Source organism: Gimesia sp., assembly GCF_040219335.1.
GTDB lineage: Bacteria > Planctomycetota > Planctomycetia > Planctomycetales > Planctomycetaceae > Gimesia.
On sequence record NZ_JAVJSQ010000031.1, the window covers coordinates 286,718 to 402,060 of the forward strand.

Consider the following 115,343-nt stretch of genomic DNA (forward strand, 5'->3'; position numbering starts at 1 on the left):
GAGAAATCGAGTCTGCTGCTGCCGATCGGCGTTGTCTTCCTGGTCAGCCTGATTGTGTTTTCGATTGGTGTCACAGCCATGGGACAGAAAACGCCCCCCTTCGCCGTTGGTTTCGTAGCGGTCTTTCTGCTGGCCACGCTGGCATATATTCTGACCGGCCAAGCGGTGATCAAAAGCTATAACCTTGAATACGCGCTCTGGGCATTGATGATTGGTCTGGTAATCAGCAATACCATTGGAACCCCCAAGTGGATCAAGCCGGCACTGAAAACCGAGTTGTATATTAAGTCGGGGCTGGTAATCATGGGGGCCGGCGTGCTGCTCAATCGTCTGCTCATCCTGGGCCTCCCTGGTATCTATGTGGCCTGGGTCGTCACCCCCATTGTTCTGATCAGCACCTATTTTTTCGGGCAGAAGTTCCTGAAAATGGAATCCCGCTCGCTGAACATGGTGATTTCCGCGGATATGTCTGTGTGTGGTGTCTCGGCTGCGATCGCCACCGCAGCCTCCTGTAAAGCCAAGAAGGAAGAGCTCTCCTTCGCCATCGGGCTATCGTTGACGTTTACGGTCTTCATGATGATTGCCCTTCCCGCGGTGATTAAGGCGCTGGGCATGAGCCCGATTCTGGGTGGTGCCTGGATGGGGGGAACCATCGATGCGACAGGCGCGGTCGCCGCTGCAGGTAACCTGCTGGGACCAGAGGCAGAGCAAGTCGCCGTCACCATCAAGATGATCCAGAATATCCTGATCGGCGTGACCGCTTTTGGCGTCGCCGTCTACTGGGTCAGCTGCGTGGAAGGCAAAGAATCCGGTATCAAACCAGATGCCTGGGAAATCTGGTATCGCTTCCCCAAATTCGTATTGGGGTTCATCGCGGCATCAGCGATCTTCTCCCTTTTATATGTATCGCTTCCCGGCGGAGATGTCGTGGTGCCAGCCATGGTGAAAGAATCTTCCAAGGTCTTCCGCGGCTGGTTCTTCTGTCTGGCCTTTATCAGCATCGGCCTGGAAACCAACTTCCGCGAACTGGCGAAATTTCTCAAGGGGGGCAAGCCACTGATTCTGTATGTCTGTGGCCAGTCTCTGAACCTGATTCTGACACTCTTGATGGCCTGGTTGATGTTCGAAGTCTTCTACAAGGATGTCGTCACCGAAGTCTTCAAGAAGTAGGCTACCTGGCGCAAAAGAAAACCCCGGTCATTCCGGACCGGGGTGGTTGTGATTTCGCGAGTTATCAGGATGAGTGTTTGAGCAACCAGACCAGCAGCCCTTTGGCAAGGTGCTTGCGATTCTCCGCCTGATCAAAGACGATGCTCTGCTCGCAGTCAACAACTCCGTCTGTTACTTCCAGCCCCCGTTTTGCGGGCAGGCAGTGCATGAAGTGACACTGTTTTCCGGCAGCAGAGATCAGGCTTTCCGTCACCTGAAAATCGGCAAAAATCTTTTTGCGTTTTTCGGTCTCTGCTTCCTGTCCCATACTGGCCCAGACATCGGTGTAGATCACCGTCGCATCGGCAACCGCTTTCAGCGGATCAGCTTCCAGTTCCAGTTGCAGGCCGGGATAATTGTTCTGCAGTGTTGCCACCAGATCCGAACAGAGTTCGAAACCTTCGGGCGAAGAGACCACAAACGGCACATTCAGCTTGGCACAACAGTTAGCCAGCGAATACGCCACATTATTCCCGTCACCGACGTAGACCAGTTTCTGCTGCGTCAGGTCACCTAGCAGTTCCTGCATGGTAAACAGATCTGTGAGCGCCTGGCAGGGATGACTGAGATCGGAAAGGGCATTGATCACACTGGTTCCCGCGTGCTGCGAAAATTTTTCAATCAGCTCGTGTGAAAAGGTCCGCATGGTGATCACATCCGAAAACCGACCGATCACCCGGGCCACGTCCTCGATCGACTCACGCCCATCGAGGCCTGCCTCTTTACAGGTGAAAAAACTCGAACCACCGCCCAATTCCCACATGGCTGATTCAAAACTGAGACGGGTCCGCAGAGAGGGTTTTTCAAACAGCTGGGTCATCGTATAACCCTGCAGTAACTGAGGACGTTCACCCTGCTTCCGCTTGTCTTTGAGCTCTTGTGCTTGAGCAAAGATCTCAACTATTTCGGACGATTCCAGATCGTTTAACGTGACTAAATGCCTCATGGAAGTTCTCGATTAATGACGTTTTAAAAACAGTAATTCCTGTTCGTATCTTAAATTAAGACTCGAACAGGAATGTGTGAATGAACAAATAATGGATGCTTGAGCGGGCCGCGTGGCTTAGGCCTCTTCGGCCATTTCACGCAGGACTGTTGCGATCAGTTCGCAGCCTTCCTCGACCTGCTCGGCGGTGACATTCAGAGCCGGCAACAGTCGAACGACGGTATCGTGCGTCGCGTTGATTAACAGGCCACGTTCCATGCATTTGCCGACGGCGGGAGCAGAAGGAATATTCAGATCGACGCCGATCATCATCCCTTTGACGCGGACTTCGCGAATGATGGGAAGTTCCTGCTGAAGCTGTTCAAAGAACTGCTTGAACTTGTCGGACATGGCATGGCAGTTTTCGAGCAGATTCTGATCTTCGATCATCTGGCCCGTCGCCAGACCGGCAGCCATCGCCAGAGGGTTTCCGCCAAAAGTGCTGGCGTGCATTCCAGGTCGCAGGCTGGGAGCAACCTCTTCTGTCGCAATCAGAGCCCCGGCAGCAACACCGCCGGCAATCCCTTTCGCCATCGTCATGATGTCTGGCTGAACGTCCCACTGTTGATAACCAAACCAGGTGCCGGTCCGTCCCATACTGGTCTGGACTTCATCGAAGATCAAAAGGCAGTTGGCTTCATCAGCGATTTTTCGCAGACCGGCCAGATAGCCCTGATCGGGGACATTCACGCCCCCTTCCCCCTGAACCGGTTCGACCATAATCGCACAGGTTTCGTCATCGACGAGGCTGGCGATCGCTTCGAGATCATTAAACGGAGCATAACGGAACCCGGCAACCAGCGGTCCCAGACCGGCATGGTACTTGGGTTGTGCTGTCGCGGTGACTGCAGCAAAAGTCCGTCCGTGGAAACCATTTTCGCAGGTAATGATCTTGGGCCGCTTACCATCATAATGCAGACGGGCCAGCTTGAGAGCCCCTTCATTCGCTTCCGCACCACTGTTACAGAAGAAGGCTTTTCCAAAGCTGCGACTACAGAGGAATTCTGCGAACCGTCCCTGAGCTTCGGTATACCAGGTGTTGGGAACATGAATCAGCCGGGAAACCTGATCCTGAATCGCTGAGACAACCGGTTCGGGACAATAGCCCAGAATGTTACAGCCCCAGCCGGGAAACAGGTCGAGATAACGGTTACCTTCCGCGTCCCAGACATAGCTCCCCTCGCCGCGCACCAGACTGATCGGGTAGCGACCGTAATTGGGGATCACATACTTGTCGAAGAGGGCAATCGTTTCCTGACTACTGGCATGTCCCGTTACTGACACTGAAACACCTCACTTGTAAGAGAAATCCGTAAATTCACAATATCGGTTTGATGGAAAGGAATTTTGACACTAATTCTTGAACTGAAGTTCGAAAAAAAAAGCAAACTTTGACTCAGCTGTGATTTCAGCAGTGAATCAGGCTTTCCTCCTGCAGCTGACAGCAGCGCAGAACGAAGCGGAAAATTATAGCAGAAGGCTTAAAATTTAGCAGCAATCCGGGAAAAAAGAATCGGATTACTCATCAAATATTCATCTAACCTGCCTGCAGGATTTCCGCAACTTCTTTAGCAAAGTAGGTTAACACACCATCAGCCCCTGCCCGCTTGAAACAGAGCAGGCTTTCCAGCATGCATTTTTTGCGGTCGAGCCAGCCGTTCTGGGCGGCGGCAGAGATCATCGCAAATTCCCCACTCACCTGATAGGCATAGGTGGGAACCTCAAATTCCGCTTTCACGCGGCGGACGATATCCAGGTAAGGCATTCCCGGCTTGACCATCACCATATCCGCCCCTTCGCTGATATCCAGGCCCACTTCCCGCATCGCCTCGTCGCTGTTGGCGGGGTCCATCTGATAGGTTCGCTTGTCCCCCGTTCCCAGGTTGGTCCCGGAACCGACGGCATCACGGAACGGACCATAAAAGGCAGAGGCATATTTCGCCGCATATGCCATGATCTGCACGTGCTGAAATCCGGCTTCGTCGAGGGCTTCTCGAATCGCTCCAATGCGGCCATCCATCATGTCTGAAGGCGCGATGATATCGCAACCCGCTTCCGCCTGCACTACAGCCTGCTGACAGAGGACATCGATGGTTTCGTCATTGACCACGTATCCATCCTTAACGAGACCATCCTGCCCGTGACTGGTATAGGGATCCAGGGCGACATCGCAGAGAATCCCCAGATTCAGGTTCTGCTCTTTCAAAGCACGCACCGCCCGGCAGACCAGGTTTTCAGGATTAAAGGCTTCTTCCCCCCCTTCGGTTTTCTTTGACGGATCGGTCGCAGGGAACAATGCCAGAGCCGGGATCTGTAATTCTGCGGCCGCAGCCGCCTGTTCCACCAGATGATCGATGGTCAAGCGGTGGACTCCGGGCATGGAAGGAATCTCTGTTTTCTGGTTTTCGCCATCCTGAATAAAGACCGGCCAGATCAGATCATTTACTGAAAGCTGATTCTCGGAAACCAGGCGTCGTGACCAGTCGGTTCGACGATTCCGCCGCATACGTACCTGAGGATACATGAAAAACAGGGTCCTTCTTTATTTGAAGTCAGGGAATGCCTATAAATTATAGATCGATTTCCTGATTATGGTCTAAAGAGCCTCGAATATAAAGGTACAGGCTCTTTTTAAATCTGGATGAGAGAACAGATTAGACCATTGCAATACCCAGAAAACTTCAATAGTGTATTAATTATATGTAGGGGATTTAACCCTCCCACCTTGCAGCTGAGATCACAGGTCCGACACCCGACCTGTCGTCCTTCATCAGTGATACCACATTCTATAAAAGAACAGTGAGGATCTTCTATGCGAAGAATTAACATGGTGCTTGTCAGCTCCATTATGCTGTTATTCACAACGTCGCTTGCCTCTGCAGGCGACTGGGCGCATTGGCGCGGTCCGGAGCATAATGGGATCTCCCGTGAAACAAACCTCGTCGACGAGTGGTCCCTCGACGGTAAAAATGTGCTCTGGAAATCTGACATCGGTGGCCGGTCAGCCCCCATCGTATTGAATGGTCGCGTTTATCTGAATTGTCGCACCCACCACGATGTCACCGACCCCAAAGATAAAATCAATGCCCAGGAACAGGTCGTCTGCTGGGACGCTAAGACCGGCAAAGTAATCTGGAAAGATGTATTCAATGTTTTCCAGACCGACATCCCTTCTCCCCGTGTCGGCTGGGCCAGCATGGTGGGTGATCCGGAGACCGGTAACGTCTATGTCCACTCTGTGAGCGGTCTGTTCCGCTGCTACTCTTCTGATGGCAAAGTCCTCTGGGAAACATCACTGTCTGAAGACTACGGAAAGATTTCCGGTTACGGCGGACGAACCCAGACTCCCATCATTGATGAAAATCGTGTGATCGTCAGCTTCCTGCAACTCAACTGGGGTAAGACTGCTGCTCCACCACCAAAGCAGACTTACTACGCTTTCGATAAAAAGAGCGGCAAGCTGCTCTGGACGGCCGCTCCCGGCGGTGCTCCCTTCGACACCAACTATTCAGCCCCCATCGTAACTGTCATCGACGGCGTCCGGCAGTTGATTGCCGGTAATGCCGATGGTGGCTGCTACGGTATGAATGCCCGCACCGGAGAAAAGCTGTGGGGCTTCAGCATGTCAAAACGGGGTTTGAACTGTTCTCCCGTTGCTGACGGTAACCTGGTCTACATCACCCATGGTGAAGACAACATCGATAACGTGGAATTCGGTCGGGTGCAGTGCATTGACGCTTCCAAGCGGGGCGACATCACCGAAACCGGCAGTGTCTGGCGTGTCGACGGTATTAAAGCCGGCTATGCCAGTGTCCTTGTCAAAGACGGAATTCTGTATGTCGTCGCCGACACCGGTCAGATGTATGCATTTGACAGCAAGAACGGCAAACAGCTCTGGACTCATAACCTCGGAACCGTTGGAAAAGGTTCTCCGGTCTGGGCAGATGGCAAACTGTATGTAATGGAAGTCAACGGAAACATCTTTATCCTCAAACCGAGCCGCGAAAAATGTGAAGAACTGTCTCACGTTCAACTGCTGGCTCGCGTCGATAAAGGGATGGATGAAATTTACGCCTCTCCCGCGATTGCCGATGGTCGAATCTATTTCGTTACGCGTGACCGTACTATCTGTATCGGCGACGAATCGCTGAAACCGAGCAGCGATCCGGTGCCTCCTCTCAAAGATGAAAAACCGGTTCAGGATAAGATTGCCACCATTCAACTGGTGCCTTATGAAATTGCAGTTCCCCAGGGAGATAAGATCGATTATCAAATCCTGGCTTACGATGCCAACGGCCGCTTCATCAAAGAAGTAGAAGGGAAACTGACTCCCGGTCCCGGCATGGAACAGGCGAAAGTGGATGGCATGTCGGTCACCACTCCGAGTGACCTGAAATCTCCCGCGGCAGGAACCATCTCTGTTCAAGTTGGTGATGCTACTGCCGAAGCCCGTCTGCGTGTCTTCCCGCCTCTGCCCTGGAAGTATGACTTCGAAGGTATGAAAGGGAAACAGGTACCTGGCAGCTGGGTGAATGCGTTCCTCAAACTGCAGCCAAACGAACTGGATGGCACCACGGCAATGAAAGCCAGCCCGGGTAAAGGTCGCCCCAGTGCCAGCGTCTGGCTTGGCCCCTCTGACATGAGCAAGCTGGCACCGAACGGTTACACCGTTCAGGCAGACGTGTTCATGAAGGAACAGAAACGTAAGCTGGCCAGTGTCGGCGTCACCGTGAATCGCTATGACCTGATCCTGAAAGGTAACTCGAGCAAGCTCGCAATCCAGAGTTGGGCTCCGCACCAGCGGATGGCCAAGGAAATCCGTTTCCGTTCTGATCCGGATGTCTGGTACACCATGAAGCTCAAAGTTGAGGTCAAAGATGGACAGGCAACGGTAAAAGGCAAAGTCTGGCCTCGTGAAAAACCGGAACCCGAAGAGTGGACCATCGAAACTGTCGATCCGCATGCGAATGAGAAGGGAAGCCCAGGGCTTTACCTCTACCGTCTCGCCGATGTTTACTTTGATAACGTCATTGTCTCTGAGGATAAATAATGAAAAAGATTCTATTACGATTTGCCCTGTTGAACTCATTTGCATGCTGTGCACTGCTGGCTTCCACAGGTTGTGAATCCCGCGATGCTGAGAAGCCGGAAGCGATGCCGGAAACAACGACGGACCTGGGTGGTTCTGCTCCGATTGAAGAAGCAGGTTCAACCACCGGTGGTGCCGGAGTAAATGTTCCGGAAGAAAAACCGGAGATGAAAAAAGAAGAACAGGCTCTGGATTCTGATGGGAACCCCGTAAAGCCTGAGGTAGAAGCCAAGCCGAAAGCCGAGGAAAAACCCAAAGCCGATCCTAAGCCGGAAAAGAAAGCTGAAGAAACCTCGCAGACCAAGCCTGAAGAAAAAACAGAACTGGTCAGCAAAGAGGCAAAATCGGATGCGAAAGTCGCAGGTGACTGGCCGATGTGGGGGGGAGACCCTACCCGGAACATGGTCAATAAGACCACCGGCATCTCCCTGAACTTTAAACCCGGCGAAGGGGATGATAAAGGCGAAAACATCATCTGGGTCTCCAAGCTGGGTTCACAGACTTACGGTAACCCGGTTGTGGCCAATGGACAGGTTTACGTCGGCACCAATAACGGTGGTAAGTATCGTCCTCAGCACAAAGACGACCTCGGTGTCGTACTCTGCTTCGATGAAAAAACCGGTGACTTCAAATGGCAGCTCTCGCGAGAAAAACTGCCCCAGGGTCGTGTGAACGACTGGCCGGAACAGGGGATCTGTTCGACTCCCTGTATCGAAGGAGACCGTGTCTGGGTCGTTACCAATCGTTGTGAACTGATGTGCCTGGATGCGAATGGCTTCTACGACAACGAAAATGATGGCCCTTACAAGGATGAAAAGGACACCGACAAAACAGACGCCGACATTATCTGGAACCTGGATATGATCGAAGACCTGGGTGTCTTCCCGCATAACCTGGCAACCAGTTCGCCGGTCGTCCATGGCGACTATGTCTTCCTGCTGACATCCAACGGCGTTGATGAAGCACACTTGGAAGTCCCTGCTCCACGGGCTCCCTGTTTTCTAGCAATCAACAAAAACACCGGTGAGGTCATCTGGGAAGACAACACCCCATTCGATCAGATTCTACACGGTCAATGGTCATCACCCGCCATCGGTGTGGTGAATGGTCAGACCCAGGTTTACTTCCCCGGTGGGGACGGCTGGCTGTACGCCTTCACTCCCGAAGGAGACGGCGATGGTAATGCCAAGCTGATCTGGAAATTCGACCTGAATCCCAAAGACTCCAAATGGGAACTGGGTGGTCGCGGTACCCGTAATGCGATCATCAGCACCCCGGTCTTCAAAGACAACAGCGTTGTGCTGGGTGTCGGACAGGACCCGGAGCACGGTGAAGGAGTCGGTCATATCTACCGCATCGATGCCACCAAGAAAGGCGATATCAGCCCACAGATCTCTGATGGTAAAGAGGGCTGGAAAGAAAACCCGAACTCGGGCCAGATCTGGCACTACGGTGGTGAAGACACCGATGGTAAGCTGACCGGCAAGAAAGGTGAGCTGCTTTACCGTCGAACAATGTCAACTGTCGGGATCGAAGACGGACTGGTTTATGCACCAGACCTGAGTGGTTTCGTACACTGCCTCGATTTCGCAACCGGTAAACGCTACTGGGAATACGACATGTTTGCCGCCTGCTGGGGATCCCCCATGGTGGTTGACGGGAAAGTATTCATTGGAAACGAAGATGGAATGCTGATCATTCTCAAAGCCGGCAAAGAAAAGAAACTGCTGGAAGAGAAGACCTTCAATTCCTCAATCTACAGTACACCCACGATCGCCAACGGACATATGTTCGTTTCTGACCGTTCCCGGCTGTACAAGATCAAAGTGACTGAATAGTAAACAGTTACGACGATCAATTAAATTCTGAAAGCAGAAGTCTTCCCGCGAAGGCTTCTGCTTTTTTCTTGCGCCTCTGAATTTCGGTTTTGACATAAATTCACTTTTTTGATACACCCCACTCACCATTCCCACACCGCCCCTGCGACAGGCAGGGGGGACTCACCAAATCTGTGCAATCTCACCAGCTGGAAACGACGTCTGTCTAACCGGCGAAACGGGTATCAAATCATTCATGTCACCAGCTATTATTGTCGTCCCCTGTTATAACGAAGAGAAACGGTTAGAGATCCTCCAGTTCCGTAAGCACGTCGCGCGGCACCCGGAGCACTCTTTTCTGTTCGTTAACGATGGCAGTTCCGATCGCACTGCGCTGGTCCTGGATGACTTGCATGCTGCTGATCCCGACCACTTTAAAGTTTTACATCTCTCCCACAATCAGGGAAAGGCCGAGGCGGTCCGTCAGGGAATGCAGCAGGCATTGCAATCCGGTGTGGAATACGCAGGTTTCTGGGACGCAGATCTGGCTACACCCCTGGAATCGATTCCGGATTTTGTCGCACAGCTGGAACAGATGCCTGAACGATCCATGGTTCTGGGTGCCCGCGTCAAACTGCTGGGACGTCAGATCGAAAGAAAACAGCTGAGGCATTACCTGGGCCGCATCTTTGCAACATCGGCGTCTACAGTATTATGGCTTCCCATCTACGATACACAGTGTGGCGCAAAGCTGTTTCGCGTCACGCGGGAAAACCAGAGTCTGTTTGCCACAAGGTTTCTCACCAACTGGATCTTCGATGTAGAGCTGCTAGCACGGTCGCGGCAACTGGAGCGATTCTTTGGATGCCCCAAGCTGGAAGATACCGTCTATGAACTGCCCCTGACCAGCTGGCGGGACGTGGCAGGCTCTAAAGTGAAGCCTCACGATTTTTTCAAGGCGTTTTTCGAGCTCTGCACCATTTACTGGCGTTATTTGCGTCCTTCTCTGAAATCGCCATTCACTCAGTTGCCGACTCAGATTGAAACGCAGTCGAAGCGCAAAGCAGCATAAGCCGCTCAAGTCAGAGATCAGTCACCGTGAGTATTAAACCACTTTTTACAGTAACTGCACTTCACATCCCCATGAGGTGAAACGTCCGACTCTTCCCCAATCGGCGCATTGCAGTGCGGGCAGGCATAGCTGCTGCGTTTCTTGGTAGGGGATGGTTTCCGGGTTGCCCTGACCCCCGTCAGACGGCTGCCCCTGGCGGTAAGTGACCTGTAAGCAGTAAAGCCACCTACCATCACAAAGGGAATCGCTATCAACGAACCAATAATGCGAAAAAACAGAGGCGGTGAATGGAATCCCCCGAAGGGCTGAGACCACAGAAAAGAAATCAGAGTCAAACCAATTCCGCCAAAGACACAGCCAATCACGACCCCGACCAGACGGGCTCCCGGTGAAATATTCTGCTGGCGCTCTTCCTGCTCGCTCATGATTCTCCCTGAATTGTTGCCTCAACTGGCGGTAACCGGGGTTGAGACTATTCCGCCTCGACTTCCTGTGATATGACTTCCCGATACGCGATATCCTGCAGCAGGGCATAACGGACGATATTCAAGGCGAGGTTCACTGCATCCTGTGGCACATAACCGGCACAGGCGACCGACGCCTGCTGCTCCAGGGCACAGCTGATATCGTACTTACTATATATGACAGCCAGGTGCCCATCAATTTCAATTCCTTCGAGCAGTGGTTCAACGACCAGAGTTTCCGCTTTCAGCGGCTGGTTTACATCGTTGACTTCCATCTGGCGACGACGCACGCGGCGCACATCATATCCGGTCTGCTCCGAAAACAGGGGATGATCGACGGGAATGCGTTTTAACTGTTTCGTTGGAAACATTTCCTGCATCAGTTGACGAAAGCTTTTATCGAAAGGCTGGGCGCCACAACAGGCATCAGCAAACAGTACCGCCCCATTATCCAGGGCCTGTTTCAGGTTTGACTGCTCCGTTTTAGAGAGGCTGAACTGGCTTCTGCCATGCATGTAAAGCAGCGGGTACTGCATCAGATTAGGATCGCTGGCCGGCAGACTGGGCGTTTTCGTGGAAGCGATCATTCCCGCATTTTGATTCAGGGCCTTGAGCAGATTCGTCAAAGCCCGCGGTGCTGCATCCCAAGTGCCGTTATGACGGATCTTGGCGATTTGCAAAAAACCTCGTTCGACCTGATTCTGCAAACCGTTCTCACTGGCCAGTTCTTCCTGGTCAAGTTTGTTTGGTGGTTCTCGACCTGTCGCGTATGCAATCACGTTGGTTCCGATCCGGACAGCACGCGTGATCATGGAAGTTGCTTTCACCGGCCGATCTTGAGAGGGGAACCGCATCCATTTGTCCCAGAGACAGGCCAGATCGTCAGGGCAGTAGATAATCGAAGTCCGGCAGCCGACATCGACGCCATAGAGTTCGACACTTTCCGCATCGAGCAGATATTCGCAGCGAAAGACCGGATGCTCAGCCGTCAGCCGTTTCAGCTGGACTTCCCCCTGCGGATACATTTTTTTGATCAGTTCTCGGAAACCACGATCAAAGCCGGCCCCATTACAGTTATCAACGGCGAAGATAAAGCCCCCCTGCTCCACAAACTGTTTGAGCATGTTAACCTCAGGTACTCCAAACTGGGGATCTTCCTGACCACTGATAAACAGCACGGGGGCCTGCCTGAGAACCTGCACGCCTCCCCCCTGAATCGCCAGGTCGAGATTTACGGTCTGCCAGGTCAGCAGCTTCGGCCAGTCAGGGCGGCCGGAAAGCGCATCGGTCAGATTCAGAATATCATTCTGATGATGATTCCAGTTCGGAATAGTTCCCGGCTGCAGTTTGGCCTGCCCCTCGGTTTTATATTCCAGTTTATTGATCAGGACCGGAGCCAGTCCTTTGGAAAGAAAGAGCAGAACAAAGCTCGTTCCCAGTACGGGATCGGATTCCAATTGGCCGGCACCACGCCATGAGCCATCGCGCACGGACTGCCTTTGTGTCAGAAACGCGGCTCCTTCCCGATACCAGTCATGCTTGCCGAAGAAGCGGGTACCGCTTAAGCGTCCCGCACGTTCCAGACCATAGAGATAATAAAGCAGCCAGGAGTTGACTCCTGGATTGGTGCCCACGGAAAAATGGGTGGTCATCCAGTGAATGGCCCGTTCGATTGATTTGTCTTCTTCTTTTTGATCACAGCAGACGGGAGAACCATCGGGATTCAGTTCCAGGTCGTCTCCCAGCATCGAATTGACGATCACCATGGTAGCGATTCCCGCGACGGTCATACTGCCTCGACTCGCCCCGGCGTTGGACTGATAGCCCCAGCCTCCATCGCCACTTTGCTGTGTGGACCAATACTGTTTGATGAGCTTCCAGGTCTTCTGGCTGACCGGTACTCCCGCATGCACGGCATCCCGCAGAGCGAGTACCGCGTACTGACTGTTACTGCGGTCGGCAACTCCAGCTCCTCCAATGGCCATCCCGGGGCCGTAACTCCAGCCTCCCGCGTCGGGCCCGGTCGTCACCTGACTTTTCTCAAGTCGTGCCACCAGGGACTGAATCAGAGGTAAATCCCGTTTGCCATCTTTGGCGGCTGCCAGCGCCATTATCATCAGGCTGGTCTGGTAGGTTCCCCTGGGTTCGGGGGCGCGCAACGATCTGAGGTATTTGAGGCCGCGCTGTACGGGTTCATCATTCGCAGTCATACCACAGTTGATGATGGCCATCAGAGCCAGACAGCTGACTCCGGGAGTATAATTTTTCCCCGGACCGGACCAGGAACCATCGCCCTGCTGTTCCTGCAGGAGAAAGGCTTTTCCACGCTCGATGGATTCCAGTACTGCCTTGGCTGACAGTTCCTGTCCCTGCGCAAAAACAGCTCTGCTGGAGAACAACATGAGGGAAATGCACAGGACTGCTGTTAACGTCCAGCGCAACGCCCGATACGCTCTACGATAATGCGGAAAATCCATTACGTTTTACTTTCGATTCCGAAGTTCATCACTGGATCAGAGCCTGCACAGCCCCTTCTCTCCAGAACGGTGTCCGGAAACTGATTTGTTTAATTTTTATGCATTCTTACAAGATATTTTACCTATTCCAGATGAATTGTTTGTTTTTTCACCCGTCTCCCTGATTGTATCATATTTGCGTTCGCAAGTCAGCGGGTCTCTGTTTCTCTCGGGATTGAAGATGGCTATAATTACTAAGACTGACTGCGTATTTTCACACGGACTGAAGGCTGTCCGCATTGATGATCGATGCCGGTCAGTATTTTGAGTCAGTCAGGCCTGAACCACGAGACAGAATGGAAATCCCTTGGCTACCGAAAAACGCGACTTTGACGAATTTCTGGAGAAACTCAAACGTCACCATGACGTGATGGTGGACGAACTGCATAAGGTCGTGATCGGCCAGGATGAAGTGATCGAGCAGATCCTCGCGGCGATATTTACGGGGGGCCACTGTCTGCTGGTCGGGGTACCCGGACTCGCGAAAACCCTGCTGGTAAGTACCATTGCCCGCATTCTGGATTGTGAGTTCAAACGAATCCAATTCACCCCCGACCTGATGCCCTCAGACATTACCGGCACTAACGTGCTGGAAGAGGAAGAATCGGGCCGTCGCTCGTTCCGATTTGTTCAGGGCCCTGTATTTACCAACATTCTGCTGGCCGATGAAATCAACCGAACTCCACCAAAGACACAGGCCGCGTTACTGCAGTCGATGCAGGAGCGGGAAGTGACGGTGGGGCAGACCACCTATGACCTGCCGGAACCGTTTTTTGTGATCGCCACTCAGAACCCGATCGAACAGGAAGGAACTTACCCCCTCCCGGAAGCGCAGCTCGACCGATTCATGTTTAACATTAAGGTGGAGTATCCGAACCTGGAAGAGGAAGAACAGATTCTGGCCGCCACCAGTTCCAGTGAGAAACCGGAAATTCGCAAAGTCCTTTCCGCCAAGTCGATTTTATATCTGCAGCGGCAGATCAACATGATCGAAGTCGGCCCGCTGACAATCAATTATGTGACGCGACTGGTCCGTGCGACTCGGCCCAGTGACGGCTCTGCGCCAGCCTTCATCAAGCAGATGGTTGACTGGGGAGCCGGCCCCCGTGCCGGCCAGTATCTGATCGCGGGAGGCAAAGCCATTGCCGCCATGGACGGTCGTGCGAGTGTTTCACTGAATGATATTCGTCGGGTGGCGGTGCCCGTACTCCGTCATCGTATTTCTACGAACTTCCAGGCACAGGCCGAAGGGATGGTCACCGAGGACATCATCGGACGTCTGCTGGAAGAAATTCCGGAACCCAACATTCCCAAGTATGAGTGAAGTGGGAATTTCAATAGGCAGTCAGCTCTGCAGAATCATTGAGTTGATGCTGCAACACCTTCTGGATTTTGGCCCGCAGATTACGAATTTTGATCGGCTGAACAAGAATCCGGGAGCGGTCGGTCTTCTTCAGCGTTTTCTTGATCGCGGCATTCTTCTCTGACAGAACCAGGATGGCTGCCAGATCCGGATCCATGGCAAGTGCCTGCTTGAAGGCTTCGACACACCCTTCGCCGATGGAATCTTCCATGAAGACAATGCAGTCCGGGGCATTGTCTTTCACCCGCTGCATCGCCCGATCCAGGTCACTTAAAATCAGGACGCGGTAACCGTGCTTAGTGAGGTAATCGCGTAAGACATCCTGGTGTTTGGAACGATTCTCGATACACAGGATCGTCGGCGGAGCGATTGCCATTTTCAGATCCTGCTCAGCACTCGCTTTGACATCCGCGGTTGTCTGTGGTTTCGGTGTTTCTTCCGCTCCACTGAGCTGAGCACGGACTTCAAGGAGGTCCTGAACCGCTTCGGTCGCTGTCTGATACCGGACCTGTGGCAGATAGGCCATCAGTTTTTCCAGTACGTCTACGACGGCTTCAGGCAGATCAGGCTCGATCGTTGTAATCGAAGGAACTTGAGAGTAACGGGTCGGCCGCTTGCGTTCCTCGATGTCTTTCGTGCGTGGGAAAGGAGGTTTGCCACAGAGTAGTTCGTAAAAGATGGTGCCTACAAAATAGAGATCGCTGCGGGGATCATTTCGGGGAGCCCCCGTTGACTTTTCCAGAGTCCCGTATTCGACGGCGCGTTGATGTGCTTCACCAGCACCGCCGGCATCATCTTCACCAGCCAGACCGAAGTCGATCAGCTTGGCGACACCCTGGATCGACATGAGCACGTTCGTCGCTTTCATGTCGCGGTGCGTGTAGCCCAAGCGGTTGGCGTATTCCAAACCTTCACAGATATCGATGGTGTAATTGACCGCTTCCAGAGGGGAGAGTTTTTTGCGGATAGTGATAAAGTCCCGCAGATTTCCACCTTCCACGAACTCCATGGTGAAATAGTGAATATCGTCCTGCACGCCTACATCGAAAATCTCAACGATGTTTTTATGTTTGAATTGCTTGCAGACTTCTGCTTCCCGGCGAAACATTTTTATGTTATCGGGATCCTGAGCCCAGCGTTGCCGAAGCACTTTGACGCCTATCATGCGTCCATCTTCCAGAGATTCTGCGCGATAGACGCGTGCAAAACTTCCAGAGGCGTTCTGGTACATCAGCTTGTTGCCGCCCAGAACGAGCCCTTCGAACTCATTGTTTTTCAGTCGACTGGCCTGAAATGAGGTGATCAGGTTTTTGCGTTCCAGTAACCGAATCAGTTGATCATCATCAGCTGCTTTGTCCTGAAGTTCCTGCAGGCAGGCATCCATCTCGTCTGGTTTGACGAGCTTCAGCTCAATCAGCTGCGCACTGAGCTTCTTTTTGCGCGACTTCTTATTGAAAAAAATCATTCGTAGTCCATGCCCTGTTGATGCACACCAGGCAAAGAATCGTTACTCAGCAAACAAATAAGTACTGTGGCTACACATGACTGATCGATGTGCCTGCCCAAAACTGGCGAATCAGAATAATGAATAACTCGTTTGGACTGAGATCCGACTACCGGGTACCATCCCAATTAGAATTGCGAGCCCGAAAAATAATAATAAAACAAAGGCCCTCAAATAGACACAAAATTCCGTTGATGAAACTTTGATGTCTGAAATATGAACATCAAATTATAACATTGAAAATGGCGGAAGGGAATCAGTGAACACGCGAGCAGAAAATTATTTTGACTTTTTCTGAGGTGAAATGAGCGTATTCGTTTCAAGCAGCACAATTTCAGGAATTGACGAGCAGTGTGCCGTATTTGACGGAACCACAGGATAGAACGGTCTGGATATTCATCCGGGATCCCGCTCCTTCGTAGTGGAAGAGAATCAGATCAGCACGAGAGCCGACTTCCAGCTTGATTTCTTCAAACCCAAGCAGACGTGCAGGATTCAAACCAGCCATGTCGAGAGACTCCTGCAGAGTGATCCCAGCCATGTCAATGGCGGTGGTGACGCAGGTATCTGTCTCCAAGCCGGAGCCGGCGAGTAACTGCCGCTGACCGGCGATGACGATCGGGCCATCTTCCAGGACTTCCATCTTAACGGAACCTTCATCGTAGATTCCGGGGGGAGACCCAGCTAAACCTGAGGCGTCGCAAGTGATCACGACATTCTCGACACCTTTGGTTTTAATAATGGTTCTGACCACACTGGCGGGCAGGTGATGTCCATCTGTGATGATGCTGGCCATCAGACGCGGTTCACCCAGTTGCTCCCAGATGTAATTCGGGTGGCGACGCAGGGTTCCATGTGCGCCATTGCCGAGGTGTGTACTCAGGCGAGCCCCTGCATCAACGGCTTCGGTAATCTGTTCGGGTTCTGCAGCGGTATGCCCAATGGAGACGACAACCCCGGAGGCAACGGCTTTTTTGATGAAGGGGATGGCGTTATCGACTTCAGGAGCCAGGGTAATCAGACGAATTCGATTTCCGGAAATCTCCTGCAGGCGGCTGAATTCATCCCAGTCGGCAGGGCGAACCTGATCCAGCGGATGAGCACCACGGGGTCCCTGAATCGGAGAAATGAAGGGACCTTCCAGATGACAACCGGGAACCATCTGCTCCACCCAGTCATTTTCTTCACACGCCTGACGAATGGCAGAGAAGCCGCTGACGTAGTCTTCGTAGGAACTCGTAATCAGCGTGGGACAGAGACGGGTGATGCCGTACTGGTAATGTTTCTCCATTACCTGACAGACTTCATCTGAAGTCAGACCTGGTTTGTTGAACCAGATCCCACCGTGGCCATTGATCTGCAAATCAAACATTGATGGAGCAATGAAAGGCAGTCCGGCTGCTTCTGAATCAGGCAGCAGCTCAATCGAAGAGATTTTATTTCCCTTGATCTTCACACTGACAGCCTCAAATGTATCGTATCTTCGTCCGACTAACTCCATCAATTGCCTCGAGCTCTAAAACAATTTGTAAAAGAAAATATTGGGATCACGAATAAGCGGCTAGCTAAGGTTTATTTAAACTTAGAAAGTATAAGAAATGCACCTCAATGTCAAAAAAAGAATTTTCTCAACACTGCCTTATACCATGAAATTCATACAATTTACAGTGCGAGAATCTATGTTTATGTATCGCAGGAAAATTCTATGTATTTTTTGAGGGAAACGGGTGTTTTACCGCGCCTGAATGGGTAGAATTGAAAGTAAAAATTATATTTGTTCAGTAATTAAACACCCGCAGGGGAATTGAGTGCCTTCATGTATTTGAAAATGGCCAAACGCGTCTTAATGGAAACAGACAAAAGACTTGTCTGGAAACTGGCTTACAATTTCGGTTTCAAAGGCGCCCTCTCGGTTCACAAACATAAAAAACGCCTGAAACGCGGTGAGTTCTTCCCCCCCTTTCTCTATGTCTCGGTGATCAACAGCTGCAACCTGCGCTGCCAGGGCTGCTGGGTTGATGTCGCCGCCAAACAGGAGAAGATTGACGTCGAGGCGATGTCAAAGCTGATCGGCGAAGCCAAAGAAATGGGGAACTCCTTCTTTGGCATCCTGGGGGGCGAGCCCTTCATGCATCCGCAGCTGCTGGAAATTCTGGAACGTCACCCTGACTGCTATTTCCAGATTTTCACAAACGGACAGTTTATCACTGACGAGATTGCAAAGAAGCTGCGAAAGCTCGGCAACGCGACGCCGCTGATCAGCGTTGAAGGCAACGAGATCATCAGCAATGAGCGTCGCGGACGGAGCGATGTCTACAATAAAACGATGCAGGGAATTCAGAACTGCCTGAATAACAAACTGCTCACGGGTGTCTGTACCAGTTTATGCAAGTCGAACATCGATGACCTGCTGACTGAAGAATGGGTCGACAAACTGATTGAGATGGGGGTCATGTATACCTGGTATCACATTTACCGTGTCGCCGGCCCCGATCCGAACCCGGAACTGGCGCTCTCTCCGGAAGAGCAGTTGCGAGCCCGCAAATTCGTTGTGGATATCCGGGCTCGTAAACCGATCGGAGTGATCGACGCCTACTTTGATCACGATGGAACCGCGCTCTGCCCGGCAGCAACCGGCCTCAGCCATCACATCAATCCCTGGGGCGATATTGAACCCTGCCCCGTGATTCAGTTCGCCACCGATTCCATCCACGATGAATCCAAAACGCTGAAAGATAAATTCGTGCAGTCGGAGTTCCTGAAAGACTTCCGACACGTCGTTCAGCAAAACACGCGTGGCTGTATCATTCTGGAGCGGCCCGATCTGCTCGAAGATCTGGTTAAAAAGCATGGTGCCAAAGATTCCACGTTCCGGAAACAGGCAATGCAGGAACTGCAGAATCTGGAAACGCGAACTTCACAGTATTCTCCCGGCAATGAAGTTCCCGAGAAGAGTTGGGTCTACCGCATTGCCAAGAAATTCTTCTTCAATGATTTCGGCGTCTACCAGGGAACGGACCATAGCCAGACTGCAGCTCCCGGAATTCTGGCGAATCGCAGTGGCTCAACCACTCCCGGAAATCCTCCCGATTTCATTCCCCTGGAAGCGTTGAAATAGCAGAGTTCTCTGACCGACTTACCCGGTGGGAAGCTTACTCATCTTCTTCCTCTAAATTCACGATCAGTGTAGCATCAGCCGAAGCACTCCGAATGCGTGGGACATCTGTGGCTGTCTTTTCCAGAGCGGCCCTGGATTCCATATGCACTTTCCACCATTCGCTGGCATCCAGCAGGGACCATTGTCCATCCTCCTCACAATGTGTCAGGGACAAGACGAGTTCTGAGGCAGACTGAGGCCGTTTATCGGGATCTTTCTCCAGGCATTGCATGATGATCTGCTCCAGGTCAGCCGAGACTGGCTTTCCCAATCTTTCGGAAGGAGATTCCGGATCATCCTGGGTATGTTTCATACAGATCTCGATGATGGATTCTCCATCGAAGACTGTGGTTCCCGTGAGCAGATAATAGCCAACCGCTCCGAAGGCATACAGGTCACTGCGTGCATCGACCCGGTCCGGATTTTTGATTCCCTCCGGCGAGAGATACATGGGGGTCCCCGCCATCGCGTTCGTCGAGGTCAGCGTAGCCTGCTCGCGACCATCCACAGCTTTGACGAGTCCAAAATCGAGGAGCTTGATGAAATCGTAAACGCCCCCGCGATGCGTCAGAAAAATATTGGCCGGTTTCACATCCCGGTGAATCACTCCCAGTTGATGTGCTTCCGCGAGGGAACCAGCGACCTGCTTGAGCAGATGGATCACCCGAGCTTCAGGCAGGGGACCGAACTGATTGACCAGGTCATCGAGGTCAATGCCATCCAGCAGTTCCATGGCGTAATAGAAAACCCCTTCCGGAGTGCGGCCGTAGTCGTAGATGGCAATCGTATTCGGATGATTGAGCTGACTTGTCAGTTGTACTTCCCGTTCAAAACGAGCTACCGCTTCATCGGTCGTTTTTTCGATATCCAGTAATTTGATTGCCGTCGGTCGGCGGAGCATGGCATGCTGACCGCGATAGACGACCCCCATGCCCCCTTCTCCGAGCTTCTCTTCCAGGGCATACTGGCCCAGTTGTCTTGCTTTGATTACCGCGCGCCGGGTTTCCTGTTCTTTTCGCGCCACGATGACGGTAAAGATAAAGATGACGATACTGCCCATAATCAGTAGACCGAACAGCCCCCAGAACGTATAGCGTAACAGGTAGAGCGAGCGGTAAGCTTCTGACTGATCCATTTCGGTAGCGACGCCCATTCCGTATTCGGGCAGCCAGGTCCAGGCCCCCACAACCGGGACACCGCGATAATCGCTATAGCCTTCGACGTCGATGCCACTCTCATTCTGAACGGCAGAGGCTGCCATGCGGGTCAGCGTGCGTTCGGCCATGCGTTTCGTCGGACGGTTCCCGCGTGCCATGTTGACTTCAGGATCGCGCACCTGCACATTGAGGATCGACTGGGAATCTTCGCGGTCGGGAATCAACCCCATCAGTTTTAAATCATCTTCAAAACGACTCTGCGAAAGCATGACGCCATCTTTGTCAAAGGCATAGGTCTCGCCCGTTTTACCCGCCCGGGCGACCGAGAGGATCCGTGTGAAATCCTGCTCCGGCTTGATCAATAGAGCCAGGGCAGCAATCAGCTTTCCGTCCGCATCCTTCACCGGCGCCATCGCCAGCATGGTAGGAAGCCCGGTTTTTAATTCTCCTGAATCCGTTTTGCGGGCGAACAGACTTTCAAAGGGACGCGTAACTGTCGCTTTCCCTTCACGAACCTGATCAAGGGCAGACTGCTGAATCGGTAGATCTGCACGGCCGATAGGCTCGTCACGTGAAGAGGCCAGTACTTTGCCGTCCAGATTGAACAATCCCACGTCCAGGTATCCCAGGTGCTCCAGTTCGGAACTGAATTCCTCCCGCAAACCAACCAGCGACTGGGAATGCAGTAGAGCATCCCGGTTGTCCGGATCCTGTTGCTCAATGCCGATCAATTCTTCAGTGAGTTTGCGGACGCGTGGCTCTTCGGCCAGCACCTCCGCGAGAGATTCTTCTCGTGCCAGCCAGATTTTCAACGCAGCCACATCGGCGTCCAGAATTGTCTGCAGATTATTGGCAACGTTTTCCCGGCTCGATGTCTCCACGATCGACCTGACCATTAACCCCAGAACCAGTAGCAGAATCGTGCCTGCAATCGGCCAAATCCACATGCTCCGTTTGGAAAAGAGCCGTGAACGGGTAAACGATTTCATAAAAGAGCGGGAAAATGATCGTCCCAGTGAGGTCTTCGATGTGTTCATGAATCAGGATTTCAGCAGATACGGGGAGAAACGGCTCAGGTTCTTAATTCTGACATCTCTCCGGGCGTTCAGCAAGAAATGAATCCTGTTTCGAGTAGAAGTAGACCGAATCGGTTACCGGATATCACGATCAAGGCGCATAAAAAAAGCCGTGCCTGTTTCAGGTCACGACTTTTATAGTATCTGCCATTACATTGCGACGGTGGGGTCGCTGCAAGAAGGACGGCGAATCGGGTAGTGCAAGGCACTCACCACTATTGATTCCGGTCCATGCTAAGGTTTAGGATCCTCCGACGGAATTAAGAATGACAGGATACTGTTTCAATTGTATGCATCGTCCTGACAGTCGTCGACGGGAGTTTTCCGCGATTTCACGAAAATTCACTCTGCGTCAGAATGTCTGGTTAAAATCAGATTCCTGAATTTCAGGATAGTTATCAACATCGGCATTTCAGGGCACAACGGTTTGATCCGATTTTCAAAAAAAACGGAAAAACATCTGCCCGTCCGTGCCTCCCATGTGGGAGTTCATTCCCTCAAGGGACCGGGAATCTTACTGATTTTCCCCGTGCCTACAAGAGGAGATCTTCGTGAAATCTGGAATTCCCGGGATTCAGTTTCCGAGAACTACAATCAGACTTTGCGCATGCCGTTACGCATTAAGAGCCAGCCGATCAATGCGATGACCACCAGAACGATGCCGTACTCCATCGGCGAAATATTATCCCAGCGTTTGTTGAGATAGTTGATGTAGAAATTGGAGTACTCGTGGCAGGTTTCCAGAATCGTGTCGATCATGATGTCACCTCAAATGATGCGTGAACTTGATACGATCTGTAGAGCGATGACCTCTGCAGTCAGAAGCGAACCCGGTCTGGATGGCAGCATCGTCACAACCGAATTTCAGATCAGTGGGTCAAACCGAATACAGATCCATTTTAAAGCCTAGCTCACAGATCTGAGCCTGCAGCGAAAAAATCTGATTTTTATCCCCTGATAAAGAGAACAGGCCCCTGCGATTTACTTCACAGAGGCCTGTTCTCTTTAACATATTGAATTCTGAATTTTAGATATAATCATTGATGACATTTTCAATCCATTCCTGGCGACCGCTGGAGTTGGGAGCAGAATCCCCTTTCTCAAGCATATAGGCTTCCAGGTCACTGAAGTTCACGCTGCCGGCTTCGATTTGTGCACCAATACCGTCGTCGTAACTCGCGTAGCGTTTCGACACGAAGTCAGAGAGGATACCGTCTTTGCGAATCTGGGCCGCAATCCGGGCACCGCGGGCAAACGCATCCATGCCGCCGATGTGGGCGTAAAACAGATCGATCGGTTCAAAGCTTTCCCGCCGGACTTTGGCATCGAAATTGACACCGCCGGGTGCGAGTCCCCCCTGATCCAGAATCGCCAGCATACATTGCGTGGTCAGGTAGATATCTGTCGGGAACTGGTCGGTATCCCAGCCCAGCAGAAGGTCCCCGGTATTAGCATCGATACTGCCCAGTGCCCCTTGAATCGATGAGTATACCAGTTCGTGCATCATGGTATGCCCGGCCAGCGTTGCATGATTGGTTTCAATATTCAGTTTGACATGATCCAACAGATCGTACGACCGCAGAAAGTTCAGACAAGCCGCAGCATCGAAATCATACTGATGCTTCGTTGGCTCTTTCGGCTTCGGTTCGAACAGGAACTGCCCCTTGAAGCCGATCTTCTGGGCATGCTCTACTGCCATATGCATGAATCGGGCCAGATGATCGAGTTCCCGTTTCATGTCGGTATTGAACAGATTCATGTAGCCTTCGCGCCCCCCCCAGAAGACATAGTTCTCGCCTCCCAGTCGATGCGTGACTTCCATCGCTTTTTTGACCTGGGCGGCTCCGTAAGCGAAGACATCTGCGTTCGGGCTGGTGGCAGCTCCGTGCAGGAAGCGGGGATGTGAAAACATATTCGCTGTTCCCCACAGCAGTTTGATTCCGGTTCGTTCCTGGGCTTCCAGAAGTTTGTCGGCGATGCGGTCAAAATTCTCGTTGGCTTCTTTCAGCGTGTCCCCATCGGGAGAAACGTCTTTGTCATGAAAGCAGTAATAGGGAGCCTGCAGCTTTTCGAAGAATTCAAAAGCAACATCGACCCGCTTCAGTGCATTTTCGACTGAGTTCGAGCCATCATCCCACGGACGCTGCAAAGTACCTGCTCCGAAGGGATCACTGCCGGTACCGCGGAATGTATGCCAGTAACAGACACTGAACCGCAACAGATCCCGCATCGACTGCCCTTCGATCTGCTCATCTGGGTTGTAATGTTTGAATGCGAGGGGATTCTTGCTTTCCGGGCCTTCGTACTCGATTCGGGGGACGTCTGCAAAGTATTCCATGGGGCGCACCTGTCATGTGGTTAAAACGTTTAAAGACAATCACTTCAAACAAAGATTCTAAACAGAAAATCCCTTCGAGAGTAGGCTCGGAAGCTTATTGAACAAACATTACGAATGGATTTTCAAAGTGATCTTGCCTCAATTTTCTCAATCTGGGAAACTGGGCAGTTGAAGTACCATTTCCAAGTTCCCCTGCACTTTTCCCTTCCATGGCGGAGAGGGGCTTTCGCTCTGAAATCTGCCTGACGATCCTGTTAATTTTGCGTACAGCAGCCAGAATGGCGTCAATCAGCAATGAGCTGTAACCTTCTGAAATTTATTGGCTTATGTCTGCTATGCACCAGTTGTGCATCTGGCCTGTCTCAACCTGCGCCGATGCAGGCTTCTAACCCAATCCAGATCTCAGGAAATAACCAGGATGTCGTCTGGGAACGGATAGTCGATACCATCCACAACTACAAATTCGCCATCGCCAAAGAGAACAAGCTGGATGGCCGCATCGAAACCGAATACAAAGTCGGCGCCAATCTGCTCGAGCCCTGGCACGGTGATTCGGTCGGCTTTGATAACCGACTGGAAAGCACGCTGCAGTCCATCCGCCGCAGAGTATTCGTAAGTGTCACCCCAATCGAGGGGGGATACCTGCTCGGAGTGGAAGCGTTCAAGGAAATCGAGGACGTAACCACCCCCACCGCCAGTGCGCCTGGCGGAGCTACGTTTCAGCAGGATCTCAGCCTGCGACGTGACTTGAACCTGGTCGAAGAACGCAGCACCCCGGATGGCTGGATCCCTCTGGGGAGAGACCCGGCCCTCGAACAGGACATTCTGGAAAGCCTGCAGATCGCATTCTCGCAGTAAACCACAAAAAAACCGGGAACAGTGCCCCAGACTGATAGCAGGCAGATGCTCCCGGGATCAGGTTTATTTACACAGAATCAACTTGCCATTCTGTGTGATTCTCAACCGATAAGTCGTCTCGCCATGCTGGATCAGGACTTCCTGCTTTCCATTCAAAATGGCATCGGATTCAATGACATCAGTTGGGTTTTCTTCTTGCGCATTGGTAGCGGTAGCCGGGCGTTCAAGCTTCTCTGGTTCGCTCATAATTGGGTTCATGTTACTCAACAAAGTGAATTTTGAAATTTGCAATTCACTACGCCCCCGACAGTGGATCGTACAGATTACCACTCCCGAATGAATTGCCCGTCATCAGTACAGCTTTCAGCGAAGTTTTTTCTTTACCCAGAAACACATCCGAAAAAAGTATGCTTTCTGAGAGAGACTTGCTTGCTTCCAGCTCAACTGACGGCTAACATAATGAACCTGAGACTCAATGTCAACTGGGACTGATTATCCTGTCTCAGAGAATATACGGAATAATTTCGGCAAGACGGCTATCAATCAGATCACGAGGCGATCTGATTTGTACGTTGCCTGAATCTTTTTTATTGGAAAGAAGAGAAATGGCGCAACGTTCTCGAGAAAGCCGAATGGTCGGCAAACGTGGTTTTACGTTAATTGAGCTCCTGGTAGTGATCGCCATCATTGCGATTCTGATCGCCCTGCTACTCCCCGCCGTCCAGCAGGCCCGCGAAGCTGCCCGCCGCAGCCAGTGCAAAAACAATCTGAAACAGATTGGTCTGGCTCTGCATAACTATCTGAGTGCCTATACCGCGTTTCCTCCCGCTTTCTGTGCTGGTCCTGGCGGAGGAACTTTCACTGAAGGTGGTCAGTGGTCGATCCACGCTCGTATTCTTCCTTTTGCGGATGGAGCGAATCTGTTCAATAACATTGACTTCACGCGCAGCTATGAAAATCAGAGCGATGCTTCGATCGCCTATACCCGCATCCCCTTCCTGCTCTGCCCCAGTGAAGTGAATGACAAAATCCGCTCCGATTCTTCTGGCACTCCCGAACACTATCCAGTCAGCTATGGCTACAACGGGGGTACCTGGCGTGTCTTCACCAATTCCAGCCTGAGCGGCGGAGATGGTGCGTTCTACCCGAACAGTAAAACGAAACCACGTGACTTCACAGACGGAACCAGTAACACGCTCTGTTTTGCAGAAGTAAAAGCTTTTACCGCTTACAACCGTGATGGAGATGCTGGCACTTCTACGGTGCCCAGCGTCGCCGGTGATGTGGAAGCCCTGATCAGCGGGGGTGGTTCCAACAAAGCCAATAGTGGCCACACAGAATGGGTCGATGGTCGCGTCCACCAGACCGGTTTTACTACTACATTGCCCCCCAATACCAAAGTTGCTGTCCCCGGTGCAGGTGGCGGCGCCATCGATGCCGGTGACTACACGTCCTGCCGGGAAGCCAAAAGTTGCACCGGTCCCACCTACGCTGCCGTCACTGCACGCAGCTATCACATTGGGACCGTACATGCCCTGATGGTAGATGGCGCTGTCCGCTCCATCAGCGAAAATATCGACCTGGGCACCTATCGTGCTCTGAGCACCCGTAGCGGTGGAGAAGTCATCGGCGAATTTTAAGCCTGCCAAAGCCTGAGCGGCAAAATTCAACTTTAATTCCAAAACGGTCCTGAGCGTTTTACTCAGGGCCGTTTTTATTTTTCGCCATCCCCTGAATCGACAGAAGCTTTCCTGCCGGATCGCAACAGTGTCATGATTTCATGCAGCCCTAATGTCTTCGCCAGCTGCAGGTAGATCAGAACAGCGGTGATGACGGGTACCAGTACACGTAACAGTCGATAACGAAACAGATCAACAGTGGGCAGCAACTGTAATTCGATCAGGATGATCGCAGACATCACAGCGGTCGCCAGGCTGGCCCGCCAACTGGTGTTGAACAGTTTCGCAAAATCGATCTGCCCCAGCTTCTCCCTGATCAACCACAAACAGAGGCCCGTCTGAATCATGGCGGCCATTGACGTGGCCAGTGCCAGCCCCCTCCCCTTGAGCCACCAGATCAGCGCCAGATTCAACAGCAGATTGCAGATTACGACCACCACCCCAATTCGTACCGGCGTACGGGTATCTCCGATGGCATAGAAACCCCGGTTCAATATCAGGACCGCCATGAAGGCAAACACGCCGATACCATAATAGCGAATCATCTCCGCCGTCTGCAGGGCATCAAACTGATCGAAGTCTCCATACTGAAACAGAAGTGAAGAGAGCGGCTGTGCCATCAGTACCAGCCCCAGACTGGCGGGAAGCCCTACACCTATCACAAGTTGCAGTCCCAGGAGTAAATCCTGTCGTAACAAATGATGGTCGTTCCGTTCTGCATGCCTGGATAACTGCGGATAGAGCACGGTTCCCAGAGCGACTCCAAACACTCCCAGGGGGAACTGATACATTCGCTGTCCAAAATAAAGTGCCGACGCGGTCCCCGATTCAAAGATCTGCCAGACGGCGGGGCTGGCACCTGTTGCATAGCTCCCCTCCGGCCGGGCCAGGCCCCACGCCAGACAGCTGTCGATCAGCGTGTTCAATTGCGTGATCGACAGTCCGACCACAATCGGAGCCATGCTTTGGGCAATCGACTGTACCTGGCCGATCCCGGCTCCCCAGTCCATATGTGGTCGGTAGCCCATCTGGCATAGCTTCCAGAAAGGCAGCACCAGTTGCACCACTCCGCCCAGCAGAATCGCGATGCAGATCGCAGTAATTTTAGCAGGAGCATCCGGTAGCAAGGGAGCCACCAGCCAGATCCCAGCCATCCAGCTCAGATTCAGAATGGTAGGTAGCAGGGCCGGTACGGAAAAATGGTTCAATGCATGCAGCGTCGCGTTGATCTGAGCTGCCAGACAGACCAGAATCAGATAAGGCAGCAGCAGCCCGGTCAACCAGTACAACAATTGTGCTTCTGACTCCGGATTCCCTCTCCAACTGAGTAGAACCAGAATGGCTTCTGCACTACCCACGAGTAATACGGAAAACACCAGCAGCCAGAACAGTACCGCGGAAACCAGCTTCCAGGACGCTTCACGTCCGTTCTGCTCCAGTTCGCGGATATAGGTGGGAAGAAAGGCCGTGGAGAGTGCCCCCTCTCCCAGCAAGCGTCGCGTCAGATTGGGCAGTTTAAAAGCGACAGAAAACGAGTCCATGATTGGACCGTTGCCAAAGAGGGTGGCCATACCGATATCGCGAACCATCCCCAGCACGCGGCTTAACAGCGTCAGCAGACTGACAGTTCTTAGTCCTGCGAACAGCCCGCGCGTATGGTCAGATGCAACCACCTGAGCTTGATTTTCCTGGACAGGTTCAGGTGGCGCAGAATCATCCATAATTCAAATGAGAAATCAGGACAGTACCGGCTCGAGTCGTGCAGAGTTGATATCGATCATTTTCAAGATCTCAAGTACACGCTCCATGGGCAGATTCCACTCTCTGGCCCAGATAATAATGTCCAGATTCTCCATCCGCTGCCAGAAGATTCGATCCAGAATCCGATCTGCCAGCAGATCATTCTCCAGTTCAAGAGACTTCAAAAAACCGAAACGGGTATCATTGAATTCTTGCCAGCATCGATTTCCCAAAAGATGCTCAATTTTCTTTCCGATGCAAAAGTAATACCAATGATTTGCATACCAGTCAGAAATAGCAAGCGTACCCAGATCAAAGCCATTCTTTTGGCTTTCGATCCATTTGTGGCGTTCCGCCTCTAGAGGAGCTTCCTCATAGATGCTGGAAGCCGTAGATGGATCCAAGAGTTCGGACGACATGCTTCACCTCAATGTGCGTCTGCGATCCCAATAGAGAAGTACGAAACTTTGTCAGTCGCTGCCAGGTTCCAACAGCGTTAATGAGCTTCGCAAAAACCTTAGTAACGTAGTGTTATACCCCCGCTGAATATTCCAGGCAAGATTCATTTCCGGGAGAAATCAGATTTTTGAAAGGAAGTTTAAGAAGCGGCGAGCAGGCGTCAAGTGCCTGTCAGTCCCCTTTTTACTCAAAAAACTCAGGCACAGCCGCTGAGCAGAAACAGCAGTTGCTCGAGTTCCAGCCGGGGGTCCAGGCGGCTGTTGCCTTTCAGATTTAAATCGGCGTCCAGTAGCCAATGACCGATTTTTTCCGCCCGCTGCCGGGTCAGTCTTCGCAGGTAACGGTCAGACGAATCGATGTCCCGCGGGAAGACTCCCGACTCTTTAAGCGCCTGCCTCAACGGGGTCCCCTGCACCGCCAGTTGCGTGGCCTTAAAGTACTTGCGCCAAACGAAGTTGAGCCCCCCCAGGATTTTCTGCGGCGCCTCGCCGGCGACCAACAGATTATCCAGGTACTTCAGAGCAGCACCGACATTTCCATCTCTCACAGCGTCGGTCATCGCCCAGGTCGTCTCGGCTTTCCAGCCCCCGACAACAGCACGGATATCGTCTGGACTGATGCGTGCCGCCTCCCCCACAAACGTGGTGAGTTTGGAGAGTTCCTGATGAATCTGTCCACAATGAGTTCCCACAAGTTCGACCAGCAGCAGCGAAGCTTCTCGCGAAATCTGTTTCTGATGGACCTGTTCGGCAGTATCTGCGATCCATTTTGCCAGCTGGCTCCCCTTGAGCTCCTTGCATTCCAGATCCAGACCGATCTTAGCAACCGTCTTGGCGAGTTTGGTCGACTTATTCCACGATTTGACGTCCAGAATCAGCAGCGAACTCTTCGAGGGAGCCTCCAGGTATTTTTCCAGTCGCGAGCGGAACGCGGAGACAAATTTCTCTGCCTCATCCACGATCACCAGCCGCTGATCGCCCCACATGGAGACGGTTTTCAGTTCATCAAACAGGGTGGAAGGGGGGAGTTCCTTTTCCAGTCGCTTCCCATCGAAACGCGTGATGCTGGTATCCTCTTCCTCTCCCAGCACAATCGGCTCGATTGCATGAATCGCTTCCTGTTTCATGTACCGATCATCACCGTGAAGGACCACAATCGGTCCCAGCGTGTGCTGCTCGGGGCTTAACAGAAACTCGGTGACATGCAGGGGCATCGCTAACTCTTATTGACCGGAAACCGCGGGATCACATACATTCACACTTCTGGAGCGGCAATCTTGAAAACCATTCCATAGTATTAGCGAAATCTATTACACTCCATTTAGCAGCGAATTTCGAGTGCCCCCGGCACCGGTTCCTGCATTTTAAGTAAAACCAGGCGGGGAACAGACCGATTTCTGAGGATCCAGCAGAGCAATTTGAACAGGCATCGAGCCAGTCTTCCCACCTGCTGCACCAGGCGCACGCGCAACCACCGCTCCCCAAACTCCTGCAGCAGGCAGAACTGTTCTTTCAGTGTCCCGGCGAGAAATATCCGATCTCCAAAGCGATTCACCTCTCGCGTCTGGCTGCCTTTTATCCCAAGTGCCGGGACTGTCCTCACAACCAGATCACCGGAAACCTTTCTCCGCAGACGGTTAAACGCCTGCATCAGACTCAGCAGGCACGAGGCACCGCCCCCGACCTGTTTACGACCGAAGGAGTACGCGGCGTTTATCTGAATCAGATCGACCGCACACAGGCCGCTCACCTCGCCGGCGCCTTTTCGCACCTGCTCTGGGAGAGCCTCCCGCTGAAAGGGTTAGCCCCGGATTCCAAGACCAGCCGCTCCCCAAGATCGAGTGCTCCCTCCAGGGAACAACCTCGGCCCGAAAAGAGTCGCGGCCCCTGCGTTGTCATTGGATTCGATGAACGACCTTCATCACCCGACATCATTACCGGCGTCGCGGGGGCACTTCGCCGAAACGGCTGCCGGGTGATCGATCTGGGACTCACGGTACCTGCAATCCTCGCTTATGCCACCTCGCATCTGCAGGCACAGGGCGCGATCATGGTCACCGGTTCCCACTGTGGACCGTCCAGTACCGGACTCGAATTTTTACTTGAACAGTCCCAGCCTGTTTCCCGGGGATTCCACCTCGAACGCATCCAGGAGATCGCCGAACAGGGTTACGGTCGCGCATCACGACAGCCCGGTTCTCAGCGTACCTTCCACCCCATGGAAACCTACCGCAGCCAGTTCCTGAAACACTTTCACGCCCTGCGACCGTTGAAAATCGCTGTCGCCTGTTCTCTCAGACTGGTCCGGGAAACCCTCGATTCCCTGTTCGATAAGCTCCCCTGCCAGCTCTCCTGGGTCGACATTCCGCATCAGAAACGGAACCTGCTCGATCCCGACGATTCAGATGTCCGCAAAATGCAGCAGTACCTCGAAACCCACAACTGCGACTTGGGTCTTCTGATCGACGACGACAGCCGCCAGACCGCGTTCTTCAGCGAGACAGGCGAACTGCTCCCCAATCACGCCGTCACCCGATTGCTGATGCAGGCCCTGGCCGCCGAACAGTCGGAGGCCGTCTTCGTGCTCGATCAGATCAGCCGGGAACAGCAGGCGAACCTCCCTGCAGACTGGAACCTGCACACACACCGGGGAACGCTGGCAGACAGCTATTTTCAGATGCAGCAACACGAGGGCGTTTACGCTGCCGATCACAGCGGATATCATTGGTTTCGGGAGACTGTTCCCACCTGCGATGCCATTTTGACGCTGGCTCATGTCCTGGCTGCCTTGAGCTTCAGCGATGCACCCGTCAGCGAACTTCTCTCTTCCACAGACGAAGAGACACCCTGACAGCCTGCGGATCAGCTGCTGTGACTAACCCGGAAACACCGTCCTCTGCGTACATACACGTCCCTTTCTGCCAGCACCGCTGCGGCTACTGTGACTTTACGCTCGTCGCCCGCAAGGACCACCTGATCGACGACTATCTGGCTGCCATGGAACAACAGCTCGCGACAGTCGAACCGGGCACCGAACTGCAGACCCTCTTTCTGGGAGGGGGCACTCCCACTCATCTCAGCATTGAACAACTGGACCGACTCTTTTCCACCCTCTTTAACCGGTTTCGTCTGGCGGACGATTGCGAATTCAGCATTGAAGCCAATCCACTGAATCTGAGCATTGAGAAAATCGACTTTCTCAAGCAGCGTGGCGTCAACCGGGTCAGCCTCGGCGTCCAGTCCTTTCACTCCGAGATACTCACCTTCCTGGAGCGGGATCATCAACCTGAGCAGATCTTCGAAATCGTGCAGAACCTGCAGGCCCGCATTCCCAATACCAGCCTTGATCTGATCTTCGCGGTCCCCGGTCAAAGTCTGTCGGACTGGGAGTCATCCCTGTCCGATGCCGTCGGTCTCGGAATCCCCCACCTCTCGACATATGGCCTGACCATCGAGAAGGGAACCTCGTTCTGGAGCCGCCAGCAGTCAGGTCTTTTCGATTTACCCGCGGATGACCTGGCTGGCAGCATGTATGAATTTTCGCTGGACTATCTGGGTTCACGGGGAGTGCAGCATTACGAGATTTCGAACTTCGCCCGCCCGGGGTTTGAATGTCACCACAATGAAGTCTACTGGACCGGCTATCCCTACTATGGTTTTGGCCCCGGCGCAGCCAGTTACCTGAATGGTGTTCGCCGCCAGAATCACCGCAGTGTCACTACCTGGCTCAAGCATGTCGCCGCCGGCGAGTCTCCGATCGCGGAACAGGAAGAACTCGATCCCGAAGCCCGCGCCCGCGAAGCAATTATCTTCGGCCTCCGCCGTCGTGTCGGCATCAATCTCGCCGAGTTCGCGTCCCGCTACGGTTTCTCAATTCCGGAACTGGCGGAATCCGCGATTGAGAGAAATATCGCTGCGGGACTACTGGAACAGACCGAAACCCACCTGCGGCTCACACAGGCTGGTTGCCTGCTTGCCGATTCCGTGGTGGTCGATTTCCTCTGATCACGCGAGACTCAATGTCCCTGGTATTCCTGAGTCACCTGGACCGTATATTTACCGGGAAACTTCGTCCAGCCATTTTCCATCTTGCTCCCCAGGATTTCGAACTGCAGTGTTCCTTTCGGCACCAGGAAGTACAGCCCCCCGTCATAGTCATCATGCACGCAGGGAAAAACCCGGTTATTCACGCGAGCTTCCATATGATACCCCAGTCCGCCCATCAACGAGTTCAACCCGATTGTATTTCGATAGTTAATCAGGTCCGGCATCGGTCCGCCTTCCTGCAGGAAGCGATTCCAGTCCGTATAAAAAGCCGCGAGTTGACTCTGCAATTCTGTGTAACGTGGCTGATCGAGTTGCGTGCCATGTTGCTTGATGTATTCCAGCAGTGCTGGATCGCCCGTTAAATCGACACGAACAATCTCTGTTTTCGCGCCTGGCTTCAGACGAACTTTCAATCCCCCCTGCTCCGGACCAAAGAAGGTCATTTCCATCAGGTCGCTCTGCACCCGACGCGGCGTCTCTTTAAAACTGTTATTCACTGCCTGGATCACATCTGCAGACAGTCCCAGATCCGATGTTTTCTGCAGTTGCTCCAGGCTCGCATCTTCCGGACTCAGCCGGGCTCCGACAAGATTCCCTTCCAGATGCGGACCGTAGGTGTAATAGAAATAGCCGGCTGCGCCGAGCATCAGCCCGAAGCAGAGAATGATCAGTAGAATGGGCCCCACGTTCGACCTGCGTCGTTTCCGCAGATACTGGGCTGTCGCGCTCGATAGAGGTCGCTGTTGAACCGCAACGGAATCGCCTGGCGGCGGTACAGTCTCCTGTGACGCTCCAGCCGGGGCCTCCATGGCCGGAGCCTGTGCCTGGGAAACCGCCTGTGTTTCCTGGGGGGTCGGGGGAACCTGCTCGCTCATAGCAAATGGATTGGGAATCACGAGCTTCGTCCCACAACGGGGGCAGTCCCCCTGTTTGCCTGCGGAAGTATCGGGGACTTTCAGGGTAGAAGTGCAGTACGGACAATCAAATTCTATTGCCATGTCTCAACTCAATATTATGTCTGGGTTTATATAATCAGGACGAACGGGGAAGGCGTTCGTTCTTCCGTCTGATTGAGGCGCAAACGTTGGGTGGGAACTCAGGAGCGTCAATTTCAATTATAAGGATATTCAGCCCGAAGACCAGACTGTTTTCCAGCAGGAAACCGCATTCCCGAGGGGGAGAACCGGTTATTTCAATGATTCGAGATATGCCAGCAGATGAGCGGCCTGCTCGGCTGTCAAGTCGCGGAGCAACTGATCGGGCATGAGCGATTTCTTCTGCATCACCACAGTTTCCACATCCTGCACCGGGATCTCCAGAAGTTCGTTTTTGGCATCTTTCAACACCACGCCCACATCGTCTCGACGGACCAGCAGACCACTGACCACTTTGCCCGACCGCAGTTCGACCACGCAGGTAAAATATTTCTCATCAATCTTTTTCGATGGATCAATAATATTCTCGAGCAGCTCCTGACGCGACAGTTTCTTGCCAATCTGGGTGAGGTCAGGGCCAAGCTCTTTGCCATGCTGATGCACGCGATGACAATTCCGGCACTGCAGTCCCGCCATCTGCATGAACAGTCGCTTCCCTTCCCGCGAATCGCCCGGCAATGAAAGCAGGGCCCGATGGTCGATGTTCTGACCCAGCCGTTTAACCCGCTGATCCTCAGGCAGGAATCGTTCGAACAGATCGCGTACCAGTGGATTCCCGCCCTGTGTCGCCAGCCGTATGATCTGCTTCTGCGTGTCCTCCGACATCGGTTGTCGATCCAGGGCGTTCAAGAGCATCAGCCCTCCGCTGGTAGTTCCGAGAACTTCCTGTAGTTTCTGTCCGGAAAAATCCTGATCTTCAATCTGTATCGCGTCTTCCAACAGATTCACCTGTCGGTTCCGCTGACGGGCGATTTCGAACTGCAACTCATGCGGACGCGTAGGCAGTCGTTCGATCCATTCCTGAATTAACCGGGTCCCTTCGACATCAACAATCGATGAACCCGAATAAGGCATCCGCCCTTTTCCCAGTTTGCTCATGCGATAGAGTAACACCGATCGGAACGGATCGCCCGGAGCAATCACTTCTGCTCCGAGAATCTCAAACTTCCCCTGGGTGGGTGTCACTCCCACCGCTTTCATCGCTTCCAGATCGAGGGAGGCATCCAGTTCAATCGTCGATCCCCCACCGCCGTTATTGCGATGACAGTGCCTGCAGTTCGCATGTAGGTAAGCTCGGGCCCGCAGGTTCAACGCTGCCGAGGTGTTGTGTGGATCCACCAGATAATGTGCCCTGGTCCCCTTTGATTCATTCCACACCGATTCCGGCAGCACCTTGATGTGCGCCAGAGCCCGCAACTGATTGTCGACGACATCACCGAATTTTCGTTCCCGGTTGAGTTGTGCTTCTTCGAAGGAAAGCACCGACAGGTAATTCTGGTAGGGTGTATGACAGACCGCACACTCCGCCCGACTGGAAACCCGCCACTCGTAGTTCAGTTTTCCGTCCGGATGGCCTGCATCGGTTATCTCCAGTTTGATGCAGTCGCCTTCAGTGGGGACCAGAGTCGCATCGGTCTGATCTTCGTTCCAGCGATAGGAATATCCCTGCCAGCGGGCCCCGTTGAAGTGTAATAACTGTGTTTCGAGCCGCAGGGCCGTCTGCGGATTCCCCCGCTCCGTCTCCAGCGAAATGGTTTTGACCAGCACCGTATCTTTGGGGAAATTCCAGAACCGCTTCTGCACGACTTCAATCGTGGTATCGGGAGGCAAGGCGATGAAGCGTTCTGAGGTCGCGTAGTCAGCCCAGGCAGGTGCATTGATTTCGTATGGAATCACGCCCGCGGCCACCTGATGCTTCTCGGTCGATTCGAATAAACCGGTCTGGCTCAATCGGGTCGGAAAATCCGGATTATGGTCGGATTCCTTGATCGGTGCCAGCCGATGAAAGGCGCCTCCTTCAATGTCAACGATGTAAACTTCGCCCGCATCATCGATCGCAAAGGCGGTTACTTTCAACGTCGAGTTCGCCAGCTCCTGATGCCAGTTGACCCGCTGATTTTCATAACGCAATCCCCACAGTTTTCCCGTGGAATAGTCACCGTAAATGTAAGTATCTTTCAGATCCGGTAGGCGCGTGCCTCCATAAAAGTAGCCCCCTGTAATCGAACGGGCTTCGCGATGCGAATGAGCAATCGTGGGTGGCAGAATAGGCGTTGGTCCCAGTTGATTCCCCGGCTTGACCGGCTGGCGGCCTTCTTTGATACTCCAGCCATAGTTACCGCCCTTTACGACGCGATACACGAGTTCCCAAAGTTCCCAACCGACATCACCCACCCATAAATCGCCACTCTTGGGGTCGAAGCACATCTTCCATGGATTGCGAAATCCGAACGCCCAGATTTCAGGACGCACGTTCGGCAGCTTCACGAACGGATTATCCGCGGGAATCGCATAGGGCAGATCCTGACTGCGTTGATCAACGTTGATTCGCAGCACACAGGAGAGCAGGTTGCTCACATCCTGTCCGGCATTATGAATGTCCGGCGGTGAAGCGGGTCCGCCATCACCTGTTGAGATATAAAGATAGCCATCCGGTCCGAACCGCAGGCAGCCGCCATTGTGTCCGCCCGACAGCCACTCGATCAAAGTTTCTTCCGATTCCGGATCGCAGTGCAGCCGATTCGCATCCTGTACCTTGAACCGCGAGACCCGCGTCCCTTCGGGCAGGCCTGGCTTCAAAACGTAGCAGATATAAACATATCCGTTTTCTTCAAAGCGGGGATGAAACGCCATCCCGTAAATTTCATTCAGTTCGGGGACATGCTGCTTGAGATCCAGAAAGAGTTCGGTTTCGGAAGTCCCCTGATCCTGGTAATCGAAGGAAAAGATCTTCCCCTTGCGCTCGGCAACAAAAAAGCGTTTCATACCTGGCGCGGTCGCGACCACCAGTGGTTGATTGAATTTCAACTGGGGAAAGGCCCGCTCGGTTTCGTAAGGCAATGCGGGATCGGGGCTCCCCTGCACCTTTGAAGTCGTCCAGGGAATCCGTTTCTCGATCCCGTACTGGGCATCCTGCGCCTGCAGACGTCCCTGCAGGCAAAAGAGTCCCGTCAGGACCAGTGACCAGACTAACCAGACTCGGGAATCAGACTTTTTTCCAGGGGCCTTCATGCAGAGCAGTCCTCTTCTTCTGTGAGAGATGCAGGAGCCCGTCTTCGCCCCCGCTGAATGGATCCTTCATCGCATCCTCTGATACTATTCAACCTGCTGTCCCCACCGAATGCAATTCCGAATGCCGCTTCGCGCTGCGGAACACGGATCTTTTCCACCCGGTTCTCAAATGTGAACCAGCGGTTACCGCATGTTAACCGGATCCACATCGATGACATATTCGATCCCCTTTTCCCGAGGCAGTTTGGGATCCACTTCCCGCCACAGTTGCAGAATGTCTTCCACATTCACCGCAGCCAGCTGGAAGTGGTAGCGAAAATATTTCTTCAACCTGATGATCGGCGCCGGGGCCGGGCCCAGAATCTGCACACTCAGCTTCCGTTCTTCTGCGGCCTCATGGAGAATCTCGGCAATCTGTCGGGCGAACTTTTCCACATGCTCTTCGTGGGGACCACGCAGAATCACCCGGGCGTAATGCGAAAAAGGAGGCGCGAGCATCTCTTTACGGTGCCCCAGCTCCAGACGGGCAAACCCCAGGAAGTCATGCTCCGCGGCTTTCACGATGGCGGGTTCGGCCGGCGAGGTTGTCTGCACAAACACGCGTCCCCCCTGCATGCCCCGCCCCGTACGTCCGGCGACCTGAGCAATCAACTGAAACGTCCGTTCCGAAGCAAACAGATCGGGTTGATGCAGCATCGTATCTGCGTCAATCACGCCCACCAGCGTTACGTTCGGGAAGTCGAGCCCTTTCGCAATCATCTGCGTTCCCAGCAGGATATCGACCTCCCCCGCAGCGAAGGCATTGAGCACCTTCGCATGACTGCCGACACCACGCATGGTATCACTGTCCATTCGCTTGCAGGTGTAATTGGGAAACTTCGCTTTGACCTCTTCCTCCAGTCGTTGTGTCCCGGTACCCACGTACCTTAGTCCCGGTGCCCCACAACTGGGACAGTGCGTTGGCGGCTTGCTGGAAAAATCACAGCTGTGACAGACCGCGAGGCTCTTATCCCGATGCCAGGTCAGTGAGATCTCACAGTGCGGGCATTTCACCGAGTTCCCACACCCCTTACACCACAGTGCCGGCGAATAGCCGCGGAGATTCAGGAACAGAATCACCTGCCCACCCGCTTCGAGAGCGTGCTGCATGCCCGTGAAGAGCACACGCCCGAGCGATTCGTTTCGTCTGACCTGCACATCATTGCGAACATCGATGATATTCACACCGGGCATCGGCAGATTATTCACCCGCTTAGGCATTGAGATCAGCGTGTCTTTCTTCTCAATGACCCGTAGCCAGGAATTCAACGTGGGCGTCGCAGACCCCAGAATCAAAGGAACCTTCTCCAGTTCAGAGCGTTTTCGCGCCACTTCGCGGGCATGATAACGGGGCGCGGTCTCCTGCTTGAAACTGGTCTCGTGTTCTTCATCAATGATGATCAGCCCCAGATGCGGTGCGGGAGCAAATACGGCACTCCGGGCTCCCACAATCACCTGCACCTTACCGGCCGCAATATTCTGCCAGTGGTAATGACGGTCGCTGTCGCTCAAATGACTGTGCAGCACCGCCACCGAATCGAAACGGGAGCGAAACCGCTGAATGGCCTGCGGGGTCAGACTGATTTCGGGAACCAGGACAATCGCCTGCTGACCGTAACTGACGACTTCGCGGATCGCCTGGATATAAACTTCGGTCTTACCACTGCCTGTCACGCCCTGCAGGACGAACGTTTCGCTCCGCTGCCCCCGGATCGCGGACAGAATCTGATCCAGCGCCATCCGCTGATCCCGGTTCAGTTGCAGATCGTCCTGCTTGGTGATGTGTGCGTAAGCCGCATCATCGCCATTTTCGAAATGCTGTACCCGTTTCTGATGACTGCGAATCAACGTCTTCTTTTTCAGAGTCTGAACCGGGCCAGAACCACAGCCGGCGGCGGCCATGATCTGATCCATCGTCAGTGGCTGGTCGGCAGATTTGAGTGCATCGTAAACGGCTCGCTGTTTGGCCGGCAGCCGTTCGACTTCTTCAGGTATGTTTCTCCCCTGTAGTGCACGCGGATCGGTCAGTTCAAACACCGAAATCATCCGGGTGCCCGCCTGGTTTTTGACGCCGGCAGGAACGACACAGTCCAGCACCTGCCCCCAGCTGCACAGGTAGCGGTCGGCAATCCAGCGGGTCAGCTTCAGCATCCTGGCGCTGAACAACGGGCGGCTGTCCAGAATTGTATCAACTGACTTCAGACGCACACTGGGTTGATCTTCATCCGCCGGTCCCACGCCGACACAATAGCCGGGGGAGAGTTGATTCCCCCGACCAAAGGGGACCTGCACCCGATGTCCGGGCTTGAGTAGTGGGCGCATCGACTCCGGCACCAGGTAATGAAACACGCGGTCCACCGGTCGATTCAGAACGATTTGTGCCAGATACAGATTCTGTGAATTCCGCTCCCAGGGCATCGGGTTTTCGGGGAGCTCTTCATCTTCAAACAGGCTCTGTTGCTTCGGTTTACTCATACAGCCAGCAGGATATACTAGGGAAAAGGTCAAATCGTTTTGTAACTCTTTGACAGCGGTAACTCAACAAACAAACTCGACTATCGAGCATTCGATACAAAAGATTCTTTCAGTGATGCCCCCTGCTCACTCAGCTCCTCTGCTGAAAGCCTCCGCTGAAAGATAGAAATGATTCACAGATGCGTATTGGAATTTTTGGAGGAACCTTCGATCCCATCCATAACGGTCACCTGCTCCTCGCCGAACAGTGCCGCGAACAGGCTGCCCTGGATGAAGTCTGGCTGATCCCCGCCGGTTCTCCCCCGCACAAGGAAACAACCGGCATCACAGCCGGGAAACAGCGTCGCGAAATGCTGGAGTTCGCGATTGCCGGCAACCCCAGCTTCGTCATTCAGGACCTGGAACTGCACCGCGACGGTCCCAGCTACACGGTAGATACGCTACAACAACTCAAAGAATCCCACCCCGCCGACGACTTTTTCCTGATCATCGGAGCCGACTCCGTTCGCGACTTCCACACCTGGCGCGAGCCGGAAGCGATTCTGGAGCAGGCACACCTGATCGGCGTCAATCGCCCTAACATTAGTCTACCAGATCTCAGCAATCTGACAGACAAGCTCGGCGATACGGTCATTACCAAAATCTCCTGGGTCACCATGCCCGGCATCGATCTCTCTTCCACCGACATCCGCCAGCGGATTCGCGAAAACAAAAGTGTCCGCTACATGATGCCGCGGGCCGTCGAAGTTTATATCCACAATAACAGGCTGTATTTAGACTGAGATTTCCCTAAACTGAGACTTAAACATCGCTTAAGACGGGTGAACCGTCTATAAATCAGTGCTGACTACTGGAAATTCCCGGTCAGTTTGATCAGAATTAGAACAGTAGACACGTACGGTGTGGAAATGGAACGATGCCAGTGAGCGCTCTACGGTGTTTATTACGGAAGGGAATGGATTACCAGCGTTGGATATTGCGCGCCTCAATCAAACCTGCCTGATTTATCTCACCAGACGAAACAGACGACTTCGCATACCTGTCCCTGCACAGGAAAACGGATTCGAAATGGAACACCCGCCAGCGTGAATCATCATTCAGCCTGATCAACGGATCGTAAGAGTAAGGAAAACCTCGGCGTCATGGATTCGAAATCTTCAACCAAACTGAAAACGGATCAGGGAGAAGGAGCCTCGCTTTCTGCCTTCGACTATCAGCCCCGCACCAGAATCGTCTTTGGTGGGGGAACCCTGAGCCGGTTGGGGGAACTCGCCGTCGAACAGGGCGCAAAACATGTGCTGCTGGTCACAGATAAAGGTCTCGCGGAAGCCGGACACGAAGCCCGCGGCGTCGCCTCGCTCGAACAGGCAGGCGTCAAAATCACCATCTTCGACGACGTTCACGCCAACCCTACTACCGAAGACGTCGAACGCGGACTGGCCGTCGCCCGTCAGCAACCCATCGATCTGATCGTCGGCCTCGGAGGCGGCAGCAGTATGGATTGTGCCAAGGGCATTAACTTCCTGCTCACCAACGGCGGCAAAATGGAAGACTACTGGGGAGTCGGCAAAGCCTCGAAACCCATGCTTCCCCTGATCGCGGTCCCCACTACCGCCGGTACAGGCAGTGAAGCCCAGTCGTTCGCCGTCATCGCCCATCCCGAAACACACATGAAGATGGCCTGCGGCGACAAAAAGGCCGCCTGCCGCGTCGCCATCCTCGATCCCGAACTCACGCTGACCATGCCCCGCTCGGTCACCCACGTTACCGGCATCGATGCCCTGAGCCACGCACTCGAAACATATGTCACGAAACCCCGCAATGAAATCTCGCGACTCTTCAGCCGTCGCGCCTGGTCTCTCCTCGCTCATAGTTTCCCCCAGGTTCTGAATACCCCCGATGACCTCACCGCCCGCGGCAATATGCAGCTGGGAGCCCACTTCGCCGGAGCCGCCATCGAAAATTCGATGCTCGGTGCCACACACGCTCTCGCGAACCCCCTCTCAGCACATTTTGGTCTCACACACGGCGTTGCCATCGGCATCATGCTCCCTCATGTAATCCGTTTTAATGCGGAACTGGTCGGCGAGCATTACTCACAGCTCGCGTCCGACATCGGTCTCTGTGACCCACACGATCCCGCGGGCCCGGGTCTGCTGGCCGAACACATCCAGTCCCTTGTTTCATTAGCCGGAGCCCCGACCACACTCACTGAATGTGAAGTCGACACCGGCCTGTTCGATCAGCTGGCCGAAGAAGCCTCCCGGCAGTGGACAGGGAACTTCAACCCCCGCCCCGTCGATCAGTCCTCTTTACGGGAATTGTATGAATGCGCATACTAAAGCGAAATCAATCGAACCACCTCCCTTCCCGGATCGCAGCCGCGGCACTCTGCCTGTTCGCATTCAGTCTGTCTCTGTCTGCAGCAGAGAAACCGTCGGAAAACAAACCGGCCGCCAAAGCAGATGCTTCCGCGGTTCCTGCGCCACAGGCCAACCCGGAAGACTGGCCCTCGTTCCGTAACGGGAACCTGCAGCAGGGCGTCGCGAAAACCACGCTCCCCGAGAAACTCGAACTGCTCTGGGAATACCCCTCGTCCGACGGCATCGCTTCCACCGCTGCCATCGTGGGTGACAAAGTCTACATGGCCGGCCTCAACGGCTTCGTGGAATGCCTCGAACTCAAAACCGGAAAGCCGGTCTGGAAATATCGTTCGATTGAAGATCGTGATCCGAAAAAATTCGCCCCGGGTTTCAAGTCTTCTCCTCTGGTCACCGCCGACGGTGTTTACATTGGCGATGAAGACGGCGTCTTTCACGCCCTCCACCCCGCGACAGGCAAACAACTCTGGACCTTCAAAACCGACGCCGAAATCATCAGCAGCGCCAACATCACCGGCGATAAAATTCTGTTCGGCAGCTACGATAATTTCCTCTACTGCCTCAACGTCAAAGATGGTTCCCTCGCCTGGAAATTCGAGACCGACGGCTACGTGAACTGCTCCCCCGCGATTGTCGATCACTTCACCTTCGTCACCGGTTGTGACGAACAGCTCCGCGTGATCGATATTCATACCGGCAAACAGCACAGCCAGATGCCATTGATGACCTACCTGATTGCCTCGCCCGCGATCTGGGAAGATGACCTCTACGTCGGCACCTATGCCAGCGAGATCATCGCCGTCGACTGGAAAGACTCGAAAGTCGACTGGCGTTATAAAGACCCCAAAAAAGAGTATCCCTACCACTCCTCCGCCGCCATCACCGAGACGCACGTCGTCGCCGGGGGCCGCGATAAACAGGTTCACTGCGTCGAACGCAAAACCGGAAAACCCATCTGGAAATTCATGACGCGGGGACGTGTCGACAGTTCTCCGGTAATTGTCGGCGACCGCGTCTTCGTCGGTTCTTCGGATGGTAACCTGTATGAGTTCGATCTGAAAAATGGTAAGAACCTCTGGAAAAAGAACTTAGGTGACGATATCACAGCTTCCCCGGCCATTGGCCAGGGACATCTGATCATCGGCACAGAATCCCGAAATGGCGCCTTGTATTGTTTCGGAAAGAAGTGACAATAAGAAAGACCCGTCAATTATCATCAAAACCGGTGGCAAAATCGGTTTGCTGAACGACACAGAAAACACGTTGAGAGCATTATGGATCTGGAAAAAACAGGCACTACCGAAATCGGCAGTTACTTTATCTCCAACTACCCCCCTTTTTCGCAGTGGAGGCAGGAATACGTTACCCGCATCCAGGAAGTTCTGCACCAGCCCCCCGATACCAGCATTCCCATGGGGCTCTATATCCATATCCCCTTCTGTCGTAAACGCTGTAAATTCTGCTACTTCCGCGTCTACGAAAAACAGAATGCCAAAACCATCGAACGCTACGTTCAAGCCCTGCAGAACGAGTTCGAAATGCTCAGCCAGGTCGAAGCCATCAAGGGACGCACCCTCGACTTCACCTACTTCGGCGGTGGAACTCCTTCCTACCTGAGCTCCAAGCAACTCCTTTCGGTCCGTGATCGACTCACCAGCCTGCTTAACTGGGAAACCGCCCAGGAAGTCACCTTCGAATGTGAGCCGGGAACCCTCAACCTGGAAAAAGTCAAAACACTCAAAGAGATCGGCGTCACCCGTATCTCCCTCGGCATCGAGAGCTTCAACGACAAACTGCTCGAAGCCAACGGTCGCGCGCATCTCACCCCGGAAGTCTACAAAGCTTATGACTGGATCCAGCAGGTCGGCTTCCCCCAGGTCAACATCGACCTCATCGCCGGCATGATGGGTGAGACCGATGACAACTGGTCGGACGCCGTCGAAAAAGCCGCCGAGTTCAATCCGGATAACATCACCATCTACCAGATGGAACTCCCTCACAACACGATCATCTCCAAAGAGATGAAAGAGATGGGCATCGACTCCCCCATCGCCGACTGGAAAACCAAACGCCGCTGGATGAACGAGGCCATCGAAACCCTGCAGGGCAAAGGCTACCACCTCGCCAGCGGAAATGAACTCGTCAAAAACCCCGAAACAGATCGCTTCGTCTACCGCGACAATCTGTTCCGCGGCAACGACATCATCGCCACCGGCGTCTCTTCGTTCGGTCACATGCAGGGCGTGCATTATCAAAACCTCGATCGACTGGAAGACTATCTCGAAACGGTGGAAAGCGGCAAGCTTCCCGTGAACCGCGCATTGGAACCCACCGAACACCAGCGGCTCATCCGCGAATTCATCCTGCAACTCAAAGAAGGACGCGTCCGTACACAGCCCTTCATGGATAAGTTCGGCGTCAAACTCACGGAAGAATTCTCCGAAGCACTCCAGAACCAGCAGAAAGCGGGCTACCTGAATTATGATGATTCCCAGGTCGAACTGACCCGCAAAGGCATCCTGCAGGTCGACAGCCTGCTGACGGAGTATTTCGAACCGGAACACCGCATGGTAAGATACACCTAAGCGGCGGATCTCCGGATCCCTGATCTCTCACACTGACCCTCCCCTGAATTAAAGAAGTTATGACCAAGTGAACCCACAAGACGAACTCGATGCACTTGTTAAACTGTTCCCGAACGAACAACGATTGTTCGAACGGGCCGAACACGTTTCTTCCGCGACCACTCCTGAGCCTTACAAATCCCTGCTCGCGCATTACCACCACATGACCATCTCCATGGAGGAATATCACAAATCCCCCGTCGACGTCATCGTGCTGGATCAGAGACTCGATGAAAATGTATACAGCCGAAAAATCCTGCTCGTCAAAACAGGCACCGAACAGGTGGTCCAGTTCGGCATCGTGCGGTTCAATTTCGACTATGTCACCCAGGCCGTTAAGGACGAAATCCTCGCAGGCCAGATCCCTCTGGGACGCGTATTGATCAATCATAATGTATTACGACACGTAGACTTAGGTGCCGTCCTCCGTATCACCGCCGGACCGGGGCTCGCCAATGTCATGCACATTGAACCCGGCCAGGTAACCTATGGACGCCTGGCGACCATTTTTTGTAATCAGCAACCCGCAATTGACCTCTTGGAAGTTTCGGCTCCACTGCTATAACTCCTTAACTCACAACACAAGACGGTCCTTTCAACTGTAGAGACAAAGGCTTTCCATGATTGATTCGAGTACAACAGAACAGCCTGAAATCGAAACCGAATACGACGTGATCATCATCGGGGCCGGCCCGGCCGGTACCGGTACCGGAGCCCTGCTCGCCGAACAGGGGCGCAAAACCCTCATCGTCGACCGGGCTCACTTCCCCCGCTTTCACGTCGGAGAGTCGCTGATTCCGGAGACCTTCTGGTCCCTCAAACGACTGGGACTGGTCGAACAACTCAAACAGACCGCCTTCCCCAAAAAATTCAGCGTGCAGTTCGTCACCGATGAAGGTGTCGAAACCATGCCCTTCTACTTCCACGAATACAAAGACCACGAAAGCTCGCAGACCTGGCAGGTCCTCCGAGCCGAGTTCGATCAGATGCTCGCCGACAATGCACAGAAACAGGGAGCCACCATCTGCACCGGTACCCAGGTTATGGACTTGCTCACCGAGGGAGAACAGGTCACCGGCGTCCGGGTGAAACTTCCCAGTCAGGAAACCCGCGAGATCAAAGCTAAACTCGTCGTCGATACCAGCGGGCAGTCCGCCTTCATCGTCAACCGGCTCAAGCTCAAGCAGGCCGATCCGGTGCTCCGCAAAGGAACTGTCTGGGCTCACTTCAAAAATGCCCACAGAGACGAAGGCATCGATGAAGGCGCCACCATCATCCTGCAGACCGAAGGCAAACACTCCTGGTTCTGGTACATTCCGCTCCCCGACAACGTCGTCAGCGTCGGCTGTACCGGCGACATGAACTACATGTTCGCCAAAGATCGGGGCACCAGTGAAGACATCTTCTGGCAGGAAGTCGAACGCTGCTCGGCCATCAAACGTCGCCTGGAGAATGCCCAGCCCGACACCGAATTCATGACGACGAAGGACTTCTCCTACCATTCCTCGCAGCCAGTCGGACCGGGTTGGATGCTCGCCGGCGACGCGCTCGGCTTCATCGATCCCGTCTACTCCAGCGGCGTCTTCCTGGCCCTCAAATCGGGTGAACTCGTCGCCGACACCATTAACGAGGCTTTCGAAGCCGACGACTTCTCCGTTGAACGACTCAGCCAGTGGTACCCCGGCTATCGCGCCGGAGTCGAGAACTTCCGTAAACTGGTCTATGCCTTCTACACTCCCGGGTTCAGCTTCGGCAGCTTCCTCAGACAGTATCCGCAGTTCAAAACCAACCTCGTCGACATCCTCATCGGCGACGTCTTCAAACCCGAAGTCGCCGAGATGTTTACCGTTATGCAGGACGAAATCCCCGAACTCGCCATGACCGATGACTCCGAAGTCGCTATGAAGAAATAATTCCCCCGCCGGTCTCTCACACAACTCAACAGACCGGTGTTTTTCATGCGCCCATACTCCATCGCTGCTGATTCTGGCACTGATCAGATTCCCTCCCTGCGGCCCTGCTACCTGAATAAACTGAACTTGATTCGCCTGCCCCGAACCGTATGCTGGTTCCCTTCTGGCTCGCGCGCGAGGCGGGTCTGCGTGCACCGGAACAGCCCGAACCACTGACACAATTTCACCTGAACCCCCACCGCATTTCACCGACTGTTCACTGAAACCCAACGCACCAGTTCGCCATGTTCTCCCTCCCATGTTCAGGGCAGACCAGGACAAACCCCGGCCGAATAAGGACAAAATCCAGGACACACCAGGACAAAATCCGGCCACATCGGGACAAAATTCTGTCTTGACCTCCCCGTGCGCTTCAGCAAAATCAAAACCGCGCGTAGGGGCAGTGCCTGTGTGCCTGCCCGCCGAACGACCATCCACCCCGTCCCGCTTCCCATGGATTCCCATATAGATCCTCCCTGTGAGCGGCAAGACGCTAACCGCCTGTAATAAAGGTCGACTCCGATCCCAATTCCAGCAACGATCCCCCTTCCCCTCAAAATACCGGCTAAGCCCGAATGTAATTCGGGCCGAGCGCAGCGAGCAGGAAACTGACAGTGTTGTATTCATTAAATAAAATCCGGTTCGACAGCAAATCCACACTATACGAGAATAAAGTAAACACGCAGGGACCACGCCTGACCTGACTACCAGCAAACCAGCCACGATCATCAGCAGATCATACGCATTCTCACCCACCACCCGCAGATGAAAATCCGGAACCACTCACTTCCCTCCAGCGCACAAAAAAAGCCCTGCTCCGGTCATCACCGGAGCAGGGCTCAGTTCACAATCGGGTGAACTTATTTCTTGTCTTTCTTATACTCGGGTGCTTTACCCAGCGGATACAGGTCCCATTTACGAACCCACATTTCCGCCATTTCGGTCTGCACCAGCAGCTTGCCATGATCGGGCTTGGCGTTGTAGCCGGCATTCACGACCACACCGTTGACCAGGTATTTGATCTTGCCGCCGTCGCAGATGACGTCCATCCGGGTCCACTCGCCGAATTCGCTTTCGACGTCGTCTTTACCACGGAAACCGACTTTGTCAGCCCAGTCAGGGTCACGGCCCCACCAGTTGATCCGGCCGGAGCTGAGGGTGATCTCTTCACCATCTTTGTCCCAGACCTTTTCGCCGTCACGGTCTTTTTTGATCCTGGTTGTCAGCGAAGTCGGCAGTGTTTCGCCTGTCTTGGGATCTTTACCAGTCAGCACCAGGATATCGCCCACGCCACCTTCGATGATCTGAGCTTCGATGGATGCCATCCAGGTGTTGCCATAACCGCCGTCTGGACCATGACAGTGAATCAGCACGCCCGAATCGCGGGCACGGTCTTCCCGTTTACCCCAGGTCTTTTCGCCCCATTTGAATTCGATAACCATATGGTAATCGCGGTAATCTTTCTTGGTGATCAGGCCGCCATAGCCGTCACCCAGAATGTGCAGCATGCCGTCTTTGACCGTGAAGATGTGCTTGGGATCTTCATATTCGGTTCCCCGGTTCCAGACATACAGCCCGTCCAGGTTCTTGCCGTTAAACAGATGAATCACACCATCTTTCGGCGTGACCACTTTGTCCCCTGCCTCTGCTCCCACGGTACAGACAGCAGCCAGACAGACACAGGTGATCGAGAGGAGTCGTTTCAAAACCATGTTTGCGCTTTCCTGAACTGGAGCACATTTCCAAAGCCCCGAGCCCCGGCCATGTGCTGCTCACAGCCCGCGTACGGGCCTGACAAAAGTATTTTCTTTAATAAAATTAAGTTATTGAATGCCGTGACCAGACGCAAGAAGGAACATCAAAAAACTGGCCAACTGAATCAAAACAGAATCATCTGACCAAACTATCACAGGAGATATTTGACCAGAACAGGCAATCACTGTTATCCTAGCTCTAGAAAGACTTGGCCAGCGATTCATGGATTCAGATTCTGCGAAGTTGTCAGTACCGCTCACGACAGAATTCATCATCAGCTAGCCAGATATCATTACGTACCGGAAATCACATGAAATTTCGTCCCCGCTGGCCGCTCGCTTGCCTGCTCCTGATTTTCCTCCTGCTCCTGTTTCGGCTCCTCTGGACACTGGGCTTCTCCGCTGATAGTTGGAGGCTCCTCGCCGATGAATGGCGCCAGCAGATACTCTCACTCACCAGTTGGGAAATTCCTGTCCCTTATCAGACGCCCGCGGAACAAGCCACTTACTGGGTCGCGCAAACCAGAGAAATAGATACAGCGCAACAGGACCCGCAGGTGGCACTGGGAGCGGCCTGGATGCTGGATTCTCCTTGCGAGCTTTATAAAGACAGGCACTACTACTCTGCCCGTTTTGATAAACGCAGCTTAACTTACCTGCTACTGATCGACCAGGAGTGGGAGCGAGAAACACTTGAAGCGATGGGGGATGACTTTGAACCAGTCGCCCGTGAAGCCTGCCTGAACCAGAGCAAGCTGGCAATACGACTCGCCCCTGAAAACAAAGACGTCTGGCGCAACCGGGCGATGCTCCTGTTTGAGCTTCGATACAACGCCAACACTCCGCCTTATTACAGATTCATCCCCCGACAGGAAAACTGGCAGAAAATCCTCGATGAATGCGCCAGACACGATCCGGAGAATGCTCTCTACGATTATCTGGCAGCCATCTATTTTTGGTCCGTTTCAAGCCAGCAGACTGGGGAACAGAAATTCGAAATCTTGGATTCATCGAAATATCAACACGCAAAAAAACGACTCCAGGCAGGACTAAAAAAAACATTTCTGGAAACCGCATATACTGGTAATGCTGAAACTTTCGCCTTTCTGTCTCATACCTCATTCCTGTTGGACCAGCAACTGGATCTAGTACAGAGCAGACAAGGTGAGGCAAGAGACCAACAGTTTCTGGTGAAGCTGTTACGATTTCTGGAACAGGAATTTTTATCTGAAGAGCGACAAAAGAATTACGAATCTGCTGCCTTGGTAGCACGCAATCTACTGCACATTTCGCAACAGCTTTCCGAAAAGAATACCTATTATTACTTCGCAGATATGAAACAGGTCTTTGAATTAAACGGACTTGTAAAGATATTAAACCTGCATAAAGCAGACCCTGGACTGCTCACCCCCGCTGAATACAAAAAGCTCTCACATGATCACAGCCAGTCACTTCTGAAAATGTACGAGTATGAAGAAGTCCTGAACCGCAAAACTCAGGAATCCTATCCTATCGACTCAACTCGTTTTTTTCAGTCAGCGCTGCTCTCGGCAACCTCTCTTAATCTGGTTTTCATCACTCTTGCCAGCGCACTACTCTTCGGTGGTTTAAGCTGGTTTGGGAAACGCGATCCGAACCCGGAATTCGTCTCAATGGGATTCTGGCGGCCCTTAATCTGCTGCCTTTCCGGAATTGGAATCAGTCTGTTATTCTGGGGATTATACCCCGCGCAAATAATACCACTTCAGCTGCAATACCTCTCTCTACGATGGTTGTACTGGATCGGATATTTCCTGATCATCCTGGGCTTCCTGTATCTGATTCACGCCGGTTTTTCGATTCCCTGGCCAGAGCTCTTCGCCTTGTGCTGCTTAATGTCCATTCTGGTTTTATTCGTCTCTCAGTTCACCAACCTCTACCATTTGTGGTTTCAAACTCCTGTGGCGACCATCGTTGCAATTGCTGCAGTCTTGCTCCTCTTCGGTGTGCTCTCCCTGCGTTATTCAAGAAATTTCTTTGGCAAGAAACTACATTCGACGACGGTGTCTTTGCTTATCTGTGGACTGGTCCTGCTCCTCGTAGCCATCGTGATGCCCTACGGTTTAAACCTGGCGAGGGTGTACCAGATCCCGGCTAACCTGATAGACCCCCTGTACCCTGTTACCTGGAGAAATATTCTGGGCATGTACGCTATCGTGGGAATCCCAGAGTATAATTATGGCTTGTACGACTCAACCGCCAGTCAGATCTGGCTGGTCTGGTACTGGCTCGCTGGAGAAGTCTTCGCAGCAGTGATCTCCCTCTCGCTCTTCTGCTCCTGGTATCTGAACAGGCAGGCTCGATTTGTTGAGGGAGGATTTTCCGAACTACTTCAAAATCGTAAAAGTATCACCCTCTGCCATGCAGGGAGAACACTGGCGAAAACATGTCTCTGGGCCGCATTACCGTTTTCCCTGGTTTATCTCGTCGTCACGCCCGCAGTGCTGAAACCAAACGAGGAAAAGACTTTGAAGCACTATAGAAAAATGGCCGATTCAGATTTTGCCCGGCAAGAAATCGAAGCCCTGCGCGCCGAAATTGTAGCCGAACCTGATACTATGACGCGGATCAGAAATCAGGCAGATAAAAATCAGCAACGATTTCTGGAACAGCCGTTTCCTCCAGAGCAAAGTGGGGAAGTCTATTAAACCGATCGTGATCCACTCGCCACGGCCGAAGCATCGTGTGGATGCAGGCTCTCCAGGTGATTGATCTCCACGCGGAAGTCTTTCACACCCTCGTAGCTGTCCAGGGCCGCTTTCAGTTTGCGGGCCGCGTCTTCGCAGAACATCAGGTTCGCACCGTTCAGTCGGGCGAATTCCTGCTCGTCTTCGCGTTTGACTGCGGTCTGCACCGGAGTCGCGATCACCCGTTCCAGGTAATCAATCAGCGTCTCGATGGGGAACTCGTCCACTCCCTCTTCCAGTTCCACAGTCACGTCAGCATGACTGCGCTGGCTGTGAGGAACTGCCAGAATCGCGTCCGGCGTGCCCAGCCATTCGAAGATCTCATCATGTGAGAGCTCGCTCCGGTCGCCGAAGGACCGTTCGAACGCCTGCTGGATCAGCTGACGTGACAGCGCGGCCGAACAGGGGCAGGCACTGGAGTAAGTCAGCTGCACCGTCAGTTGATGGCGGAATTGGCCCTGCTGGTAAGCACTCTGAATCGTCACCGGGTAAGCCCGCCAGCCGGAATGATCGGAAAGCAGCGCGGGCCGCTTCATAGAATGCTCGTACTTGAGAGTCAGGTAACTGTTCGAACTCATGTCGGCATGCGTCTTGACGAAGTCCTGCAGGATCTCGTTGACCACAGACATCGACAGCTCCGCGTCTGCCAGTCGATTGTTCAGGCTCAGGAACAGACGGGACATGTGAATGCCTTTCACACGCTCGTTATCCAGGCTGACGGCGGCATCGGCCCGGGCCGGGGTCCGGAAGACTTCACCGGCGGCATCCCGCAGACGCAGCACCAGCTCGACGCCCGACATCCCTACCCGATCCAGAGCCCCCCCGATATGAGGCTCTGATTCATTGGCAACATCGGGTAAAACTCGAGAAATCGGAGTCACACCTGCACCAGCGGAAGAAAGCGGTTGTCTGCCTTGCTCTGCAGAATCCATCTGCTTGAGGTTCAGTACATCGGATACAAATTCAAACATGCAAACGTCTTTCATCATCCAGTCTCAGGTGAAACGTCGAGTTCACTAAAGATTGTTCTATTCTTAATGGGATTCAGGTGCTGCCGGTTACTATAGCAAAACCTTGCCATTATATCATTTAGTCCGCCTGATTCTTTTTTCAAGTCTCAAAATTCGATAAACGAACCTGATTTATTGCTTTAGGTCCTGATTTCTGCTGATTTTACAGCGAAAAGCAATTCCAGACACTCCGGACCATTTCTCCCCCGAATCAACGCCGCTCAGGCCGACAGTTGACGTCTTGATCTGAACAGAATGCCCTCTGCCGTAGATCCACAGCCTCAGACATATGCTCTCCGTCTATGGCAGTCGCTGCAGATCCGACGCTTCAGGTCCGCGCGCAGCCCACTCCCAGCCTTGAGGAGGCGTCAGGGTTTGAATCGGAATTGGCTGTGGTGCCTGACGAATGAAGCCCGGCTGTTGCAGAGGTGTATACATGGAGGCCTGCTGGATCTGCGTTGGCTGATTCTGCTGGGTCAGAAAATGTGACAGGCGATTGGTCTCAGTATGCATCGGATTCAGCGTCAACGCCTGTGTCACAGCCGGATACACCTTCTCCATCTGGTCGTCCTGCAGACAGGCGTACGCCAGCCTATACCAGTCATCGGCTGTCACATCTTTACGATTCTTGAGTGACTGCTCCAGTGAAGCAACCGAATCACTCCACCGACGGTCGGCTCCATATGCAATCCCCAGCAGCCATTGTGCCTCGGCCCGTTGATCGATGGTCGCACTGTTATTATGACAGATCGGCCGCAGGATCGGCGTCGCCCGGTTATGCTCGCCCATCTTGATTTCCAGCGACGCCAGCTTCAAACGGGAAACGATGTTGTAGGGGTCGACCTGCAATACACGGTGATAAGTCTCGATCGCTGTCCCGTTCAGACCGGCCAGCTCTTCCAGTTCCCCCTTTAAAATCAGGGCCCGGATGTTGGTCGGATCCAGGTTCAGACCCAGCTCCAGGTTCTTGAGCGCGTCGGTATACTGCTTCTTCTCATACAGCAGATAAGACAGATCGATATAAGGCCGGGGATCGTCGGGGTCCAGCACGGTCGTCCGCTGCAACTGCTGGATGGCCTCTTCCGAATAACCGTTGGCAATCAGAAACTCGGAGAGCTGCTGTCGCACTGCCGCATTGTTCGGGTTGTTGGCCACCGCCCGTTTCAACAGCTCCGCTGCCTGCTCCTGGCGACCACTCTCGGTCGCCACGCGAACCTGTTCTACCAGTTCCTGCGATTCCGAGTCCCGCATCGCCATCTTCTGTTTCCAGGAAGAGCAACCCGGACCGGTCAGCATGAGCAGACACAACCAGCAGCACATTCCCGGGACGCACCCTCTCTGACTCAGAGACGACAACGCTCTGACCAGGGAGAACAGGTTTTCAGGAGTGCCACGCATGAAATCCATTTCACTCGTTGACCGACAGACCAGTACATCACATCCAGTTTCGCAAACAGGAATCAGCCCATAACCCCTGTCTCGACCGGTCGCGGACTGCGCAAGTTACCATTTTCCGCCGATTCCGGGTAGAGGAACTCACCTCGAAACAGCGCCGGCGCGCCGGAAAGGTTCCCCCTCGCTCACTGCTCCTGGTCGGAGGGAATCTGGATTTCGATAAGTTTTTTTCTCACATCAACTTATCCAAATCCGTTAATGCCAGACACGCTTCAGAAAACTTCTGAGAGCGTTATCTCCTACGGAACATGTTTGATCACGCAACCTTGCAGTTTAGATAAAATAGTGACATTCGCGAATCATTATAAATTATCGCGCAAAAACTTAGTTGATCCGACCCGCGTAGCGATCACAATCATTGACATCGGCACGATTGGCAGGGTACAACAGGGTAACTAAAGGATTAGCTACTCGAAACTTTCGATACAATTGGAACTTTAGAGAAACTGGCGTGATGGACTACGTCTTCTTTCGGCATGGCTTTCTGCCCCTGGTCGTGCAACAGTGTGGCTCGATTTTAAAAAGGTCGAATGGATGATGAGTCTTTCCAAAAAAGTGAATCTGAAAAAAGTGTGTCTGACGGCTGGCTGTCTGCTGGCGGTCAGTCTGGTTTCTGTTCCTGAATCTTCTGCCGGGATCATTCCCTGGACCTACAACGCCATTTTTGGTCCCAGCCGCAATGGTCCGATGTACTACGGAGCCGGATATGCACCCGCTCCTTACACGACCAATTACGGCAGTTACGGCATGACGGGTTCCTGCAACAGCTGTGGCCCCAACACCGGTTACGGTTACACCAGCTACTACGGCGGCACCAGCCGCGCTGCAGCACGTCGCAGCTCGCGCGCCGCTTATCGCTGGTACCTGATCAACAACCCGCAGGCTGTCGGCGTCAGCTACCGCAACTTTAATGGTGGCGGCAACATGTATGCTTCCACTGTCGGATACGGTCCAGCTGCAGGCTGCTGTTCCCCTTGCGGAATGGGTGGCTGCTCAACCGGTGCCTGCGGCATGGGCGGATGCAGCACAGGCAACTGTGGCGTCTCCTATCCTCCGGCCAGTGCCAGCACACCGACTCCCGAACCCAACAACACCACCAACGGTGCCAAGGTTCCGGAACCCCGCGAAATTGAGAGCACTCCTCCCAAAACTTATGCCGAAGAGCCCATGAATCCCGGCAACCCCGGCGGCAACGTGGAAGATTCCGGCTTCGGTGAACGTCGTTACGATCGTAAAACCCCCATGGATACTCCCATGCCGGGCAATGAAGCAGAAGACCTCTTCAAAGAACCGCTGAAACGGGATGCTACTGAGTCTCCCATGCCGGGCAGCAGCAATCCTCCCGCACAGCCAAACTTCGGGACAGAACCTTCTCAGCCCGGCTTCGGTCCCGAGCCCTCTCAGCCCGGCTTCGGCCCTGAGAAAAAATCGGACGACGATCTGTTCGGTTCTCCGGACAACAAGGCCTTCAAACCAACTCCGGACGGTAAGATGCCAGAATCAACCATCCCGCAGAAAAAGGCCGCTCCGACCACTCAGCCGGAAAAGAAAGCTCCCAAAGCGGAACAGGAAACCAACCACCTGCCTCCTCTACGTGTGCGTCCTTTGAATCTCGATCAGAAGATCACCTGGAAGTCAGCACCACGGGCAGATCGCCTGACAATCCGTGCTCACTTCTCTGCACCAAAGATCGCCAAGCAGGATGTTCCTTCGAACTCAGGCTGGTATGCCATCGATGACACCGCCAAAGTTGCCAGCAACTAAAGGCTGACAGCAACCGACTTTTACAAAGTGCAAGTGCTTCACCGCCTTGCACTTTTTTTATGCGCCGGTCACGTTATTGTAACAGGAGAGAAACCCGCACATCATTTACGACCTTCATCCGGATTCGGAACATGCAAAACGCTGAAATCGCCCGTCAGTTTGAGGAACTCGCAGACCTCCTGGAAATTCAGGGAGCCAACCCATTTCGCCTCCGGGCCTATCGCAATGCAGCCCGCACCATCTCCGGCCTGCCCGACTCGATTCAGGAGATCGTCCACAACGATCCCAAAGAACTGCAGGAACTCCCGGGCATCGGCAAAGACCTCGCCGAAAAAATTCAGACCATCGTGGAATCCTCCACACTGCCGCAACTCGAAGAGCTCAAAGAGCAGATTCCCCCGGACGTCGTCCGCATGCTCGATATCCCCGGCATCGGTCCCAAGAAAGTCGCCTTCCTCTTCTCCGAACTCAACATCCATTCGCTCGACGATCTCAAGGCGGCTGCCGAGAACGGTGTCATCGCAGAACAGAAAGGCTTCGGCAAGAAGACCGAACAGATCATCCTCGAAGGTCTCGAACAGCTGAACCAGATCGGTGACCGCGTCCGGCTCGCGGAAGCCAAGGCCCAGTCCGACGCCATCATCGCCGATCTCGGTCAGCTCGACTCGGTGCAGCACATCTCTGAAGCAGGCAGCTGTCGTCGTCGCAAAGAGACCGTGGGCGATCTCGATATTCTCGTCACGTCCAGCGAACCAGACGAAGTCATGGATGCCCTTGCCGATCATGAACTGGTCAGCAAGGTCCTCGCGCGCGGCGATACCAAGCAGCGCGTGCGGCTCAATTCCGGACTGGAGCTCGACCTGCGTGTGGTCCCCGAGGAATCCTACGGTGCCGCCCTGCTCTACTTCACGGGCTCCAAGGAACACAACATCGTCCTCCGCCGCCGCTCCCAGGATCGCGGGCTCAAACTCAACGAATACGGGCTCTTCAAAAAAGACAAACTCGTCTCGGGCAAAACCGAGGAAGAGGTTTACAAATCGCTCGACCTCCCCTGGATCCCGCCCGAAATCCGTGAGAATCGCATGGAGTTCACCGCAGCCGAAAACGATGAACTGCCCGAGTTGATCGAACTCAAACAGATCCGTGGCGACCTGCACATGCACACCACCGCCACGGACGGCAAAGCCTCGATTCAGGAAATGGCCGAGGGAGCGCTCGCCAAAGGTTATCAGTACATCGCGATCACCGATCACTCCAAGCGGGTCACGATGGCCAACGGCCTTGATGCGAAGCGGCTGCGGGCCCACTGGAAAGTAATCGAAAAGGTTCAGAAAAAGGTTCCCGACATTCAGATTCTCAAAGGCATCGAATGCGACATCCTTGAAGACGGCACCATGGACCTCCCCGATGACGTGCTCAGCGAAGCCGACTGGGTCATCGCTGTGCTGCACTACGGACTCAAACAGCCGCAGGACCAGATCAACAAACGCCTGCTCAACGCGATTCAAAATCCGCATGTCTCCATCCTGGGACATCTCTCCGGTCGCCTGATTGGCAAACGCCCGGGAGCCGACCTCAACTACGGTGAGATCCTCAAAGCCGCCGCCGACCATGGCGTCATGCTGGAAATCAACGCCCATCCCATGCGACTCGATATCGACGACATTCATGCCGCCCGCGCTAAAGAACTGGGAATTCCGATTGTCATCAACACCGATGCCCACAGCGTCGGCGGACTGGACGTGATGCAGTACGGCGTCTACCAGGCCCGCCGTGCCGGACTGACGAAAAAAGATGTCGCGAATACGAAAACCTGGAAACAGTTTGAGAAACTCCTCAAAAAGTCGCGTTAAACATTGATCCATTGCTGCCGGGATACCGTTACCACGCCCAGGTCATCAGTCTGCAGAGGAAGCAATCACATGTCGAACACGCTGGAACTGCTAATCCGTTCGGGAAATCCTTTCATCTCCATCGAAACGCTGGATGAACAACGGGCCCAGGAAGTCGTCCAGAAAGTCGCCCACGGTCTGAAGATGACGCTCTACGAATGGTCTGCCACCAGCGGGCTCTGCAAATCGGATCATGGCAAACTGAAGCCGGCACTCGTCCCCGGCGGCAAACCGGATCAGGCACTGAGCTTCATCCACCAGAACACCGATGCCGACATCATCCTCTTCAAAGACCTCGGTGCCTACTGTCGTGACAGCGTCGTCAATCGCATGCTCCGCGACCTGATGCAGACCTGCCACGACAAAAAGTCGACGTTCATCCTCGTCGATGCCTTCCCGCTCCCCGATGAAATTAAACGCTTCACCGTCCGCTACGAAATCGGCTGGCCCGACGCCGACGAACTCTCCGCAGTCATCAAGCAGACCTATAACCGCATCAAGCGTGAGAGCGATTCCGAAATCACGGCCCGCCTGACCCGCCATGAAATGGAACAACTGGTGCTCACGCTCCGCGGGCTCAGTTGCAGCGAAGTCGAACGGGTCATCAGTTCCGCCATCCTGCAGGACAACGACCTCAACGCCAACGATCTGCCGCATGTCATCGAAGCCAAACGCACGCTCCTCGGCTCCACCGGCTGCCTGGAAGCAATCGCCGTCGATGTCAAACCGGGAGAAGTCGGTGGTCTCAGCAAACTCAAGGACTGGCTCAAACTGCGCCGCGGCGGCTTCACCCGCCAGGCACAGGAGTTCGGTATCGAACCTCCCCGCGGCGTGCTCATGCTTGGCGTCCCCGGTTCCGGCAAGAGCCTCTGCGCCAAGATGGTCGCCTCCGACTGGAACATGCCCCTGCTCCGACTCGACCCGGGCATGCTCTATCAGAAATTCATCGGTGAAAGTGAAAGCCAACTCCGGCAGGCACTTTCGCAGGCCGAATCAATGGCCCCTGTGATTCTCTGGATCGATGAAATCGAGAAAGCATTCGCTTCCGCATCGGCCTCCTCATCCGATGGTGGCCTCTCCAAACGCATGTTCGGCACCCTGCTCGCCTGGATGCAGGACCATCGCCATCCGATTTTCATCATCGCCACCGCGAATGACATCTCAGCGCTGCCCCCCGAACTGATGCGCAAAGGCCGCTTCGATGAAGTCTTCTTCGTCGATCTTCCCAACGCGGCCTCCCGGGAACAGATCCTCAAGATCCACATCGAACGTCGCAAGCGGGACTCGGACCAGTACGACCTCCGCTCCCTGGCCGCGATGGCCGACGACTTCACCGGCTCGGAACTGGAACAGGCCGTGATGTCGGGCCTCTTCGCTGCGTTCTCCGAAAACGCGGAACTGGAAGACCGCCACATTGCCTCCGAAATCCAGAAAACCCGCCCCCTGGCCGTCGTCATGCGCGAGCGCATCGCCGAACTCCGCCACTGGGCCAACAACCGCTGCGTCCCCGCCGACTAAGCCCGCCCGAAGCATATTAATATTTCAATCCCGTGTAGGCCGAATGCAATTCGGACCGAGCGCAGCGAGCAGGAAACTGGCAGAGAAACATCTCGAACGTTCTCCAGCCCCCTCTCCAGATTTGTAGCGACCGTGCTGATTTACTTTCCTATCGCCATCAGGTGCGTGCTGACACCGAACAGGTGCGGTTCGCGCTCGACTTTGCGAATCACTTCGAGAATCCACTCCTTTTGTTCGGGAATGCTCCAGTACTTTTCCAAATCGGGAATCAGTTTGCCCGGCCCCTCTACCGCAAGCAAGTGCTGAACCTCGAAACCGCCATCTTTAAACTCATCAACCAGTTGATCCGGGTGATGAAAAAAAGTTGTAGTAAAGAACGTTGGGTCATCCGTTGGATTGCGATGTTGCCCATCTTGCAGGTCCGTATCGACAATCGAACGAAATACGGAACTGCCTGCTTCCCCTAGAGACAGACAGTTAACCAGGGATGCGAATCTAGGAATACAGACCCCCATGACGATTCCTTCAGGTCGCAAGACTCGTCGCGCCTCAGCGATACATTTCACGCGGTCTTCTCGCGAAGTGAGGTGATAAAGTGGACCGAAAAGCAGAACTGCGTCTGCAGCAGAATCATCGATATTGAGACTTCGCGCATCACCAACTTCCATGCGTATCGAGACATCCGGCCGCTCTCGAGCGTTCTTTTCTGCGGTCTCAATGTGATGTAACACGGCGTCAATCAAGGTAACGTCAAACCCTTGTTCAGCGAGCCAGAACGCGTGAATGCCTGCACCGCCACCAACATCGATGATAGTAGCAGGCGGATCGGGAAGGAACCGACGCATGAGTTCTCGTGTACGCAGCAGTTCAAGCTGGCCGCCGATTCCGGTGAGACGACTGGCTTCATCAATCTGGTTGTAGTGCTGGTACGCTTCCGGAAGAAGGATCGATTTTTGACGGTCAGAATTGTTCATAAAATTCAAGTGCCCTCTCACTAAGTCGTCAGGTTCGTGAAGTGTCCAAGGGGGGCTCCCAACATCGGAAAGACAGCAAAGCCGCCCCCAGGTTCGCAGCAGAGGGGCAACTCCGTACACCTGATGCTCGGCGGTCGTCGCCTGACAAACGCAATTCTACCAAATGACAGGGATTACGACGATGATCAAATAGACCACGACAAAGACGAAAATCGGTACTGGGTACGCCTGAAGGCAATTCGGGACGAGCGCAGCGAGCAGGAAATCTCAGGGAAAACTAATCATCAAATCAGATCGTGCCTCACCAGATCCGTAGCGTGCGGCCCCATGTGGCCGCCCGCCTGGCGATAAACGAATATTGATCATATTTCCAACGGACCCAATTCAAAAAGGGTAGCCCCGGATGCAATCCGGGGTGAGCGCAGCGAACAGGAGGTCGCAGCTCACGCGTACTACCACATAAAAAAAGTCGAATATAGATCCAGCACCATAATACAAAGCCGTAAGGCACCAGCCGTCACTCCCCCCCCTCAAGCATTCCCCTCCTCAAAGTTGCCACAACCACTCAACCGTGTTGATTTTAAGCAACATCGTGTCACAACATCGCTGCAGATTTCAAAAAAACAGGCTCGACCGCCATTTCTTGCAATGCCGAGTTGAAAATCAGCAGGAAATGCGGGACAATTAACAACGTTGTAAGCTCAAGCTCCTGATTTCAATCTGAGGAATTTTATGATTTCACCCACCACCTACCGCAGAGTGTTGTATTCCGTTCTGGGAATTTGTCTGGCGATCTACGCCTGCACAGCCGATGCAGCCGAGACTTCCGAAAAAACCAACGAAGTAAAAGTTAACGACATCACTCTCAAAGTGCCCGCCGACTGGAAAAATGCACCACCATCCAACCGACTCCGTCTGGCTCAGTTCGAAATCCCCGCCGTCAAAGGGGACAAAGAACCTGCTGAGCTGGTGATCTCATCCTTCGGTGGAACCGGCGGTGGTATCGCAGCCAACGTCTCCCGCTGGATTGGTCAGTTCAACAGCGATGGTCGCAAAGCGAAAGTCACCCAGGGTGAATCAGAACAAGGCAAGTATGTCTTCGTTGATATCTCGGGAACCTACAACAAATCCATCGGTCCGCCTATTCTGCGTAAAACCGAAGCTGTTCCCAACTCCCGCATGCTGGGTGTCATCCTGGCCGTCGAAGGGAAAGCGTACTACTTCCTCAAACTGACTGGTCCCGACAAAACTGTCGCGGAAGCTGCAGACGCACTCCGTACCTCATTCGGTGCCAGCGCCAAAGATGAAAAGCCATTCGAACAATAACGAATGGCTGATTTTTTTATTTCACCCGCGACTTAATTCGGGTTCTTAACAAACCCTCTGCCCCATTGAATTATCTGAAAACATGAAGCTCAGCCAGCGCATCCCTTCATCCTGGATCAGGGGCATTCTGCCCCTGTTGGCATTTCTATCCCTCATCTTTTTCTGCTCGCTCAGTCAGACACGTCTGATCGCAGAAGAAATTGATCCCGAAGAAGACGACTACCCGCCCGGGTTGCTGGCCACCTACAAAGCCGGCGGAAAAGAGATTCAACGGATCGATGCGGATATCGCCTTCGACTGGGGCAAACAGGCGCCGCTGCCACAACTGCCAGATGGAAACTTCACCGCTGACTGGACCAGCCTGATTCTGGTCAAGCAGCCCGGCGAGTATCAGCTCTCCGCGTACCTCGTTGGCGAAGTCAAAGTCGAAATCGACGGAAAGACCGTCCTGGAAGGCAAACGCGAAACGCCCGGCTGGATTGTCGGTCCCAAATACGAGCAGAACTTCGGCGAATTCGAACTGCAGGTCTCCTATAAAAAAACGGCTCCCGAGGCCCGCCTGCAACTGTTCTGGTCTTCGAACCTGTTTGGTCTTGAACCGGTTCAGTCGAATATTCTCTACCGGGAAGCAGGCAGCCCCGAGGTCGCACAGATCTGGCGGGGACGCACACACTTCGACGCGCATCGCTGCAACCGCTGTCACCAGCGCTCAGGTCAGGCCACCAGCCCCGCTGCCCCCGACCTGACGCACGTCACCACCGCCCTCAATCCCGCATGGCTCGTCCGCAAAATTCAAAATGACGATGCCATCGCCGCCCATGCCAAAATGCCTTTCTTCGGCTTCAACCAGCAGCAAGCCGAATCCATCGCCGCCTATCTTTATGCGAATGCGAAAAACGCGTCGCTGAAAAAGATCCCGGCTCCGAAGAAAGATAAAAAAACAAAGCAAGCCCCCACCCGCGATGAAGAACAACGGGCCGGTGAAATCCTCATGCATTCAGTCGGCTGTCTGGCCTGCCACACCATCGACGGCAAAGGCAATCAGCAGCCCTTCAGCGGCGGCGAATTGAGCAGCATCGGCGATAAACGAAACGAAACCTGGCTCTTCAACTGGCTCTCCGATCCCGCGAAGCTCAACAAAGATCATCGCATGCCGGTCGTCAAACTCAGTACCGACGAACGCCGACAGCTCGCATACGCTCTCGCGGCCCTCAAACAGGCCAAACTGCCCACGGGCAAAAAACCGACCAGCGACAAACAGACCATTGACGCCGGCCAGAAACTGATCACCCAGGCCCGCTGCGCCGCCTGCCACACGATCCCCGGTATCGAAAAACCAAACCTGCAGATTTCCGATCTCACGAAACCGGTCACCAACTGGGATAACAGCTGCCTGGCCGAAAACCCCGATCTCAAACAGGGACGCCCCGCTTACCGCACCATCGATCGTGATGCCGTTAAAGCGTATCTAGCCGCCAGCTATCACGCGCCCTCTCCCGAAAATGAATTCGATCGCGGTCGCTACGTTCTCGAGCAGCGGAACTGCATCTATTGTCACGAACGGGACCGGCACGAAGGCATCACCCAGATCGCTGGTGAGATGGCCAAGTTCGATCCTGCCCTCGCCGGACAGAGCGAAGCCATGATTCCCCCCGCCCTGACTGCAGTCGGCGATAAACTCAAACACGAAGCCCTGGCCGAAGCGGTCAGCGGTCAACAGAAGACACTCCGCATGCCCTGGCTCCGCGTCCGCATGCCCCGTTTCGAACATACCGAGGCCGACAAACAGGCCCTGCTCGGCTACCTGGTCTCGCACGACCGTGTTCCCGACGACGGCCCCCGGCAGCCCGGATTCATGGTTGAATCGTCAGACAAGGACCGCGCACAACTCCTGATCGCCGGTCAGACCATCACCGGCGCCAAAGGCTTCAGCTGTATCTCCTGTCACGAACTGGGGGACTACAAACCCCGCAACGTGGCCCTGGGAACCCGTGGTTCGAACCTGCTCATGCTGGGTAAACGCATGCGGAAAGAATACTTCCTCCGCTGGGTTCACAACCCGCTGCGTATCGTCCCCGGCATGGAAATGCCCGCTCTTAAGAAGAGCGTCCCCAAAGTCCTGGGCGGCGACATCAACCGTCAGCTGGATGCCATCTGGCTTGGCCTGAATGATCCGGAATTCAAAGTCCCCACGAACCCCTCCGTCGTGGAACAGTTCTTTACCATCGCTGCCGGCGAACCCGCGCGGATCGTCCGTGATGTCTTCACCAATCCCAAAGAGACCGGCGGCGGATACGTGCCCCGCGCCTTCGCGGTCGGCTTTGACAACGGGCATAACCTGCTGTTTGACCTCGATCAGTTCTCCCTCGTCCAATGGACACTCGGCGATCTGGCCCGCCAGCGCACCGAAGGGAAAAGCTGGTACTGGGACATGGCAGGCACACCGATTGTCACCGGCTACAACCGCGGATTCGAATTCGTCCTCGCCAGGTCCGGCAAGGAACCGCTGCAGGTCGTCTACCCGCATCTCGAAAACGGTAGTGCCGGCACCCTCCGCAGCTATGACTCAGAGGGCAACCGCATCACGCTCAACTACGAACTCAATTTCAAAATCGGTGACCAGATCCAGACGGTCGCCGTCACCGAAACCTTCGAGCCGCTCCGCGGTCAGGACAAGGGATCCGGCTGGCAACGGGACATTAAAGCCACGAACCTGCCCACCGGTTACGACCTTTACGTCGGTCGTCCCCGCTTCTCGAAAAGTATCGGCAGCCCGACCATCAGCGATCTCACCCGCCCCGATGAGAAGTGGCTGCACATCTCCGATAATAATTCGCACGAATACATCAAAGCGACCGGCGGCAAACAGGACCGCGTTGCGCTGACACTCAACTATCTCTGCGAACTCAAAGTCGATGGCCTCGACGTCAAAATCAAACCCGAGCCGAACCAGACGCTGGAAAAAGTCACCAGCGCTCCCGGCTTCGACGGCGTACGGCTCCCCCTCGACCGGGGCATCATGCCAACCGCGATGGCCTGGCGCAACGATGGCACAATGATCTTCACCTCGCTCAAAGGGGACGTCTATCTCGCGAAAGACACCAACGGCGACGGCGTGGAAGATGAGATGATCCTCTTCGAAGAAGGTCTCTCCGCTCCGTTCGGCATTGTCGCGGACGGAAGTGACATCATCGTTTCACACAAACCCGAAGTCCTCCGGCTTTCCGACACCGATGGTGACGGCCGCGCCGACAAACGGACCATCGTCGCCTCCGGTTGGGGCTTCAACGACAACTACCACGACTGGGCCTCCGGCTGCATTCGCGACAGCAAAGGCAATCTCTACATCGGTCTGGGCAGCGATTACGCCCAGATGAAACGCCCCGACGATCAGATTCACTGGCGGGGGAAGATCCTCAAGATCACCTATAACGGCAACATCGAAGTCCTGGGGCACGCCTTCCGCTACCCCACCGGCCTCGCCATCAACTCCAAAGATGAAATCTTCATCTCCGACCAGCAGGGCGTGCAGAATACGTTTAACGAGATCAACTTTCTGATCCCCGGCAAAGCGTACGGTGTTCCCAGCCAGTCCGACCTGCGGAACAAGGAAAACCTCGAAGAAACCCGCGCCGCGATCCAGGTTCCCCATCCCTGGACCCGTAGTGTGAACGGCCTGACCTGTATTCCGAAACAGTTCTCCTACGCCAGCCTGTTCGATCAGGGACTGGGCTGCGAATACAACAACCGCTTCCTGATCCGCTTCACACAACAGAAAGTCGGCGACTCCGTTCAGGGAGCCACCTACTACTTCACCCGCGCCGATGTCCCCCCCGATGAGTTCAACTTCACCGGCCCGATGTCGGTCGCCGTCAGTCCCCAAGGGGATATCTACGTCGGTTCCATCCACGACAGTGGCTGGCTGGGCGGACGCAACACTGGCTCGATCGTCAAATTGACTCCGAACGGTAAACTGCCGAACGGCATCAAAGAACTCCGTGCGACTCCCGACGGCTTCGAACTCGAATTCTTCTCCCCCGTTGATGCGAAAAAAGCCGCCGATAAAGAGGCCTACACCATCGCCGGCTACACCCGCGTCTGGAGCGGCAGCTACGCCAGCCCCGACAGCGGCCGGTACAAAGTGGAAGTCCAAGGAGTCAACCTCTCCGACGACCACAAAACGGTCCGCCTCAAGGTCAACGAACTCAAAGAAAAATTCGTCTACGAAGTCAACTGCCAGCAGATCGGCACCGGAGACGAAAAACTCTTCCCGGTCACCGGTCACTACTCAATGAACCGGATTCCCGAGTGATTGGAAACAGATCGGGTATGTTGATTTCCCAGACATTGGGTTGATCCGTAGAAGCAAAGAAACTTGAAGTGGCGAATTGTTTTGTGCTGAAGCCGTGAAAAGTTCCGTCAATATATTTCAGAGAACTACTATTCTGCATTTCGAGTTGATTCAGTAATTTGTGTTCGATCTCAAAGGCCTTAAATGGAGATATAAATACACCGCCAAAATGCTGCGTGTAGATTCCCCAATCAATATCATTAAACAACCGAACCACACCAATTTCATTTAATGAATTGATTTCCGATAATCTGGAAAGCTCACTTTTCTTAATCAGATATATGGCGGGTGGGCCATACTTTCCCTGGTTGATTCTCTCAAGTGCTCGCCAATCCAACTTCAAAGGATCAACAGCTTCAAAAAGCCCCTTTGCCGTTAGGGGACAACGAGTCATCTGGTTATTCTTTACGTCAAACAGAATTACCATTCTATCCTTAGCATCAGTCTGAGAATGTTTCACAACCCACCCGGTCTGTTCAATAATTCGAATCGCAGCGGTGCGGTTAAAATCACAGAGCAGATAATAATCTTCCCCCTCGGGCATTTCTCGCCAGTTGACATGTAACTGCATAGCAACCTTTTCGGGCACTCCCAACGGACAGATTATTGCTTGCTCGAAGCTCCGCCCTGGCACTGTTGTAATATTAAGCGAATCCATCTCCTCACCCCAGGGTGCTTTCAGTGTCAAAAGATAATTCCCCCAGGGCAGCTTTCCGAAATCTAATAGGCCATTTTGGTCACTGACGGCTTCGACTGTAAATATAGTGTCGTTGCCGTCCCGCTTGGATAACGTTCCTTCAAATCCTGCAGCAGGTTGCCCCTCGCTCCCCTCCTGCACCAACTGAAACTCAATCGGCTGCAGTTCTCCCGACGACTCTTCTGCTGACCGCTCCTGTGCCTGTTTGAACTGTTCCAGCATCTGCAGATTAAACGCCCGGCTTTCCTGCATCATCGACCAGGCAATCCCCACCACAGCAATACAGCAGACCGCCATCACAGCAGAAATTCCCACAAGAATACGTTGTGACATAATCTTCTCCTTCATCGCTTCCAGCCAGAGCTGGCGAGCCACTTTGATTGGATCCCCAAACTGTTCCAGTACACGTTTCCGCGCGACCTGCTCGTCCGGATTTTTGAGCAACTCCCGATTCAAAGCACATACAAAATGGTCACTGAGTTCATCGATAATATCCTGCCGCAGCGACGACGGTTCGTCGCCCCGTCGCGGTGGAAAGTCTTCTGTACTGATCTCAGGCCAGACCATATGTGTTTAATCTACCTCAGTGAATAATCTCAGAGCGATCCCGATAAGTTATGTTCCACCTTTTCAAGGTAAGAACTGGTAATCTCTGCTGGTGGAAGTTTGATTTCCCAGACGTTCATTTGACCTGTGTCAGCGGAGAACATGGATTGCTCAGGAAGCTGAATTCCATGGATCTGTTCTATTCGATGACTGTTCAATGGTCCGTTTAATCGATCCTGCAGTCGCGATCCCAGTTTGAGTTTCTCTGACACATTCACAAAGGCACTATAGCCAGTCCCGATTCGTACCCTGTTTTCAATCCGCATTGAAGGATTGCTGAAGGGAGCCAGGGTCAGCATGTCAAAAGAAGTGTGGTTTCCCAGCTCTGTAAGATGAGGTAATAGCGATTTCTGCAGGAGGTAGCAAACAGGCAGATGATACTCACCCTGTCTCAAACGAGTATCTGTCTGAAAGTCTAACTTGTCAAAAGTAGTATCCTGATAAGTCCCCCTGGCTCCTAAGGGGCAGACTGTGACCCGGTTCTCACTATCGATAAGATAAACTCCGTGATGAGGGTCCTTGGAATCTTGTTCATACATCCAGACATGCCCCTGAATACTGCGTCTCCCTTTCAGAACATAGGGAACGGGTTCCCGCCCCTTTGGTGGATATCGAAAATCACAAAGCACCACCCACTCTTTAGCATCCAGACCTTCGGGCCAGCGGACTTGAAATTTCACCGGGACTTTTTCAGGCGGACCGTCAGGACAGACGATCGTCTGGGAATAATCGCGCCCCGGGATTGTCACAAAACTTTTGAGAATCGCAGTTTCATCCCAGGGAGCATGCAGCTTCAGATAGTACTTTCCCCATGGCAGTGGACCAAAATCGAGTTTTCCAGTTTCATCAACCACAACATCCAGGGAAAACGATTCTGCTTTGCCGTCCTCGTTCGTCAAAGTGCCGGTAAAACCTTTCGCCGGTTTCTGCGGATCCCCCTCCTGCACCAGTTGAAAACCAATCTGAATCATCCCCTCAGCTTCGTTAGCAGACGGAGAAGCCTGCTGATCCAGCCGCTCAAGCAGTAACAGATTTACCCGTTTATTCTGTTGCACCATCGACCAGACCAGCCCCACCGCGATGAAGCCGCACACAGCCATCGCCACAGCGACCCCGGTCAGAATACGTTGTGACATGATCTTCTCCTTCATCTCATCCAGCCAGAGTTGGCGGGCCACTTTGATGGGATCCCCAAACTGAATTAACACACGCTGTCTGGCGACTTGTTCATCCGGATTTTTTAACAACTCCCGATTCAAGGCACACACAAAATGGTCACTGAGTTCATCAATAATATCCTGCCGCAATGACGACGGTTCGTCATCGCGTCGCGCCGGAAAGTCTTCTGTACTGATCTCAGGCCAGGTCATTGTGTGTTTCGGGTATAACTGCTAAATAAAGGGCATTTCTGTTTCTATTGTCAGACAGACGGATTTTTTCTCGAGGGAATTACTTTTCAAAGGCCTTATCGAGTTCTGACAAATTGATTTCCCAGATGTTCTTCTGATCTGGCTTCGCGGAATAATTCAACGTCTGCTTCAATTCAAGCCCGGATATTTGTTCGTTTTGAGAAATATAATCCAGCAGTGAGAGGGATTTTTTCGGATCGTAAGTTTCCGCCTGGTCATTAAATGGGATCAATACCACTGAGGTGCGAAATTCAGCCCTACTACCTCCAAAAGAATATTCAGACCCCGTGCGCTGCGACGCGCTGGCAGGATTGAATATAAAATTACCAGGACTTTTATTCGCTACGACAGAATACTGGCTGGTTGTATTCACCTCGTTCAGTCGCGAAAGGTCCTGTTTTCTGACAAGGTACATCACCGGCAGACAATAATTTCCCTGCAGGAAGTTAACGGCCGGCTTGAATACAATGGAATCCGGACGGATGCTTTCAAACTCCCCTCGCGATGTCAAAGGACACGCACTCACCTGGTTCCTGGAATCAACCAGATAGACTCCTGAAGGGCTCATGGATTGATCCTGAGTCAGGTTCCAGCTGCAATCGCCCGCCATGCGTGTACTGCTGAAGTAATAATTATCGCTTTCCATAACCACTCCCATGCTCCTTGTCTGTCGAAAATCACAGACCAGAACTCTGTCTTCAGGGAGCATTTTTTCTGACAGGTTCACATTAAAGTGAATAGCAACTTCCCGGGGAGGAGCTGCCGGACAGTTAATTGTCTCTAGAGGTAGTTTCAAAACCCAAGATTACGTGAACAGTTTGGTATAGTATTTGTACGAGTACCTCCCTCGAAAGGAGGTCTCATTATGACCATGACCCGCGTGTCACGACCTGCCACAGGTCGCAACATTACCGGGTCCAGGACGGAACCAAAATCACAACTCTCGGACGAGCAATGGCTTCTGATCAAAGATCTGTTTCCAGAACCACCGGCAAACGCTGCCGGAGGACGGCCCAGGGTGGCTCCCCGCGAGTGTCTCGAAGGAATCCTTTGGGTATTAAGGACCGGTGCCCGATGGAAAGATTTACCAACATTTTTACCATCTCCCAGCACTTGCTGGCGTCGTTTCAAGGAATGGACCGAAGACGGTGTCTTCCTGGAAGCATGGCAGCGATTGCTCGAACATTTCGACCACCGGAAGCTGGTAGTCTGGTCGGAAGCATTCGGGGATGGCACATTCTGCCCTGCAAAAAAAGGGGCGCCGATATCGGAAAGACAAAACGGGGAAAGGGAACCAAGCTTATGCTGCTGGTCGACGGAAACGGGCTCCCTCTCGCTCTGGATCGTTCCAGTGCCTCTCCGGCAGAGGTGAAGCTGATTGAATCCCTGCTGGACCAGCGAGTTTTGCCACGTGACCCCGATCGCCTGATTTATGATCGTGCGGCCGACAGCGATCCCCTGCGCACAGAGCTGGCAGAACGGCAGATAGAGTTGATCTGTCCGCATCGCAAAAACCGTGTCAAACCAGCGACGCAAGACGGGCGTGCTTTGCGACGATATCGACGCCGCTGGAAAGTCGAACGTACCATCAGCTGGTTGTTCAACTTTCGTCGCCTGGTAATACGATATGAACGATACAGTCATTTGTTTTTAGGATTCGCACAACTCGCGTGCGTGTTCACCTTACTTAATAAGTTATGAAACCACTTCTAAGTAATCTCGTCCCGGGATAATGGTCACTTGTGATTTGTGGTATGATTCATTCCAGGGAGAATACACATATAAATAATACGTTCCCCAAGGCAACTTCCCAAAATCAAGCCTGCCTTCTTCATTGCTGACCGCTTCAATGGAAAAGGGGTCTGTCTTGCCACCAGATTTCGTCAAGGTCCCCTTAAATCCAACCGCCGGTTTTTGATCGTTTTGACCTTCAATCAGTTGGAACGAAACCTGATTCATCCCTATCCCGGAAGTATTCACGAGAGAACTTTGATTCTGGTTGATCGTCTCCAGTTGTTTCAGAATCTGCTGATCGACATCGCCTGTCGTCACCGGCACTGGTCGATCTGCAATCGCAGTGAGCTGTTCCAGCATCCGGGCATTGACGGTCTGACTCTCTTTGATCAACAGCCAGGAAAAGACGACCACTGCAATACAGCACGCCGCCATCACCACCGAGACCCCGGTCATTATTCGTTGTGACATGATTCTCTCCTTCATCGCTTCCAGCCAGAGCTGGCGGGCAATTTTGATTGGATCGCCAAACTGATTTAAGACACGCTGTCTGGCGATCTTTTCATTCGGATTTTTCAACAGTTCCCGGTTCAGAGCACACGCAAAATGGTCGCTGAGTTCATCGATAATATCCTGCCGCAATGAAGACGGTTCATCATCGCGTCGCGGCGGAAAGTCTTCGATACTAAGCTCAGGCCAGGCCACTTTCTGCTCCCAGAATCCGGTCTACGGCGGATGAGAACTGTTTCCACTCCTGACGCTTCTCGTTCAGAACTTTCTGCCCCTGCGTCGTCAGCTCGTAATACTTACGCCGACGACCATCGACTTCACGCCAGAATGATTTCAGCAGCTTCTTTCGCTGCAACTTGTGTAACGCTGGATACAGGCTCCCCTCTTTCAGCTCAAACTCCTGAGCCGATCGATTCGTCACCTGTTGCGTAATTTCGTAACCATACGTGGGCCCCTCGGAAACCAGTTCCAGAATGAGCATCTCCAGCGTGCCTGCAAATAACTGAGGATTCATCTTTCTTTCTCCCATACCTAGGATGACTACATATCCAATATATAGCCGCTCTAGGTATATACTGTCAAGCAGTTTTTTTTAAAAGAAATCACGAGGGGGTGAGCCCGAATGCAATTCTGGCCGAGCGCAGCGCGCAGGAGGTCCCAGCTAACGGGATCAATTCACAACAGAGAACCCCATTCGTTCGCACAAGTGGGCTTGAGGCACACGCACACTCCTCATCGTCTGCACCGCGACCACCTGTTGCCTGCGGCAATACCGGATTACATCCGGTACCACCCATTAACCCATCCGCACACGAACCTGTCGCTTTTCGTGTCTTTCGTGGTTTTCGTGGTAGCAAAAACACGGGTGCCAGCTGTCGGCTTGCCCGACAGTGCGTGAGTGATGTGCGTCAGAATTCAGATTTAAACAGCCCGTCCCGCGTTCGCGCAGAACTGGTAATATACCTCTTCCGATTTCACGAGCTGATCGATTTCGACCCACTCATCCACCGTGTGGGCCTGGGCGATAGAACCGGGGCCAAAGACCATTGAAGGCACGCCACTCTGATTCACACGGGCTGCGTGCGTACCGTAGGGGACACCCACTTTTTTGTGACCGGGCTCCATCGTGTCGATCACCTTCAGCAGTCGATCGCTCCATGCACCATTATTGTGATCGGAGAGAGAAACGCCGGTAATCCACGGCGGCAGCATCTCGAATTCAAAAGGCAGCTGCTCTTTGAGATAGTCTTCCACCTGGTTCATCACATCGATGCCGTCTTCGCCAGGAATGACGCGGCGGTCGATTTCAATCGTGCACCAGTCCGGCACAATGTTGACGCTGTCGCCCCCTTCGATCACGCCGACACTCAAGGTCGGCGGACCGCACAACGGATGTGCTTCCCTTTTCGTCAGCTCATCCGCGTAGACCTGCAGCGCCTTGATCACATCCGCCATCCGGTAGATGGCATTTACGCCATCATTGGGTTGTGAACTGTGACAGGCCTTCCCGGTCGTCTTGATTTTCCAGCGGGTCGCGCCACGATGGGCCACGACGATATCCAGCATCGTCGGTTCGGCCACGAGTCCCAGATCGGGAGGCGCGGTCAGAATCTGGCTCAGCCCACTCGGGTTTTCCCAGAGCTGGACCAGGTGGTTGATGCCCTGCACGGTTGCTTCTTCATCGCAGGTACAGGAGAGAATCACATTCGCCGCCTCGGGAGGATTGTCCTTCACCAGTCGCGTGAAGGCCATCAGCATCGCCGCCATGCTGCCTTTGACATCGCACGCACCGCGACCATAAATCCGGCCGTCTTTCTCGGTCCCTTCAAAGGGGGGCACGATCATCCCTTCCGCGGGAACCGTATCCTGGTGCACGTCCATCAGAATCGTGGGCACACCCTCTTTAACCGGCGTGCGGGCGATCACATTATTCCGCCCGGGAACCACTTCGATTGATTCATATTCGACTCCCAGTTCTTCGAAATAGTCACACAGAAACTGGGTCAGTCTGCCTTCAAAATAGATATCACCGGAAACAGCGCGGCCCATGGGATTCACGCTGGGAATGGCAATCAGTTGTTTTAACAGCTGGACGACATCCATCAAAAAATAACCTTTTCTCGAGCCCGCTTTTGAATACTCTCGCGCTGAATTTTTTGTAGTTTTCCACAGCCAGTGTCCCTCAACTGCAGCCCGATTTCTACTGATAACGCATTCAGTTTCTTAAGTTGGTTGAATTTTACAGCCCGGACCGACTCTAATATCAGTAGACCGCGTTTTACCCAAATCACGCTGACCACAAACTCCAAGGAGCCTTACATGAGAAACATACTGAACTGGTCCGCCGCTCTCCTCGCGTTGATCATCACCGCAGCCCCCCTGCAGGCGGATCCGATCCCCGGCGTCGGTCCGGTAAGCGACCCCGTCAAAGTCTTTTCTGATTTCAAATTCACCGAAGGTCCCGCCTTCGACCTTAAAGGCAACCTCTACTTCACCGATATCCCCGCCAACCGGATCTACAAAGTCGATACCGATGGCAAACTCAGTGTCTTTCTGGAACCTTCCAATCACTGCAACGGCCTGATGCTCGATGGCTCCGGCAAACTGCTGGCCTGCGAAATGGATGGCCGCCTGGTCAGCATCAATCTGAAAAACAGGAAAGTGACGCCGCTGGTCTCTGAATACGAAGGCAAACGCTTCAACGCACCGAATGATGTCGTGGTAGACAGTACAGGTGGTATCTATTTCACCGACCCGCATTTCCGCGCTCCCGAACCCCTGCCGCAGGGAACCGTCGCCGTTTACTATCGCTCCGCAGACGGCAAGGTGAGCCGGATCATCGACGATATCAAAGCCCCCAACGGCGTGATTCTCTCTCCGGATGAAAAAACATTGTACATCATCCCCAGTATGCAAAAGGAGATGATGGCGTATTCCGTAACCGCTCCCGGTAAAATTGGCAAAGGCCGCGTATTCTGCACGCTGAAGCAGGCTGAAGGCTACAAAGAACCGGGCAGTGGAGGTGATGGCCTGACCATCGATACCAACGGGAATCTGTATATCACAACCGGTCTGGGGCTGCAGGTCTTCTCGCCGGAAGGCAAACTGCTGGGCATCATCGATGTCCCGGAAAAGCCGGCCAACGTCACTTTCGGCGGCAAAGACAACTCAAGCCTGTTCATTACCGCACGCACTTCGCTGTACCGGGTCGATACACAGGCCCAAGGGCACCGGTTCCCGGGAAAATAATTCTCAGGCCGATCTGACAACTGATACGCATTGTCGCACCTGTTTCGATAATGCCTGAACTGGAATAATCCGCACGCTGGTCTGGCTGAAACGCCGATAAAAAGACCAGCGTTTTTTCATGTCATGTGAGCCGCATGCAACTTTTAACCGTTGACCCACCTGAACCCAAATAATTTTTCCCGATTATCATCTTCCCGGCGTGCGGGAATTGTGCTGGCTTTCTCAACAAGTCATAATCAAAATTGCTGCTCAAAAATGACCAGATTAACGGAATTTGCTCTGAAAAATACAATTTTCCCCTCATGACTCGGTTGGAGATTAGTGTCCGATGTCTGTTGAAATTAAGGTCCCCTCAGTCGGGGAATCCATCACCGAAGTCCAGATTGGTGCCTGGCACGCGGAACAAGGCAAATGGGTCGCTCAAGACAGTGAAATCGTTGAGCTCGAAACCGACAAAGCCACCTTCGATGTGCCGGCCCCCCTTGATGGGATCATCGTCGAAATCCTGAAGAAAACCGGCGAAATGGCTTCCGTAGGCGAAGTTATCGGCTACCTCGAAGAAGCCGAACGCCCTGCAGACCAGGCCGCTCCTGCTCCCGAAAAGAGCCCCGAGAAAGCAGCCGCTGCTCCCGCCCCCAAAGCGGAAGCCCCTGCACACGCCGGCGGCGGTTCGGATGATCGGGTCATGCCGGCAGCCGCCCGCGTCATGGCAGAAAAGGGACTCTCCCCGGCTGACGTCACCGGCACCGGACCCGGTGGCCGGATTCTGAAAGAAGATGTCCTCGCTCACCAGGGTGGTGCTGCCTCCGGCAACGGTGCCTTCCGCGAAGAAGAAATCGTCCCCATGAGCCCCATCCGCAAGAAGATCGCGGAGCGGCTCGTCGAAGCCCAGACCAACGCAGCCCTGCTGACGACCTTCAACGAAGTCGACATGTCTTCCGTCATGGAACTGCGGTCACAATACAAAGACCTGTTCCTCAAGAAATACGACGTGAAGCTCGGCTTCATGTCCTTCTTCGTCAAAGCAGTCGTCGACGGCCTGAGCCAGTTCCCGCAGATCAACGCTGAGATCCGCGGTACCGACCTGGTCTTCCGCAACTACTACGACATCGGGATTGCTGTCGGCGGTGGAAAAGGTCTGGTCGTTCCCGTCATGCGGAACGCAGAACGTCTCAGCTTCGCTGAAATCGAACTCAAGATCAACGACTTCGGCCAGCGGGCCCGGGCCAACAAGATCAGCCTGGAAGAACTGCAGGGCGGTACCTTCACCATCACCAACGGTGGTGTCTATGGTTCGCTGCTCTCCACACCGATCGTCAATCCGCCGCAGAGCGGCGTGCTCGGCATGCACGGCATTCAGGAACGGCCCATCGCCGTGAATGGTCAGGTTGTGATTCGGCCCATGATGTACATCGCGCTCACCTACGATCATCGTGTCGTCGACGGCCGGGAAGCAGTTGTCTTCCTCAAACGGGTCAAAGAAGCACTCGAAGAACCCGCTCGCATGCTGATGGAAGTCTGATAACAGTCAAAACGCGCATCTAAGAGGTTTGGAAAGGTTTCCTGTCGCTGCAGGAAAAAGTGAAAATGAACCACGATCTGGTTATTATCGGTGCTGGTCCCGGAGGATACATCGCAGCCATCCGTGCTGCACAACTCGGTCTCAACGTCGCCTGTATCGAAAAAGAACGTATGCTGGGCGGCACCTGTCTGCGGGTGGGCTGTATCCCCAGTAAAGCCCTGCTGGAATCCAGCGAGCTTTATCGCGAAGCCGAACACACCTTCAAAGATCGCGGTATCAACGTCGGCGACCTGCAGCTCGACCTGGAAAAGATGCTCAGCCAGAAAGATCGCACCGTCAAAACCATGGGCGGTGGTATCGACTCGCTGTTCAAAAAGAACAAAATCACCCGCTACAGCGGTCACGCTACCATCACGGCACCGGGGAAAGTAGTCGTCGATGACGGCAATGAACAGACCGAACTCGACGCCAAAAACATTCTGATCGCCACCGGCAGCGAACCTTCCACTCTGCCCGGCATCGAACTCGATGGCGACAAAGTCGGCACCAGCACCGAAGCCCTCGCTTACGATGAGGTCCCCAAACACCTGGTGGTAATCGGCGGTGGTGTGATTGGTCTCGAACTGGGCGCTGTCTGGAACCGCCTGGGTGCCAAGGTCACCGTACTGGAATACCTTGACCGGATTCTCCCCACGACCGACACCGAGATCGCTAAAGAAGCACAGAAGATCTTCGAAAAACAGGGACTCGAATTCCAGCTGGGTTGCCGCGTAACCGGCGTCAAAGTCAACAAGAAAACCTGCGACGTGGAAATCGCTGACAGCAAGTCAATCCGCTGTGATCGCGTACTAGTCGCCGTCGGCAGACGTCCCAACACCGAAAACCTGGGACTCGAAAACGTCGGTATCGAAGTCGATCAACGAGGATTCATTCCCGTAAACGCTCACTTCGAGACTTCTGCCAAAGGCGTTTACGCCATCGGCGATGTTATCGGCGGTGCCATGCTGGCTCACAAAGCGGAAGACGAAGGGGTTGCCTTCGCCGAGTACCTCGTCACCGGTTATGGACACATCAACTACGACACCATCCCGAGTGTCGCTTACACCAACCCGGAAATCGCTGCCGTCGGTAAGACCGAAGAACAGCTCAAAGAAGCCGGGATCGAGTATCGCAAGGGTTCCTTCCCCTTCCTGGCCAACGGCCGGGCCCGCGCGATGGGACAGACAGAAGGACGCGTCAAAATGCTGGCTGATGCCCAGACCGACCGCGTCCTGGGCGTGCACATCCTGGGACCGCGTGCCGGGGATCTGATCGCCGAGTGTGCCGTCGCCATGGAATTTGGTGCCAGCAGCGAAGACATCGCCCGTTGCTGCCATGCCCATCCGACCCTGGCAGAAGCCATCAAGGAAGCAGCACTGGCCGTCGATAAACGTACCCTCAACTTCTGAAATGCAACCGCAGGCCTGTCAGCTTTCAGAAACCGTTTTCCCCACGCCGGAAGAAAATCTGGCGCTGGAGGAAAGCCTGCTCTACCAGATCAACGAACAGGATTCAGCCGGCTGCCTGAGGCTCTGGGAAGTCGACCAGTACACGGTCATCATGGGCAGCTCGAATCAGACGTCCTGTAACGTGGATCTGGAAGCGTGCCGACGGGATCAGATTCCGGTCCTCCGTCGTTGTACCGGCGGGGGAACAGTGCTGCTCGGCCCCGGTTGTTTCATCTTCTCCCTGTTCCTGCGGATCTCCCCGGATCAGCATCTGGCAGGCATCGAAGCCACCACTCGTGACATCCTGGACCGTATCCGCGATACCTTCAACACGCGTTTCCCGAAACATTACATCGATCTGCAGGGAATCAGCGACTTGACGATTGAGGGCCACAAATTCTCAGGCAATTCCCAAAGATGGCTGACGCGCACCCTGCTGCATCACGGCACGATTCTCTATGACTTCGATCTCGACCTGATTCCCCGCTACCTGACGAGCCCGGAGCGGGAACCCGAATACCGATCGCAGCGCAGCCACCTCGAGTTCGTCACTAACTACCCGGCGACAGCCGCCGAACTCAGGCAGGCATTGATCGACACCTGGCAGGCAGACCAGGGAGAACCCGCGCTGCCTGTCGAGTGCGTCCAGCAGCTGGTCTCGGAAAAATACGCGACGGAGAAATGGAATCTCCGCCGCTGAGTTCATATTCCGTTAAGTCAGAGCGCCCTGCATGGGCTGTTCGCTGTCTTCCGGGTTTGGCTCTGCAAAATGATCTTCGATCACCCGCATCTCTTTCCAGCGTCCCGCCTGGAACCGAATCAGGTAACCGATTCCCATGATCGAGATATAGGAAGTACAGGCTACCCAGCTGCCAAACAGCTTTTCGTCGGCGTCCGCATACATCCAGATCAGGAACGTGGGAATTACCATCACCGCCCAGCCGGTCAACAGCGAGAAAAACATACAGAAACGCGTATCGCCGGCACCACGGATGGCCGATCCAAAGACGACCACCAGGGCATCGAAGAACGAAAACAGAGCCGCAAAACGCAGTAAAATCACCGCAGCCTGTTTGACCTTTAGAAAGTCTTCCGTGATGACATCCGGCTCATAGGGACGCAGTAACAGATCAGGAAAGCCGATGTAAATCACCGCAAACAGCAGCATATAAGCCGCTGAGGCCGCAAACGCTTTCCAGGTGGTTCTGACTGCCAGTTGCGGACGTCCTTCACCAATCCGCTTGCCCACCAGGGTCATCACCGCGGTCCCGACCCCCATCATGGGGACGAAGGCCAGCGAGTTCAGGTTAAAGGCAATCGTGGTCGCTGCCAGCTCAATTTTCCCAATCCGCCCCACCAGTACGATGAACAGCGTGAAGCCGATGATGTCAATGAAATACAGCAAACCGTTGGGAAACCCATAACGGATCAGACGCACAAACAGTTCCCGATTGAACCGCCAGTGATTGAACAGACCATATCGACGGGCCTCATGCCTGGCCAGAATGATAAACAGATACAGCATCAGTGTCACCACATTCGCAGCCACCGTCGCAATCGCCGCACCGCGGATTCCCAGTGCCGGTATCGGACCGACTCCGAAAATCAGCCAGTAATCCAGCAGCATATTCACGAGCACGCTCACCAGGTTGACCCACATCACCACCATGGTCTGACTGCGCCCCGTGTAGAAACAGGAGAGCACCGTCGACAACAGCGCGGGCCCCGACCCCAGACACAGAATCGAAAAGTACTCTGCTTCCAGCGCCTGAACTTCGGGCGTATGGCCGATCCAGTGAAAGAAGGTTCCCGCGAAAGGGACGCCTAACAGCAGCAGACCGCCCCAGATCAGCGCCAGGTAAACTCCCTGCCAGACCGATTCGGAAACCCGCTGCCTCTGATTCGCTCCCTCGTACTGTGCCACGAATGTATTCACATACATGGCTTTGCCCATCGCGATCGACATGATCGTCCATTGGATCATGCCCGCAGGCAACGCCGCCGCTACCGCATCCGTCGACCACCAGGTCAGAAAGATCCGGTCCACCACATGCATGATCGACAGTGACCCGCAGCTCAGCACCAGGGGCACTGCCACATTGGTCAGTTCGCGCAGGCTCCCCGGCGTCACAGTGGAGGTGTGCTGGTTGAGGGAAGAATCTTCCATCGGGAACAATCCGATCACGATAAAGAGAGCGCTGACTTACAATCGAGAGGATTGTAGTGAAGAGAAACAGAATCGGCGAAGCCGGTCCATCAGCATATCACAATTTTCATAAACTGACCTCTCCACGACACGCTCGTTGCAGCAGAAGTTCGCAATTCAAAGGAAACACAGCGTCGCCTCCCTGGAAAAACCAGGCCGATTATGTGTTCATTTTCGCAGCATTTCCAATTTCATCTGGACCTGATTGGCGATTCCTAGTTTAATTCGCGATCTATACGGGCCAGTTCCGGATTTCAGCCGAGTGATTTATATCATTTCGACAGTCACCACCGAGCATAACCCATAGATATGAATAGACTTACAAACAACATACTGATCTCGAATTCCAGAGTGTCTACCGTGAACAGCTTTACCAGAATTCTGCATTACGTCTGGCCTTTCCGCCGTCGACTGATTACCGCATTCTTTTTTGCCGTCCTGGTCGCCATTCTCTGGGGGGCGAATCTGTCCGTCACCTTCCTGGTGGTCAAGGTACTCCTGCAGGGTGAACGCATCGATCAGTACGTGCAGACACAGATCGTCGAGACCGAGGATACGATCAAAGACAAGGAACGGGTCCTCAAAGAAATCTCTGGTAAACTCCAGGCGTATCAGATCGATCATTCCGTTGAAGATCTCTCCACAGCCGAGGCCGATGCCACCAAGTTTGCCGATGCCCCGGTGAAGCTGCTCAGCGAACATTCAAGACAGCAGGAGGATATGAGCATCGCCTCCCGCAAGCTGTTTGCACTGAAATGGATTGAATCAAACATCCTCCCCTGGGTCCCCGACGACCAGTTCGATACGTTTGCGATGATCCTGGGACTGCTCCTGGTCACGACAATGATCAAAGGCGTCTGTATCTTTACGCAGGATGTCATCGTGGGAGGCGTGGTAGAACTGGCCACGATGTCAATTCGCAAAGAATGTTTCCGCAAAGCACTGGACCTGGACTACCAGAGTCTCTCGGATGAAGGGACCGCCTCCCTGATGTCCCGCTTCACGTTTGATATGCAGCAACTCTCCCAGGGCCTGACACTCATGGGGGGGAAAATTATCCGTGAACCCCTCAAGGCACTGGCCTGCGTCGTATTCGCTTTCATGGTCAACTGGCGTTTAACTCTGCTTTCATTCGTGTTCGCTCCGCTGATCGCCGTCGTCTTCTATAAAATTGGTAAAACGCTGAAGCATGCCAGCCAGCGAATGATGGAAAGCATGTCCCGCATCTATAAAACACTGGAAGAATCCTTCGAAAGCTCGAAGGTCATTATCGCCTTCAACGGTGCACGCAAACACCGCAGTCGTTTCCATCACGAAAATAAGGAGTACTTCAAGAAAGCACTCCGCATCGTCCGGATCGACTCACTCACCAGCCCCACCACCGAAATGCTGGGGCTGATGGCGATCTTTATCGCCCTGATTCCCGGTTCCTATCTCGTTCTAAGGGGTAAAACCGAAATCTGGGGCATTCAACTTGCGTCTGCCCCGATGGACATCGCCACCCTGTCGATGATGTACGCCCTGCTGGCCGGCATCACCGACCCGGCACGAAAAATGTCCTCGGTCTACTCAAAACTGAAACGAACCGCTGCTGCCGCCGAACGCATCTTCACGGTCATGGATCGCGAATCGCTCGTCAAAGAGACGACTGATCCAGAACCGTTTCCGCAGAAAGTGGAATCCGTCCGTTTCAATAAAATCGATTTCACATATGCTCAGAGAAAAGAGTCCACCCGCAATAACGAACCAATCCTGGACGGCGTCAACCTGGAAGTGGCCGCAGGAGAGGTTGTGCTGGTGGTGGGTGAAAACGGTTCCGGTAAATCCACACTCGTGAATCTGCTCCCCCGGTTCTACGATCCGGACAAAGGCAATATCTTTATCAATGAAGTCGATATCCGCGACATGCGTCTGCGAGACCTGCGCAACCATATCGGCGTCGTTTCACAGGAAACCATGCTCTTCGACGATTCGATTCTGGAAAACATCCGCTACGGGCGCCCGTCCGCCAGTCGTCACGAAATCGAAGCCGTCGCTAAAAAAGCACATGTCTCCCAGTTTGCAGAACAGATGCCCGACGGACTGCACTATGGCGTTGGTGAGAAAGGGCACGAGCTTTCCGGTGGACAGCGTCAGCGAATCGCCCTGGCGCGGGCCTTCCTGCGTGATCCGGAAATTCTGATCCTGGACGAAGCCACCTCAGCCATCGACTCGCAGAGTGAAATCCTGATCCATAAGGCGCTCAAGGAATTCGCTCCCGGACGGACCGTATTCATTATTACGCACTCGGTCGGGCAGAGCCTGCTCGAATTTGCGACCCGTGTCGTCGTTATGGATTCGGGGAAAGTCGTTGCCACCGGCCCCCACAGTACCCTGGTCGATACCTGTCCGCAGTACCAGAACCTGCTCAGCGCCCAGGTCAGACAGCGCACAGCCTGACAGGTTATCAGGATGCGGAACGCGGGGTCCGTGTGGTATTCCCCTCGAAGTCAGATTAAAAACTCGACGCATCAGGCGGGAATCGATATCATATCAACTTGAGTGAGTCGTTCCTGCCCGTCTATTTTTTCTTATCTGCTCAATCCAGGAATCTATACCATGAGATCAATGATCGTCACTGCACTGCTCGTCCTGCTGGCTGTCGTCCTCTTAGGTGCCGGCATCACCCTGTCATCAGAGAAACCGGTCAGAGCAATCCGCCCCAGCAACGAAATTGAAGCAGATTATCCCGAAGACCGAGATTTCTTCCTGGCACAGTCCGATGAGAGAGAACGGGATCGACGTCCCGAACATCCGCCTCATCCGCGGGACCGTCATCCGCGAGAACATCATCCGGAACACGAGCGGCACCGGGCCCATGCTGAAGCAGAACATCGAAACATTGAACGGGAGATGGACGAACATCGTCACCGGATTCAGAACATGCACGTGGCAGCCGAGCACCTCGAACAGGCGGGTATGCACGATCTGGCTCATCGAATCCATCAGGAAGCCAGGGAAAACGAACAGCACCTCCGCGAACGCCTCGAACGACATCAGCATACCAAACATCGGCATCCCCATGCCGGCCCTGAGGTGCATGAACTGCTCAAGCAGCTTCGCAATGAAGTCCACGAACTCAAACGCGAAGTCCGTGAGCTCCGAGAAACGGTCGCGAATCGGGCAAATAATACGTCAAACGGCTGATTTCCGGTTGAGAACACCTGAGAAACACGAATTGATTCGTGTACTGCCAGTCAGTAGAATAATGCAGACCTGTACCCATGCGTTCTGTCTACATTCTACTGATTGAAAGTCCGGATCTCTAAGATGGCCTCCCCTGCATCGATTTCCTGCCCCCATTGCGCAGCGAGTTTCAATATCAAGTCTCAGGCTGCTTTCGGGAAGAAAGTCAAATGCCCGAAATGCGAGACGCCATTTGTCATTGAAAAACCGGCCCGGAAATCGTCCGGTCCACGCAAGCAGCCGAGTCGTCGCTCCCCGCAGGATGATGAGTTTGGTTTTGAAGACGAGTCAGACGAACCCCTGTTCCTGGAAGAAGACGAAACTGACTGGGAAGACGACCTGAGTGACGGTCCTGCCGTCAGACCTGCGAAACAGCCCCGGCAGAAACCAAAACCGACCCGTAAAAAGTCGAAATCGCAGCAGAGCTTTCTGGGCGCGCTGCGCAAATATGGTTTCTCTCCGTTTGTCGTCTTTCCCCTGGCCATACTGCTCTGTCTGTACGGCTTCTTTTTTGTGACAGGTAATACTGTCAGTACAACGATTGTGATGTTCATCGTCGTTTTCTTCGCCATGGGGTGCACGGCCGTCGGCGGCATCGGACTGCTGATCCTGGCAGCGGAGGAGAGCTTTGGTGAACTTCTGCTCTGTTTCTTCGTGCCCCTGTATTCGCTCTTTTATGCCATCACCCGTTTTGAACGGACCAAAGGGCCCTTTGCCGCGATCTTCAGCGGGGTCGTAGTTTACCTGGTTGTGGGACTATCCCTGATCATCGGGAAAGAAACGCATTCCGGTCCCTTCGCGAAAGATGGTCCGGGCGGACGCGCACAGAACAACGTCGCTCAGGTCGATCCGGATGCGGATGTTGACCTCGAAGACCTGAAGGAATTTCACATCCAGCTGCATACTCCCCTGCCTCTGGAATGGGCGGAACCCGGTAACACCTCGGCCAATGTTTTTCAGGAACGACCTTCTGCCTCTATCGGCAGGATGTTTGAAGTGACCAGTTCCCCTGATCCCGATCAGCCAGATGCGCCTGCCAGCCGGATGAAGTTTCGTGTTTTCCTCCCCCCGAAAGGACAAGGAGAGAAATTCCCCTGCGTGATTGTTCCCCCGGCCGGCTCTACACTGCTGACAGGCATGGAAATCGACGATACCGTTAACACGCAGAACCCGGAACACGAACCTTACGTCAAAGCCGGCTTCGCTGTGATCACCTTTTCCATCGACGGTGACCTCGGTGCTGGCGATCAGACCAGCAATGCCGAGTTCATCAAGGCACATGAGGCCTTTCGTAGAAGTAAAGCCGGCATGTTGAACTATGCCCAGGCCCTCTCGCTGGCTAAGTCAACTATACCGGAAATTGACACCAGTAATATCTTCCTGGCCGGTCACAGTTCAGCCGCCACTCTCTCACTGCTGTTTGCGGAACACTGTCATCAGCATTTCTGGGATCCTGACACGATTAAAGGCTGCCTCGCTTATGCTCCGTCTGTCGATCCCCAGAAGTTTTTTGCTAACCACCTGGGTGAAATCAAGCCGTTGATTCCCGATGTCGAAGAATTCATCCGCCTCAGTTCTCCCAAAGAACATTCTCAATCAATCTCGTGCCCCGTTTTTCTCTTCCATGCACGCGGAGATCAGGTGACCTCCTTCGTGGCATCGCGACAGTTCGCAGAACAGTTGAGAGCACAGGGAGTCGATGTGAAGTTCGTGGCGAGTAACGGCAGCGACCATTATCAGACCATGGTCGATGAAGGAGTTCCCCAGGGAATCAAGTGGATTCAGGATCAACTAAAGGCACAACCTTCACAACCTCAGGAAGATGGTTCTCCCGGACTTGATCCACAACTGGCTGCGATGAAACAGGCGGCCCAGTCGCGTATCGATAAGACCCGCCAGACAAAACGAAAAATTGACTCAGGCAGTTCGGCGTCCGCTCATCTTGAAAAGATGCGCGCGTCGCTGGAGAAAGTGAGAATCGCCCGGGACGGAGAAACTCGGAGATACCGGTTTCAAATCGCTGGTTTCACTCCCGAGTTTGAACAAAAGCTGAAAAAACAAGCGCCCTTTTTTCTGAATTCGCTTGAGTCCTCATTCGACGTCGCCATCCTCGGGACGAAAGGCGACAACGTCATCATCAATTTTTACGAGATGACAATTACCTTCGATTATGCCGGCGAACTTCCGCAGAACCTCAGGGAAAAAATTGCCAACCAGAAATCGACTAAAGTCATGCTGCTGTCTGACGCGCCCCCCAAAAACTTACCAATCGATAACGAGTCAGTTGAGGACGAACAGAATATTGATCTCATGACATTCCGAATTGAAAGTATTAACCACGTACGCTTTCCTGGTGACACATTTAATCCCATCGCGGCCCAGCGCATGGCTGAAAGATCACTTAGAGGTATTAAAGAATACATCCCCGACTCCCTGGTGATGAATTATGACCAGAAGTGGGCTGCCATCAAAGTCAAAGCCAATGACGGTAAATTCGGGATTGAGATTAGGGCTGAGAGTGCGTTATCCAGCGCAGGGATTCGAGTTGATTCGGAATGGATCAAACTCAAGGAAGCGGATCTGACTTTAGCACAGAATTTGGGGAATTCGTCCCCGGATGCCACGCCGTCTTCATCTGGTAACATGCCACCTGCTGCCACGGCAAAGCAGAAATATATCATCCACTACGGCGTTTACGGCGGTGACAACGTTACCGACTCGGCGCGCCGCTGTCTGAAAGGGTTTGTCTGGGTCGATCAGGAATCGGTGCACTTCAATCCCGATAAGAAAGAGATCACGTTCGAAAATCGCAGTACTGTCGACCAGGGAGCGCTGGACCGTGCTCTCAAACGGAATAAATTTTATCAGGTTATGATTACCCGGGAAGCGGTCCCCACTTCTCCCGCTGAGAAAACGTCAGACAAGGCCGACGCAGAGACCGAATAGTTCGTCAAGCTGCGTCCTACGACGCGCCTGTGATTTCACTGATATCAATCAGATGCAACTGACGCCCCTGATCCTTATAAGGACTGTCGATACAGACATAGCGGGAATTGGGGCTGTAACGGGGATGTGTGTCGACCCGCCACTCACCGGTGTAGAGTTTTGGTGAGTGGAAGTGCCCCAGATCAATTCGCTTCCCGGAAGCGACATGATACAGGTGCGGCGTCTGCATCCGCTCTTTGCCTTTGGGATACGTATCGTTCAGAATCCACTCATTCCCGGGCAGGTAGGTCAGATGTCCTCCATTGTCCAGCACGCCTTTACCCACTTCTTTGAGCTCGGCACCCGATTCATCTTTGACCAGAAAATCACCCCAAGACGGACTGTCAGCAGTCGCCTTGGACTGGGCCAGGATATGCTCGGGATCTCGCCAGATGAAATGCGAGACGAATCCATTATCGATCACCACCCGCACATCACTGCCATCCGGACGGGCCGTGACCAGGCGAGAGAGGCGTTTGCCATTCGGATACTGCCAGCGATGCAGCGTGATGAACCGGGATCCGTCCGGGCTGAACAACAGGTGGTTAAAGTAATGCTTGATATCTTTCTGATTTTTGGGGATGGTGCCCGTCTGGGAAATTTCCTCCAGTGACAGAATCAGCGTGGATTTACCGGTCTCTAGATCCACCCGGAAGATCCCGGAGTCTTTGGGAGCCAGATCCTTGAAATTGGGATCGGGGAAACCGGGATATCCATAGCCGGGTCGCACATCCTGAATTCGACGGAAATCGGGCGTGACCGCAGTCTTCCCATCCGCACTGACCGAATAGATGGGGGAGGGAATGGTGCGTCCCTTCCCGGATTTAACATCCAGAATTCGACTGACAAACTGACCATCCTGCCGATCGTTCCAGATGATTTCTGAAGCAGAACCGGGCAGCCACTGCAGCATGCATCCCTGTTGCCAGTTCCAGGCGGATGATTCTCCCAGTTCGATCCAGCGATCGCCGTCTTCCAGGTCGACCATGCCGATTTTGATCACATCATCGGCCCGGGGAGAACGATGTTCGAAAGCCACTTCCATTCCCAGCACGTAGCGGCTCGTGGGATCAAACTGCAGCTTGTCGTAATAGCCGAACCAGTGATGCCGGGGGCCTTTGGTAATCACCCGCATCGGAGGGAACTTCTGTTCGGCACCGCCCTTTTCCCCGGCACCGAATGACAGACTCCCCAGAGCCGAAGCCCCCACACCAGACATGACCCGAGATATAAATTCACGACGACTGCAGGAATAGTTCGACATCAGTTTTCTCTCTGTTTTGAGTACCGCGGTTTTGGAAAACGACGCAGTAAATGATCTTAATTTAATCATTCCAGACTAGAGGACTGTTCGGAGAAAAGCAACTGCAAACGCTTCCCTGAAAACAGCTTCGAATTAGTTGCACTTCAAACGGGGAGTAACTTCTTTTACACTCGATTCCACCCTATAATGTGGTGACACTTCACAGCACTTGAACCAGGCAGGCTCCCATCGCTCCATAAGGACAGGAGAACCACATCAGTAGAGTGTTCCTCAACCAACACGACCGGATTTTCGATATCCTGAATCTCAGAATTCACGACCCACAGGTTCTGTTAATTATATGAATAGCCCCGTCATCTATGACAACCCGGAAATTCTTCTGGATCAGAAATATACCGTCAGCGATCCCGAAGTCAGAGACATACTGGCCAGCATCGGATTTACCGATCAGGAACGCGCGCTGATTCGACTGCGGGAGCTGTGCACAACGCCCCAGATTCGTAAAGAATTAACCCAGATTCTCCCGACCCTGTTCCAGGCACTGACCGATGCCGCCACCCCGGATGGCTCCCTGATTAACTTCGAACGGTTCATGAACAGCGTTTCGGAACCCGAGACGATGCTCGAGTTCCTCACACAGAATCCACGAGCCGTCGAAATTCTGGTCCGACTCTTTGTGGGCAGTCAGTTCCTCACGGAAATTCTCCTCAAGAACCCCGACTACCTCGAACGGTTGACCCGCTACAACCGGATTGCCGAATTCAAAAGTCAACAGCAGTTCTTCTCAGAAGCAATGGCCATCATGCGGCAGGAGACCGGCAGTGTCGCCGAAAAATTCGATGCCGTTCGTCGTTTCCAGCGCTGGGAACTGCTCCGTATCGGTGCTTGTGACACCTTCGGCCTGATGGACCTCAAAAACATCACCGTGCAGCTTTCGCTACTGGCTGACGGACTGGTGCAATCCTGTTTGACCGTTCTCTCAGAAGATATGGATCTTCCCCTGGATGACTTCGCCGTTCTGGCCTTTGGAAAGCTGGGGGGGGAAGAATTGAACTACAGTTCGGACATCGACCTCGTCTTCATCTCCGGACAGGACTCTACCAAGTACTGGCAGCTCGGCCAGAAACTCATCAAGTCACTGATGGAATCGACGGCTGAAGGCTTCCTGTACCGCGTTGATATGCGTCTCCGTCCCTGGGGACGCTCCGGGGCGCTGGTGACCACGGTCGACGCGTACGTCGATTACTTCGCCAAACATGGTCGCCTCTGGGAAAAGCAGGCGATGCTGAAAGCCCGCGTGATCGCCGGCAATCAGAAACTGGGCATGGAGTTCTTTCGCCGCATCGAACCACAGATCTTCAACTGCGACTCAGAAGAAGTCCGCAAAAATGTGCTGGAGATGAAACAACGGATTGAAGAGACCCTGAAGAAAAAAGGCAAGGAGTGGGGCGAAGTCAAATCCGGCAAAGGCTCTATCCGCGATGTGGAGTTCACGACTCAGTACCTGCAGATGGCTAACGGTGCGAAATACCCCTCAATCCGCAGCATCAACACACTGGACGGGCTTGTGCGACTCGTCGATCATGGCCTCATCCAGGCGGATGAATACCGTCACCTGACCAGCGGCTATGTCTTCTTCCGAAAAATCGAACACGCGCTGCAGCTGATGCACTATAACCAGGAGCATCACATGCCCACCGATGAGCGGGAACTGGCTTACCTCGCCCGGCGGCTTGATTTCCAGGACGGCAAACAGCTGGTGCAGTATTATGAACAGCACCGCAAAGCGGTTCGCAGCATCTACAGAAAATACATCTACGATCCCGCTGAAAACAAAACAGGAAAGCACTCCACGCATTCCGAGCAGGACAGCAATCCCATCGGAATGATGGCGGCCTCTTACACGAAAGTCTTCAACGAAGAAGAAACCGAGCAGCACAGTCAGATGGCTCGCAAGCTGAGTGAGACCAACATCGTCGAGCTCGAAACAGCAAAACGCCCTAACGATCAACTGCGTCTGACCATGGTCGGCTTTGACCAGACCGGCGACCTGTCCCTGATTTGCGGTCTGCTGTTTGTCTACGGATTCGACATTGAGAAAGGGCACCTGTTTACCAATCAGAAGGTCAAACCGGCTCCCGCTTCCGGGCGGTCGACCAAACCGAGTGAGAAGTCTAAAAACACCCGCAAGTTTGTCATCGTGCTCGATGTCAAAGCCTCCGGCCCTGCCGTGGAACCGAATATCTGGACCGACTACCGCAACGACCTTTCCCAGTTGCTGCACAAGGTCGAATCGGGGAATCCTCAGGAAGCTGTGGGAGAACTTGCCAAACGCGTCGCCGCCGGCCTGCACGATCTCGCACAGGCCAGCCAGGTGCTGTACCCCGTTGAAATTGAAGTCGACAACGAAACCGACAGTCGACACACAATTCTCCGCATCCAGTCTGAAGATACGACCGGCTTCCTGTACGAGTTGACTAACGCACTCTCGATGAGCGGCATCGATATCGCCCGCATGGTAATCGATTCGGAAGGAACCCGCGTCAGCGATGTGCTGTATGTCACCGATGACAAAGGGGAAAAAATCAGTGCGGAAGCCCAGCAACAGGGTCTGCGTGCCGCGATCGTCTTGATTAAACACTTCACTCACCTGCTCCCCCGCTCTCCCAATCCGGAATCGGCACTCCTGCACTTCCGCGAGTTCCTGGAACATCTCTTCAAACAACCCAACTGGGTCGAAGAAATTTCCTCGCTGGAGCGCACGAGTGTGCTCAGTGCCCTGGCCCGTCTGCTGGGTGTCAGTGACTTCCTCTGGGAAGACTTCCTCCGCCTGCAGCATTCCAATCTGTTCCCCGTTGTTGCCAACGTGGAAGAATTAAAAAACCGGATTCACCTGGACGAACTCCAGGCTGAACTCGCCGAAGAGCTCGCTGAGGCATCGACTCCCGAAGAACAGCAGGAACGGCTCAACGCCTTCAAAGACCGGGCCATGCTGCGTACCGACATGCGGCACATCCTGGGGCACATCTCTGAGTTCGGTCAGTTCTCAGACGAATTGACCGATGTCGCAGAGGTCGTTGTGGAAGGTGCCTACGAAGTCTGTCATCAGCAGCTACAGGAACGCTACGGCGAGCCGCAACTGGAATCGGGCGGCCCCTGTCATCTTTCGATCTGTGCACTTGGAAAATGTGGCGGACGTGAACTCGGCTTCGCCTCCGACATCGAGCTCATGTTTATCTACGAGGGCTCCGGCCAGACAGATGGCCCCGAAGTCATCACGAATAATGAATACTATCTGAAGCTGGTAGAAAAATTCACCAAGATGATCAAAACCCGCAGCGAAGGTATTTTTCAAATCGATCTGCGGTTGCGACCCTACGGGCAGGCGGGCAGTCTGGCTGTCTCAGCCGAAGCCTTCCAGAGCTACTTCTCTTATGAGGGAGCGGCCTGGCCTTACGAACGTCAGGCGCTGGTCAAACTCCGTCCGATCTCAGGTGATGTGGAATTTGGCAACCAGATCGTCCGCGTCAGGGATCAAATTATCTACTCTGGCAAACCGTTCGACGTCGCCGCGATGCTCGCCATGCGGGAAAAGCAGATTCAGCAGCTCGTCAAAGGGGGCACCATCAACGCTAAGCTCGGGGACGGCGGACTCGTTGATTGCGAATACCTGATCCAGGGCATGCAGATCACATACGGGCACCGGAACCCCGGACTGCGAACCACAAACACTCTCGAAGGTATTGAGTCCCTCAAAAAACTCGGTCTGATCAGCCCCGACGACTTTTACAAACTTCGCGACGCCTACATCTTCCTCCGCAGGCTCATCGATGCGCTCCGCATGGTGCGCGGCAACGCCAGGGACCTGACGGTTCCCCCTCAGGATCAGGAAGAGTTCGAATTCCTCGCCCGACGGCTCGGCTACGGTTCGCACACCGAGAAGCTCCAGGAAGAAATCTCATCCACTATGGACTGCGTCCGCGATTTCAGTCGCCTGCTCGCCCCCATCAAAGCGATGACCATCCGCACCAACGGGTAAATTCAGCCGCAACTTTCCGATTCAAGCTTAAGTTCACAGGCAGGATCTGCCGGTAAGTTCTCAGTTCTGGGGTCACTCTGAGGGCGCTTTTATCATAATGATCACAGACCGGAAATCGACCCGGCACGCCCATATCCCCTTAAAGTCAATTATAGAGGCCACTTACAACCCAATCGGTTTAATTGGCACAATCGATGCTTTTTAACATTCCTCAGACGCGGTCGCAAATTCCAAAACAACCGTAATCTCTTTTAAGGAATGGAAAGATGAAAAAGTTCATGATCGTTTGCGTTGCTTTGGCAGGTGGATTCGCAATGCTCGGGAGTGCCTCCACAGCAGAAGCGGGGGGAGTCAATTTCAGCCTGAATCTGGGCAACGGATATGGCTACAGTAATTACGGTGGATACCGCGGCCGCTATCGCTCACATCAAGTGCGTCCCTACTATCACGGCCGACGTCACTCTTACTGGCATGATACCAGCCATTACGACTATCACCCCGGCGGATTCTACCGGCATCGAAATCATTACCACTATCAGCCCGGTCACTACGACTACCATCAGTCAGGACACTGGGATCATCACTGATCCCGTATCTCCTGTTCTTTAAAAGTGGCGCGAGAAACCCGGACAGATCGAACCCTCGATCTGCCCGGGTAATCGTTTCAGTTCATCGCTGATTTTGCGGGAACATTCCACCAGGCATTGGTCTGCTTCAAGAGCTGTTGAACCAGTTCGGGATGCGCAGCTGCGGCATTGTGCTGCTCAAACGGATCCTGCGCCAGGTTATATAACTCGGGCTTTTCTTCACTCAGCCGGGGTCCGGGGAAGATCGCTTTCCAGTCCCCTTCGATGCACCAGCGATATTTAAGACTCGTGACGGGATCATCAATGTCGACCATATCATGCTCGAAGATCTCGCCGAAAATCGCTTTGCGGTCAGTCTTGCCACCGTTCTGAATCACCTGCAGCAGATTGATCCCTTCCATGGCTCTGGTCGGTTTTAACCCGACGGCATCCAGAATTGTCGGTGCCAGATCGATGCTGCTCACCAGCGTATCATACTCTGCCGGTTTGATTTTCCCCGGCCAGCGAAGCAGGATGGGTGTCCTGAGACCGCCATCATAGGGACTCCGCTTCGACTTGGGGGCATAACGGAAACGACGTTTCATTTTCTTGCGTTCCGCTTCGGATTCAGGCACATACTGAATCCAGCCGTTGTCCGTCACGTAAACAACTATTGTGTTGTCCGACAGCTGTTTCTGATCCAGGTAGTCCAGTAGTTGTCCGCAGGTTTCGTCGAACCACTCAACCATCGCGTAATAATAGGACAGCTCTACTGGAGTTTCTGGATTAAGGTATTTCTTCAGAATCCGCTGAGGTGGATTGTGAGGAGTGTGGGGCAGGAAGGGGGCATACCACAGAAAGAAAGGCTCGTCTTTGCATTCATCAATGAACTCATAAACGGGTTTCATCCCTTCCCGACCGATCTTCAAACCCAGGTCACCATGACGTCCTCCCCGTTTGGGGTCACCATGTGTCATCGCCGATGTGAAGCCGGCCAGGCTGGGATTGCCTTCCCACCATTTGCCACACTGATAACTCTTGTATCCCAGTTTGCCCAGCATTTGAGGCAGGCAGTCAACAGCGCGAACATGTTTCAGCAGCTTCTGGCGATCCATGCCTTTGGGAGGATCATTCCCCGTAATCATATTCTGATGCGGATACAGACCGGTAATCATCGTCATCAGACTGGGGCGACACAGGCTGGTCGGAACATAACCACGTTTGAAGATGGCGCTCTCCGACGCCAGCTTGTCCAGGTTGGGAGTTTGAATCTTTTCATGCCCCATGAAACCATAATCGTTCCAGGCCTGATCATCGGAAATGATCATCACAATATTCGGACGGGACGCGGCTTCAGCCAGTACATTCCGCGGAGCAGCGCAAGCCCCCCAGACCACCAGTACCACCAGCAACAGGTTTTTACACAGCTTCACGATGAACTCCTTATGATACGAGCGCGATCAATGGCCTCTATTCGAATGAACGCCGCCAGGGGGAAGAATCAGGCGGGAGAATTATTCGAAAAAAATTCTTTAAAATCCCCAACGCTGAATCTTATAATGACGTAAGGAACTGCAGAAGACATACACACAGATCCCAACCAAGTTCAATCCATCCTACCAACTACTTCACTAAGATCAATAATTAAAACAACTTACAACCAGACGCATTACTGATCCCCGGTACCCCCCTCAAGCGTTGATTCAATCAGAATAAGAACGTTTTTGCCGGAGATGAAGAGATTGATAAATCAGAATTTTTCAAATGAGACATTCTTGATTCGATTTCCTTGAGTGCGTTGACAGCGTGGAAAATGAGTATTCTAATGTAGTTACACAATTTGTTGTGATTTGAAAAACTCGAACTTCTTGTGATACGGGGCAACCACTGACCGAGGTTTCTGGCTGGCTCAAGCCGGGAGCTTCTTAAGTTAACTGTCACTTACTTTTTAGAAGAATATGAGGAATTTTATGCGGAAAATGATGAACGTAAAAGTAGCGTTGATGTTTGGCCTGGCGATCGCCGGACTGACTCTGATCTGTGGTGAAAAGCAGGTTGAAGCTCGTCCTAACTTCAAAAAAATCTGGGCAGAAACATACCCTGACTCCAAAATGCTGATCGACAAAAAATGCGGCATCTGTCACCCTGGCAAGACCAAGAAAGAAAAGAGTGCCTACGGTCAGGCCGTTGGTAAAGGTCTGTCAAAGCGGAAAGAAACCGACAAGGACAAGATCGTCAAAGCACTCAAAGCTGCTGAAAAGATGCCCAGCCCCACCGAAGGTAAAACTTTTGGTGACTACATCGAAAAAGACGAACTGCCTCCCGTTGGAGATGTTAAAGAGTAATTGACTCCACGGAGTTGCCGACCTCAGTTTTTCCAACATTGAGTCGGGACTACTGAAGTTAAAATATCAAAAGCAGGGTAGTGACAATGGTCATTGCCCTGCTTTTTTTATCCATTCGCTGGCATGTTGATTCAGATGAAAGTCAATCACCAGGGGCAGATGATCGGAAGCCTGACGTGAAAGCTGAGACCGTGCCAGCCTCGCCTGCTTAACACCGATCTCACCGCGAATAAACGCCTTATCCAGCGTCCCCACAGGCATATACGCAGGAAACGACCGAAAGCGGGACGGTGGGCTCGTCACTTCCTGATATTCAAATTCAGAGAACTTCCCGTTCGCCAGAGTATTCCGCCAGTCGTTCGTGTCACCCACAATCAGTGAAGGATGATCATTCCCTTCCCGGAATAACCGATGCGTCAGCAGATGATTGATCTGCCAGTGTCGCTCTTTTTCAGCCAGCCCCAGGTGGAAGTTCACCAGTTGAAAGGGCCCCTCAGGAGAGTCAATCAACACAATCTGGGCGCCGCGCGCTTTCCGCCACTTATTGGTCAGCGAAATCTGATGCTGTGACAGGAACGACCAGCGGGAAAGGATCAGATTGCCGTAGCCCCCTGTCTTCAGCTTGACATTCAGCTGATACAGCGATTCCGGCATATTGAAGTAATCGGCAAAGATCTTCGGCTGGTTATTGAAGCGGGAACGTTTCACATTCCGGTCGACTTCGTGCAGGCAGATGATATCCGGATTTTCCTGCTCGATGACACCGATCACCCGTTCCAGTTGATATCGACGGTCACGTCCGCCAATCCCTTTATGAATGTTATAGCTCAACAGTCGCATATTAGATTTGATTTTACTTGCCAGTGAGTAATGCGGGCGCAACCGGGATCACTCCCAGGTCTGTCGTACCGGGTTTAATTTTAAGCTTGAAGCGTCCCCGTTTCCAATCATCCCGGGCGGCCAGATATCCTGCTTTTTCATGCCAGAGCTGGAACTCCCATTCGCCCACAGGCAGATTCTGAATCTGGAATCGTCCCGAATCATCTGAAGTCGCAAAGTAAGGATGACCCAGAGCCACCAGCCAGCCTTCCTGCCAGGGATGAATGCTGCAGCTCATCCGTAGCGGGAGCTTCTCACCATGTTCAAACTGATGATCGAGTTTTTCTCCGGGAGGCAATAGTTGATTCAGGCTCATATTACGATAAGCCTTCACCTGGAAGCCGTGCGCACAGAGATCTTTATTGACGGCCTGCAGTTTCTGGCGTTTAACCCACAGCCCCGCCACATGCGGCTGAAAGATGCAACCTTTGTTTTCGATGGTGACCGACGCAGGAAGCTTGTCGTACGATGGATGAATCTGAGCTTCCTGCATACGGGATTCCCGCAGGTAGATAAACACATTCGCCAGCCCCCCGTCTTTCCCGGTAACCAGACTCTGATCGACAATCAGATCGTCGAATTTACCACAGATTTCCTGATCCCGGTTGATATCGAGTTTCGCGGGTGCCTGCCGCTCTCCGGTAAACTTAAACTGCCCGGTTAAGTTCCCCCATTCTGCAGCCTGCACCTGTTCCATAGCGTTTAACGCGAGACTCAACCCCAGCAGGCAGCCTGCAATGACCAGTTTTGTACGATTCAAGATCTTCATCTCCTCTCAAGCGGAAGGGGTCTGACAGTACCCCGAACGCGGCACCGGCGCACAGGGAACTCACACCTCATATCTTACCGCCGTGCCCGCCTGGAGGAAAGATGCGCCGACGGACTACTCCAGAAATAAAAATGCCCCTCCGCAACAGTAATCTGCTGCAAAGGGGCATATCTCAAAGTTTCATTTCATTCCCTGAGGAACGATTGAAAACGGTTTTTTATAACAGAGGACCTTCCCAGTTAGTGAAGGCATCATCCATCATGTCCTCGTCCAGTTGAGCATCACCGGCCAGATCCAGATCATCATCAGCATGAGCCAAGACCAGTTCCCGATCATCGATATCCTGGAATTCATTCTCAAAGTATTCTGAATCATACAGATCATCAACCAGACTGCCATCCAGAGTCTTCCGATCTACCAGCAGGTCCTGATCGTAGAGTGCAGGCTGAATCGCATCGTAGGAGACGGTCTGCGAAAGACCACTCTCTTCGGTGCTTTCTTCTTTCACCGGTGCGATCACAGCTGGTGCAGCCAGGCTGACGGTGGATTCCGCAGCGAAGGTCTGAGCCGCTTCCGTACTCTGAATCAGCATCGGTTCAACAGGCTCTGAAGTCGGAGTACCGTTTGTACCGAAGATCGGGCTGGCAGATCCGCTGCCGGAACCACCGGATGCATTCGCATACGATTCGAGCAGCATTTTGACGTCCAGATCAGAGATTGTCTTACGGACCCCCGGATCGAGCGTGTCATTCATCAGATCATCACCAACGGCAGGATCTTCGATGTGCAGACCTGTTGGATCCAGTTCGACGGTGAAGTCAGAACCGACGAATGTCAGCCCACCCATACCATCGTCATTGACCAGATTATTGAATCCGCTGTAGTAGCGGGTGAACCCGAGAACGTGTCCGATTTCGTGCAGCAGCACGGTAAACAGGTCGTAGCTGCCCCCGGTTGGTGCATCGGTAACATCGACGTGCCAGCCTAAGCCGTTGGCATCGTTGTCAATCACCACCCGACCGGCAACTGGAACACCGTCAACGTTGTACTCGGTTGTCTGACCAGACCCCAGCTGGGCAGTACCGAAGTCCTGAACGATGATCTGAACTTCCAGAGGCTCATCCAGTCCCAATGCTGCTTCCCAGGTATTTACGGCCGCTTCCACAACTTCGTCGATGGTGTCATCACCACTGTTGACTTCCAGTTGGGTTCCGATCCACTTCTGACCGAAGTTGGTCGGGAAGATCACTTCCGAGTTTCCGCCCTTCCGCTTGTTGTAGTTCGATGCCAGGTAAGTCAGGTCACGATAGTCGACCCGACCACTCTTATCGAAGTCCAATGCCGCGGCAAAGCTGGAAGAGGCGTTGATCACACTCTGGTTATAAGCAGAAGTGAAGAAGACCAGGTCCTTGAAATCAATCGAATTACTGTTGTTGATATCATAGATCACAGGATACAGATCGGTTTCAGGCAGAGCCCCGACAGTCACAACAGCTTCACCAACACCAGAGATGTTGATTTCGGAGTTCTGGATATCCAGTCCCAGAGACAGCGGTTCCAGAGTCAGATCGGTGGGGTCTACTTCAACCTGGTCACCTGCCAGAGACTCGAACTTGATTCGAGCCAGCAGAGCGTAACCGGAACCACCGACGTTTGCCTGGTTAGTGCTACCGCCCAGGTTGCGAACAACGCCGGCTTCATCGTCGATAATCACAGTCCGGTTGAAGTTGAAGTTGGAACCGAATTCGACTGAAGTCGCTGAGAAGTAAGCAGTGTTATAAGCGATGTTCGTCAGCACATCGGAAATTCCGAAACCGCTGGCAGTATCGACCCAGACTTCAACCCAGAATGAATCCCATTCATCGAGCCAGTCAGCATTGCCCGGCAGGGCAAAGGTATGTCCATTACTGGAGACAACGGTCCGGTCTTTGACCACCGAAATCTGAATATTGGTCTGTTCGTCAACGACGCTTGAATCACCGCCGGTACCAAACAGCGGAGCTGCTGGTGGATCTTTCAGTTCGACGGCACCGATATCGGTAATCGGGACGGAATCATTGTCGCCATCAACCGGACGGGGTTCGCCACGCTGATCGACCAGTGGGGCACCGTTATTCCGACCGGCGTCAATCGCCGCACTGCCGAACAGCAGTGTGTGAGTCCGGGTAGGACCACCATTATCCAGCAGGATTCCCAGCTTAGGATCAACGGGGGAGAGCAGTGAACCGATAATGTTTCCATTCACAGCATCGGTCAGTCCGGTGGCTCCTCCAATGTCGCCGACCAGGTTATTGAAGCTGGTGGCAGAGTCGTAGACACCGCCCAGATCGGGATTCCCCTGTGCTCCACTGTTACCAGCGACGATTGTGTTGACCAGGGTTACGAAACCGCCGGCACTGTTGGAAATACCACCACCGGTCTGGTCAGCAGTATTATCGGTCAGCGTGTTGTTAACGACTGTCAGAGTTCCCTCGTTCAGGATCGCACCACCACGTGAACCGGAATGGTTGGCCGAGAAGGTCGTGTTGGTTGAAATAACAGTCCCTTCATTAAAGATCGCACCACCACGGCTGCCTGACTCGTTCAAGTAGAACAGAGACTGAGAAACATCCAATGTGGCACCAGAGGCAACATAGACAGCACCGGCACGAGCATCGGATGTATTAGCTTCGAAGGTTGTGCGAGACACAGTTGCCGTATTCGTATACTGATAAATCGCACCACCCTGGAATCCAGCATGGTTGTTGATGAACAAGGCATCGGAGATATCCAGGCTGGAGGCACTCACGATTGCACCACCCAGGAAGTCCGAGTTATTGTCACGGAAGATGATCTGATTCAGTGTGGTCGGCCCCTGAGCCAGGAGTGCACCACCATCATCGGCATCACCGTTCCGCAGTTCCATATTGGACAGGTTCAGCGTGACACCACCCGAAGTTTCGAAGATGCGATCCAGCTGATGGGCATCAATGATTGTGGTTCCCGATCCCTGACCGAAGATATTTACTGATTCAGAAATATCGAAGTCACCAGTGGCATTATTGTTTTCACCAGCCCCTGCGATTGAGATATCGTAAATTCCCGGCAGCAGGATAATGTTATCCACACCCGGTGTGGCATTGGCATCGTTGATGGCTTCACGCAGTGAGGTCAGGCCATCACCAGCATCGACAATATCGTCTGTCGTGTCGACTACGATCCCGTTGTCTACGATAGTACCGACTCCAACTCCATCCAGAACATTCGCGTTCAACGGAGGATTAAAGGTATCATCGATTTCAACAGTGAAGTATTCATTAGGCTCGGTCAGAGCATCGTTATTCACAACGACGTCGAATGTCACTTCAGTCATCCCAGCTGGAATCACCAGTCCGTTAATGGCATTGGCCACATAGTCGCTACCGGCCAGAGCTGTACCATCGACAGTTGTAATATCAAAAGTAACATCTGCACTGGTCGCCTGCGATACCGTCACAGTAAATGTGAATGTGGTTGTTGGTCCTCCGTCGTAGTCTTCCGTCAGAGTAACATCACTGATCGACAGCAGGGCAAAGTCATCATTTTCGATGGTTCCGATACCGGTCGCATCGGCGATGGTAGCATTGCTGCTGGCATTCGACAGATTCACACTGAAGGTTTCATCTGATTCAATCGTGCTGTCACCATTTACGACAACCGTAATGGTCTTTTCCGTTTCTCCCGGATTGAAAGTAATCGTCTGTGGCAGGAGTTGGACATAGTCCGAATCTGCCAGAGTTGCGGAGATGTCAGCCGTTTCCAGATCGACCGTTACTACGCCGGCGACAGGAGTCAACAGCGAAACGGTAAAGTTGAAGTTGGTTGTCGTTCCAACCGGACCTTCGTCCAGCGTTACATCGTCGATGGAGATCGAAGCCTCATCGTTCAGGATCGTCCCCAATCCCTGATCATCTGCAATGGCTGCCCCCTGGGCATTGAACAGATTGACGAAGAAGGTTTCGTGATCTTCGACAAGCGTGTCACCATTGACAATCACCCGAACTACCTGGGTCGTTTCTCCAGCAGAGAAGGTCACCCGACCGGTTGTGAAGGCATAGTCGATACCGGCAACTGCAGTTCCGTTGGACGTTTCAAAGTCGACGGTCACTTCATCTACATTCGCATTCGACAGCGAGACCACAAATTCAAACTCGGTCGTACCGGCATTCGTTTCAACCTGGCTGACATCAGTGATGCTGATCGTCGGAGTGACGATTTCGAAAGCACCGATATCACTGGTTGTGTCTGTCGGACGCAGAGCACCACGCTGATCGATAGTCACACCGTCAGTGTTGTCACCCGCATCAATGGCCAGACTGCCTGGCAGCAGAGCGTGGGTGAATGTGGGGCCGCCATTGTCCTGCAGCGGACTCAGGAACGGATCGATGTGTTGGGCGTTCGACCCGACAATATCATCGTTGAACCCGTTAATAAAGCCGACTGCAGTACCGCGGGTACCAATCAGGTTGTGTCCCTCAGAGGTGAAGGAACCTTCAACATCATCTCCGCTCAACAGCGAATCGTTTCCGGCGATGATCGTGTTTTTGACATCGACGGATGCGGTTGCTGCAACAGAGTAGACACCACCGCCTGAACCTTCAGTCGTGTTGTTGTAGATAGTGGTATTGTTGATGGTCAGCTCACCAGTGTTGTGAATACCACCGCCTTCTTTACCGGCTTCGTTTCCGGAGATGGTCACGTTAGACAGTTCAATCGTATCTTCGTTCAGCAGACCACCACCACGGGTTCCGGCAAAGTTGTTGGAAATCGTGCTGTTGGTAATCGATACGTCGCCCGCTTCCACAATTTGAGGCTGGCCAGTCACAGAAATTGTGTACTGCCCCAGACTGCCGTAGTCTGAGTAACCTGTTCCCAGTACGTCACCTTCACCAGTCCCTTCGATAGACACGTAGTAGGTGCCTGCTGCCAGTCCGGTGAATGAGGCATTCAGAGCGCCAGTGGGGTTACTCGTTGCAATTTGGGTGCCGCTGGAATCATAAAGGGTGGCAAGAATGTCCAGGTTGGGGCTCTCAAAGAATGGATCGATGGTGACATCACCACCCGTGGTTGAGAACTCGAAATAGTCCACATCGGTGTTTCGCTCGACGATTCCGGAAGCGGAACCATTGACGATAACGGACGCAAAACCAATCGTACTGGCGTGATCATCGGCCCGGTAACCAAATCCGTTCTGAGTTGTAATGATACTCAGGTCGTCTTCGCTGTTGTTGGCATCGTTGTACTCACCCTGGCTCCATTGAACCAGGTTCTGGTAATAACCAACGCCCATGATCGGAGCCCAGCCGTTTGCACCACTGCCATGACCATCGTAGTACTCCAGGGTTGATGTACCATCGTGGACCAACCCGAGAGTATGTCCGACTTCGTGGCTGACAGCCTCGGAAACACCAATCAGACCTGTGTTAAACACATAAGTTGGAGTATCGACGTTGTCGTTGAAGGAACCAACATAAGCCACGCCCCCGGCATTGCTGTACCAGGTGTTCGCACCAATCACAACACGGATACCCCAGCGGGTATCGGATGCATCGGTTCTGATCAGATCGCTGACGGGTGGCTCTGCGGTCGTCACATTGACATTGAACGGTGCAAAGTCTTCAACTACCCGCAGCCAGGTACGCTGAATCACTTCGATTTCAGCCAGGCTGAATGTACTGGTATCGCCATCAGTATCATAAGCAGGTGTGACAATGGTACCAAATGCGGAATTCCACTGGGTTCCCGTTGTCGTATGGCCATTGAAATCGAGATAAATCGTGTGGCTGGCCCCGGGCAGCGAACTCAGATTAAAAGTATCCGCAACGGGGAACGGAGGAACTTCGCTCAAGAGAGCAGTTTCTGCATCACCATAATCGTAGTTAGGAAGAACAGTTTCCACATATCCATCATTATAGACCGGATAATCTCCATCAGGTTCCTGATCTGGATCAGATCCTACGATCCCATTGTTGACGGCAGGCACATTTACTCCGTCACCACCTTCACCATTCCCCACAGCAGCCTGATCCGAAACGAAGACACCACCACCGGCGACAGTTGCAGTATTGCTGTCGATCGTCGTGTCATTTACCTGCAGGGTTCCACCTGTGGAGTTGTAGATACCACCACCGTTTTCAGCATCGTTGAAAGAAATCTCACTCAAGTCGATGTTGATGGTACCGGGATCGTTATTAAAGATGGCACCACCATCGGCGATCGCTGTGTTGTTGTGGAAGAAGCTGTCCGTCATGATCACGCTACCATTGTTGAACAGTGCTCCACCACGGTTCGCCAGGCTGTCCTTAATTTCGACATCATCCAGAGTCAGATTACCGAAGTTCAGGATGGCACCGCCGTCTTCGACCCGGGTGACATCACCATTAACGAGCGTGACCCCGCGAATCGAAACGTTGACACCTGCGAAGATCTCGAAGATTCGATCCAGGTAATCTGCATCAATCACAGTTTTGCCCGAACCGGCACCGATGATCGTCAGGTCATCGGTAATATCGAGGTCGCCCCAGTAGGCGTTGTCTTCACCCTGACCGAACAGCGAGAGGGTATAGACTCCGGTTCCCAACAGAATTGTGTCAGCACCAGCACGCGTGTTGGATTCAATAATAGCTGCCCGCAGAGTACTCTGCCCGTTGACATCAACGCTCACGCCATCACCGGGGTTCGCATCGACTGAGTCCCCGAAGCCGGTTACGATGTAACCAGACTCGAAAGCCCCGATATCCACGATGAGTGAACCATTGCCGTCCCCGTCAAACAGGCGGGCGAAACCCCGCTGGTCATCGGTGGGAGCGTAGAAGTTATTACCTGCATCGCGGGCCAGACTTCCGCCGAGCAGCTCGTGAGTAAAGGTCGCACCGCCGTTATCCTGCAGTGCTCCCAATCCCGGGCTGACCGGAGTCGCGAAGGTACCCACAATGTCACCGTCAACGCCATCGGTGAAGCCGGTTGAAATACCGCCGACACCAATCAGGTTGTTGCCGCGTGAATCAAAGTCGCCTGTCACATCCGGACCGGGTGAAGTTGTCGAATTACCGGCAACGATGGTATTCGCCACAGTCATATAACCATCGACGGCATTGAAGATACCACCGCCGGAGATCGAGGAGTTATTGAAGATCGTCGCGTTGGTGACTTCGATACTGCCTTCATCACTGTTGAAGATACCGCCACCATTGTTACCAGCTTCGTTGCCCGAAATCGTGGCGTTCACAACGCTGGACGCTTCGAAAGAGTTGTTATACAGACCACCGCCATCACCGGCAGCAACGTTGTTGGAAACAGTGCTGTCGAACAGGTTCAGTTGTGCGACATCATCGTTATAGATACCGGCACCATTCAGAGCTCGGTTTCCGTCAACGGTCGTCCGCTGAACGTTAACCACGGCACTCGAAGTGTTGTAGATACCACCACCGTCGCTGCTGGCAGTATTCTGCACGATGTCCGACAGATCCAGATTCACAACGCCCAGTTCCTGGTTGTAGATACCAGCACCGGACACAGCGACGTTGTTGATGAAGGAGCTCTGGCTGATCGAAACCGCTCCTTCTTCCTGATCGTTATAGAGACCACCACCAAACTGCTGGGCTTCACTGTCGCGAACGGTGGTACCGCTCAGGATCAGGGAGACACCGAAGTTGGCAATCGCACCACCATCACGATCAGCTGAGTTATCATCGAAGAAACCATCTGTGATTGTCACTTCACCAGCGGTCGCATTGTACAGACCACCCCCGTCAAGGTGAGCGGTGTTCGTCAGGATTGAGACATCCGTCAGTGTTGCGATACCGCCGTCGTTGTAGATACCGCCACCACCCAGAGTGGTTGTGTTTCCGGAAACGGTTGTCCGGGATACGGTCAGAGATGCCGCTTCTTCATTGAAGATACCACCACCCTGATTCGCGGTATTATTATTGACCTTACTATCATTGATGGTCAGGCTGGCCAGATCGTTGTTATAGATACCACCACCGTCCAGTGTCGCCGTGTTTCCGGAGATGTCACTACGGGTAATGCCAATTGTGGCCTGCAGGTCATTATAGAGACCTGCACCATCGCCACTGGCTGTGTTGCCGGTTACTGCAGAATCGACAATCGTGACCTGTGACTGATCGTTGTTGTAGATACCACCACCGTCAACGGCGCTGTTACCCGAGACCTGACTGTTGGAGAGATTCAAAGTCCCCTGCTGTCCCAGTTCTCCGTTCAGGATACCACCACCGTTGAATTCAGCGGTGTTACCTTCGACAGAAGTATTCACGAGCGAGACGGTACCGATGTTACGAATACCACCACCGCTGGTTCCGACAGCATTACCGCCGGTGACCGTCAATCCGTGCAATGTCAGATCGGCATCGGTGAAGACATCGAAGACACGATCGTCCAGCCCGGTAGCATCAATAATGGTCTGTCCGTTGCCAGCTCCCAGAATAGTCAATGTACCACTGGTATCGGTCACGTCCAGGTCGCCTGTGAAGGCATTGTTTTCACCTGCACCTGTCAGCGTCAGAGCATAGGTTCCGGATCCCAGAATGATCAGCGAGTCACCTGCCAGAGCATTGGCTTCCATGATCGCGGCACGCAGGGTGATATTTCCGTCTGCATCCGCGGCGATTCCATCGCCAAGGTTGGCATCAACGGTATCCAGGTCGCTGTTGACGAAGAAGGTTCCGAATTCAACAGCACCGATGTCTACGGCTGATCCCAGCACCCGCTGTGAACCGCGCTGTTCCAGGGCATCGATATCAGTGTTGATACCGGAGTTGATGGCGACACTTCCCAGCAACAGGGCATGGGTCAGAGTCGGTCCGCCGTTATCGGCCAGATTGGAATCCAGCACGACCGTCGGATCAATGACACCCTGGATGTCCAAGGCTCCCAGTCCGGTCGCAGTTCCGACCACACCGACCAGGTTTCCACCCAGGCTGTTATAGGCTCCCTGCAGGTCGGCATCACTGGCAGCGGTGTTGTCCAGAATCAGATCGTTCTGCAGAATTGCAGTTCCGGTGTTCGAGATTGCACCACCAGTGGTTCCTGCATCGTTTTGAGTCATCGTGTTATTCACGGCACTCAATGTTGCGGTGTTACGAATTGCACCACCGCTGCGGTCAGCCTGGTTGCCTGAGAATGTGCTGTTAGAGAGCTCTACATCACCGGCTGCCGCATTGAAGAGGGCACCACCATCACGTTCTGTGGTGTTTCCATACAGAGTACTGCGAGAAATCTGTAGTGAACCGGTATTGCGGATACCACCACCGCTACCGCCGGCACTGTTATTGGAAATCGTACTGTCGACGATGATCATCACCCCGGTATTGTTGATACCGCCGGCACTGTCTTCAGAGACGTTTCCGGTTACTTCAACATGAGACAGCGTTGTTGTACCACTGTTGCGGATACCAGCACCGTCGGCACTACCGGTCAATGCACCGTTCGTGATTGTCAGATTTTCGAGGTTCAGCGTAACGCCGGCGAATACCTGGAAGATACGATCCAGGGCTCCTGCATCGATCACGGTGACTCCGACTCCCTGACCGCGAATGGTCAGATTGTCCCGGATGTCGAGGTCGCCTGTCGCTGACAGATCTTCATCGAAACCAGCGATGCTCAGCACGTAAGTACCAGCGGCCAGGTCGATGATATTCGAACCAGCCAGGGCATTAGCTTCCTGAATCGCTGCACGCAGTGTCTGGGTACCTGTGGTACCATCACCGACGATCCCGTCACCAGCAAGGGAATCAACACCATCCGTAAAGACGGGGGTTCCACTTGTCAGGTCGATGGTATCGCTGGCAATCCAGGTTTCCGACGCGTCATCCAGCATCGGATCGAGCGTCGTGATGCTGCGGATGTTGGAACCCTCAGCAACCAGGGTCAGTGTGTAATTACCGTAAATACCAGTCACTGAACCGAGGTCAATCTGGTACTGGCTGCCACTTAAAGGTGTCACGGTCAGTCCGGCCAGCGACACATCCTGTCCGTCCAGTTTCAGGCTGAAATCGGAGATGTCAACACCGGAAACTGCTTCATCGAAGGTGACTGTCACCACCCCGGCATTGGTAACCAGAATCGGCGGGAGATCTTCAATGGTTGCGACCGGGCCAATACCGCCGGTACGCCAGCTGTCGGAAGCAACAGCGGTAAATTTATTTCCAGCCAGGTCTTCAATCGTACCGTCGGCCAGCAGATTCAGAACGTAATCTCCATCTTGTGTCGTCACGGTGCTTAAATCGATCTGGTAGGTCGACCCGTTAAGCGGTGTCACAGACAGAGAAGCTAATGAAATTGGGACCTGACCGCTGCCATCGTCGAGCAACAGTTCAAAGTCGCTGATATCGACACCGGTTACATCTTCTGAGAAGTTGATTGTCACGACGCCTACAGCGGAACCGGAAGGACGTGGATCCGGAGTAATGTCCTGGATACCAGCCGTCGGAGCGATGACTTCAACACCTTTCTGCCAGGTCTCGGAAGCAGGTCCGGAAGCTTCGTTACCGGCGATATCCTGAACGGCAGATCCTTCGGAGTGATACGTCAGGGTGTAGATACCGTTGTCATCAGCCAGCGTTCCCAGCACGATATTGTACTGCGAAGCGGTCACGGGAACCAAAGTCGCTGAAGTGGTCGAGAGATCGATTACATTGCCAGCGGGATCAGTCAGTGTAAAATCGGACAAGGCCAGTCCGGTTACATCTTCTGAGAAATTCAGAGTGACAGTAAAACCAGGATCGGTCCCTGATGGCACCGGATCTGTAACATTCACAAACTGAGCGATCGGAGACAGCGTATCGTTCAGCCAGGTGTCACTTGCGTTGGCAGCCAGATCGTTACCAGCCAGGTCGGTAATGGATGAGCCTGCCGCATTCAGAGTCAATACATAGTCACCAGACAGACTGGTGACTTTGCTGATATCCAGAATGAACTGGCTACCGGTAACCTGGGTCAATGTAGCAGGTGTGGATGCCAGGTTGATTGGTGTTCCCCCATCAACAGTGATGGTGAAATCGCTCAGGTCAACTCCCTGCACATCCTCAGAGAAGTTGATCACGACTTCGCCAGCCGCTTCGCTTCGCGGATCGGGTGAAACATCAACGATGTCTGCTGTCGGAGCCGTCGTGTCGACGGTGAAGCGTTCAACATCCCCGAACATCAGGAAGTTGGCGGGCGAATTGCCGGTGATGGGTGAAGCAGGACTGATGTATTTCGCATCCGTAATAGTCCCGTTATTGACCAGTTGCAGCTGATATTCACCTTGCACTCCGGTTACCGAACTGAGATCCAGGGCAAAGGTCCGGGAAGTAAGCTGAGTCAGCATGGAAGCATTCAGGGCTACAGCCACATTGTCCCGCAACAGGACAAAATCGCTGATATCAACGCCATTTACATCTTCTGTGAAGGAGATGATCAACGGATCGGTAATCGCCCCTGTCGTCGGGTCAGGAACGGCAACAGAAATATCTGCCGTCAGGAATGTTCTCGTATTCGGTACCAGGAAGCTGTCATCATTCGGAATCCAGGCATCCCAACCGAAGCTGAGTTCCCCAAAAATTGTTCCCGGCCGATTGATCTGGCTCAGGAAGGAATCCCCGGACTGGAAACCATTGCCGACACCATCAAATCCCTGAGCAATACGGAAGGTACTGACCCCCATCCCGGGATACAGGAAGGCGCCCGTATCATTAAAAGACCAGGTTCCGAAGTTGGAGATCACATCACCCAGGATCGCTCCTTCGGTACTACGCAAAGTGAAGTTGAAGGCATCGACCACATCAATGTAGAACACACCGTTGACCGGACTCATATCTCGATAGAATCCGTCGACCTCATTCGAAAAGACTCCCGTAATTTCAACCACGCTGCCTGAAGTTAAACCGTGTGCCGTGGCCGTAGTTACCTGGATCGGGCCGCCGGGCGAGGTCAGGAAGGCAGTCGCAACAGTTCCGACGGCCGTAGGTGCTTCGTTAGGAGCACTGAATGGCGCCAGATTGGTACGCGAACCGACACGCTGGGCATTACGCCGGCGGGTGGCCGAGTTAAAGGGCCCATCGGGGTTCGGAGCAGGTGAACCATTATTGAGCCTTGATTTAAAGACCGGCTCGGAGTTGTTATAGAAACCACCAACATTGGTCACATTCAGACCGTTACCCGTATTCCCTTCAAACACCAGGTTCAGGCGAGCAAGTGGGTCGCCTTCGTACGAATTGGTGACACGGAATGGTGGGTTCGCGTTGACATCCCAGTTGTCAGTCGTGGTATTAGGATCGACGGTCGATGTGAATGATTCAATATAGACATCTTCCCCGAAGTTACCCTCGAATTCGTTGTTCGTAACCGAGACATTGGAGCGTCCGTCACCGAAATCGAAGAACTCGTCACTACCCTCTGCTCCTGTACCCGCATCAGTACCAGGCTCATGACTTCTGAAATCAACGTGCTCACCAGCCATCGTACCGATCCGCAGAATCAGACCGTTGGAGGAGAAGCCACTGCTGACGCCGTTATCCTGGATGTAGTTGGTATCGATATTCAATACCATGTCTGCATGAGAAGACTCAACCGCCCCGGTGGCATCCAGGGCTGCAGTGCTGTTCGCATCCTGGTCCTGTCCCCGTGAAGCAGTTGTAACAACATAGAAACCTTCCAGGGCGTTAGAAACGATCCGGTTGGCTCCGGTCTCCGTGCCATCACCAAAGATAATGTCCGAGTCAGCCTGCTCTTCAGTCTGCAGGTCCACCCCGCGGCCACCGTTGTTGTCGATGAAGTTCCCGATTGCGGTCAGGCTGGTGCGGGCATCACCACCAATTGTGATGGTCAAGGTAAAGTTATCTTCATTATGAGCAATATTGTTGGCAGCCAGAATCTCGAGACCATCCTCCGTATTTTCCGTAATGATGTTATTACGCATGAAAATAGTCTGGCCGTTGGAGTTGATATCCACCCCTTTGCCGGTGTTGAACGCGATCAGGTTTTCGTCGATCGACGAATTCAAACCTTCTCCTAACAGTTCCAGACCACCGGTGGCGTTCGAGAGAATCGAGTTGTTGGCAATCTTGACGTTACCCTGAATCCGGTCCTGGTGAGCGGCAATCTGAATCCCGTCGCGATTATTGCCTTCGATCATGTTGCCACGATCTTCTCCCGTGATCGGATCGACGCCATCCAGACCGATGAAGAGCATGTTGCGGTTACCGATGCGGCCGGAAATTCGGATACCATGATTGCCGTTGTTACTGACTGTATTCTGAATCCAGGTACCGGATACATCACGCCGGTCCGTTCCGAAATAACTGGTAGTTCGTGTGGTTGTTTCGATACCGTTCAGATTGTTTGAGTTGATCTCGTTGTTGATGATATCGACATAGAGGGTCGCATCTGCTTCGGCATGCAGGCTGACACCGTCCCGCGAGTTGGACGAAATGGTATTGTCTTTAATCTCGAAGTCAGTTGTCGTCAGGTTTCCGTTTTGAGCCAGGATGTCCACACCATCGCTGTTGCCGGTGATGGTGTTATCGTGAATCATCACGGCTCGCTCTTCACCAACAATCGGATCGATGACCGCACGTCCCACCCGGGCATCGTCTTCACGGTGGAAGTTGACACCGTCGCCGGAGTTGTTGGCGATCACGTTATTGGAAATTTCGGTGCGGTCGATGATCGTCGATTCTTCAATATGAATTCCGACCCCGTGACCAATATTCCCCAGCCCGCCGGTGTTGTTCGCGTCGGTACCCAGGAAGTTGCCATCAATCGTCAGATCGCGTAACTGGTTAAATGCCTCAAAGCTGACATCGGTACCAATCAAATCAATATAAATCGCATCTCCGGCAAAGGGAGTGCTTGAGTTCGCGTCATTGCGGGTGCTGGTAATTGTGTTGCCCGTAATACTGACATCACCAGTTGCAGTATCCTGCATGCTCACGGCGACACCGGCACCACGGTTATTGTCCATGCTGTTGCCGTCGACTGTCAGACTGAAATCAACACTCTTGAGAATGGTCGGATCAGCAGCAATCAGGTTAATCCCCTGGGTCTCATTGGAGTTAATCGTGTTGCCGACGATTTCCCCATAGAATGAGGTATACATCTCCAGATCGATTTCAATACCGGCACCAGTGTTTCCGGTAATCAGGTTGCCACGAATACCACGCAGGTATCCGCCCACACTCGTGGTTTTCACGGTCATTCCGGCCCCGGTCAGGTTGGTCGCATCAACAATCACCTGCGGGGTGTTAATCGTAGCCAGACTTCCCACAAACTCGATTTCGAAACCGGTGTCGGCAGTTCCCCGCACCAGTACGTCTCCGGGATTCAATGTCGGGAGTGCCACCAGGGCAGCAATAATCGTAGCGGCGTCTGCGTTATAGGCGATCGGACCGGTAGTCGCGCCATCGAATGTCAGGGTAAAGTCACCCGCTGTCGGCGTTGCATCGACGCTGATTTCCTGGACTTCGTTAATTGTCGTCCCTTCGGCAATGGTTGTCACCTCAGGTACGACGATCAGAATACCACTGTCATCAATCAGGATCGTGTCGCCGGGAGATTCCGCGCGGAAATCGCCGATGAATTCGACAGTAAACCCGCCGGTCAGAGCAGAGCCGGTTACCAGAACGTTACCGGCACCAACTGCATCCAGGCTTTCCAGGGCAGCTTGAACTTCAGCAGCCGTCGCATCAAAATCCAGTACAACAGGACCATTGGTGCTGTTGACGGTATCTAAAGTGAATGTCCCCCCACCTGGTGGATTGGGAATCGAAATCGTCTGGATCTCGTTCAAACCGATCCCTTGAGTGGTAGTTGTGGCGGCGATGGAAACGTTCGGCAGCAGAGCAGCCGGATCGCCAGTCACGGGATTGATTGTCGTCAGGTTAAAATTACCAACAGAGGTGCTGGGGACCACATCCAGGGGGAAGACGTTAGCCACGATCAGCGGAACGTTGGCATCCGCGAAGTCGCCCTGGAATTCAATTGTGAAACCATTGACATAGTCTCCGGTCACATCGAAATCATCTCCACTGGTTGCAATACTAAGAGCTTCCAGTGCGGCATCAATATTCGCTGCGGTTACAGCCGGGTCCGTATCAATGACGATTCCACCCGTCTCTTCACCCTGGAATGTCAGTGTGAAAGAAGCTCCAGCCGGCGGATTCGTAATGTCGACCCCGTTGCCGGCGAAGTTGAATGGAAATACTCCCTGAGAGTTCTGGAACTCCAGAGTCTGCTGCTCATTCGTAGATGCATTCCCCTGAATCAGATTGGACATAATAATGTCAAACCGCATCCGGTCCGCGTTCGTGGCAATTTGACCGATGTCAACGTTTGCCAGAGAGCCTGAATCCAGGAAGATGATATCGTAACCGTTACCACTGACGACAACGCTGACGGGGCTTCCGCCAAACGACTGAGTGTTCGCGATACCATTCAAAGCATTCTGAATGTTAAGTGCACCAGCGGCACTGGGAATGGAATCGGTATAGGGCAGGGTGACGTTCTGTCCCAGAAAAGTCAGCTGAAAAGTTCCAAATGTCGGATCATTGAAGCCCAACATACCCAGGTGCTGATATTCATTGAATTCGACGGTAAAGCCGGTTGCGAAATCACCGGAAACGATGAAGTCCCCCACGGTACCGGTAATATTTGTGGAAGAGAAGAGTGATTCCAGAGCGGCATCGATATTTGCAATCATCGTTGCCGGGTTGGCGTCGATCGCGATCGCGTTTGTAGTCTCGCCCTGGAAAGTCAGTGTGAACGAACCACCCGTGGGAGTAACAATGTTACCGTCAACATCCTGGAAGGTAATGATCTGGTCGACTGGCTTATTCGGGTTGAGTTCAGCTGGTCCCTGCGCCACATTCACGAACAGGTTCAAACCTGATGTATCGACTGTAATCTGCGGAACATTCAGATCGTGCATGCTCCGACCGTCGAGGAAGATAATATCGAACCCGGAGGCAGTCGGATCAACCTGAATCGGACTGTCCTGGAATGGCATATTTCCACTGCCATCATCAAACGTCAGTGCGATCAGGTTCAGTTGCGTCTGCAGGTCGGCTGCATTCAGCGAAGTATACGGCAATACTACCGAGCTACCCAGGAAGTTCAGTTGGAAGGTACCAAAAGCCGGTGTACCTGTGATTTCCAGATTCTGTACTTCACTCACGTTGCCGGAGGTATCCTGAGTGACAGAAACACTGGCCGGCGTACTGTTGAAACCGCTGGCATCCACGGTGAGCAGATTCTGGTTCTGACCGCCGGCAGCGTTGACGAATTCCACTTCGTAACCATCCTGGAAGTTTCCGTTAACCAGAATGTCATCGAAGTGAATTCCACTGAAGGCGTTAACCATCGCGAGTTTGACCTGGGACGCTGTCGCGGTCGGGAGAATTCCCGCCGTGGTTTCTGTGACACCATCACCGCCGGTATAGGAAATTGTAAAAGTACCGCCAGTTGGCACCCCTTCGAACGAAATCAGCTGAACTTCGTTCCGTGCGGAAGAGAAGTCGATTTTGTCAGTCGACCCCGGAATACCATCATAGGCAGGCACTCCGGGTGCGCCGTCACCGGTTGGTACCGGGTTGGTGGTGGAGGGAGTGAAGTAGATCCCGTGTCCGGTATTGGCGGAAATACTGTTCCCGGAAATATCACCGCTCAGGTCGCCGTCCGTCTGATCGAAGACAATCCCGTGTCCTGAGTTGGAAGAGATGGTGTTTCCGGTAATCGAAACGAATTGATCGACGTTATTCAGGTCCAGGCGAACTCCGTCACCTGCTGTATTACCACTGATCTGGTTTGTCTTAATGTACAGTTCGGTCAGGAGTGCTGCACCACCGTCTGCGGTATCATCAACATTGATGTGGACTCCCTGAATGTTGTTGTTATTCGTCAACCGCAGCTCTTCAGCAATCGAATCCACAAGGTTGACGCTCACACCGTCATTTCCGGAGGTACCGGCGATCGTGTTGTCTGCCATGGTGGTGTGCCGCAGAACAGATCCGTCTGCCACATCGATTGAGACACCGTCAATGTTCGAACGACGCAGTGAAGTCTCTTCGAGGGTCGAAGCACTCAAGGCAACCGTCACACCAGCACCGGCCTGACTGGTAAGACCAGAATCGATAATGTTGAACTCATTCAGGATCACGTTGGTCAGATCAAGGTTGAATGCGTTTCCGAGGCCGCCTGTGATCGTCGAGCTGTCGATGGCGATGGTATCGGCCAGCAGATTGGACAGTTCGATATCGATTCCGACACCCGCATCCGCATTGATCGATACATTGTCGAACAGAACCTGGAACGGTTCAGCGAACGTCAGGTTATCCAGATCGATGGAGACCGCGGAGCCTGTAGAGGCATCGATGTTCAGCCCTTCGAACAGGATCGTGTCGTAGTTCGAGACACCGTCGGCATCCGGGTCCAGTACCGAGTTATTGAGAGTCACACCCAACCCCGGAGTGATCTGATTGATGATCAACGAGGTCAGAAGGGTCCGGTCTTCCAACTGCTCAATGGCAACCCGACGCTGAATCCGCTGACGCGCCATTGAAGGACCACTTCTCAGTTGAAGTCGACGACGAGGATTTAAGGTCGCCTTACGGCTTTTTTCGAAAGCAACTCGCATCGACTCAACCCAAGATGTCAGTAACATCTGCTGTCTCCCATAAACTCTAATTTACCAAGGCATTGTACTGTGAATGGTGTAAGAATGCTTCTCTTTTCACTCGATTTCAGTACGACCTGTATGCCAGTCTGTTTTGTAATGTTTGGTAGCTTCTTCTATAACTCAGATTTCTGCAAAACCGCCTGTTTTTCTTCCCAGGCCAACAATTTTCACTATTTTTACGTAGTTACAGAAATCCAGACTTTGATGCTAAAAACTAGTCTGAACCGATGTCAAAGAAATTTGCACAAAATAGGTAAAATATAATTGGTGGATTCCACTTATAACAATCATGACAGCGTCCAAAATCGGGGTTTGAGGCAGGATTGAAGACCGCTTATTTGAAACAAACGGCACAACTGGCCTGCTGCCAGGATCTGGAATCTACACCATACAGACGAGTGGCCTGAATAAAACTAACCAGTATTCACTTTGTCTCGCCACCATTTCTTAATTTTTTCTCTTATCACAAACCGATTGATATAAAGGTTTTAGCCCCACACGAATTTTGACAGCCTGGCAATCTGGGAACTTTACAACGACAGGCAAAGGTATACATTTGAAACTTTCTTCGCGAAAAATCGTACTGTTTTTTCAAGATATACCGTTTTTAATGGTCTTCGTGGCAATGCTGAGCCGATCAATTATGACAACGGGTTGTCTACATAGCCCCGGTTGCTGCTGTACTTACGCACAAAAAATACTCTGAGATCACAATTTCGTGTTTTGTCGGAGCGGTTAGTTTTTAATTAGCATCTTTCAGTCAGCCTGAACCAGAACCATCAGGCCTGAACTGAAATGGAGAGATTAAGCTATGAGAACGAACGGATTCGTTGGCTTGATAATTGCGGGAATCTGCTGCATATCTTCACCATCCCTGTTTGCGCAGGCAGATTACCCGGTCGAACCATCTAATGAATCTGAAGGGGTCTTCAGAATATCCAATACTTCAGACTATCAGTATGAAGAATATGAGCCGGCCGTCGTCGATGCCGTGTCATTCGCCCCTTCCTCTCCACGGACCTCCGATCTGTCACCGATCGCCATGCCCGAAGGCGGTGCCATGGTTTCGAATGACTACTACGGGGGTGGCGAATACTATACCCCAACAGAAGGTGAATATTACGGTCCCGTAGAACAATACAGCCAGGGCGACTGGATCGAAGATCCTTACCTGGAAGAAGGTTCCTACGAACGTCTGGGCCTCGTCTTCGGTGCTGCTGCCGTCTTCCTGAAGCCAGGCTTTGATACAGACACAGCCTTCACCACGGAAGATCAGACCGGGCCTGCTACCATTACAACATCCAACGACTTCGGATACAGCTACCAGACAGCTCCCCGTATCAACCTGGGACTGATTGACAACGAAGGCCTCAGTGCCCAGGTTCGCTGGTTCCAATTGGAAGACAACTCAGGTGCCAGTGCAATTGCCGGCAACAACTTTACCTTCTTCAACGGTCAGCCGACCAAGACTGCCATCGGCGGTCTGCGTGCCGGTGGTCAGGCTGGTGACTTCGTGGTCGCTGCCAGCCAGATGAAACTGTACACAATCGATGTCGATCTGAGCCAGGAACTGAATTTCGAACGCTGGCAAACCACATTCGGTGGTGGTTACCGCCATGCATCGGTCAGTCAGGCTTACCAGGCTTACGGTACTGCCAGTGGTGCCGCAGTTGCTTCTGATGTCGGACATCGCTTCGATGGTAACGGTATCGTCGTCTTCGGTGAAGCACGTCGTCCCCTCGGATTATGGGATCGTCGTACTAAAGGAACTTCCAGCCTCTCGCTGATCTCCAGTGCCAAATACTCGGCTCTGTGGGGTAAATCGAAATACTCCGCCGTGGACTCCAACCCCGGTCCGGTCAATGCCATTGCTCAGACCAGTGAAAACAAATCTCTGAGCATCGCTGAAATTCAGGTTGGTATGCAGGCTGATTTCGTCCTGCAGACCGGTGCTCTGGTCTGGGTGCGTGCCGCCTGGGATGGTATCTGGTGGAACGGTGCCGGATCAGCAGCTTCTGAATCAGGTGACCTGAGCCTGCTCGGTGGTTCAATCAGCCTCGGGATGGACTGGTAAACCACTCCTACTTTCGTAAGACAACAGTCAAACAGCCCCGTCAGATCAATCTGACGGGGCTGTTTTCGTTATCGATATCAGTTCTTTAAGGCTCTGCTACTTCTTCTCAGCAGGTGCTTCCAGAGTCTTGATAAATTTCAGCAGGTCTGCCATCTGTTGCGGACTGATCTCTTTTTCCAGACCATTCGGCATTAGTGACACACCATTAGACAACAGCGTATCAATATTGTTCCGCAGAATAATATCTTCCTTGCCTTCCGCACGACGAATCGTATAGCTGGTGGCTGTTTCCGCGGCGATAATCCCCGTGAACAGTTTCCCCTGCTCGGTCACAATCGTGTAAGTATTGTAGTTCGATTGTGCTTCGCGGCTCGGATCCAGAATGGCGATCAACAGGTCGTGGTCGGACTTGTTCTTGGTCGTTGCCATGTTTGGTCCAACGTTGTGCCCCATGTCCCCTACCTTGTGGCAGCCGGCACAGTTTTTCTTATAGATTGCCAGACCACGCTCGGCATCCCCATCCATTTCCAGGGCAGGCTCGTAGCTCTTCACGATTTTAGCACGGTCGCTGTTTACATCACTGCCCAGCACCTTCTGAGCCTGCTTGCGAATCGTCTTATTGGGATGATTCATCAGCAGGTCCTTCTTGTCGCGAGCAATCTCGTTCAGCCTGACCTGCTTGTCCTCAATGGCCTTCAGCAGACTGTCGATCCGCCCCGTAGAACCCAGCAGGGCATCAATGACTTCGATCCGTACAGCCGGGCTGAAACCAGACCAGTTGGCCAGCAGGGCATCACTCACGTCTTTGTGCTCCATCCGTGACAAAGCCTCCACTGCTGCCAGCTGGATTTTAGGAGAAGACCGGGGATTCAAGACTTCGGAAAGTACTTCACCGCCGGCACTGAAATCAAAGAATCCCAGCAGTCGCACGGCAGCAACTCGATCGGCAACAGGCTTCTCTTCGTCTTCCGCGACCGCGACCGCATCTTCGACCATCTTGTCGAAGCGTGCTTTTACAGCCGGGTCGAGCTGCTTGTCTTTGATCAGGGTTGCCAGTGAAGCACCACGACGGCCCAGACCTTCACCCAGAGCCCCCAGCACCAGCTGTTTCTGAGCCAGAGGAACGGAATCATCGGAGACATATTCCAGCAC

General features: G+C 53.3%; 69 protein-coding genes (2 of these 69 running past the window's edge). 34 read left to right on the forward strand and 35 right to left on the reverse strand.

The genetic code is table 11. The features are described 5' to 3' along the window. Window positions 1-1,170 carry the 3' portion of a YeiH family protein gene (locus tag RID21_RS26055; RefSeq protein ID WP_350194047.1) on the forward strand. 309 nt of this gene lie to the left of the window's left edge, so the window shows 1,170 of its 1,479 coding nt (coding positions 310-1,479); the start codon falls outside the window, past its left edge; it ends in the stop codon at window positions 1,168-1,170. Between the two features lie 64 nt (window positions 1,171-1,234). Here RID21_RS26055 and argF read toward each other — a convergent pair whose 3' ends face one another. The 3 genes from argF to hemB all read right to left on the reverse strand — a co-directional run bounded on the left by argF (window position 1,235) and on the right by hemB (window position 4,718). Continuing rightward, window positions 1,235-2,155, reverse strand: coding sequence for an ornithine carbamoyltransferase (argF, locus tag RID21_RS26060; protein WP_350194049.1), 921 nt, complete (start codon window positions 2,153-2,155; stop codon window positions 1,235-1,237). Window positions 2,156-2,272: 117 nt separating this feature from the next. Further along, window positions 2,273-3,478 carry an aspartate aminotransferase family protein gene (locus RID21_RS26065; protein ID WP_145042513.1) on the reverse strand — a complete coding sequence of 402 codons (1,206 nt, stop codon included), beginning with the start codon at window positions 3,476-3,478 and terminating at the stop codon, window positions 2,273-2,275. Between the two features lie 253 nt (window positions 3,479-3,731). Further along, the gene (gene hemB / locus RID21_RS26070; protein WP_350194051.1) at window positions 3,732-4,718 is read right to left on the reverse strand and encodes a porphobilinogen synthase; all 987 of its coding nucleotides are present in this window, start codon (window positions 4,716-4,718) and stop codon (window positions 3,732-3,734) included. 288 nt (window positions 4,719-5,006) lie between these two features. Here hemB and RID21_RS26075 point away from each other — a divergent pair, with 288 nt between their 5' ends. The 3 genes from RID21_RS26075 to RID21_RS26085 all read left to right on the forward strand — a co-directional run bounded on the left by RID21_RS26075 (window position 5,007) and on the right by RID21_RS26085 (window position 10,172). Then, window positions 5,007-7,244 carry an outer membrane protein assembly factor BamB family protein gene (locus tag RID21_RS26075; RefSeq protein ID WP_350194053.1) on the forward strand — a complete coding sequence of 746 codons (2,238 nt, stop codon included), beginning with the start codon at window positions 5,007-5,009 and terminating at the stop codon, window positions 7,242-7,244. Beyond that, window positions 7,244-9,121 carry an outer membrane protein assembly factor BamB family protein gene (locus tag RID21_RS26080; RefSeq protein WP_350194055.1) on the forward strand — a complete coding sequence of 626 codons (1,878 nt, stop codon included), beginning with the start codon at window positions 7,244-7,246 and terminating at the stop codon, window positions 9,119-9,121. The genes RID21_RS26075 and RID21_RS26080 overlap by 1 nt, the downstream gene beginning before the upstream one ends. 235 nt (window positions 9,122-9,356) lie before the next feature. After that, window positions 9,357-10,172 (forward strand): dolichyl-phosphate beta-glucosyltransferase, encoded by an 816-nt coding sequence (locus RID21_RS26085; protein ID WP_350194057.1) that lies wholly within the window; start codon window positions 9,357-9,359, stop codon window positions 10,170-10,172. Between the two features lie 17 nt (window positions 10,173-10,189). Here RID21_RS26085 and RID21_RS26090 read toward each other — a convergent pair whose 3' ends face one another. Further along, window positions 10,190-10,597 carry a hypothetical protein gene (locus RID21_RS26090; RefSeq protein ID WP_350194059.1) on the reverse strand — a complete coding sequence of 136 codons (408 nt, stop codon included), beginning with the start codon at window positions 10,595-10,597 and terminating at the stop codon, window positions 10,190-10,192. A gap of 47 nt (window positions 10,598-10,644) precedes the next feature. Beyond that, window positions 10,645-13,038, reverse strand: coding sequence for a DUF4159 domain-containing protein (locus RID21_RS26095; protein WP_350194061.1), 2,394 nt, complete (start codon window positions 13,036-13,038; stop codon window positions 10,645-10,647). A 421-nt stretch (window positions 13,039-13,459) separates the two neighbouring features. Between RID21_RS26095 and RID21_RS26100 the strand changes: the two genes are divergently transcribed. Further along, a complete protein-coding gene (locus tag RID21_RS26100) occupies window positions 13,460-14,476 on the forward strand; it encodes an AAA family ATPase (RefSeq protein WP_194242482.1) in 1,017 nt (338 codons plus the stop codon). Between the two features lie 10 nt (window positions 14,477-14,486). Here RID21_RS26100 and RID21_RS26105 read toward each other — a convergent pair whose 3' ends face one another. After that, window positions 14,487-15,980, reverse strand: a complete 1,494-nt coding sequence (locus RID21_RS26105) for a protein kinase domain-containing protein (RefSeq protein ID WP_350194063.1) — start codon at window positions 15,978-15,980, stop codon at window positions 14,487-14,489. Window positions 15,981-16,353: 373 nt separating this feature from the next. Continuing rightward, entirely contained in the window at window positions 16,354-17,475 is a 1,122-nt protein-coding gene (locus RID21_RS26110; RefSeq protein WP_350194065.1) for an N-acetylglucosamine-6-phosphate deacetylase, read from the reverse strand. 360 nt (window positions 17,476-17,835) lie between these two features. On the opposite strand from RID21_RS26110, the gene RID21_RS26115 reads away from it, so the two are divergent. Further along, window positions 17,836-19,137, forward strand: a complete 1,302-nt coding sequence (locus RID21_RS26115; RefSeq protein WP_350194067.1) for a radical SAM protein — start codon at window positions 17,836-17,838, stop codon at window positions 19,135-19,137. 34 nt (window positions 19,138-19,171) lie between these two features. Here RID21_RS26115 and RID21_RS26120 read toward each other — a convergent pair whose 3' ends face one another. From RID21_RS26120 to xylA, 3 genes are all read right to left on the reverse strand, one after another. Continuing rightward, window positions 19,172-21,370, reverse strand: a complete 2,199-nt coding sequence (locus tag RID21_RS26120) for a serine/threonine protein kinase (RefSeq protein WP_350194069.1) — start codon at window positions 21,368-21,370, stop codon at window positions 19,172-19,174. A 633-nt stretch (window positions 21,371-22,003) separates the two neighbouring features. After that, window positions 22,004-22,168, reverse strand: a complete 165-nt coding sequence (locus RID21_RS26125) for a hypothetical protein (RefSeq protein WP_350194071.1) — start codon at window positions 22,166-22,168, stop codon at window positions 22,004-22,006. 268 nt (window positions 22,169-22,436) lie between these two features. Further along, window positions 22,437-23,747, reverse strand: coding sequence for a xylose isomerase (gene xylA / locus RID21_RS26130; protein WP_149339289.1), 1,311 nt, complete (start codon window positions 23,745-23,747; stop codon window positions 22,437-22,439). Between the two features lie 375 nt (window positions 23,748-24,122). Here xylA and RID21_RS26135 point away from each other — a divergent pair, with 375 nt between their 5' ends. Beyond that, window positions 24,123-24,605, forward strand: coding sequence for a hypothetical protein (locus RID21_RS26135; protein ID WP_350194073.1), 483 nt, complete (start codon window positions 24,123-24,125; stop codon window positions 24,603-24,605). Window positions 24,606-24,668: 63 nt separating this feature from the next. Here the strand turns inward: RID21_RS26135 and hemP are convergent, their stop codons facing one another. Then, complete coding sequence (gene hemP, locus RID21_RS26140; RefSeq protein ID WP_350194075.1) at window positions 24,669-24,851, reverse strand: hemin uptake protein HemP; 183 nt, start codon at window positions 24,849-24,851, stop codon at window positions 24,669-24,671. A gap of 359 nt (window positions 24,852-25,210) precedes the next feature. On the opposite strand from hemP, the gene RID21_RS26145 reads away from it, so the two are divergent. Beyond that, window positions 25,211-26,245, forward strand: coding sequence for a DUF1559 domain-containing protein (locus tag RID21_RS26145; protein ID WP_350194077.1), 1,035 nt, complete (start codon window positions 25,211-25,213; stop codon window positions 26,243-26,245). A 74-nt stretch (window positions 26,246-26,319) separates the two neighbouring features. Here the strand turns inward: RID21_RS26145 and murJ are convergent, their stop codons facing one another. The 4 genes from murJ to RID21_RS26165 form a co-directional block, all read right to left on the reverse strand. Further along, entirely contained in the window at window positions 26,320-27,957 is a 1,638-nt protein-coding gene (murJ, locus tag RID21_RS26150) for a murein biosynthesis integral membrane protein MurJ (RefSeq protein WP_350194079.1), read from the reverse strand. Between the two features lie 63 nt (window positions 27,958-28,020). Next, entirely contained in the window at window positions 28,021-28,443 is a 423-nt protein-coding gene (locus tag RID21_RS26155; protein WP_145042531.1) for a hypothetical protein, read from the reverse strand. Between the two features lie 236 nt (window positions 28,444-28,679). Next, window positions 28,680-29,696, reverse strand: a complete 1,017-nt coding sequence (gene holA, locus RID21_RS26160; RefSeq protein WP_350194081.1) for a DNA polymerase III subunit delta — start codon at window positions 29,694-29,696, stop codon at window positions 28,680-28,682. Window positions 29,697-29,803: 107 nt separating this feature from the next. Next, window positions 29,804-30,232: a hypothetical protein gene (locus tag RID21_RS26165; RefSeq protein ID WP_350194083.1), complete on the reverse strand. Its 429-nt coding sequence runs from the start codon at window positions 30,230-30,232 to the stop codon at window positions 29,804-29,806. Between the two features lie 42 nt (window positions 30,233-30,274). Between RID21_RS26165 and RID21_RS26170 the strand changes: the two genes are divergently transcribed. Next, window positions 30,275-31,333 carry a phosphohexomutase domain-containing protein gene (locus tag RID21_RS26170; protein WP_350194481.1) on the forward strand — a complete coding sequence of 353 codons (1,059 nt, stop codon included), beginning with the start codon at window positions 30,275-30,277 and terminating at the stop codon, window positions 31,331-31,333. 20 nt (window positions 31,334-31,353) lie between these two features. Then, entirely contained in the window at window positions 31,354-32,487 is a 1,134-nt protein-coding gene (gene hemW / locus RID21_RS26175; protein ID WP_350194085.1) for a radical SAM family heme chaperone HemW, read from the forward strand. Between the two features lie 11 nt (window positions 32,488-32,498). Here hemW and RID21_RS26180 read toward each other — a convergent pair whose 3' ends face one another. The 3 genes from RID21_RS26180 to priA form a co-directional block, all read right to left on the reverse strand. Beyond that, window positions 32,499-33,527, reverse strand: coding sequence for a hypothetical protein (locus tag RID21_RS26180; RefSeq protein ID WP_350194087.1), 1,029 nt, complete (start codon window positions 33,525-33,527; stop codon window positions 32,499-32,501). Window positions 33,528-33,716: 189 nt separating this feature from the next. Further along, window positions 33,717-36,695 (reverse strand): PQQ-dependent sugar dehydrogenase, encoded by a 2,979-nt coding sequence (locus RID21_RS26185; RefSeq protein ID WP_350194089.1) that lies wholly within the window; start codon window positions 36,693-36,695, stop codon window positions 33,717-33,719. A 183-nt stretch (window positions 36,696-36,878) separates the two neighbouring features. Next, window positions 36,879-39,209 carry a replication restart helicase PriA gene (gene priA, locus RID21_RS26190; RefSeq protein ID WP_350194091.1) on the reverse strand — a complete coding sequence of 777 codons (2,331 nt, stop codon included), beginning with the start codon at window positions 39,207-39,209 and terminating at the stop codon, window positions 36,879-36,881. A 179-nt stretch (window positions 39,210-39,388) separates the two neighbouring features. On the opposite strand from priA, the gene nadD reads away from it, so the two are divergent. From nadD to RID21_RS26220, 6 genes are all read left to right on the forward strand, one after another. After that, window positions 39,389-39,991 carry a nicotinate-nucleotide adenylyltransferase gene (gene nadD / locus RID21_RS26195; protein ID WP_350194093.1) on the forward strand — a complete coding sequence of 201 codons (603 nt, stop codon included), beginning with the start codon at window positions 39,389-39,391 and terminating at the stop codon, window positions 39,989-39,991. A 360-nt stretch (window positions 39,992-40,351) separates the two neighbouring features. Beyond that, window positions 40,352-41,551 carry an iron-containing alcohol dehydrogenase gene (locus RID21_RS26200; protein WP_350194095.1) on the forward strand — a complete coding sequence of 400 codons (1,200 nt, stop codon included), beginning with the start codon at window positions 40,352-40,354 and terminating at the stop codon, window positions 41,549-41,551. Continuing rightward, window positions 41,539-42,780: an outer membrane protein assembly factor BamB family protein gene (locus RID21_RS26205; protein ID WP_350194097.1), complete on the forward strand. Its 1,242-nt coding sequence runs from the start codon at window positions 41,539-41,541 to the stop codon at window positions 42,778-42,780. Before RID21_RS26200 ends, RID21_RS26205 begins: the two co-directional genes overlap by 13 nt. Before the next feature lie 84 nt (window positions 42,781-42,864). Then, on the forward strand, window positions 42,865-44,175 hold the full coding sequence (locus RID21_RS26210) for a coproporphyrinogen-III oxidase family protein (protein WP_350194099.1): 1,311 nt from the start codon (window positions 42,865-42,867) through the stop codon (window positions 44,173-44,175). Window positions 44,176-44,242: 67 nt separating this feature from the next. Further along, a complete protein-coding gene (locus RID21_RS26215; protein ID WP_145189307.1) occupies window positions 44,243-44,779 on the forward strand; it encodes a hypothetical protein in 537 nt (178 codons plus the stop codon). A gap of 55 nt (window positions 44,780-44,834) precedes the next feature. After that, window positions 44,835-46,127, forward strand: coding sequence for an NAD(P)/FAD-dependent oxidoreductase (locus tag RID21_RS26220; protein WP_350194101.1), 1,293 nt, complete (start codon window positions 44,835-44,837; stop codon window positions 46,125-46,127). Window positions 46,128-47,026: 899 nt separating this feature from the next. On the opposite strand, the gene RID21_RS26225 is transcribed toward RID21_RS26220, so the two are convergent. Beyond that, the gene (locus RID21_RS26225; protein ID WP_145442178.1) at window positions 47,027-47,878 is read right to left on the reverse strand and encodes a 3-keto-disaccharide hydrolase; all 852 of its coding nucleotides are present in this window, start codon (window positions 47,876-47,878) and stop codon (window positions 47,027-47,029) included. Between the two features lie 353 nt (window positions 47,879-48,231). Between RID21_RS26225 and RID21_RS26230 the strand changes: the two genes are divergently transcribed. Continuing rightward, on the forward strand, window positions 48,232-50,607 hold the full coding sequence (locus RID21_RS26230; protein WP_350194103.1) for a hypothetical protein: 2,376 nt from the start codon (window positions 48,232-48,234) through the stop codon (window positions 50,605-50,607). Here RID21_RS26230 and folE2 read toward each other — a convergent pair. Both folE2 and RID21_RS26240 read right to left on the reverse strand, forming a co-directional pair. Next, complete coding sequence (folE2, locus tag RID21_RS26235; RefSeq protein ID WP_350194105.1) at window positions 50,604-51,617, reverse strand: GTP cyclohydrolase FolE2; 1,014 nt, start codon at window positions 51,615-51,617, stop codon at window positions 50,604-50,606. The genes RID21_RS26230 and folE2 overlap by 4 nt on opposite strands. A 339-nt stretch (window positions 51,618-51,956) precedes the next feature. Continuing rightward, window positions 51,957-52,976, reverse strand: coding sequence for a tetratricopeptide repeat protein (locus RID21_RS26240; RefSeq protein ID WP_350194107.1), 1,020 nt, complete (start codon window positions 52,974-52,976; stop codon window positions 51,957-51,959). Window positions 52,977-53,648: 672 nt separating this feature from the next. On the opposite strand from RID21_RS26240, the gene RID21_RS26245 reads away from it, so the two are divergent. From RID21_RS26245 to RID21_RS26255, 3 genes are all read left to right on the forward strand, one after another. Beyond that, on the forward strand, window positions 53,649-54,875 hold the full coding sequence (locus tag RID21_RS26245; protein WP_350194109.1) for a hypothetical protein: 1,227 nt from the start codon (window positions 53,649-53,651) through the stop codon (window positions 54,873-54,875). 131 nt (window positions 54,876-55,006) lie between these two features. Beyond that, window positions 55,007-56,728, forward strand: a complete 1,722-nt coding sequence (gene polX, locus RID21_RS26250) for a DNA polymerase/3'-5' exonuclease PolX (RefSeq protein WP_350194111.1) — start codon at window positions 55,007-55,009, stop codon at window positions 56,726-56,728. Between the two features lie 69 nt (window positions 56,729-56,797). Further along, on the forward strand, window positions 56,798-58,285 hold the full coding sequence (locus RID21_RS26255; protein ID WP_350194113.1) for an AAA family ATPase: 1,488 nt from the start codon (window positions 56,798-56,800) through the stop codon (window positions 58,283-58,285). A gap of 140 nt (window positions 58,286-58,425) precedes the next feature. Here RID21_RS26255 and RID21_RS26260 read toward each other — a convergent pair whose 3' ends face one another. Continuing rightward, window positions 58,426-59,259: a class I SAM-dependent methyltransferase gene (locus tag RID21_RS26260; RefSeq protein ID WP_350194483.1), complete on the reverse strand. Its 834-nt coding sequence runs from the start codon at window positions 59,257-59,259 to the stop codon at window positions 58,426-58,428. Between the two features lie 732 nt (window positions 59,260-59,991). Here RID21_RS26260 and RID21_RS26265 point away from each other — a divergent pair. Both RID21_RS26265 and RID21_RS26270 read left to right on the forward strand, forming a co-directional pair. Further along, window positions 59,992-60,585, forward strand: a complete 594-nt coding sequence (locus RID21_RS26265; protein WP_145042567.1) for a hypothetical protein — start codon at window positions 59,992-59,994, stop codon at window positions 60,583-60,585. Between the two features lie 82 nt (window positions 60,586-60,667). Next, window positions 60,668-64,897, forward strand: coding sequence for a DUF7133 domain-containing protein (locus tag RID21_RS26270; RefSeq protein WP_350194115.1), 4,230 nt, complete (start codon window positions 60,668-60,670; stop codon window positions 64,895-64,897). On the opposite strand, the gene RID21_RS26275 is transcribed toward RID21_RS26270, so the two are convergent. The 3 genes from RID21_RS26275 to RID21_RS26285 all read right to left on the reverse strand — a co-directional run bounded on the left by RID21_RS26275 (window position 64,860) and on the right by RID21_RS26285 (window position 68,021). Continuing rightward, window positions 64,860-66,200: a hypothetical protein gene (locus RID21_RS26275; RefSeq protein WP_350194117.1), complete on the reverse strand. Its 1,341-nt coding sequence runs from the start codon at window positions 66,198-66,200 to the stop codon at window positions 64,860-64,862. The two genes, RID21_RS26270 and RID21_RS26275, sit on opposite strands and share 38 nt — an antisense overlap. A gap of 29 nt (window positions 66,201-66,229) precedes the next feature. After that, complete coding sequence (locus RID21_RS26280; RefSeq protein WP_350194119.1) at window positions 66,230-67,609, reverse strand: hypothetical protein; 1,380 nt, start codon at window positions 67,607-67,609, stop codon at window positions 66,230-66,232. 79 nt (window positions 67,610-67,688) lie between these two features. Then, a complete protein-coding gene (locus RID21_RS26285) occupies window positions 67,689-68,021 on the reverse strand; it encodes a hypothetical protein (protein WP_350194121.1) in 333 nt (110 codons plus the stop codon). 498 nt (window positions 68,022-68,519) lie between these two features. Here RID21_RS26285 and RID21_RS26290 point away from each other — a divergent pair. Further along, window positions 68,520-69,349 (forward strand): IS5 family transposase gene (locus tag RID21_RS26290; protein WP_502892632.1). Its coding sequence is split into 2 segments (ribosomal slippage): window positions 68,520-68,910 and window positions 68,910-69,349, totalling 831 coding nucleotides; the frame shifts between segments, so codons are not numbered across the junction. On the opposite strand, the gene RID21_RS26295 is transcribed toward RID21_RS26290, so the two are convergent. From RID21_RS26295 to RID21_RS26305, 3 genes are all read right to left on the reverse strand, one after another. Continuing rightward, complete coding sequence (locus RID21_RS26295) at window positions 69,344-70,087, reverse strand: hypothetical protein (protein WP_350194123.1); 744 nt, start codon at window positions 70,085-70,087, stop codon at window positions 69,344-69,346. The genes RID21_RS26290 and RID21_RS26295 overlap by 6 nt on opposite strands. Further along, a complete protein-coding gene (locus RID21_RS26300) occupies window positions 70,074-70,406 on the reverse strand; it encodes a PadR family transcriptional regulator (protein ID WP_145042579.1) in 333 nt (110 codons plus the stop codon). The genes RID21_RS26295 and RID21_RS26300 overlap by 14 nt, the downstream gene beginning before the upstream one ends. A gap of 407 nt (window positions 70,407-70,813) precedes the next feature. After that, complete coding sequence (locus tag RID21_RS26305) at window positions 70,814-71,995, reverse strand: M20 family metallopeptidase (protein ID WP_350194125.1); 1,182 nt, start codon at window positions 71,993-71,995, stop codon at window positions 70,814-70,816. Between the two features lie 216 nt (window positions 71,996-72,211). Here RID21_RS26305 and RID21_RS26310 point away from each other — a divergent pair, with 216 nt between their 5' ends. The 4 genes from RID21_RS26310 (at window position 72,212) to RID21_RS26325 (ending at window position 76,850) form a co-directional block, all read left to right on the forward strand. Continuing rightward, window positions 72,212-73,141, forward strand: coding sequence for an SMP-30/gluconolactonase/LRE family protein (locus tag RID21_RS26310; protein WP_350194126.1), 930 nt, complete (start codon window positions 72,212-72,214; stop codon window positions 73,139-73,141). Between the two features lie 328 nt (window positions 73,142-73,469). Next, window positions 73,470-74,663 carry a 2-oxoglutarate dehydrogenase complex dihydrolipoyllysine-residue succinyltransferase gene (gene odhB / locus RID21_RS26315; protein ID WP_350194128.1) on the forward strand — a complete coding sequence of 398 codons (1,194 nt, stop codon included), beginning with the start codon at window positions 73,470-73,472 and terminating at the stop codon, window positions 74,661-74,663. 65 nt (window positions 74,664-74,728) lie between these two features. Then, complete coding sequence (gene lpdA / locus RID21_RS26320; RefSeq protein WP_350194130.1) at window positions 74,729-76,111, forward strand: dihydrolipoyl dehydrogenase; 1,383 nt, start codon at window positions 74,729-74,731, stop codon at window positions 76,109-76,111. 1 nt (window position 76,112) lies between these two features. Beyond that, the gene (locus RID21_RS26325; protein ID WP_350194132.1) at window positions 76,113-76,850 is read left to right on the forward strand and encodes a lipoate--protein ligase family protein; all 738 of its coding nucleotides are present in this window, start codon (window positions 76,113-76,115) and stop codon (window positions 76,848-76,850) included. A 12-nt stretch (window positions 76,851-76,862) separates the two neighbouring features. Here the strand turns inward: RID21_RS26325 and RID21_RS26330 are convergent, their stop codons facing one another. Beyond that, window positions 76,863-78,317 carry an MATE family efflux transporter gene (locus RID21_RS26330; RefSeq protein ID WP_350194134.1) on the reverse strand — a complete coding sequence of 485 codons (1,455 nt, stop codon included), beginning with the start codon at window positions 78,315-78,317 and terminating at the stop codon, window positions 76,863-76,865. 399 nt (window positions 78,318-78,716) lie between these two features. On the opposite strand from RID21_RS26330, the gene RID21_RS26335 reads away from it, so the two are divergent. The 3 genes from RID21_RS26335 (at window position 78,717) to RID21_RS26345 (ending at window position 84,527) form a co-directional block, all read left to right on the forward strand. Further along, window positions 78,717-80,795, forward strand: a complete 2,079-nt coding sequence (locus RID21_RS26335) for an ABC transporter ATP-binding protein (RefSeq protein ID WP_350194136.1) — start codon at window positions 78,717-78,719, stop codon at window positions 80,793-80,795. 159 nt (window positions 80,796-80,954) lie between these two features. Further along, window positions 80,955-81,542 (forward strand): hypothetical protein, encoded by a 588-nt coding sequence (locus RID21_RS26340; RefSeq protein WP_350194138.1) that lies wholly within the window; start codon window positions 80,955-80,957, stop codon window positions 81,540-81,542. Between the two features lie 123 nt (window positions 81,543-81,665). Beyond that, window positions 81,666-84,527 (forward strand): MJ0042-type zinc finger domain-containing protein, encoded by a 2,862-nt coding sequence (locus RID21_RS26345; RefSeq protein WP_350194140.1) that lies wholly within the window; start codon window positions 81,666-81,668, stop codon window positions 84,525-84,527. Between the two features lie 16 nt (window positions 84,528-84,543). Here the strand turns inward: RID21_RS26345 and RID21_RS26350 are convergent, their stop codons facing one another. Then, on the reverse strand, window positions 84,544-85,830 hold the full coding sequence (locus RID21_RS26350; protein WP_350194142.1) for a hypothetical protein: 1,287 nt from the start codon (window positions 85,828-85,830) through the stop codon (window positions 84,544-84,546). Between the two features lie 340 nt (window positions 85,831-86,170). On the opposite strand from RID21_RS26350, the gene RID21_RS26355 reads away from it, so the two are divergent. After that, a complete protein-coding gene (locus RID21_RS26355) occupies window positions 86,171-89,869 on the forward strand; it encodes a [protein-PII] uridylyltransferase family protein (protein ID WP_350194144.1) in 3,699 nt (1,232 codons plus the stop codon). 266 nt (window positions 89,870-90,135) lie between these two features. Continuing rightward, on the forward strand, window positions 90,136-90,456 hold the full coding sequence (locus tag RID21_RS26360; RefSeq protein ID WP_350194146.1) for a hypothetical protein: 321 nt from the start codon (window positions 90,136-90,138) through the stop codon (window positions 90,454-90,456). A 77-nt stretch (window positions 90,457-90,533) separates the two neighbouring features. On the opposite strand, the gene RID21_RS26365 is transcribed toward RID21_RS26360, so the two are convergent. Further along, window positions 90,534-91,868, reverse strand: a complete 1,335-nt coding sequence (locus tag RID21_RS26365; protein ID WP_350194148.1) for a sulfatase family protein — start codon at window positions 91,866-91,868, stop codon at window positions 90,534-90,536. A 549-nt stretch (window positions 91,869-92,417) separates the two neighbouring features. On the opposite strand from RID21_RS26365, the gene RID21_RS26370 reads away from it, so the two are divergent. Next, on the forward strand, window positions 92,418-92,780 hold the full coding sequence (locus tag RID21_RS26370; RefSeq protein ID WP_350194150.1) for a hypothetical protein: 363 nt from the start codon (window positions 92,418-92,420) through the stop codon (window positions 92,778-92,780). A gap of 90 nt (window positions 92,781-92,870) precedes the next feature. Here RID21_RS26370 and RID21_RS26375 read toward each other — a convergent pair whose 3' ends face one another. From RID21_RS26375 to RID21_RS26385, 3 genes are all read right to left on the reverse strand, one after another. Beyond that, window positions 92,871-93,620: an endonuclease/exonuclease/phosphatase family protein gene (locus tag RID21_RS26375; protein ID WP_350194152.1), complete on the reverse strand. Its 750-nt coding sequence runs from the start codon at window positions 93,618-93,620 to the stop codon at window positions 92,871-92,873. 13 nt (window positions 93,621-93,633) lie between these two features. Then, window positions 93,634-94,419: a hypothetical protein gene (locus tag RID21_RS26380; protein WP_350194154.1), complete on the reverse strand. Its 786-nt coding sequence runs from the start codon at window positions 94,417-94,419 to the stop codon at window positions 93,634-93,636. 226 nt (window positions 94,420-94,645) lie between these two features. Then, window positions 94,646-112,102 carry a choice-of-anchor Q domain-containing protein gene (locus RID21_RS26385; protein ID WP_350194156.1) on the reverse strand — a complete coding sequence of 5,819 codons (17,457 nt, stop codon included), beginning with the start codon at window positions 112,100-112,102 and terminating at the stop codon, window positions 94,646-94,648. A gap of 826 nt (window positions 112,103-112,928) precedes the next feature. Here RID21_RS26385 and RID21_RS26390 point away from each other — a divergent pair. Next, a complete protein-coding gene (locus RID21_RS26390) occupies window positions 112,929-114,191 on the forward strand; it encodes a hypothetical protein (protein ID WP_350194159.1) in 1,263 nt (420 codons plus the stop codon). 96 nt (window positions 114,192-114,287) lie between these two features. On the opposite strand, the gene RID21_RS26395 is transcribed toward RID21_RS26390, so the two are convergent. After that, on the reverse strand, window positions 114,288-115,343 hold the 3' end of the coding sequence (locus RID21_RS26395) for a PVC-type heme-binding CxxCH protein (RefSeq protein ID WP_350194161.1). The gene runs 2,004 nt beyond the window's last position; 1,056 of the gene's 3,060 nt are visible here — the last part of the coding sequence; the start codon falls outside the window, past its right edge — the gene reads right to left on this strand; it ends in the stop codon at window positions 114,288-114,290.

Bases quoted from the DNA above. Each gene is read 5' to 3' on its own strand.
- hemB (WP_350194051.1), bottom strand. From the start codon at position 4,718: ATGTATCCTCAGGTACGTATGCGGCGGAATCGTCGAACCGACTGGTCA.
- lpdA (WP_350194130.1), top strand. From the start codon at position 74,729: ATGAACCACGATCTGGTTATTATCGGTGCTGGTCCCGGAGGATACATC.
- RID21_RS26200 (WP_350194095.1), top strand. From the start codon at position 40,352: ATGGATTCGAAATCTTCAACCAAACTGAAAACGGATCAGGGAGAAGGA.
- RID21_RS26120 (WP_350194069.1), bottom strand. From the start codon at position 21,370: ATGAACACATCGAAGACCTCACTGGGACGATCATTTTCCCGCTCTTTT.
- RID21_RS26275 (WP_350194117.1), bottom strand. From the start codon at position 66,200: ATGGTCTGGCCTGAGATCAGTACAGAAGACTTTCCACCGCGACGGGGC.
- RID21_RS26280 (WP_350194119.1), bottom strand. From the start codon at position 67,609: ATGACCTGGCCTGAGATCAGTACAGAAGACTTTCCGGCGCGACGCGAT.
- RID21_RS26180 (WP_350194087.1), bottom strand. From the start codon at position 33,527: ATGGCAATAGAATTTGATTGTCCGTACTGCACTTCTACCCTGAAAGTC.
- RID21_RS26240 (WP_350194107.1), bottom strand. From the start codon at position 52,976: ATGTGCTGCTGGTTGTGTCTGCTCATGCTGACCGGTCCGGGTTGCTCT.
- RID21_RS26080 (WP_350194055.1), top strand. From the start codon at position 7,244: ATGAAAAAGATTCTATTACGATTTGCCCTGTTGAACTCATTTGCATGC.
- RID21_RS26155 (WP_145042531.1), bottom strand. From the start codon at position 28,443: ATGTCGTCCGAACTCTTGGATCCATCTACGGCTTCCAGCATCTATGAG.
- odhB (WP_350194128.1), top strand. From the start codon at position 73,470: ATGTCTGTTGAAATTAAGGTCCCCTCAGTCGGGGAATCCATCACCGAA.
- RID21_RS26350 (WP_350194142.1), bottom strand. From the start codon at position 85,830: ATGTCGAACTATTCCTGCAGTCGTCGTGAATTTATATCTCGGGTCATG.
- hemP (WP_350194075.1), bottom strand. From the start codon at position 24,851: ATGAGCGAACCAGAGAAGCTTGAACGCCCGGCTACCGCTACCAATGCG.
- RID21_RS26370 (WP_350194150.1), top strand. From the start codon at position 92,418: ATGAACGTAAAAGTAGCGTTGATGTTTGGCCTGGCGATCGCCGGACTG.
- RID21_RS26265 (WP_145042567.1), top strand. From the start codon at position 59,992: ATGATTTCACCCACCACCTACCGCAGAGTGTTGTATTCCGTTCTGGGA.
- RID21_RS26245 (WP_350194109.1), top strand. From the start codon at position 53,649: ATGAGTCTTTCCAAAAAAGTGAATCTGAAAAAAGTGTGTCTGACGGCT.
- RID21_RS26255 (WP_350194113.1), top strand. From the start codon at position 56,798: ATGTCGAACACGCTGGAACTGCTAATCCGTTCGGGAAATCCTTTCATC.
- RID21_RS26220 (WP_350194101.1), top strand. From the start codon at position 44,835: ATGATTGATTCGAGTACAACAGAACAGCCTGAAATCGAAACCGAATAC.
- RID21_RS26125 (WP_350194071.1), bottom strand. From the start codon at position 22,168: ATGATCGACACGATTCTGGAAACCTGCCACGAGTACTCCAATTTCTAC.
- RID21_RS26310 (WP_350194126.1), top strand. From the start codon at position 72,212: ATGAGAAACATACTGAACTGGTCCGCCGCTCTCCTCGCGTTGATCATC.
- RID21_RS26375 (WP_350194152.1), bottom strand. From the start codon at position 93,620: ATGCGACTGTTGAGCTATAACATTCATAAAGGGATTGGCGGACGTGAC.
- RID21_RS26210 (WP_350194099.1), top strand. From the start codon at position 42,865: ATGGATCTGGAAAAAACAGGCACTACCGAAATCGGCAGTTACTTTATC.
- RID21_RS26260 (WP_350194483.1), bottom strand. From the start codon at position 59,259: ATGAACAATTCTGACCGTCAAAAATCGATCCTTCTTCCGGAAGCGTAC.
- RID21_RS26330 (WP_350194134.1), bottom strand. From the start codon at position 78,317: ATGGAAGATTCTTCCCTCAACCAGCACACCTCCACTGTGACGCCGGGG.
- RID21_RS26095 (WP_350194061.1), bottom strand. From the start codon at position 13,038: ATGTTGTTCTCCAGCAGAGCTGTTTTTGCGCAGGGACAGGAACTGTCA.
- priA (WP_350194091.1), bottom strand. From the start codon at position 39,209: ATGAGTAAACCGAAGCAACAGAGCCTGTTTGAAGATGAAGAGCTCCCC.
- RID21_RS26300 (WP_145042579.1), bottom strand. From the start codon at position 70,406: ATGAATCCTCAGTTATTTGCAGGCACGCTGGAGATGCTCATTCTGGAA.
- RID21_RS26345 (WP_350194140.1), top strand. From the start codon at position 81,666: ATGGCCTCCCCTGCATCGATTTCCTGCCCCCATTGCGCAGCGAGTTTC.
- RID21_RS26305 (WP_350194125.1), bottom strand. From the start codon at position 71,995: ATGGATGTCGTCCAGCTGTTAAAACAACTGATTGCCATTCCCAGCGTG.
- RID21_RS26145 (WP_350194077.1), top strand. From the start codon at position 25,211: ATGGCGCAACGTTCTCGAGAAAGCCGAATGGTCGGCAAACGTGGTTTT.
- RID21_RS26270 (WP_350194115.1), top strand. From the start codon at position 60,668: ATGAAGCTCAGCCAGCGCATCCCTTCATCCTGGATCAGGGGCATTCTG.
- RID21_RS26135 (WP_350194073.1), top strand. From the start codon at position 24,123: ATGCAGGCTTCTAACCCAATCCAGATCTCAGGAAATAACCAGGATGTC.
- RID21_RS26390 (WP_350194159.1), top strand. From the start codon at position 112,929: ATGAGAACGAACGGATTCGTTGGCTTGATAATTGCGGGAATCTGCTGC.
- nadD (WP_350194093.1), top strand. From the start codon at position 39,389: ATGCGTATTGGAATTTTTGGAGGAACCTTCGATCCCATCCATAACGGT.
- RID21_RS26185 (WP_350194089.1), bottom strand. From the start codon at position 36,695: ATGAAGGCCCCTGGAAAAAAGTCTGATTCCCGAGTCTGGTTAGTCTGG.
- RID21_RS26090 (WP_350194059.1), bottom strand. From the start codon at position 10,597: ATGAGCGAGCAGGAAGAGCGCCAGCAGAATATTTCACCGGGAGCCCGT.
- RID21_RS26075 (WP_350194053.1), top strand. From the start codon at position 5,007: ATGCGAAGAATTAACATGGTGCTTGTCAGCTCCATTATGCTGTTATTC.
- RID21_RS26205 (WP_350194097.1), top strand. From the start codon at position 41,539: ATGCGCATACTAAAGCGAAATCAATCGAACCACCTCCCTTCCCGGATC.
- RID21_RS26230 (WP_350194103.1), top strand. From the start codon at position 48,232: ATGAAATTTCGTCCCCGCTGGCCGCTCGCTTGCCTGCTCCTGATTTTC.
- polX (WP_350194111.1), top strand. From the start codon at position 55,007: ATGCAAAACGCTGAAATCGCCCGTCAGTTTGAGGAACTCGCAGACCTC.
- RID21_RS26385 (WP_350194156.1), bottom strand. From the start codon at position 112,102: ATGTTACTGACATCTTGGGTTGAGTCGATGCGAGTTGCTTTCGAAAAA.
- RID21_RS26225 (WP_145442178.1), bottom strand. From the start codon at position 47,878: ATGGTTTTGAAACGACTCCTCTCGATCACCTGTGTCTGTCTGGCTGCT.
- xylA (WP_149339289.1), bottom strand. From the start codon at position 23,747: ATGGAATACTTTGCAGACGTCCCCCGAATCGAGTACGAAGGCCCGGAA.
- RID21_RS26360 (WP_350194146.1), top strand. From the start codon at position 90,136: ATGAAAAAGTTCATGATCGTTTGCGTTGCTTTGGCAGGTGGATTCGCA.
- holA (WP_350194081.1), bottom strand. From the start codon at position 29,696: ATGCCCCTGCATGTCACCGAGTTTCTGTTAAGCCCCGAGCAGCACACG.
- RID21_RS26355 (WP_350194144.1), top strand. From the start codon at position 86,171: ATGAATAGCCCCGTCATCTATGACAACCCGGAAATTCTTCTGGATCAG.
- RID21_RS26085 (WP_350194057.1), top strand. From the start codon at position 9,357: ATGTCACCAGCTATTATTGTCGTCCCCTGTTATAACGAAGAGAAACGG.
- RID21_RS26105 (WP_350194063.1), bottom strand. From the start codon at position 15,980: ATGATTTTTTTCAATAAGAAGTCGCGCAAAAAGAAGCTCAGTGCGCAG.
- RID21_RS26115 (WP_350194067.1), top strand. From the start codon at position 17,836: ATGTATTTGAAAATGGCCAAACGCGTCTTAATGGAAACAGACAAAAGA.
- argF (WP_350194049.1), bottom strand. From the start codon at position 2,155: ATGAGGCATTTAGTCACGTTAAACGATCTGGAATCGTCCGAAATAGTT.
- folE2 (WP_350194105.1), bottom strand. From the start codon at position 51,617: ATGTTTGAATTTGTATCCGATGTACTGAACCTCAAGCAGATGGATTCT.
- RID21_RS26325 (WP_350194132.1), top strand. From the start codon at position 76,113: ATGCAACCGCAGGCCTGTCAGCTTTCAGAAACCGTTTTCCCCACGCCG.
- RID21_RS26340 (WP_350194138.1), top strand. From the start codon at position 80,955: ATGAGATCAATGATCGTCACTGCACTGCTCGTCCTGCTGGCTGTCGTC.